Here is an 82,337-nt window from a genome sequence, read left to right on the forward strand (position 1 = left end):
GGAGGCCGTATTCGGTTTCTAAGCCAAAGATCTTATTCAACATAGTTTGTGATGCGGAAAAAGTCCTGATGACACCCGCCCTACCGTGGCGCGGCCGAGACGCGACCTCTAACTCGACCTTTGTTCTCAGGTCGAACCAAGGCTCAACGGCCCCCGGAGGGTACGTCTCCGGTTGTTGCTCCTCTGCGGCCGCATTGGAAAACCTTTTTGAGTATCATCCCGTGTACAAAGTTTGGTGGTTCACGAATCCGATCTCAAAATGAGCCGCCCCATCGCCGGGCCTACGGGCTTGTTGCTTGGGAAGGGGCGCGTCTTGGCCCATCTGAGGGCGGGTGCAATTGATCGTGTTTGAGCCGCCTCTCTCTGTTCGGTTATATGTTAAGAAAACTCGGCGTGAGATTTTTCAATTCATCACGTGTTATCGCTCGGTACTTCGATGAGCCTGCCGCGGCTCGCTCCAAGACGGCGCATTCGATGGTCTTCTCGGCCAGTGTTTTTCGAAGGTGGTCTTCGAGCGCCGTCGCGTCAGGGGAAATCGTCGACGAAGCGTCCCCGCTGTCTTTGGGATCCTCTTGATCTTCCGTGGCCTTGCCCTGAGCAAGCGACCCCAATGACCACGCGCGCAAGGCGGCTTCAACCGCTGAGCCCAACGCAGCGGAGGCAAGCTCCGGGTTCTGCCGCAGAGAATCAACGACGGCCGACTGGATCGCGGGTGTCGATGTTATGGCGGCGCATCCCTTCGTCTCTTCGAAGGTGCCGTCGTAGTTGATCGTCAAAAATCCATCTCGTTCGGGCTTGGTCCCTAGTTCAGCCAGCAAGATCTTGACGATAAAAGGCGCCTTGTACACTTCTTCGAACGCCTGCTTGATGACGGGCGCCAATCCATACTTGACCATTCGAGATCCTGTTACGTCGGAGGGCGATCGATTAAATCCCTCGACATGCGCCATCTCTAAGAGATTAAAGCGCAACTTCTCGAGATCGGCGGGATGGCCCATGCCGCCCAGTCCAATTCGATCGTAAATCTCGTACAGTTTCGGCGTGCCTCGACTGACGGTGAGCAGCAAAATCCCGTCGGCATACGAGAGAGCCACCACCGGGCTGCCCTGCTGAAACTGTTCATCGAGATACTGGCGTCGATTGCCGATTGCTTCGACCCAGCGATAGGGTTCTTCAAACATGACGCGCCACCTTGGCTTCAAACAATGATTGCAACCGTCGCGCCGGCGTCACCTGAACGCCATGCTCCGTGATCAGTTTGACGATAGGGTACAGATTGGAGTCGCGATTCACACCCCCTGTCGCAGAATCGAATTCGGCGGCCGATGTCAAAAGCCGCAACGCTTGGATGATCGCGTCTTCCTCAGGGAGCGCACTGAGCGGACGATCGCTCCATGTATTGAGGTAATGGAGGATGCCCCGGATGGTGGGGGAGCCCGATCCGGATACGGCGTATTCGACGCCCTCGAATTCCGCGCCGAGAATGTCGTAGAAATAAATCTTGGCCGACCCTTGCTCGAAATCATACCCGGCAAAGACCGGCACGACAGCGCCGGTACCGGCGAGCGCGGCCGCCACGTTCTCCTTGAGAAGCTTCGCGACGGCGCGGAGCTTTCCTTCGAAGCTGAGATCTTGCAGTTGCGTCCGCCGGTAGTACTTAAAGGAATGTTCGAGGATGCGAACCATCTCATAGGCGGTCGCCGGAACACCCGCAATCGCCAGGACGCTGTGCCGGTCGAGTTCCAGGACCTTGTCCGTGCGATCGTACATCACCATATTCCCGGCGGTGGCGCGGCGATCACCCGCCACTAAGACCCCATCTCGATACTTCATCGCCAGGATGGTTGTTCCCTTCGTAATCTCCGCCGCTCCCACACCAGGTCCCTCCCCAGTGGAAGACGGTGCGGAGAATTCGTACCCGCGCTCCTTCAGTAACTGCAGAAAATCCCCTTCCATCCCCATCTTTTCTTCTCCCCTTCCCATACCGAAACAGACGCGGTAGTTACAGGTCTGGGTGGTTGGGTTGTCCTCACTGCTCGCATCGAGCGAGCACATTCTGATCATGCGCGCTCTGCGACACACCCAGACCTATCCGAACCTCTTATTGCCCAGTCCGTTGTCTATACCGTTCCGCCTGTTTCGGATCCACTTTTTTCATCCGTTTCATCAAGCTGTCCTTATCCGGCGATCCCGCGTCTGGGCGTTTGGGGCCGCCGCCCTCCTCAGAGGGACTCGTCGGTTTCGGCATCGGATCGAATGGCCGTTCTTTCCGTTCTAGAGTTGCGATACGGTTCATTGTTTCACCTTTCGTTGAGTCCACAACGTGATCGCCTCTGTCGGCGAGTCGGCTGTCTCAAGAATGCTGGAGAGTGTGCGTACGGCATCCGGCTCGAACAGATCACTCAGGTCGAGCGTTTTCGGCATGAGCCCGCCTTTGAATTGCACGTGTTCCCACTGGACCGATTTGATCTCATCGGGAAAGCGGCGGATGCATTGTCCTCGAATGCCTCCACGGGTATCGGATGGGCCACCCGACATCGCTGCGGTGACCGCCTCAGGCTTGGTGATCCGGACGGTCTTGCCCTCCGCTTCCAGGCCCCCAAAAAGTCCTCGCTCGGGATCCACATTATGATATTCCAAGTCAAGGCTTGCCAGCCAGGGATCATTCCACCCAAGCCGCTCCTCTCGTACGAAGGTGTCCAGCAGCCACCATTTGGTCACCCAATCCAGACGGCCCACGAGCTGAAAGCGATCGACGGCCAGCAGCGCGAGGGTCTCGCCCCATTCCCGCAAGATCCAGTCGGTTTCTTCGTCCTGGCCGGCGAGCGCTGTTTTTGCGGCTTGATAATACTCTGCCTGAAGATCAAGCCCGGATACCGATCCACCTGATGTGCGCCGCACGACCTGTTTGAGTTCAGGATCGCGGGCAATCGATTTAATCGCCGCGACCGGATCCTCGAGTTCTATGAAAGGAGCGTCTCCACGTGCGATTAAGTCCAGGACTAACCGGGTCGTCCCGATCTTCAAGGCCGTGGCATATTCACACATGTTGGCATCGCCCACGATGAGATGGAGGCGGCGATACTTCGACCGATCCGCATGGGGTTCGTCGCGCGTGTTCACGATTGGCCGATTGTGCATCGTGTCGACACTCAGCTCGGTTTCCACGAAGTCTGCGCGCTGGGACAGTTGATATACACCCGGCTGGAACCCCTGTTCTTGGCCCTCGATACCCACCTTGCCGGCCCCCGCGATGATTTGACGACTCACTAGGAACGGCAGTAGCCCGGCACTGATCTCGGAAAACGGTATGGAGCGGGACACGAGATAGTTGTCGTGGCAGCCATAGCTGTGTCCGTGAAAATCAGTGTTGTTCTTGTAGAGTTGAACGTGCGGGCCGCCTAGAGCCTGATTGCGTCGTTCTGCAGCGCGCTGCACAATTCGCTCACCGGCCCTGTCATGGGTGACCACATCGATGAGGCTGCGGCATTCGGGTGTAGAATATTCCGGATGCGTATGGTCATTGTAAAAGCGCGCGCCGTTCGGAAGAACGAGATCGCTTTTCATCTCATGGAAAGAAAATGGGCGGTGTGCATCGAGCTTGGCAAACTCGTCTTCCTCACGGTCTTGCTGAAGCTGCGCGGCTCGGAAGCCACGCGCATCTTCACGAGGATCTTCGCCGCTATAGTCCCACGTCCGCTCGAAGGCTGCGGCGAGATGGGCGCGCACCAGTTCCATGGACTCCACTACCGGGTCCACCGATGCCAGATCCTCCCGCGTGATCCCGTATTCCGTTTCAAGGCCGAATAAACGAATCGTCATAAAATCTTCGCGTCATAACGTCCAAAAGTCCCAACACGATTTGATGATATTCAGACATTACGACTTTCGGACGGTTATATAATCTGTCCCACGAGTCGCTCTTCGCTGATCCGCCCGCGGCGATAGGACGACACACCGACGACCTGTTCGGGGTGATGATCCAGCAGCTTCAGCCATTCCTCTGCAGCATCGTCCGGCGGCAACATTTCCCCTTCGCGAAACTCCCGATCGATCGAAGTCAGCATGTCCTCCGCCGTCAACCCCGCTCCTGAAGCCTTGTCTTTTTGCTGAATCGACCGTTCGATGGCCTGCTCCTTCGCTCTCTGCACGATGGACGCAAGAATGGCCCCACTGATGAGATCGCTGCGGTACAGGGTCTTGTTCTGTCCGCTCCGTAGACGGACGGCCAAGAGGCGGTTTTCGTCCACTCGGCGAAACAGGGTATCAACGGCTTGGGCGATGATGGCCCGACAGGCCGCCGCTGCATCGCCATGATGAGCCATCAGCAGCGACTCATCCAGTGGCAGGTCGGGGGACAGATAAACGGTCAAGATGTCGGCGGCCGCGTCGCGGTCCGGTCGACTGACTTTGATTTTGCGATCAATGCGTCCCGGACGCAACACAGCTGGATCGATGAGATCCGGTCGATTTGAGGCGAGGATGATCACGACATCACGGAGTGATTCGATGCCATCCATCTCGGAGCACAACATCGGCACGAGCGTGTTGGAGATATTGAAGGATCGCATGGCGCGCCGGGTGCCGAGGATGGATTCGGCTTCGTCGATAAAGATGAACGGCAAGGCGCCGGCTTTGCGTCGAGCCCGGGCCTGATCGAAGAGATCGCGAACCATGCGTTCAGACTCGCCCAGCCACATGTTGAGGATCTCTGGGCCTTTGACATGGAGAAAGACGCCACCGGTAACCTTGGGGCGATTGTCTGATCCGTCACTCGAGTCACTGACCAGCTTGGCCAGACTCCCGGCCGTGGCTTGCCCGATCATCGTCTTGCCGCAACCCGGAGGACCATAGAGAAGAAAGCCCTTCGGCTGGGTGAATTGGTACCGCGAGAAGGTCTCCGCGTGGAGCAGAGGGTATTCGATCGCCTTGCGGATCGCCTCGATTGCCGCCTTCTGGCCGCCGATCTGGTCCCACGTGACCGACGGCACTTCATCGAGCAGGTGCGCGTCGGCCTTCTTCGATTCGAGACGTTCGATGGCAATGCGATGGCTGGGATCGATCCGCACCTCATCGCCGGCTTTTAGTTCGACGCCGGCAAGATCGCTCGATCGCTGAAGAATCAGCACTTGTCGACCCGGCTCCTGCTCGAAACGCAAGCGCCCGTCGGGAAGCGGCTCGCTGAGTTTGAGGACAGGCCCGTTTGGATCATAGCCAAGCGTTTTAATGACGGCATACGCTTCATTGACGAGCACCTGCGTGCCGATTTTTAGATCGCCCGTGGCCACGCGGGGATCGACATTCGTATAGTATTCGGCTCCCCCGACGACGATCCGAGCGAGCCCCTCAGCCGGAATCTCTAACAAGGTGCCGATACGATTGGCTGGCGCCGTGAGCTTGGAGACGACTTCGCTGAGTTTTTTAAGCTCGGCCTCACGCTGCTGAGAGCCCGCGCCCTGCTGCAGCACGAGATGACGGAGCTTGTACAGAATCTTTTGCCGAGGATCGCCGTCCGCCATCTCTGCCAGACAATCATCAATCAACACCAGCGGATCCTTGGCATCCGAGGCCGTCCGTGATTGTTGCGCCTCATGCTTGAATCCTGATCCCGACATGCGCCGGTCTGCGTCGCGATGATCACTCATACATTCCTCCATGAAACGGGCGAAGACATTCATGCTACCACATTGAACTCAGCCGGGTCTTGGCTCATATGAGATCATTGATGAGGTGACGGCACAGTGGATATTCAATACCGTTCCGGCTAGAATCGCGCCCCAATGCCGGATTCCGCCGCTCCCACACAAGCCTCCGTTTCTACGAAAGACGATAACCACTCTATTGCCAAAGCCGCGGGCTTGATCGGCGCGGCCACGTTCTCCAGCCGTATTCTCGGTTTTATCCGGGACATGGTGCTGGCACGACTGTTCGGCGCGACGGCCTCCGCCGACGCCTTCTTCGTTGCCTATCGGGTCCCCAACCTGCTTCGGGAACTGTTTGCCGAAGGTTCCATGTCGGCGGCCTTCATTCCGGTCTTCACCGAATACCATACGCGTCGCACGAAGCGCGAAGCGTGGGAACTCGCCAGCGCCATGTTCACGACATTGCTGACCATCGTCACGCTGATAATGTTGCTCGGCATGATCGCGGCTCCCGGAATCGTATGGTTGTTGGCGCCGGGATTTCATGATGATCCGTCCAAGTTAGCGCTCACCACGCTGCTGACCCAAATCATGTTTCCCTATCTAATCTTCATCAGCTTGGCCGCGCTGGCGATGGGCATCCTCAATTCGCTTCGTGCATTTGCAGCTCCGGCCTTGTCCCCGGTCTTCTTCAATATTGTCATTATCGGCTTCGCCATGTTTGTGTCGCCGCTTTTGAATGAGCCGATCTATGGGGTGGCCATCGGCGTGGTGGCCGGAGGCGCCGCGCAGTTTGCCATGCAGCTACCGGGTCTCCGGACGCGCGGGATGCTGATGGCCTTTCGCTTTGAGCCGTTGCATCCCGGTGTGAAACGCGTGAGCCAGTTGATCCTGCCGTCGTTGCTCGGGCTCTCGGTGACGCAGGTCAACATCACGGTCAGCACGATTCTGGCCTCTTTTTTTGCCGGTGGGCCAACCTATCTGTTTTATGGGATGCGCCTCATCCAATTTCCTCTTGGTATTTTCGGGGTGGCGCTCGCGACGGCGATTTTGCCGGCCCTTTCCGCGCAAGCCTCCCGCGGCGCTTTGGATGAGTTACGAGGCACGCTGGGATTTGGCCTGCGGATGATCATCTTTATCATCGTCCCTGCCATGCTCGGCCTCATTCTGCTTCGCACGCCGATCGTGCACCTATTCTTCGAGCACGGCACGTTTACGGCCGCCGATACGACCGGGACCGCGCTGGCCGTGCTGTGCTATGCAGTCGGCCTCTGGGCCTTTGCCGGGATGCGAATTATTGTGGCGGCCTTTTACTCCATGCAGGACACGCGTACACCGGCTTTTACGGCCATTGGCGCTGTGCTGGCGAACCTCGTCTTTTCGTTGGTATTGATGGAGTCGCTTCGCCACGCCGGGTTGGCGCTCGCCACGGCATTGGCCGGTATGCTGAACGTCACCATATTGGTGGCGGTCCTCAATCGGCGGCTTGGCGGGGTCGATTGGGCCTCGATTGGAAGATCGGCAGGTCGTGTGCTCATGGCGTCGATCCCAGTGGTTATCACATGCGTGTGGGTGGCCGGGTTACACGTATGGTCAAGTCAAGGAGAATGGGTATCCAAGGCCATCATGCTTTTTGTCGGAATAGGATTAAGCATAGCGGGATATGTCGGTGTACATGCGTTACTGCAGTCCGACGAACTCGACATGCTGGTGGGCATCGTCAAAGGGAAATTGCGGCGCGTCTTCAAAAATAAATAGGAGTCGATAGAGTGTCTGCGATCAGTATTTTTCAGACCCGATGGGGTTGGATGGGCATTGGCGCATCTGAGCGTGGTGTTCACAGCATCGTGCTTCCCAAGCTCTCGCGGCAAGCGGTGCATGACGAACTGCTCGACGCTAAGGACCAGACGAAGCAGAGTCCAGCAGCGGAAAAGGCCAGTGCGGAGGTTGTGCACGAGGCACAAAGCCAACTGCTGGAGTTTCTTGAGAATCGACGGCAGGAGCTTAATTTTGGTCTCGATCTCTCCAGCGGCACGCCATTTCAACGTCAAGTCTGGCGCACCATCCTACGGATTCCCTATGGACGCGTGCGGTCCTATCGTTGGGTCGCCGAGCGTGTCGGAGGAGCGCAATATGCTCGAGCCGTTGGCCATGCCTTAGGGGCAAATCCGGTTCCGATTGTCGTGCCGTGTCACCGCGTGATCACGAGCGATGGCTCACTGGGAGGCTTCACAGGCGGATTACCGGTGAAGCGCAAGCTGCTCCAATTGGAAGGAACCTTGGCGCAATTAAAGTAGCCGTCAGCAATCAGCGGTCAGCGAAGGAGCAGAATCGTTGTTTATGCTGAAGGCTGATTGCTACCAGACTATGAAGGCCGTGATCCAAAGAGTCACCCGAGCCTCGGTTGAGGTGGACGGCACCGTGATTGGGCGCATCGATGCCGGCTTGCTCGTCTTATTGGGTGTAGCGAAGGAAGACAGTGAGGGCGACGTAGAATATATCGCGGACAAGTTGATCGGGCTACGGGTTTTTAGTGACGCCGACGGTAAGATGAACCGGTCAATTGTCGACAATCGGGGTGCGCTCCTGATCGTGTCGCAGTTCACGTTGTTGGGAGATACGACCAAAGGACGCCGACCTGGCTTCGACCGTGCCGCGCCGCCTGCACAGGCTCGCACACTGTATGAACGTGTCGTGGGCCTTGTGCGGGATTGCGGCCTACGGGTGGAAACCGGGCGATTTGGGGCGCATATGCGTGTATCGCTCGAGAATGACGGTCCCGTCACGTTTCTCTTGGACAGCCGTGCTGACTTCGTCAGAAAGAGTCAAGTTTCACGCGCTGAATCCGAAGAGGGACATAGAAGAGATACGGATAACGCATAACTTGCCAGCCCCCAAAGTCGATGGCATACTGAATGCAAAGGGAGGCGACTATGGAGTCTGAGGTCCCTGACCATCATCCGTTGCGCCGGTTGTTTACCACGCTGACTGAACGGAGCTTTGCTGAGAAACTGGGCTGGCCCGACCTGAACATTGCTCAGTATGTGTCAAACCTCCTTGTCGAATTCACCCACATTGACCATCTCTATAAAGTCCGCAATCAAGAGGGCCGGCAGGTCGATACCGTGGTCGATCTGCTCTATCAATCCGAAGTATTGCTGCAAGCCCAGTCACTTGAGCGTGAACGTGAAGTGCACCGGCACATTGGCGATTTTACCCTCTTCATGGCCGGCCTCTTCCCAGAGTACTTGAAGCGGCTCAAGACGGCTGGGCTCATCTATCACAAAGATTTTTTGATCGACTATGTGAAGACCGGTAAACGGTCGTATGGCATGGTGGCACAATTTCACGAGAGCGAGGCGGACGAACGGTCTCCTTTGTTCCGCAAGCTGTCCGATAACTTCGAACTGTGCGTGACCGGCCTTGGTTTTGTACGGACTGATCTCGAGCGCATGCAGAATCCTGCGTACCGCAAAGCCAAAGATCTTCTGTTGAACTAGCGTGTAGAATGTGAAAAATGCTACGGCAGCATCCTGCATGCTCCATCGCGGCCGAGACGGCGCCCTGTCCGGACACCGTTCTCCCCTTCTGAAAATCTCCAACGTCGCCGTGAGACCACGCGGCAGCCCATTTTCTGTCGGTTACGGCCTTGCTCAGGAAGTGGATGTCTTGGCACGGTTGGTGCTGGAGAAGCACAAGAAAGAGGTTCGTATGGCTATTCGTGATGCTTTATATGGACGTCATCTATCTTGAAACGATCACGCCCTATTATCGCAGTGCATGGGGGCGCCGGGTCGCGAGCGATGAGCGCAGCGCAACGAGGCTGCCTTATGGAGGCGCTGCAGACCGGTTTTGAAGTTTTAACGTCGAGCGGTCCGGCCATCACAGCGGTGGAATCGGCGATCCGGTTGCTTGAAGCATCAGGTCTCTTTAATGCCGGCGTCGGGTCTCGGCTTCAATTAGACGGGGTTCGTCGAATGGATGCCGCCATTATGGAGGGACGCGAATTGAAAGCCGGTGCGGTCGCCGCCATCGAAGGGATTCGCCATCCTATTGCGGCCGCACGGCTGGTGCTGGAGGAAACCAATCATGTTCTGTTGGTCGGCCCGCCGGCATCACGCTTTGCACGCCATTTTCTATTAGAACCTCAGTCACGTTCCACGAAACGCCCCGCAGTGCGCACAATCGATCAGGGACAGCCCGACGAGAAGAAGACAGTGTCGCTGTTCAAACGCCTGTATCGTCTTCGAAGCACCGGTCTCGAGACAGTGGGAGCCGTCGCTCTGGATGAACAAGGCACAGTCAGCGCAGGGGCCTCGACGGGAGGCATTGCCATCATGCTGCCCGGGCGTGTCGGAGACACGCCCCTGATTGGATGCGGTGTCTATGCCGATAACGAGGCAGGAGCCGTCTCGATGACCGGGATCGGCGAAAGCATTATCAGACTGGCAGTGGCCAAGGAGATCATCGATCGACTAGCTGCAGGTGCTGGTCCAGAAAAAGCGACAAAGATTGTCCTAGAAAAATTGGTGCGGCGTGTTCAGGGCGAGGCTGGCGCACTCGTCCTTTCCGGAGGCGGACGTCTCGCCATTCAGCATGTCACAGGCCGCATGGCAGCCGGTTATTGGAACGGGGTTGGTCGGCCAGTCGTTTCAGATTGCTTTCGATAAAGCGTAAACAGCGCAGTCCTTTTGGTTCCTCTTCCCATAGAACCTGTACGCCGTTAATTCTTCTTTGTCCGTCGCCAAACTGCGAACCCCCCGACGACGGAAACAAGAAGAAGCAAGGTAGCCGGTCTTGAAAAACTGGGCTGCCCCAACACTATGAGACGTGTGGTCAACACTTCCTCATTACCAACCTCCCCCACGTAGTGGAAAAGTCCTGTTGTAGCGTCGGTACTGATGTGGTGGAAGCTCACCATTCCCGAGTTGCCTTGGCCGATGAACCCATTGCCGGTTAGCTCTGTGGTGGCATTCCCATGGAACACGTCTCGTGTGGGAACCGAATTGTTGATGCTGCTATCCCACGACCCCAAAAGGGCTGAATTCAGGGGCGCCCTCTGGGTCCCCGCTGTGAATTGTGTTCCGGCCGGGGAGAGATTGAACACGCTTAATTCAGGGAATGCGCCGGCCGAGGGTCGGGTCCGGCCGATGACGTGGGGAGTCGAATAGCATCTAAATCAAAACCACTGAATTGTCCTGAGGTCCCTCCGATCCCTCCACTTACATCCGTAAGTCTAGGTGAGTGAGTGGACGTCAATCTCAGCCAGGGTGAGTCCACGTGAAATACTATGGCCGCCGTTGAAACTCCACCGGCAGCCGGCGCGGCCAAAGTCGTCTCGAGACCCCCCGCTAGAAGCAGACAAAGATTAACGGTGATAAGTCGCAGCCGATGTTTCATGATAAGTCCTATTTCACGTCGAGAAATGTATGAGGCGAATTGCTCGGTCTTCATGGTGGCCTTCAAATTAGATAGAACAAAAATGTACAATCACGTTGAATTACAATGCGATGTGTACGCAATAGCATTGCCAGGTCGTAAGTACATGGTTTCCCTTACGACAGACTAAAGTCGTACGACTAAAGTGTAAGATCTTTTTACAGTGACGTCGTGAACTGAAGATGTAGCAGCGCGGGAAGTATCAATATACTAACATGATTCCGCTAGGTTATAAATTAACGGTGGACAAATGGGCGATCTGTAAAAATTCTTGACACGCCATGCTGACCTGGTGCTATGGGTATTATTATCAGGTGAGGAGAAGTGAAACGTCCAACGTTTAAGGAGCAGGCGACGTGACGGGCTCTATTCTGTTTCACCTGGCATTTCCTGTCCACGATCTGATCGCGGCGAAACGGTTTTATGTCGACGGATTGGGCTGTACCCTCGGGCGAGAATCGGATTCGGCGATGACCTTGCAATTAGGGGGGCATCAGATCGTCGCGCAGTTGTCCAGTCAGCCATTGGAAAAACAGAAGGGAATTTATCCGCGCCACTTTGGGCTGATCTTTACATCTGAGCAAGAATGGCAATCAATAGCTGATCGTGCCAAGGCCAAGGCGCTCACGTTCTATCAGCAGCCTCGCCTCCGCTATGCCGGCACACGGATTGAGCACCGGACCTTTTTCCTCGAAGATCCCTCGCATAATCTCCTTGAGTTCAAGCACTATAGCCACGAGTCGGCGATTTTCGGTGAGCACCAATATACGGAAGTCGGTGATAAGGATGAACCTCGGTAGCAGGCCGCGTCCCTCCTGAACGTGGGTGAGTTATTAGGCCGCCTTAAACAGGCGGCTGGGATTCTCACTCTTTGGAAATCTTTGGAGCTGGCTCCTATGATTCGGAGCTGACTTTTAACCCGACAATGCCGCTCACGATGAGCGCGATGCACATCAGCCGGACCATGTGGCGGGATTCGCCAAACAGAGCAATGCCCATGATAGCCGTTCCTGCCGCCCCAATCCCCGTCCATATGGCATAACCGGTTCCTACGGGAATTGTCCTTAAAGCTTGAGCCAGCAAGATCATGCTGATCGCCATAGCGGCGAGCGTGCCCACACTTGGCCAAAGTCGTGTAAAGCCCTCCGTATATTTCAATCCAGTGGCCCAGATAATTTCGAACACGCCGGCGATCATCAACAACAACCAATCCATCCTTGTTCTCCTTTGTCATCTAGCTTACCGCTCTTCCTGTAGAAACTCTGTAACGGGTCCTTGCTGCTCCCTGGTTTGGCCTTATTTCAACAGTCGGGCTCAACCTTTAATACCCCGCGTGTTCGATCATCGCAAGGTTTTTTTGCCTCATCCGGAAGCAGCGTTCTGTCGGACGGGCTCAGTGAGAACTCGCGGAACGAGATCGAGAGTAACGTTTGTCCATCCACCGCAGAATTTGTTGTTGACGGACTGAAAGATAGCGGGTCGCGCGTAGCGGGTCGTAGTGTGTCGGGGCCGGGAGAATCGCGGCGAGAAGCGCGGCTTCTGCCGGTGTCAGATCGAATGCGGATTTGCCGAAGTGATGCCGGGCTGCTGCCTCCGCCCCGTAGATCCCCTGGCCCCATTCAACCACGTTTAAATACAGCTCGAGGATCCGCTTCTTTGTAAGCTGATGTTCCAGTTGGCGAGTGATGAGTGCCTCTTTGGCTTTTCGTAGCACCGTTTTATCGGTAGACAGATACAGATTTTTAGCCAGTTGTTGCGTGATAGTACTGCCTCCTCTTTTGAACGTGCCGGCTTCGAGATCCTTGACCGCGGCATGTCTGATGCCTTCCCAGTCAAAGCCCTCGTGCTGAAAGAATGCCGCATCCTCGGCCACGATGACTGCACGCTGTAGATATGGAGAAATCTTCGACAGCGGCATCCACATCCATTTGGGGTTCATCGCGCGGGCATGTTTATCCTGCCAGCTTTGCATGAGTGCGGTCGTAGTGGGATTGGTGTGCGCCAAGACGGACACGTCAGGAAGGGTCCACATCCAATAGAAGGCTATGCCGGCCAGTGGGAGCCCGATCACTATGATGAGCCCCAACATTGTGCGTGCGAACCGGCGTTGCGTATTTGACTTGCGCATGAGTCCGATGATACTCGATACGCTACACACTATCGGCGATCGGCTGGCTGAGTACTTCTATGTCACGCATAGTTGCATATTGTTGAAATGAAAATCACCGCTGCAGAGTTCGTAAAAAGTTGCGCTAACTTCGACCAGTGTCCGAACGATGGGCTGCTCGAATTGGCCTGTGTCGGCCGGTCCAATGTCGGCAAGTCCTCGCTCATTAATACGCTGCTGAACCGCAAGGGACTTGCCAAGGTGAGTCGTACGCCGGGGAAGACGCGTCTGCTGAATTATTTTAGGATCTCCACTTCCGATCCCTTGTTGCGCCACTTCTATCTCGTCGACCTACCGGGCTATGGCTATGCCAAAGTGGCAAAGACGATGCGGGAGGAGTGGGGCTCGTTGATTAACCAATATCTCGCGAGTCAGACGACCCTTCGCGCCGTGCTCCTGTTGGTGGATGCCCGTGTCACACAACCTCAGGACGAGGCGGCCTATCAATGGTTGAAAGGGTTAGGGCATCGCCCGATCATCGTATTGACGAAAATGGATAAACTGAAAGGGAATGAACGCCGAAATTGTCTGGCGGTGCTTCAAGAGAGATTCCAACTGTTGGATGATGACCCCGTGATTGCCCATTCGTCCCTCACGCGCGAGGGGACTGATGCCCTGTGGGGAGCGATCAGAAGTGCGCTGGCAAGAACATAGTTGTCGCCAGCGGTTCAGCAGTGCACTTACAATCTCGCCTTGCTTTGAGAGCTGACGGCTCAGAGCTTCTTCTTAGAACTTCACCTCGATGAACGCTTTATTTTTCAGGTCGCCCAGCCACGCCTGGTAGACGTCTTCAGTCTTCTGCTGAAACACCAACGTTTGAATCTCAGTCTTGACCTCTGCAAAGGGTCGATACTGTGGCAGGCGCTTTTCGTCGAGCTTAATAATGTGCCATCCGTCACTGGTCTCGATCGGCTCTGTCACCTGCCCCAGCGCTAAGGCAGACAATGCCCGCTCGATCTGGGGCAAGAGCTCACCTTGTCGAACAAAGCCGATATTGCCGCCTTTCGTGGCTTCAGGGCCATCTGAATGTTTCAGTGCCAGCTCAGCGAAATCGGCACCCCGCTTCAAGCTCGAGTAGATGGACATTGCGCGTTCACCGGTCTCCTCGGCGGTTTCGCGCGGTTTGCGGAGAATAAGAATCTGGCTAATGCGATATTCGTCGGGCATGAGAAACCGAGTTTGGTGGCTTTCATAATAGCGTTGGATTTCCGACTCGGTCACCATGACGCCGCTTCGAACTTCTCGGTCCACCACCCGCATCAACAGGAGTTGTTCCTTGATGTTCCTTTTATCGGCAGGATTGCTCTCATCGATCTTCTCACCCTGCCGCTTCAGTTCCAAGGCTGCCCGCTGCACTTCATCGTCTGCGACCTCAACGCCTTTAGTCTTGGCCGTTTGCAATTGGAGTTTCCGCTCGATCATTCGGGTCAGCCCCATGTATTCCACCTGGCGAAGCCGCCGTTGCAATTCTGCCCCGCGGTAAATTTGCTGCAGGCGCTGCTCCTCGGTCGCCACCTCCGCCTTGAGCTCGGATAACATAATCAATTCGGTATTGACGACGGCAACGATGCGATCGGTCACTGAAGCGATGGAGAGCTCAGCGAACCCCAGAACTGCAGCCATAATCAGACCACAGAACAGTCCGCGGTGACCGGACGCTGGAAGGGGGAAACGAGGCTGTATGCCATGTAAAGGCGACAAATTCATTGATGTAGACGACGAAACGGCGGTGAGTCGTATAACAGATGAGCGGGGGATCGGCCAAACACTACGGAGTGCGGCCGGCCAGAGATCCGACATCCTGCGTCAGCAGTTCGGAGCTGGCCGCCATACGAATCGTCGCCGACGATCGTAACTTGGCCAGCACCTCCTCTACTTGTTTTCGACGCTTTTCCGCGTACAGCTCGCGCTTGAGTTGTTGGCGAACGGCCTCGATATGTTTCGCTTCATCCGGGTTGCGGCTGATCACTTTGACCAAATGGAACCCGGCGGTCGTTTCGACCGGGTCACTGACGGCCCCCGGTTTTTGCGTCAACAGGAACTGTTCAATCGCAGGATCGAGGACGCCCTTCCGGGTAAAGTTGAATTCGCCGCCGTCCGCTTTCGTTTTCTCATCGAGTGAATAACGTTGGGCGAGCTTGGCAAAGTTCCAGCCTTGGCCAATCTGGTGCTTCAAGTCTTTGGCTTGGAAGAGATTGCCCATGACGATGTGAGCCCCACGGATCTGGCGTGCCGACAGCAACATATCGTCATGGGATTGATAATAGGCGTCCAACTCAGCGTCCGAAATGTGCACCGGCTGGGAAGCAGCATCCTTCATCAGCTCATCCAGGATCAGTTGTTCCTTCACCCGCTCCATGCGCTCTCGTAAAACAAGACTCTGGTCCAGGCCCTGACGTCGCGCTTCTTGCAACAGCACCTCGCGGGAGATGAGATCGTCCAGGAATTTCTTTTTTCCCCCTTGGCGGTCATACCGGGCACGCGCGGCGTCGGACAATTCAGACCAGCGATAGTCGAATTCGCTTTGAGTAATCGGTTTCCCGTTCACGATCGCAAGAATCGGAGAGTCTTCTGATGGTTGGGAGCATCCGCTCATCGCGGCGAGAGAGAGGATGGTAAGGAGGCCGTAGGTCACGAGCATACCCGCACGCCACACAGGATAGAGAACGGGTCCGGCGCGTGGAAGCACATACATAGACTGAATTAGCCCCTTCTCATAGTGTCGTTCCGTTAGACGGCCGCATGAGCCGCACCGGATTTGGTACCACAGACTCCCAATATTTGCAAGGCAGCGGTGAGTTCAGGCGCTTGGCCCGACCAGTCTGTCTGGGTCAAATGCAGCTCAAAGGACAGCGGGGACACCAATCGAAAACGGCTCTTGTAGCGATCCATCAATGTCCGGATACCGGTTTCCGGGATCGAACCCTTCGGATCAAAGGATATCACGGCGGTGCTTTCCTTGATTTCAAGCGAGGTGAGCCGCAGGGATTTCGCCATAATACGTAGCTGCATGACTTCAAACAGACGTTCGACGGGCTCGGGCAGAGCGCCGTACCGATCTTGAATTTCTCCATTGAGCAAAGCCAGATCGCCGATTTGCTGACTTGAGGATAATCGCTTGTACAGAGACAACCGGTGGTGTGGATCGGCGACGTATTCCTCCGGAATGAAGGCGGAGACGTTGAGATGCAGGGTCGGGTCCGGTTCTTCCTCGACCACCGTGCCCTTAATCTGTTGAACGGCCTGTTCGACCATCTGCAGATACAGGTCCATGCCGATGGCGGCGATATGACCGGACTGCTGCTTGCCTAAAAAGTTTCCTGCCCCTCGAATTTCTAGGTCCGCGGCGGCTATCCGAAATCCGGCTCCCAACTCCGTGAGCTCCTGTATCGCGACCAGTCGTTTTTGGGCGTCCGTGCTCAGCGCCCCCTCATCCGGCGTAAAAAAGTACGCGTAGGCCTGTTGTCCGGACCGGCCGACTCTTCCGCGGAGCTGGTAGAGCTGCGAGAGGCCGAACGTATCGGCGCGATTCACCAAAATCGTGTTCGCATTGGAGACGTCAAGACCTGACTGAATGATCGCCGACGTCAGCAGGATATCGGCTTCCCGCTTCAGAAACTTCAACATCACGCCTTCCAAGAGTCGTTCGTCCATCTGGCCGTGCGCCATCACAATGCGTGCTTCCGGGATGAGCTGCTGCAACCACGTACCCGTCCGCTCCATGGTTTGCACGCGATTGTGGACAAAGTACACCTGCCCACCGCGGCCGAGCTCCCGCATGATGGCTTCGCGGATCGTCTCTTCGTTAAAACGCATAACATGTGTCCGGATAGCCATTCGCCCGGCCGGAGGGCTCTCGATCACCGAGAGATCCCGCAGGCCCGACATGGCCATCTGCAGGGTGCGCGGAATGGGCGTCGCCGTCAGCGTAAGCACATCGACCTGCGTCCGAAGTTGTTTGAGCCGCTCTTTGTGGCGCACGCCGAACCATTGCTCCTCATCGACAATCACCAGTCCCAGGTTTCTAAAGACGACGTTTTTTTGAAGGAGGCGATGTGTGCCGATGATAATGTCCAGGCTGCCGTCGGCTGCGCCAGCCAGGACGGCTTTCGCCTCTTTCGCTGTCTGAAACCGGGACAGCGTGCCAACGCGAATGGGAAAGGGACCGAACCGTTGTGAGAAATTTTCAAAGTGCTGTTGGGCCAGTATGGTCGTCGGGACCAGTACGACAACCTGGCGATTGTGTTCGACCACTTTGAAGGCGGCGCGCATCGCGACTTCGGTCTTGCCGTAGCCGACGTCGCCGCAGACCAGCCGATCCATGGGCTTCGGCGCTTCCAAATCACGTTTGATGTCCTCGATCGCTTTGATCTGATCGGGTGTTTCCTCATACTCGAAGGCGGCTTCAAATGCATGCGTCAACGTCGTATCTTCGCCGTACTCACGGCGCTGGACGACCTCCCGGTTGGCGTAGAGTTCGACCAGCTCGTGAGCCATTTCTTCGATGCCTTTTTTGACTTTCGCCGTGGTGCGTCCCCAACTGCTCCCGCCCAATTTGTCCATTTTGGGGGCATGGCCATCCGCGCCCTTGTAGCGTTGGACCTGATTGAGGCGGTCAAGCGGGACGTAGAGGGTATCGCCGCCCGCGAAGCGGAGGATCAGATAATCGCTCTCAAATCCTTGCACAGCAAGTCGCCGAAGCCCTTCATAGCGCGCGATCCCGTGCTGAACGTGGACGACATAGTCGCCGGTCTTCAAGTCGTCCAATGAGGACAAGAAGGTTGCCGTCTTGCTCTTCTGGGCCGGCCGATGGCGCATGCCTTTGGCGAACAGTTCTTCTTCGGTGATGATCGTCAGGTGACCATCGGTGGAGACGAAGCCGGTGGAGAGGTTGCCTTGTATCAGCCCGAACGGCGATTTCTGGGACGAGGCCTTCCACTCATGCGGTTTCCACGTCGTCGCCGGCAGATCCTGTTCGGCAAAGAGGGAGAGCAGGCGGTCCAATTGGCCTCGCGTGCGCGCGACGATCACGACCTGTCCCACGAGCCGGAGCTGATTTAACTTTGCGAGGGTCTCGTGGAAGGGCGTTCCGCGTTGCGCCAGCCCGACACTGCCCGGAGACTGCGCGGGGAAGGCCACGATCGGCTCGCACTCAGGCCCCCCGGTTGTCAGCGGTTCCATCGCAAGCCAAGACCATGGCTGCATGGCCGTCGAGAGCTCTGTCCAATCGGCATAGAGCTGTTCTGGAGAGGAATATCCCTTCTGTTCGGCAACATCGCCCAAGCGTAAATAGGCGTCAGCGGCCTCATCTAAGAATTCGCTGGCCTTTTTGACCAAGGTCGCAGGCTGGTCCAAGACCACGATGGGTGGCTCATGGAAGTAATTGAGCAGCGTCTCCATGGACGAGTACACGGTGGGACTTCGCCATTCCGCGTCAGGAGGAAGCGGTTCGAGCGCTTCCAGTCGGTCTGCGGGATGCAGCAACTCTCGGGCAGGGAGCAGCAACGCATCAGGAAGTTTCGCCGTAGATTTTTGTGTCGAGGGATCGAATTGACGGATCGATTCAATCGTATCGCCCAGTAATTCAAGCCGGAGCGGGTCATCGTAGGCAGTCGAATAGACATCGATAATGCCGCCGCGGACGCTGAATTCACCGGGAATCTCGACGACGGACCCTCGACGGTATCCCAAGCGCAAGAGGCGCGCAATGAGGCTTTCCCGTTCTATGGTGTCCCCGGCCTTCAGTTGTGCACATCCGTCTTTGAATACAGACGCGGGCATCACGCGATGAAGCAGTGCGGGGACGGAGGTAATGAGTACCGTCCGTGCTCCTTCGAACAAACGGTGGAGGGTCCGTGCCCGTCGCCCGATCAGTTCGGGTGCGGGAGCGGTCGGCTCATACGGGAGCGTTTCCCATTCCGGAAAGAGGGCTAAGGTCTCCGAAGGAAGGCCCAGCATGGTCTGGAAAAACCGCATGTCGTCATAGACGCGCTCCGCGTCTTCATCCGAGGCCGTGATGACGAGAAAGGAAGGGCCGTCGGCACGTGTGAGTACGCTGAGGGCGAATGCCCCCATCGCCCCATGTATGCCCGAAATACACGGTCGACCCGCCGCGTGTTGAACGGCGTCTCGAACCGGCTGAAGGAGCTGATCCCAAAACTGGAAAGCGTGAGGAGGTGCAGGCATGGTGTATGTGAGTGTTATTCGTAATCGGTGAATCGTGAGTTCATATGCATGGACTTGCGCGACGCAGATTCACGAAGGCCGAACCTGAGGTTCCACCGCTCGTATTTTCTCCACGAGCGTTGTGGTCGAAACGCCCGGGACCAACGGAATGGTTGTCACGATGCCTCCACGCGCTTCGACGGTCTCACGTCCGATAATCTTGTCCGGAGTCCAGTCCCCTCCCTTCACCAATACATCAGGCTGGATCTCGGTAATCAGTGGCCCCGGATCGGGCTCATCGAATAGGACCACATAATCGACGCAGGCGAGCGCGGCGAGCACTTCGGCGCGTTGATGCTCAGGCACGATGGGGCGGTCAGCCCCCTTGTTCAAGCGTTGAACGGATCGATCTGTATTGACGCCTACGACAAGAACATCACCAAGTTCTCTGGCGGCTTGCAAGTAACGCGTATGGCCGATATGCATCAAGTCGAAACAGCCATTTGTAAAGACAACACGCCGACCCTGTGTTCGCTGGGCGGTCAGAGCTGAGATGACTTCACTTCTGCTGAGGACTTTCTCATCCACGGCTTATCTTAACCTTTCGTGCTCTCAAAAATCACTTTTCTCATTCAACAGAGAGGCTTGTCGATGGCACAGGAATCGTTTAGTCTCTCTGTATCTGTAGGCGTCCGAGGTTGATGTACAAAGCAGGTACTATGGAATTGCCGATTCAGCATCAGCAACGGTCCATCGAACTCGGTGTAAGCTCTCAATACGCGAAGGCGCATGGGTGGGTGGTGCATGCGCTCAACGGCTGGCTGTCCGCCTATTATATGGAAGATCCGCGCTTCCGAGTCCTGAGGCGGTTTCATGAGCTGGAAACAGGCATCGAAGTGTGGGTGTGCGAGCACGAAGGCGACCAGCCCATGAAACGCCTGATCGCTCGCCTGCGGAACGATTTTCCTCCCTATCAGATTCACGAACGAACCACTCCATCCGGAGACGGCCTCCGTTATCTGCTGGATCTGCCATAATACTTGCGTCAATCTGGAATATCTTTCATCCCCGTTTGACAAGAAGGCGGAGCGGTGAACAACAGACAGAGCAAGTCACTACGCAGTCCCGCTGATCCTCAATGCCCCGCAGTCATTACGCTCCGTAACGAGGACGATGACGGACACGATTTCTGATCCTCTGTCTTCGGATATCTCGACGCAGGGTCGAAAGTAACGGTGTGATCACGTACGGACGTGGATTGGATTGACTCCGTCAGTCGGCGGTTCGGCGGCAGAGGTTCCGCGCCTGCCGATCTTCATTTGCCTCCCGGGATAACTGCATGTAAGGTGCAGTCTCATGGTCGCGTTGCTTCTGGATTGACTCTTAGGATTGCACCGGCGGAGATGCATGGCCAGGGATACGACGACGTCCTTCCCGCCATGGAAATCTTCGATCCAGTGCGGCCCGGCTGCGAGAGCGAATGGCGATGGTGCGAGGCCACGCACGCCAAAGCGGCACGAGCCGCTCCGTATTAGACTCGAGTGACAGACGCCATTCCCTTTGAAACGTCACTACGAGAAGTATCATGCGTGAAAAGTCTCACTCGAAGGGAAGGTCACATTAGACATGGCAACATGGCGGGGAACGCCCTGATGGCCGGCGCTCAGAGGCAGCAGCGTGGAACGATTCTATTGGCCACCGATTTTTCAAGACCGGCGCAGCGGGCGTTCCAGTATGCCATGCGCCTGGCCGACACGCTGGCAGCCCGGCTGGTCGTCCTGCATGTCGTGAAGGCGGTTGGCGGCACCGGGCGCCAGAAGCCGATCGGAAGCCGCTACGTCGATGTGCTACGAACCGAGGCGATGGTTGACCTCGGACGTCTCGCCCGGATAGCACTCGACGTCGGTATCCCGACTGAACCTCGGCTGGTTTTAGGAAGCCCCGCATCTCGTATTCTCGAAGTGGCCCATGAGATGCGCGCCGGCCTTATCGTGTTGGGGACGAGCGGCCGTACCGGGTGGGATCGGCTACGGCTTGGGAGTACGGCAGAAGAAATTGTGCGCAAGGCGCCATGCGCGGTGCTGACCATGAGAGAAACCATAGCCGGAGACTCCGTGGGAGTTCGGACTGCTGGGGGATTGCGCCGCCTGCTCGTTGCCACCGACTTTTCCGTTCACGCGCAGGCAGCAATCGATTTTGCGGTCATGCTGAGCAAACGTCTTCGCGCCGAACTCTTTCTGATCTACGCCGGTTCGGCGAACGACGCGCATGCCGGTGACGCTTCTACTCAATCGCCTTTGCTTAGGCCGATGAAAGGCGAAATGCCCTTCGATCGCCGGCTACAGCTGCAGGAAGCGGTGTCATCTCTGACGAGCCGGGGCATTGCCGCGCACGATCTGTATATGACGGGAGACCCCGTGGAAGTGATTCTTGAGCAGGCGGCCCAATATGCCGTCGACGGGATTGTGATTGGGACTCGCGGGCATCGTGGGCTTCGACGTCTGATGCTGGGCAGCGTGGCCGAACAAGTGGTCAAGCGTGCGGGCTGTCCTGTTTTGACCGTGAAGAATCCGCTCTCGAGGAACACAGTGGCAACCATGTCAAGGAGCAAGCGGGGTGAGCGGTGACCCACCGAACGTGAGGACACGGGACCGTAGGACAATAGGGACCCTTTCCCCGGATGGCAACAGCTATCCCGCCGAATCGTTGCCGAGCGAAATTGGATACACGGAACCGTCCATCGACTTTCGGCATGTAACGGCGTCGCTGTCGTACGCGTGTGCTGCGGGAAACCGTACAAAGCTTTTTCAACAGGCGAAATCATGCTAGAGTTTGACGGCGGAGGCTGCTATGAAGACGTCGATTCAAACGTGTGTGACTGTCGCAATCGTGTGCAGCGTTCTGGTCTTGGCAGCCGGAACCGGCATAGCGGAAGTACGCGTCGATGATTTACCGAAACCGATTCCGCAGGTGATGGAAAAGGTGAAGGAGGTCGGAAACGAAGTCGGAAAAGGAATTTCGAAAGCGGCAAGTACCACTGTCGACGCGGTCGGCAAGGCCGTCAAGGGCGATAAGTCAGACAATCAGGCACCGCGGAAATCAACTAAATAACTTTCCTCGCTGATCATGCCGATCCATTCTGCCCACCGACTGAGGCCACGGGCGGCGCAATCCCCGCATCCTTGGCTCGTCGAGTCCCAGCCAGCGTCTCATAATTGTCATCCGTAATATGAATCCATTCCTTCGGCACACCGGCATTCTTAATGACTCTTGCCGGAACGCCCGCAACCCGCACATTGATTGGCACGTCCTTGTTGACCAGCGCGGCTGCGCCGACTACCGAGTAAGCGCCAATGCTGACACCGGGCAGAATGACCGCTCCTGCGCCGATCCAGGCCTGTTGGCCGATGTGAATGGGCCCGACTTCCTTGTCGAGATCACTGTGCGTCACCAACATGACGCCATAGGATATCCGCACGCCTTCCTCGATCGTAATGAGTTCCGGCGCATCCTCATCGAGCAACGCCGTCCGGGCGATCCATACCGATGAATGGATGTTGGCGCCACAAACTTGCCAGAGTCGAGTCCGGAGTTGCCACATGGGGACAAACTGAATACACGGCATAATAAGTTTTCGCAGTATCACGCGGGCTGGTGCAACAGACCGTCGGCGGCGATATTCGAAAAGGTTTAAAGGAAGCAGCATGTCATACTACCTAGATACAATGATCTAATGCAGTCCTATCAAATTGTTTGCCAGTTTCGAAGTCGTTGAAGTCGCGTATGAATAAGCTAGATCAAACTACCTAGTGTGAAGATCTCCTGACAGAGCTTTTGGCTGACGTGATATCTATTCATCAGACATATCAAGAGGAGCAATATCGAGTTGCATATGGTGCTTATATGCCACTGTCAACTTTCCCGTCTGTTGGGGCAGGTGATGTTTGAGCGCGTGGTATCTCCCGCGCAGACGTCCATGAAGTCCGTCTGAAGGAGTCCTATGGGTCTTTACGCCGACCATATATTTCCGCGCCTCATGGATCGAGTCATGAGGGCCCCACCCTTCCAAAAGCAACGGCAGGAGGTGCTCGCGGAGGTCTACGGGAACGTGCTTGAAATCGGATTCGGCACAGGGCTGAATCTGCCCCATTATCCGAACACGGTCACATGGCTGACGGCCATTGAGCCGGGTCATCTACTTGCAAAGCGTGTGGCAGAGCGAAGCGCCAATTTGGCGGTGCCGGTGGAAATTTTTCGGTATCGAGCGGAAACGCTCCCCTGGGAAGACGAACGGTTCGATTGTGCAGTGAGCACATGGACGCTCTGTACGATCCGGGACCCCCTTCGCGCGCTCAGCGAGATTCGACGGGTGCTGAAGCCCGGTGGAAAGTTTATCTTTCTCGAGCATGGCCTAAGCGATGATTCGAAGGTCGCCTGGTGGCAGAACATTTTGAATCCGTTCCAACGGCTGTTTGCTTGCGGGTGTCACCTTAACCGTCGGATCGATCGGATCATTCAAGACAGCGGCTTTACCGTGAAGCAACTGGATCGGTTTGTGATGGAAGGCATTCCGCGTCCCGGCGCTGATATGTATCGGGGCGTCGCACGTCCCAAGCAGGGGTCTTTTCAAAACACGGACCGGTAACCCATCGCTGCACCGTCCCTGCTACGTACATTCCTTTGCTATACTGATGGGAATGAAGGCGGATCCCATCATGCAAGGTGCGCGGTACTGATGACTACCGATAAACCAGCAGGGAGCAGCGCTGCGTCACCTGCACCCGCCGATGTCGGTCCCCTTCCGGGGTGGGCGGCCTGGAGCGACGAACAACTCCTCGATCTTCGCTTCTGCGACCTCCATCTGCAGCTCGATGGGAGCCCCCTTGAGGAGAGGATCGCGCAACTCTATCGAGAGTTGGATGAGCGAGGCCTGCGATTCCGACCGCATTTCTGGTTGTCTGATGAATGGTTCACTCCCGATGGCGTGCCGGGTATTGCCATTCCGTTTTATCTCGCGCACCCCCGTCTCGCCAAGCTTGAATTGAATCAGATGCTCGAAGTCGAAGGCGGCGACGCGGAATGGTGCATGCGCATCCTTCGGCATGAAGCCGGCCACGCCATTGAAAATGCTTTTGCAATCCGTCGCCGTTCTCGTCGTCAGCAGCTCTTCGGAAAATCTTCAGTCCCGTACCCCGATCATTATTCATTCAAACCGTACAGCAAGAGTTTTGTCGCGCATCTGGGATCATGGTATGCACAAAGCCATCCGGACGAGGATTTCGCCGAAACGTTTGCCGTTTGGTTGACGCCGGGATCTCAATGGGAACAGCGGTATGCAGGTTGGCCCGCGTTCAAAAAGCTCACATACGTGGATCGACTCATGCGATCCTTGTCCGGCCAGGAGCCTCGCGTGGTCATAAGGGAAGAGGTCGATCCTCTGAAGCGTCTGCGCAAGACCCTGCGTCAGCATTACAAGAAGAAGCGGCGGCACTATGGCGTCGATCGGCCCACGGTTTACGATCGAGACCTCCGCCGGCTGTTCTCCGATGCGCCGGGGTTTGCCCACAACATGACCGCCATGCGATTCCTCACTCGTATCCGCAAGCCCGTCCGTCGATTGGTTGCCGGTTGGACCGGCATTTATCAGTACACGGTCGACCAGGTCTTCGAAGATCTCATCGCCCGGTGTCGGCAATTGAACCTGCGGCTCGCGGTGCCCGAAGAGCAGGCCACAACGGAATTTACCGTGTTACTGACCGTACAAGTCATGAACCATCTCGTGACCGGGGGGCATCGAATCGCACTATGAAAGTGCTGCGCGTGCTCGTGCTCGTTCATAAGCATTTGGTGCCTCCTGACAATGCCTCCGCGTCGGACGCCGAGCAGGCCGAATGGAAAACCGAGTACGACGTGGTGGCGGCGCTGCAAAAGCTTGGCCACGAAGTCAAACCGGTGGGCTTGCAGGACGATCTCTCGGTGGCGCGGACAGCCATTAAGGACTGGGAACCGGATATCATTTTTAATCTGCTCGAGGCCTTCGACAACATCGTCATGTTTGACCACAACATCGTCAGCTTTTTGGAAATGCTGCGCATGCCCTACACCGGAAGCAACGCTCGAGGCTTGATGTTGGCCCGGGACAAATCGTTGTCCAAAAAATTGATGGCCTATCATCGGATCCCGATGCCGGAATTCGCTGTCATTCGGCGAGGGCAAAAGATCCGTGCGTGCAAGCGTCTGCCGTTTCCCCTCATCGTTAAGTCGTTGACCGAAGAAGCGTCCCTCGGCATCTCGCAAGCGTCGGTCGTCGACACGGAGGAGAAGCTCAAGGAACGTGTCGCGTTCATCCACGATAACATTGGGACGGATGCGCTGGTGGAACAATTCATTGAAGGACGGGAACTCTACGTCGGCGTGATGGGGAACCAGCGGTTACGCGTCTTTCCAATTTGGGAAATGCAATTCACCAAGATGCCGAACGGCGTGCACCATATTGCCACGGAACGGGTCAAGTGGAGTGTGAAGTATCAAGAGAAACACGGCATCCAAACCAGCGAACTGACAGATCTCCCCGAGGAACAATGCCAACAGATCCAACACCTGTGTCGACGCGTCTATCGAGCATTGGAACTAAGCGGCTATGCGCGCATCGATCTGCGCATGGATAAGGACGGCAAAGCCTATGTGCTCGAAGCAAATCCCAACCCTCAGATTGCCCGGGGGGAAGACTTCGCTGAATCTGCGAAGCGTGCCGGCCTGTCCTATGAAGCGCTGCTGCAGCGCATCCTCATGCTGGGACTGCAATGGAGACCGGCACAGGTGTGAGACTCATCGTCAAGGAACCCACCGGCAAGGATAACACTTTAGCTCTAGAGGCTGCTTTTTTAGAGCGTCGGCCAGTTATCTCCATGCCCGCGGCTCTAACAACTATACGACTGAAGTGACCCGCCAGGATAAAGCGAGCAGATTGAGCCTGCCTTGAGCTTCACGCTGTACTTAGGTCTAACCACCTCCTTTTCAACTCCACCATTGCGCAGTAATCTAAAAGGGACCACTTTCACCCTATAGAAAGCAGGGTACGGTTGATCCGGTAAATTGTTTCAAGAGGGGGGGAAGAACATGAAGTACGATCGCGATTCGCTCATCCTGGGTAGTACCACTCTTCTCGCCGGAGTTTTATTAGGCATGACAGTCGGGATGTTGTTGACTCCATATTCCGGAGCACGAATGCGCCGTCGACTAACATTTCTCTTAGAAGACTGGCTAGAAAGCCTCACGGAGGGCTTCGATGACGTCGTTATACGAGGTCAACGCGTGATTGCTTCAGGTTTTAAGAATTTAGCCGTCTGACCGCCAGAGGCGCGAGAGCAGCTGTAGGGAATCGATTCTGTCGAATTACTCTTTCACTGAAAGCCGACAAACTGGCGGAACAAGCTCGACACGCACTACGACCATGCCAAAGCAACCGCGATTCTCATTGCCGTAGGAACGCCGCCAAGCTCTCGATCGAGTGATGCCGCATTGACCGCTGTGGCGGAAGCTGGGAACTGCTCTTCGCGCTATGGTAGACGTGGCCGATGCCGTACTCATGGGCCGCGTTGAGGCACGACTCGTCATCATCGAGATAGAGCGTGCGCTTCGGTTGAAAGCCGATGAGTCTTTGGCAGATGGGCCAGTATTCGGCTCGCATTTTTAAGTAGCCTACCTCGAAGGCATCCACGATGCGGTGGACGTACGTGTCTAGCCCGGTCTTCGCCACTTTGATGGCGACTCCAGCCGTATGAGCGTTTGTGACCAGCGACACGCGCTTGCCCTTCGCGGTGAGGTGGCGTAGGAACTCCTCGGCATGCGGCAAGAATCCGATCATGTGCTCGAATTCCTTAGTCATCGCGATCACATCGATGCCGAGAGTCCGGCTCCAATAGTGCAAATTAGTCCACTCGAGTTCGCCTTCCACCTTTCGATAGAGCGCAAATAGCTTTTCACGGGCTTCTAGTGCCTGCAGTCCATGTTTTGCTGCATATCGCCGCGGAAGTTCTTCTTCAAAAAAGAAATTATCGAAATGGCGATCCAGAAGCGTTCCGTCCATGTCCAATAGCACGTCGTCTACTTGCGTCCAGTCAAATCCGTTGATCGGTCCCACGGTGCGTCCTTGGTTGAGATAACATTCGGTGAAGTCATTATAACCGAGACTATGTTAGAGTGCGCTCGTCCTTGCCATTGCCCTATTTGTCTTTAACAAAATTCCTATGATACGTTCGAGACGTGAGCATGTCATGACTGAGAATCTTTTTACCACCACGCCTCCACTTGTGGCCATTGTGGGCCGGCCTAATGTCGGCAAGTCCACATTGTTCAACCGCATCCTCGGTAAACGAAATGCGATCGTAGACGACCTTCCCGGCGTCACGCGAGACCGCAATTATGCCGATGCCACCTACCGGGGCCGACCGTTCAGGCTGGTCGATACCGGAGGATTGGATCCGAGTTCAACCGACAGCATGTTGTCTCTCATCCGTCGACAATCTCAAATCGCCATCGCTGAAGCGGACATTCTGATTTTTGTCATGGACGGCCGCAGTGGCTTGACGCCGGCGGACGCAGAAATTGTCACCTTGCTGCGGCCTGTCAAAAAGCCGGTCCTTTACGCCGTTAACAAGGTCGACACGCCGACATCCGAAGGTTTGATGTCCGATTTCTATCGAATCGGCAAGGAAACCCTCTTCCCCACATCCGCTGAACATGGAATGGGGGTAGACGATCTTCTGGAAGCGGTTTATCCGCTGTTGCCGCAGCAGGACGCCGATGCAGGGCCGACGGCCGTGACACGGGTCGCGGTGGTTGGAAGACCGAACGTTGGCAAGTCGACATTGGTCAATACGCTGCTCGATGAAGAGCGAATGGTTGTGAGTGACATGCCCGGCACGACACGAGACCCCATCGATACGGCCGTCATCTATGACGGTCGTCCGTACATCCTGACGGATACGGCGGGGATCCGGAGGCGCGGCCGCATCGAACACGGCGCCGTCGAAGGCTTCAGCGTGGCAAGGGCCATGAATGCCCTAGGCCGATCCGATGTGGCGGTGTTGTTGATGGATGGCGTGGAAGGCATTACCGAGCAAGACACCAAAATTGCCGGCCTCATTCTCAAGCAAGGCCGGGCGTGTGTTCTCTTCATTAACAAGTGGGACTTGCGCGCTGCGGATCCTGACGCCAGGGCAAAATACGAGTTGGAATTGCGACGACGATATCGATTTCTGCCGTGGGCTCCCATTGTCTTCGGGTCCGCCATCAAGCCCAAGACCGGGAATGTTCTCTTTCCGCAAATCGATGAAGTGATGGCGGCCTTTACGCACCGGGTGCCTACCGGCGCACTGAATAAGTTTCTTCAAGAGATCATGGTGGAGCACCCCTTGCCGGTTCGCCGAGGCAAACCCAACAAAGCCGTGAAATCGGTCTTCATGACGCAAGTCGCGACCAAGCCACCGACATTTGCTCTTTTTGTCGGCCACCCTGAAGATATCACCAAAATCTATATCCGCTTTTTGGAGAAACAGATTCGTGAAAAGTATCGCTTTCCCGGCGCGCCAATCAGGATTTTAGTCAGACAGAAATAACGGACGGTTGGCTGCCGACGTTGGCACCCTATTCGAACGGAAGCTAAGGCACCGCACGACTTGAATCTAGAAGAGAGGTCATGATGCGCATACGGACAATTGCCTTGATGACGCTGTCCATCGTGTTGGGTCTTGCATGTCTATCCGTTGATCGCCTGGATCTCGCCGCAGAGGAACTGAATTCATCCGTTGTCAGTGACATGGTCGTCATCGATGGAGTCGCCGTGCCCGATATCGGCCCCATGCCCGCCGTCGTCCCCATGCCGATGGGCAATGTCAACTATGTGCAAAAGGTCGATCTCGGCAAGCAGCTTTATTTTGATGGACGACTATCGAAGAACAATGCCATCTCCTGCGCCTTCTGCCACAATCCCGGCACCGGCTTTGCGGATGCCCGTCAGTTCTCGATCGGCGCATTCGGGACAGCCGGCGGGCGACAGGCCCCGACCGTCTACAATACCGCGTTCAATCCATTCCAATTTTGGGATGGCCGCGCGACCTCGTTAGAGGAACAAGCGATCGGCCCAATCCACAATCCCATTGAAATGGCTGAGACGCACGAAACGGTTGTGCCGAAGATCGCCAAAATTGCCGGCTATCAAAAACAGTTCAAGGCGGTGTTCGGAACCAGCGTCAGTTTGCAGGGCATTGCCGATGCGATTGCGGCCTTTGAACGCACGATTGTGTCCTCGAACTCTGCCTTTGATAAGTACGTGATGGGCGAGTCGAATGCGATGGATGAATCGGCGATTCGCGGTATGGAACTTTTCAAAGGAAAAGCCCGATGCATTCTCTGTCATAACGGCCCTAACTTTACCGACAATGAATTCCATAATTTAGGGGTGCCGCAGGAGGGCCTGCTCAAGGAAGACCTCGGTCGTTATAACGTCACTCGGCGCGACCGCGACAAGGGCGCCTTCAAGACCCCGACCTTGCGGAGCGTCACCGAGACGGCTCCCTATATGCATGATGGCGTGTTTAAAACTTTGGAAGACGTGATCGAATTCAAAGATAAGGGTGGGCAGCCGAATCCCCATCTGAGTCCGCTCATGAAGCCGCTCGGTCTTACGCCAGAAGAGAAAGCTGATCTGGTCGTCTTCATGAAGGCTCTTACTGGAGCACCCCTGAAAATCATCATGCCGAAATTGCCGAAATAGGCTGTTCGACCACCGTACTTCTCGGCTCTTCACGGCTGTCGGCCTCCTGCGGTCGATGCGCCCGTCCATTCCGCTTTTCCTCCGACGACTCTTCATTCCTTCTCACAACGAATCCGTCCCCCTACCGACGGCACGCCGGCTGTCTCTCCATTAGAGTAAAGACATTGTAGGAGGACGTCCATGATTCAAACCAAGCGTCAGTATCTGACGATTCGAACGATCGGGATGGTTGCGGGTATCGTGTGCGCGCTGGGGGCATGGAATGGCGAGGGTGCCGCCCAGCGTGATACTTCTTCGAGTAAAGATAAGGATAAGACGGACAGTGCAATTGCGGAGACGAAGATGAAAGGCTTCGATGGGGTCGATTTCTCGTATGATGTCTTCGGCGCCCCACCCGGGCAAGATCCGCAGAAGATTGCCGACGAGGCCATGGCCAAAGATATCGCGGAGAAGCCACAGGTCCTCGCTCGCCAGAAAAAACTACTGACCGAGCGGTACCAACTTGAGTGCAAGACCGCTACCGGGATGACCATGACGAAGGGAAAACCGCAGCCAGTCGGACCGGCAGTCCAGCTCAAAAACGGACTGACATGGGACAAGCTGGGCCAAATGGACGCCGATGAGATCAAGTCAGACAAGCTCTTTCCCCCAGGATTTCGCCGGTTGCTGCACGTCAAGCAAGAGGTGGGAGGACAGGTCTTTCCGCAGATCCAGATCAAACAGTTTCCGCGCCTGGAGCGGTTTGATGTTGAATTTGATCTGCCCGATTGCTTCTTGCCGGAATTTCCGCCGCCCATCTTCTTAACAACGCATCCGGAATTGGGCGACGTCTCACAGGGTGAAGTGGTCAGCATGGATAACTTTGATCGCCTCTTTCGGGGCCTCGTCACCCCGGCCCAGTTAGATGGACTTCGCATGCTCGTCATGCAATTTCCTCAGGAAGAATTTAACGCGACCCATGACCGAAAGACGGTGAAGCCGAGCTTAGGAGTGACGTGTCTTGATTGCCACGTCAATTTCCATACGACGGGGCAATTCCATCACAATCCAGACACACGTCCTCAGCGGGAGCGCCTTCGGTTGGATACGCCCAGCCTCCGAGGTATGTTTAACCAGCAGATTCACGGATCGAAGCGGAGTATCCGGTCCGTGGAGGACTTCACGGAGTTCGAGCAGCGCACGGCGTATTTCAATGGCGACCCCATCCGTGCCATGAAGAAAGGCATGAATATTATCGATCGCGTGCCCGTTGCCCACATGGCGCAAATGCAAAACATGATTGATTTTTCGCCCGCGCCAAAGCTCAATGCCTTCGGTACGCTGGATCGAAAGAAAGCCACGCCTCAAGAGATTAAAGGAGAAGAGCTGTTTTTCGGAAAAGCGCGATGCGTCGGGTGTCACCTGCCGCCCGCTTATACCGATCATCAGATGCATGATCTTCATCTGGAACGATTCGGCGCCGAGGCGGATGGGCCGATTAAAAGCTTTGTCCTCCGCGGCATCAAAGACTCGCCGCCCTATTTACACGACGGCCGATTGCCGACCTTGGAAGACACGGTGGAGTTTTTCAATCTTGTCTTGGAGCTCAAACTGAACCGAGATGAGAAAGCCGCACTGACTGCATTTCTGCGGGCTTTGTGAACGTGGCCGCCAGAAGTCATCCGGCACCAGCACGTGAATCCGCAAAGTTCAAAAGATGAGTAGAGCGATGTGGTGGGGCTTGCTGGGACTCATAGTAACCCTAGCCCCAATGTCATTCGTGTTTGCGGAGGAACCGTCAGCCCCTGTTCCTCCGCCTCCGCCACTGGACTGCCGTTATGCTGCTGCCGAACACCCGCAAGCATTACAGACGGTGGAGGCCCCGGAATCCAGACGCTTCCCGAAAGACAATGTCTTCCGGCCGCTGTTGGCCGATCCGAAGCAACCCCAGTTTCAAGCAACTTATCAAAGCGTGACACTTCGTCAGGCCAATAATAATCATCTCAATGCCGGGTTTGTCGGCTTCGGGGAGACGTTTGGCTTATGGACGAGGCGGTACGAGCAAGGATGCAATGGCATTCAAGTCAGCATGTTTGGCGCCGTGTTCTCACAGTTCAATTTGGACGCCCAGTCCAAGGACTTGATCAATTCAGATTTCCAGGTGGGGTTTCCAGTAACTTGGCGCGAGGGGCCCTTTTCAGCGCGTGTGCGTTTGTATCATCAAAGCAGTCACCTCGGTGATGAGTTCCTGCTGAACAATCCGCAAGTGCCCCGGGTTAACTATAGCTTTGAAGAAGCGGATGCCGTGGGCTCGTTTGAATACCGGTGGATACGCGTCTATGGCGGCGGTGGATACATCCTGCATCGGGAACCCGAGATTAAACGTGGGAAACTTCAATGGGGCATGGAATTGCGGGGTACGAAGGGGCTTGAATTTATCTCTGGGAATCCCATTCTCGTGGCGGCTGCGGATCTAAAATCGTTCGAGCAGTTAGGGTGGAACGTGAACGCGAACGTCGTGGGTGGCCTGGAGTGGTACAGCCCTCAGGCCACCCGACGCCTCCGACTTCTCATCACGTACTACCGCGGCTTCAACCCGTACGGGCAATTTTTCTCTCAAAAGATTGAAACCATCGGGTTCGGATTCTACTTCCTATTCTAGCGTTGCCTCCGTTCGCAAGTGGCCGCTACTTCGCGCCCTCTTGCGCCGGAGGAATGGCCACATCGGCCACCTGGTTCTCTCCATCGATGAGCAAGACGACCGCTTCTCCTTTGGTCAGCTTGGCCATTTTCTCCCGCATCAACGGCCTGACTTCAAAAGGCTGTTCTTGGCCGTCGCGTGTGCGGATCGTAATGCGATTCTCCTGCATAGGCTTCATCACCGTCCCGAGCACTCTCTGTTGCGCACCTTTCGGCGAGGATTTCTCGTCAAACATTTTGCCGGCTTGCTCGGTTGCTTCCTTGTTCGCGAAGTTCACATCTACAATCTTATTCGTTTCATCAACCATGAAGACGGCTTCGACCCCGACGGGGATGGACGCCATCTTGCTGCGTGCCTGCGTGCGAATCACGAAGCTCAACTCCTTGCCGTCTTCAGTACGGATCAACGCCCTATCATGTCCGATCACCAGCGGCTGAGCAATCTGCCCTTTCACTATTTGATGCTTGGTGTGTCCCAATGGCTGCCCGGATTCATCAACGACATGATAATCGACGAGGAGGTTTTGATCGTTGATGGTCAGTTCAATGACATCGCCGATTTTGATTTCGGGGAGCCCCTTTTCCTTTGCCGCTTTCAATGGGATAAAGCGGGGTTGCACCTCGCCGGTGTTGAGTTGGAGTTGACCGCCCTTAATCTCTTCGACTGTCCCTCTTACGTGCCGTTCGCCTTGTAAGATCTTGCTCTCGCCTTCATGCGGCTGGGAAGCTGCCATGGCGCCAAGCGGAAAGGCCAGCATGGACACTACGCTCACTATTCTCACCCACGGTTGTCGTATCATAATATCGTGCCCCCTCTCGTTTGAAATGAAAGAGACGGAAAAGCTCCTTCCAACTTCCTAGTGACAACCCCCGTCCCCGAGGTCGCCTTCTTGTGTCAACTTCTGCTTGTGCAAGGAATATACCGGTAGTCTCGGATCTCCCTACACGCTGAATAACGGAGTCCTCGTCCTGATGAGGTACTACAGATATGGCAAGAGTGGGACGGAGTGTCTCTGGCGCCGGACAACATGTGCGCCGTTTTCGGGAGGTATGCCGGTAGGCCGACAGACTCACAATGGCCGATATGCGATGACCGATCTATCCGACAAGCTCAAAAGAGCGAGATGTTTACCTTTTTGATAGGAGCTTGCTTCAGATGTCCACTTACTAGCTCAGGGCCTGTAAGACGGCCCGTCATTTGCTTAGTTTCGGTAGGCTGCTTGGCAGCTTCACCAGGGTGCTCCGCCTATGTCTCGCATTCTCATCGTTGATGACGACCCCGCTCTCCTTGAAGCGCTGCCCGAGAATATTCGGAATCGAATGGGAGATATCGAGGTGGATACGGCCGACTCCGGCAGTCGCGCCCTGACGCTCATTGCGGAAGTGGACTACGATGCCATCGTCACGGACATCAAGATGCCGGAACTCGATGGCCTGAGCTTATTGGAGAAGGCCCGCCAACTTCGCCCGGATACTCCTACATTGCTCATTACCGGTCACGGTGAGCGCGATTTAACGGTACGCGCCCTACGCGGAGGCGCCTATGACTTTATCGAAAAGCCGATTGAACGGGACCATTTCATCGCGTCCTTAGGCCGCGCCATTCAAGCCCGCCAACTGAAGCGCCAGGTCAATGAGCAAAAACAGGCGCTTGCCCGGCATGCGGGACAACTCGAGCGGATGGTCCAGGAGCGCACGAGCGAATTGCTTGCAGCGAATCAGGCCAAAGACGAGTTTCTCAAGGCTCGCGATCAAGCCTTAGTGGAGGCGCAACGCGCACACGAACGTCTGTCATTCCTCGCCGAGGCGACGCGCGTGCTCGTCACCACATTGGATACGACTGAAACATTAGGCCGTGTGGCTCGTGTCCTCGTGCCGGCCATGGCGGATTACTGTCTGATTAGCATGATGATGAAGAACGGAAGTTTCCGTCTGGCCACTGTTGTTCACCGGGATCCTGATAAACAACCATCGATTCAAGAACTAGCCGGGGAGATCGCTCCGGACAAACTACCGTCCTCTCACCCCATGACACGAGTCCATCAAACGCGCCATGCCATTTTATTTGAGGATTGCTCAGCCCGAAAGAACATACTCGCGGCCGATCGTGATTACCTGGCCGCCCATCAAAGGCTTGGGAGCCGCTCGGTGATGATTGTTCCGCTTGCGGCCCACAGACAGACTCTCGGAGTCATGACCATGGGGCGCCTTGAAGAACGCAACCCCTTCCAGCATGATGATTTGGAGCTCGGGGAAGAGTTAGCCCGCCGGACCGCATTGGCCGTAGCGAACGCGCGATTGTACAGCGACGCTCAGGATGCCAATCGTCTCAAAGACGAATTTCTTGCAACGGTGTCCCATGAACTACGGACCCCGCTGACAGCCATTCTTGGTTGGGCCCAGATGCTGCGGGGCGGCACCTTAGACGAGGCGACCGGGCAACGGGCCCTGGGCAGCATCGAACGCAATGCGAAATTTCAATCCCATTTGATTGAGGACCTACTCGACATCTCACGCATCAGCACGGGGAAACTGCGCTTAGACGTTCGCCCTCTCGAGCTCGCCCCTATTATCGAGGCAGCCGTCGATGCGGTCCGCCCGGCCGCTGACGCGAAAGCGATTCGCCTCGAAAAAGCCATTGATTGGAAAGCCGGCTTGATATCCGGCGATTCCGACCGGCTGCAACAGGTCGTGTGGAATCTGCTGACGAATGCCATCAAGTTCACCCCGCGCGACGGCTGCGTGCGGATTACGCTGCAGCGCCGGAATGCGCACGTGCAGATCGATGTCACTGATACCGGACAGGGCATCAGCCCGGAATTTCTCCCCTATATGTTTGATCTCTTCCGGCAAGGAGATAGTTCGATTACGAGGAGCCATGGCGGGCTGGGATTAGGCTTGGCCATCGTTCGCCATTTAGTCGAAATGCATGGCGGCAGCGTACAGGCACAGAGTGAAGGTGAGGGGCAAGGGGCTACGTTTGTCGTGATGCTTCCGATGATCGGCATCCCGATGGGAGACAACAATGGCCACAAAGACAGAGCGGTGGATGTGTCCCGAGATGGGGTGTCGATGGAGCGCGTGCCGGAACTTAAGGGCGTCAGCGTGCTGATCGTGGATGATGAGCCGGAAACCCGTGATCTGTTAGTCGAAGTCTTGTCGCGGTGCGGAGCCGAGGTGCGGGCCTCGTCGTCGGCGCATGATGCGCTTGAAGCACTCCAGTCCTGGAAGGCGGATGTTTTGGTGTCAGACATCGGGATGCCGGGTGAGGATGGCTACGACTTAATCCGCAAGGTCCGGACGATGGACGCAGACCATGGCGGGTGTATTCCGGCCGTCGCACTGACGGCCTATGCCCGGGGTGAGGACCGGCTACGAGCCCTGTCGGCCGGCTTTCAAATGCACGTATCGAAGCCGGTGGAGCCGGTGGAGTTGGCGGCGGTCGTCGCCAGTTTTGCATGGCAGACGAGGAAACGGTGATGGAAGCGTCCGGAATGGGAGGAGGGTGGCTCCCTTTTACAAGCGAAAGAAGATAGGAGGAGGAGGAGATGAAAGGCACATTTGTAACCGATGTACAAGAGATTCGGCGCCGGGCTCGGCAACACGTGGAACAGGGCGCGGTGACGGAGGGATATCGAGCAGATCGGGAGACAGTGATCAAGCTCTTGAATGAGGCGCTCGCGACCGAGATCGTCTGCGTGCTGCGCTACAAACGCCATTATTTCATGGCGACGGGGATTCATGCTGAGCCGGTGGCCAAAGAGTTTCAACAGCACGCGGCCGAAGAACAGGGGCATGCCGATGAAATTGCGGAACGTATTACCCAACTCGGTGGCGAACCTAACATGAATCCAGAGGGGCTGTTAACCCGGAGTCATTCCGAATACGCCGAGGGCGACTCCTTGCTCAGCATGATACGGGAAGATCTCATCGCCGAGCGCATCGCCATTGATACCTATGCTGAGATGGCGCGGTACTTCGGTGAAAATGATCCGACCAGCCGCCGCATGATCGAGGGAATCTTGGCCAAGGAAGAGGAACACGCCAATGAATTAGCCGACCTCCTCTCCGACTTCGATGCTCCGAAGGGCTAGGAGCAAACTACTTCCTTAACTCCGCCATGCCTTCTGCCACGAATGCATATGGCTGAGTGGAGAGACTGCAGGCGCCAGGCATCACGATTCCCTCGTGCGCCCCAACCAAACCAAGCTTTTCTCAGGGCGCCGGCGTGCGACCACCTGAAGCAGTCTCTCTCCAATTCCAAACCGTCACGGTTGACTCTCTTTTGTCTTCCCTCGTAGACTGCCGACGTGACGTCACCATCCATTCAACGAGAAGATCCATCTCGCGCTGACTCGTCCGCTGGTCGTACCGCCACGATCTTCGATCAGATGTATCAAGACAATGCGGAACGCATGTACCGTTTCGCCCAACGCCTGTGTGGGGAAGTGGAGGATGCGCGGGATTTGGTGCAGGAGACGTTTCTGAACGCGTACCGAGGGCTGCCTCATTTTCGCGGCGACGCGCAGTTTTCCACGTGGCTGTATCGCATTGCCTCGCGCGTCTGTCTTGCCATGCGGCGTCGGCGCAAAGGCGAACCTGAGTATGAGCTGTCCCTTGAGGAATTCATCCCGACTTCGGACGGCGAATTACAACTACAGATCCGGGCCGACGGGCTCACCCCGGAAGAAGCGTTGGAGAACAAACAGCTTCGCCGTGCCCTTCGTCAGGCGATTCAGGGATTGCCGGCCAAGTATCGATTGGTGCTGGTGTTGCGAGATATGGAAGGTCTCTCGGCCAAAGAAGTCGGCACCGTCATGGGACTGAACGAACGCGCAGTGAAGTCGCGACTGCACCGGGCGCGGCTTTTCGTTCGCCGTGAGCTCACCGCACGAGGAATCGGCTCGGCAACGCATAGTCGTGAACACGGTGATGAATAGCCGGCAGGAATTCGCTATGAAGCCAGTGAAGCGGAAGACATCTCAAGGTCACCGGCATACAAAAACCGGCTGCATAAAAATTCTTCAGCGGCTATCGGCCTATCTTGATGATGAGCTGACAGCCGACGTGTGCCAGGAAGTGCGCGCTCATATGGGGGCATGCCCGAAATGTGAAGTCTTTCTCGACTCATTGCGCCAAACGATATCTCTGTGTCGCCACTTCGAGGCGGCTCCTCTTTCTCCCTCCAAAAAACTACAACTGCGTCGCGAAATTCAGAAGGCCATCAGCCGCGCCTAGTCGAGCTATTAAAGTGTGCGGACTCCCATGGCATGGCCGCTGTGGGGCGCTACTTGTGGAACGTGGATCAGCTGCGGCCGGCGGTACGCCAGATCCGACTCGGAATAACCAGTCAAATGGTGACGCCTCAGCACACTAACATGCTGGTGTCGCTTCATTCATCCGCAGTACAATCGGGCATGAGCGTACTGCAACGATTCAGCTCTGCCTTCGGGCTGGTGGTCTGGTCCTTCGCGGTCGGATATATCGTTTGTGATGCATCGCTCGTTCTGGCGCAAGATGCCTCCGAAGACCTCGTTCTGATCACCATGCATGCGAGGCAGTTTGATCCTCCGCTCATTGTCCTCCACGCCGGTCGTAAGACACACATGGTGCTGCGTAATGAAGATGCGGAACTGCATGCCTTTGTCCCGAACGGGCTCTTTACCGGGGTAAGTCTGAATGTGGGTGGCAACGGTGCACCTGAATTTGGCGACCATGGATTCAAAAAGGTGATTATCCCGTCCGGGGGTCGCGCCGACATCCGGTTTACGCCTGAGCGCCCAGGCGACTACCCCTTTCTGTGTGACATGCCGGGACACGAAATGCGGGGAACAATTCGGGTGGAATGAGGGGGCTAAGCAAGTTGGCCCGTGTGCTCGCACACCGCGCACACGAAGCGGTGCTCGGTGCATGCGCGCAGTGTCGCGCCATACTCACTCACCCCTCTTTTTAAGTGGTTGAGGAGAAAAGGAGAGGGAGTCAGGAGGGCACAGGATGGGTGGATTGAGCCTTGGTGCTCACTAGCGCGCACAATCAGAACATGCTCCTTTGGCGAGGGGGTGCATTTTGGCGCGCCTGGGGCGGGAAGGTGAAATACGGGCGCAGGGAGGCCAACCAACCACCCTCCTTTTTTGGGGAGGGTAGAAGAAATGAGGAAAGAGAACTATGGTGCGTATTCCTCCACTGCCTCCTCATGAACGCCTGATTTGGGAAGGGCGGTCGGCTTGGGCCGATCAAGCCGTCTTATTTATCTTTATGGGCGCAGCGGCATTGCGCCTGCTTGTCGCCTTACGGTACGGCCAATGGCTCACCGCCATCCTCTATACATTCGCGATGATCTTCTTCCTCGCCATAGGGACGCTCTTTCGCTATGCGGTGTACTACCAAATCAGTGCGCAACGGATTCGGATCCTTTCCGGATTGTGGCGGCTCCATATTCAGGACATCCCCTTGAGCCGGATCCTCTCGGTGGATGTCAAACGAGAGCTCTTGAATAGATGGTTGAATGTGGGTGCGCTGGAGGTTGAACTCGCCGAACGCGAGGGCCAATCAGTTCTTCTCAAGGGCGTGCCGGACCCGGACCGCATCCGCCGACAGATTACCCCCTTGTTATCTTCGCTGCCTTCCCCCGCCCGGCAGGCCGTTACGTGATAGGGGTCGAACACACCGTCTATGCTCCTTTGCAAGACATTGAGCCTTTGAGCGATGGGCGAACAAATCACGGGAAGGGCCTGCCCCGGCAGGCCCCGGGGTTATGGCGGGTGCAGTAAGGGTTTTTTCAACATCCTGCGGTATGCCGTCCTCTTTAAACCCGCTTCTACCGCATGGTACAGTGTCTTCTCTTTTCTAAAGAATGGAGGAAAGAAGCATGCACCGCCGCGTTCGACGTCAAATATGTGGACTGCTGAAAGTCAGCATGAGCGTAGTCGTGTTCTGCATGGGCGCAGGGATGTGGACTGGCGATGCGGCAGGGGCGGCGCCCTCCGGTACGCAGACGAAATCATCGAAGTCGGCCAAGTCGTCTCCTCACAAATCATCGCCGGCGATAGCAGTAGTGCAGCAATACATTGAAGCGGTGGCGTCCGGGAATCAAGCGGCGGCCGGGCGTCTGGATTTTGCCTGTCAGTATCGAATGGCCGTGGCGGCCCCATCGCGCTTGTCTACCTTTCCCGCCGAATCGGACCCCGTGTACACCGCATGCTGGCAGTCGCTTGAGCAAGCCCATCTCACCGTTGTCGAGCGGCGTGGGCAGGGGATGGATACGATCTGGCCTGGAAAAGGTGCGCTGGTGTTCTTTCCGGAAGATCTCACTCGCTATGCGCCATCATTTTTTGTCATGGATCGGGTCGGCACGTCTCCACCCGGCAGTGGTGTGATGGTTGAAGTGGCGGGAACGAAACCGTTACCGGCCGTGTCGTTTCGGCTCAAAGAAGGGGGGCCGGTCGTGGCAGCACCCGCGACGCTGGTCACTATGCGGGTGAACTACAAAGATGCGTTGACGTCGCCGGTGACGTACGCGCCGGACGCCTATCGATGGACCAATACGGTGAAGCGTCCGAAATCGGCGCTCAAGAGTCTCAACGTAAGTTGGGTGGCCGTGACCGGTTTGAAAAAACTTGGGTTGCCTGGCGACGTGGCTGTCGTGAACCTGCCCGTGGCGCGAATCACCGATCCGGGCGGAGCGATTCCCTTTGTCACGGAGCCCGGTGGCTATGTGAAGAATTCGGCCGTGTGGTGGGGCGCCGAAGACGCGCCGGGTTTGTTGATTGCCTCAGTCGGTCGCGCCTCGCTGCTGCCTGATCTCCACAATCGAGTCGCCTTACTGAATCGCGTGCTCATTATCGATCCCAAGCAGCCGGATGCGCTCGGGCTCTTAACGCGCGATCTTTACGAGTCTTTGTTGGGGATGTCAGAGACGCTGCATCAGACTCAGGTCAACGATCAATCCTTGGCGATGCGCTTCGATCAGCTTTATTGGGACACGTATGCGCAAACCACCCGGACAGAACTTTCGTTGGGGATGGAAATGGGCGGCTTTGATAAGCCGACGCCGGCGGATTATCTCTATCGGTTGCTGCCGGCGATGGAAATGCTGGCCAAGGTCAGACCTGAGGATCTCGAAAACCGGATCCGTCTTGGTATCGTGTATCGATGGAACAACGATCAATTGGCGGCGATCAACACCCATGAGGCCGTCGTGAAGGAAATCCCGGCCTCGCGAACCAATCAGCGCGCCAGAGCGTTGATCGAACTGGCCTGGTCGCGAATCGCCAAGGTCGCCTGGAATCGCAGTTTCGACGATCCGAATATCGCAGAGGCGTACAAGGACGCGGAGGAGGCGTACACCCAGACCGATCGTCCGATGGAGAAGTTCGCCGCCGCCTATACGATGGCCTACAGCTTACTCTTCACGCCGAACCGGGATAACCATGCGATGTTGGAACGTCTCACCGAAGCGCGTGATTGGTACCTCAAGCTGCCGGGAGCGTCACCGAAGTCGTGGGTGTATCTCTTGTCGAACGATAATATGAAGGGTGTGGTCGAGGCCGATCCGGCTTTCCAGCCGTTGATGGCGGGCGGCGATCACAGTGCCGCTCAGATTCAACCGACACCAGCCACGTCGACTCAGTAACGGCGGGCTCATTTCATTTGAGCCAGCTCTTTAAAATAGGCAGCGAACATCCGCATCCCGCCTGACGCCTGGCCCCAATCGAAATACTCGTTTGGGGCGTGATATCCATGCTCGGGCAGGCTCAATCCCATGAAGAGGATCGGCACGTTCCAAGCGCGCTGTAGAATTGAGACCGCTCCGATCGATCCGCCTTCTCGAATAAAGGCCGGCTCTTTTCCGAATCCCGCTTTGACCGCCCGCTTGGCCGCATCGGCATACGGACCATCGAACACTCCGCGAAACGGCTGCAGCATGCCTTCAGGATCCACCGTGATGCGGGGATTCTGCTTCGCCACAAACCGCTTGAACAGTCGGAAGATCTGCTCGGGTCGTTGATTCGGCACCAGCCGCATGCTGACTTTTAATTCGCCGCAGCCGGGCACCACCGTTTTCACCCCCGGGCCTGTATAGCCTCCGACCAAGCCATGCACTTCGAAAGTCGGGGCCGCCCAGATTCTCCGCAGCACGTCTTCCGCCTGCGTCGTCCTCAAGGTCTGAAAGCGATACGCCTCCATGAACCGTTTGACCTGAAAGCCGGATTTGAGGAAGTCTTTGATCTCCGCTTTCGTCGGCGGAACCACGTCATCGTAGAAGCCGGGGATCTTCACCCCCCCCGTCTTCGCATCGACACACGCATGAGCAAGCGCACAGAGCTCCGTCAGTGGATTGCGTGCGGCGCCGCCGGTCACGCCGGAATGGGCGTCCACCTCTCCGGTCCGCAATGACAGTCGCGCGCCAAGGAGACCGCGCAATCCATACGGCATGGCGGGCCGGCCCTTGGCAATCCAGATCGTATCCGACACGACGACTGAGTCAGGTCTTGGAATACGGTTCTCCGCCGCAAGCGCCATGGCGAAGTTGGGGCTGCCGATTTCTTCCTCCAGCTCCCACAGAAACTGGATGTTGATCGGCAGACCCTGATCCACCGCGTAGCGAGCCGCGAGCATGGCAGTTAACGCGGGACCTTTGTCATCCGTAGCACCTCGCCCACGATAGACCCCGTCTTCATTCCGAAAGGCAAAGGGGGCCTGCCGCCATTCCGGTTCTTGCGCAGGCTGCACATCCAGATGGTTGTAGATCGTTACGGTGGGATGCTTCTTGCCGGTCGACCAGCCACCGACGACGACGGGATTGCCCTTGGTTTCGACAATGCGGGCCTGTGCTCCCTGACTCTTGAGGAGCTGAACCGCCATGGTCGCCATCCGGCGCATATCCTCTTTGCGAGATGGATCCATGCTGATCGATGGGACTTCCACCATCTCGGCAAGCATCTGTTCGAAACGAGGACGCGTAGAGGTGATATACGATTCCAGTGGCCCATCAGATCGTGTCATCGAGTGTCCTTTCAGCGGTCAATTGCGTGCGCTTTGCTTTTGCAAAAGTTGTTTCGGAGCGGCAGTCTAACTTGATCAGACTTCGGTTTCAAATCTATGGTCGGCCCTGGCGCGTGGGTTCGTAAAATTGATTTCTCATGAAGCTCGGGTATGGGTAGTGCTCCAAAAAGGCCGACCTATAAGAGTTATGGCAAAAAAGAACACGCTGATGACAGCGGCTCGCAAATCAAAGGCAAAAAACTCTTCTGCGGACTCAGTTACTGCGTTTAAGTATCCATCCAAAGGGAAGGCTATTTTCCCCAAATCAGCGAAGCCAAAAACGGAGTCACAAAAGTTTGCGGAAGGGTGTCGGGCGAGCGCTCCGGAGGACAGCCAAAGTGGCTCGCAAGGTGGCCAAGCAACAGGGCACCCCGATTTATGTGTGGGAAGACGGTAAAGTCTAGCAAAGGAACCTTGACCATTCTCCTCGCGGCCGACGATCCGATCCGCTCCAGTCGCTCGATTAACCCATCCATTGTTTCCGTGAATTCAGTTTGGCGTTACATCTTATGGTTTGTGCCACTCTTTCACGGCGGGGTGATTTCCCAAGTGAAAAAGGGTATCCTTCAGCCCAATGTAATGGGCACGATGTGATGTGCTGAGAAGACGAACTCGCCGCATGACTACGCTCGGCTTCACGGAATCGGTCGTTGGAGACTCAGCTTCGCGTGACACGCCGCTGCCCGGGCTTCTGTCGGGCGAACTGCCGCCCGGGCACACGGATCGAAATGTTCAGGATGCCACCACATGAGGCTAACTAGTGTGACGATTCACAACTTCCGTGGCATTCTCCATCAGAACATCGTGCTCAAGGAGTATAGCCTGCTTGTTGGGCCGAACAACGCTGGTAAGAGCACCGTCATCGACGCGATCCGCGCCTTCTACGAAAAGGATGGTTTCAAATACAAGCACGACCGAGACTTTCCGTTCGTGCTCACCACCGACCAGGAGTCCTGGGTCGATCTCAGTTTCAGCTTGACCGGCCCCGAGCATGCCTCACTAGCCGACGATTACAAGGCATACGATAAAACGGTTCGGGTGCGAAAATACTTCAAGGCTTTGGACAAGAATCGCGAAGGAACTATCTTTGGATTTAGGACGGACGGAATGCTCTCGACGGATGCTTTCTATGGTGCAAAAAACGTCCAAAGTGGAAAGCTCGGTGACATCGTATTCATCCCAGCCGTGAGCAAGGTGGATGACCACACTAAGCTGAGCGGCCCCTCGGCGCTTCGAGACCTCTTGACGAACGTGCTAGAGGCTGTCGTTGAATCGAGTCCGTCCTACCAGAAGTTCTCGGAAGATTTCGACACGTTTGCCAAAGGCATTAAGACGGAAAAGACCACTGAGGGTCGATCCTTGATAGGGATTGAATCAGAGTTGACCGAGTTGTTGGACACCTGGGGCATCCACTTTCGACTTGATCTTCGGTCTCCTTCCACGGCTGAAATCGTGAAGACACTGCTCTCCTACCAATGCGTGGATAATTCTCACGGAAAGGCACTTGCGGCCGACCAATTTGGGTCCGGCTTTCAACGGCACTTCATCTATTCGCTGATACAGCTCGGGGCGCGCAATGTGGGGAAGAAGCCGTCGAAAAAAACCAAGGATTTCACGCCATCCTTGAACCTGATCCTGTTCGAAGAGCCTGAAGCGTTCCTTCACCCGCCGCAACAAGAGCTCCTTGCCAAAAACCTCGTGACGCTGGCCAGTAAGGCCGATCAACAGGTCCTTTGCTCGACACATTCATCGCACTTCGTTAGTCGCAATGCCGACAACATTCCTTCCTCGCTCGGCTTAGAAGGGATGACGGGAAGATCTCCGTGGGGCAGATCGAAACGAAGGCGTGGACGGAGATCGTTGACTCGAATCAGGCACTCAACAAGATCGCGACCAAGTGGCCGAAGCTTAAGAGCCGATTGGAGTTGGACGATTGGAAGCCGGAAATGGAAACCGTGAAGTACTTCCTCTGGCTCAACCCGGACCGTTCCAGCGTGTTCTTTGCAAATCACGTCTTGCTGGTGGAGGGCCCGACTGAGGTTGCACTTGTCACTCGCCTTGTTGGCGACGGTAAGATTAAGAACGCCGAGTGCGGGCTTTACGTCCTCGACTGCATCGGAAAGCACAACATCCATCGCTTCATGAATCTCCTTAGTCACCTTGGAGTGTCGCATGCAGTAATTCATGACGATGACGACGACAAAGACGAGCACGAAGAAATCAATCGGCTGATTGAGGAATCGAAGCACGCGACCCTGACGCTATGTGTCCAACGAATTGCAGGCAAGTTGGAGACGATGCTCGGGGTGCCTTCGGCTGGGTCGCCGCACCGGAAACCGCAACACGTCCTCTACCAATACGACACCGGGAAGATCGATACTGTGAAGCTCCGGAAGTTCTGTTCGGCTGTGGAAGAGTGTTTACCCTTAATGCCTGCCGTTGTCTCGCCAGTTGGGCTAGCGATACCAAGCAAATGAGCGCAGTCACTGAATCTACCGCCGAAAAAGCCGTTCTCAGTTGGCTAGAGGCCTGTGTATGCGGTGCTTTCGCACTCGGGACACTGGGCGCCGACCACCACGACCCGTCCTACCACGACGTGGTGTTGGAGTAGCGCGTGAGGGAAGTCCTTGGACGTCTTAACGCGGATCTCTGATCTGAGGCGCTGGTGTAGCGTAATTGTGGAGTACACCAACTGCTTTGTCGTCGCACTCGTCTTTCTGATCGCCTTATTGACGGGTACGTCCGCCTTCTCCGACGATTCCGTTTCCATCAGCGACATTGTGGCCGATCCCGAGACCTTTCATTTGAAGAAGGTCACCATTCAAGGTGTCGTCGGTCGCGTCAAGGAGTTGGAGCCGTACTATCTGCCATCGGGCAGTGCCTGTTATGGCGCCTATACCTTTTTGCTGGAAGATGACAGCGCGAATGGAGCGGTGCTGGATGTGGCGGTGCTCGGTATCTGCGGGGCGCCGCGCGTCCGCTTCCCGGAAGTCGCAGATGGCGACCGAATCAGAGTGCAGGCTGAGATACAGGTGCCGAGCCGCTTTGGGCAGTCTCGGGCATTGGACGGGACTTGGATAGCGAAAGGCCATGAACCGGCTGTCCAGGCCATCGCGAAAAGCATTTCTCGCGTGGAAGAATAGCCGCTGCGACCTTCGCCTATGGCCGAGGCGGCCCCTTTTCTAAGGCGCCTTCGAGCAATAACCCACCCTTCATCACAATACGTTCCCCGACTTTGACGCCATCGCGGATTTCGATGAGTTCTCCGGACAGCGGTCCGGTTACGACCTCGCGGCGTTCGTACTCGACCGGACTCCGTTGAACATAGGTGAAGGTCTTGCCATCGATTCGAATCAGCGCCGATGGCGGAACCCCTAAGCCCTCGGTCTGCGAAGCGACGTCGATCTGAATCCGTACGAACATGTCTGCCTTCAGCTTATGATCGAGGTTCGCGACATCGCATCGGACCTTAATCGTCCTGGTCGCGGCGTCCACGACATCTCCGATATAGGCAATCGTGGCCGGGAAAACGATCTTCGGAAATGAGTCGACGTGCACGGAGGCGGTCATCCCCGGTTTCAGCATGCGCAGATCGCGTTCATACACTTCCCCCACGGCTTGCAGCAGATCCGGGTTTGCAATCGTGTACAGCACCTCGTCCGATTTCACGAGCTGACCCACCGTGACCTGCTTGTCAACGATCACGCCATCAAGCGGCGACTTGACATCAAACCGAGCCGTAATTTGACGCTGGTCCACCGGCTTCGCCAGTTCGCTCTCCGGGACGTTGAGCACGAGCAATCGTTCGCGTGCGCGTACATATTCCGCCTCGGCCTTCTGCAGATCGTTTTCCGCCTGCTCGTATTCTTTCTCAGGAAGTGCCTTCACCTTGTAAAGGTCTGAGGTAAGCTGAAACGACTGGTGTGCCAATCGCCGGTCTGATTCGGCCTTGGTGAAATCGGAGTAGGCCGTTCCGATGTCGGCACTCTGAATGGTCAGTAACGCCTGACCCTTACGCGCGATGTCACCCAGGCGACCTCGGACTGACTTGACGACGCCGGGTAACGGTGAAGAGAGCCTCACGAAACCATCGAGTCCATATTGCATCCGTCCTTGAACGATGACTTCTTGCCTCACCGCATTGTGGAGCAGCGGCTTCACGACCAGTTCACGCATCGCTTCAGGGTTGACGCGTACCACATTCGCACCGGCGTTCGACGCGCGCTCAGCAGGGACGGCTTGGCTCTCACCATCTCTGCTGCATCCGGCCACCAGCAGCAGGCAGGCCAGAATCACGCCGGTGTTGTTGTGGATCAGGCTCGTCATGGGCTAGGCCTTCGAGTAGGAACGGCATCGCGTCGATGCACCATTTGATAGAGCACCGGCAGCACCACGAGAATGAGCACAACGGAACTCAACATGCCGCCTACCACGACTCGCGCCAGCGGCTGCTGGGCTTGTGCTCCTATTCCCGTCGCGACCGAGGCCGGCAGTAGTCCGATGCCGGCCGATAGGGTCGTCATCATCACCGGCCGCATACGGACTTCGGCGGTTTGTAAGATGGCGGCTTTCAGATCCGACCCCTTGTCGAGAAAGTGCCGAATTTTCGACACATCGATGAGCGCGCCTTGAATCGCCACGCCGAACACCGACAAAAAGCCCACGGCGGCAGAAATACTGAAATGGGTCCCCGTCAACAGCAACGCAAGAATGCCGCCGACCAGAGCAAACGGCACCGCAGCCAGCACCAAGAGGCCATCGCGTAGTGAATGGAGCGCATAGGAGACGATGAGCAGAATGACGAAGAGGCTCACCGGAACAATGGTGGCCAGACGGTGCTTTTCAATTTGCAACTGACTATATTCACCATGCCACTCGAGATGATATCCATTGGGCACCTGCACCTGCTCGGCAATCCGCTTGATCGCTTCCTGAACCGTGCGCTCCAAGTCCCGGCCACGGACGCTGAATTTTACGGGAACATAGCGCTGATTGTTTTCTCGATAGATCATGAATGGTCCGACGGATTCTTTGATGGTCGCCAGTTGCTTGAGCGGGATGCGGCTCTGTTCTGACGTGATGACCTGAATATCGCCGATGCGTTGAGCATTTCGACGAAACTCCGGGAGAAACCGCACCACGAGTTCGAACCATTTTTCTCCCTCAAAGACCTGCGTCACGCTTTGGCCGCCTACCGCGGCTTGGATCACCGCATTGACGTCGTCTACTTCAAGCCCATATCGAGCCGTGGCTGACCGGTCGACCTCGATCGTGAGATTGGGCTGCCCCAGGCTGCGCAACACCCCCAGGTCCCTGATGCCTGCGATATCCTTCATGATCGACTCAATGTCATTGGCCGTCTTCTCGAGGACCGCCAAATCGGGCCCGAATACTTTAATGGAGTTCTCCCCTTTGACGCCGGTCATGGCCTCTTCGACGTTATCTTGAATGATCTGCGAAAAATTGAGCGTAATGCCGGGAAAGCGATCGCTCAGTTCGGCCTCGATTCGCGAAATCAATTCGGCTTTGTTGCCGATCTCGCGCCTCCAGGTCTTGGCCGGTTTGAGATCGACCAGAAATTCAGCGTTAAAGAAGCTTGTGGGATCCGTGCCGTCATCGGGGCGCCCCAGTTGGGACACCACCGTGCGGGTCTCCGGGTATGTCCGGAAAACGCTTCGCATGTCCGTCACGAGACGGCCGGCTTCTTCGAATGAAATGCCGATTGGCATCGTCGCTCTGAGCCAGATATTGCCCTCCTCAAGAGGAGGCATAAATTCCCCGCCCAAGAGGAACCACATCCCAAGCGATCCGGCCAACAAGATGCCTGCCACCAAAACGACCCGTCCTTCACGGTCCAAGGCCCGGTCCAACATTTTGAGATACCAATGTTGCATGCGTCTGACAATCCACGTGTCCTGATCCGGCAATTTCGTGTTCAGAAGCCAGGATGCCAATACCGGTGCCAGTGTAAATGCCATGAGGAGGGCGCCAGCGAGTGCACAGACGTAGGTCAATGACATGGGCGCAAAAATCTTTCCCGGCACGCCGGTCATCGTAAACAGCGGAATAAATGCCACGATGATGATCGACGTGGCAAAAAAAATGGGGCGTCCCACATCCCGGGCGGCATGGACAATGTCGTCCTGGATGGATGCGCGAGAGTCGCGCTTGTGCGTCAGTTGATAAAAGACATTTTCCACCATCAAAAGGGTTGAATCGACGATAATGCCGAAATCGATGGCTCCGAGGGAGACAAGATTGGCCGACTCCCCCATGGCCACCATCAGAATGAATGTAAACAACAGGGCCATCGGCACCGACAGGGCGACGATGACAGCGGTTCGAAAGTGACCGAGAAAGATAAAGAGGGTGATGAAGACGAGAGAAATTCCAGTGAGCACGATGTCCATCACTGTCTCAATGGTCGTGTGGATTAAGACGCTTCGGTCGTACACCGGCTTGATCTGAACGCCTTCCGGCAGCTGGCCGGCATTCAACTCTGCAATTTTGTGTTTGACCTGGTCCAGCACCGGCAGAGAGCGATAGCCACGCATTAACAGGACGATGCCTTGCACCACATCGTCCCGGTCGTCGATCCCGACCTTGCCGAGGCGCACACGATAACCCCGTTTCACGGCGCCGACGTTTTTGACGAGGATCGGAGTCCCGTCCTTTTCTGCGATCATGACGTTTTCAATATCGTCAAGATCTCGAATGAGTCCGACCCCACGGATATCGAAGCTCTGCGCGCCGAGCGTCAAGTAGTTGCCGCCGGCATTCGCATTACTTTGGCTGATGGCGGAAATGACTTGCGGAGTGCTCACGCCATACGAGAACAGGAGGCCAGGGTCCAATTCCACGTGATACTGCTTTGTGGTGCCACCGAACGCCGTAACGTCGATGACCCCATGCACCCGTTTGAACTCCCGATTGAGATGCCAGTCCTGAATGGTCTTCAAGTCCGTCAAGGTTTGCCCGGATCCCGCCAACTCGTATCGATAAATCTCCGCGAGCGCCCACCACGGCGAGATGGTTGGCTGCACGCCTCCCGGCAGGGAGAGAAACGCCAGTCGGCTTAACACTTCCTGTCGGTCCCGAAAGTATTCCGTGTTGTAGTCAAAATAGAATTTGATATCGCTGAGGCCGAAAAGAGACACCGAGCGGGTATGGCTTAGACCGGGCATTGCCGCAAGAGCGAATTCAATGGGCAGCGTAATCTGACGCTCAATCTCTTCAGCGGATAGCGCAGGCTCTTGAGATATCACTTCAATCATGGGGGGAGACGGATCCGGATACGCCACGATATCAAGGGAATGGAAGGCATAGAGTCCGCCGAACAAGAGGAGCACGCCGAGCACCAACACCATGGTCCGATGGGCTAAGGCTACCTCAACCACACCGGAAATCATCGTATCTGCTCAACGGCCATAGCCGTCACCATACGGGTCCGCATCTGGGTTCACTCGCGATACCGTTCTCTTTGCTTCATCGTACTAGGAGCCCGACGCGGCCCTTGTCAGAAAACGGCTTGTGAATTGTCAGGTAAATCCTACTTCACGAGGTTTTGTTGTGGAGCTTCTTTATCTGCTGTATGGAACTGTAATCCCCTGCCGGGCCCTTGAGGCATGACTCAACCAGAGCAATAGACCTTGTAGTCAGCACAGTGGAAACAAGCGGTAGCAATGGCCCCTGACATGGGATAGGATCGGCGCTCATGGGATCCCGGCTTACTCTGGAGGCACCGATATGCCAAACTGGGTCAAAAGAAGTCTTGTATTACTCGTCGCCGTCTTTTTCGCGGGCTGCGGCATGTCACGCAGCCATCCACCTCGGACCTCGGATGCCGTCTCAGTGGAAACTCCAGCTCAGGTTGCGGGGGTGTGGAAGGGAAACACAGGGAGGCTGTCATACCTCTGGAGCGATGGCGACCTAATGGTCAGTATCGCGCCTGGTGGAAGTTATGTTGTATGGAGCGATCGAGGTCCGACTCCCGCCGTGGAAGCCGGCAGGCTGTTCGCTCTCGAGGGACAGCTCATATCAGACCGGCAGGGGCTTATCTCCACCGTGACTGTCGTGAAGCCGCATGACGAGCCTACCCTTGTCCCCGAGGTGAACGGGAAAGACGGTACTTACTACTATGTTCCCTTGTCGCGTTAGTGCGATGTGCATGCCGGTGTCGGAATCTGCGGCTGTGGCGTAACCCCACATGCTGAAGATCCCGGTTATAAGAAGGCTTATGTCCGCTGAGGGAGATGTATCGGCATTCGGCTCATTTCTTCCCCTCTAGCGCCCTGTGGCCATCTTACGACCACGAGCTTGTCTACCCCTGATTGGCCACCCCCCGCCTCACCGGCACGTCGGATGAGCTGCCGAACCTGCGCCGCTTCGCTCTCAAAGGAAATACTTCAAAGCGTTCCCTCGTGGGATCACATCCCAGAAGCGCAGTGGCCATCAGTTCTGTGCTCCTCCCACAAGGTCTGGATTTAGCCCAATCTATTGGCAGCCCTGCTGGCCCCACCGGAATATCCTACCGTTCATGCCGGCCGACACAATCGCTTGGCACTGAGTCTGCCAGGTGCCACCGGCGCCGCTGGCGCTGACAGCGACCGTCCATGTGCCGGTCCGAAGATTGCCGACCATCTGCCCATACGAACATCGAGCCGTATACAACCCTGAGGCTGCATCTTGCAGCCATGCCGGAGTCGGATTTGCCGTGACGGTATTCGTATAGGGCGTATTGACACCAGTCGCCCCGGTGAGGGTGTTCGGGGTTACCGTCCATGTAAGCGTTGCCTGACAAAATCCCGGCGGCGCGGTCGTCGTTTGAAACGGACCCAAGTCATGATTGGCCGAGAGAAAGAGCTGCCCTGTGGTCGGGGGAGGCGGCTGTCCTGTGCCGGGACCTCCTCCAACGATAATATTGGTCGACACCGGGTTATAGGTTATGTTGATGCTCTGGCTCATCGCATGGAAATTGGTCGCCGTAGCCGTCAGGATGACCGGCGTGGACAAGGTCACGACCATCGGTTGACTGCCGGGGCCACCGGCGTCATTTGTCCCCACCAGGCTGAGTAAATCCGGTACGCGCCCACTCGCATCCGGTGTGCTGGTGGTCGTCACGTGATACAACGTTTTGCCGCCTTGCATCATGCTGATGCTAAACTCCTGCACGCCACCCGGGTTTTTGGCGCTGCCGCTGAACTGCACCTGCGCCCCTTGCGTGACATTGACTGACGTCGTCATGCCGACATTGGCTTTCCCGGGTTCCACGTCTCCGCTATACCCACTCGGTTGCTGCACCACGAACGCGTTGATCGTGATATTCGGGGCCGTATCTTGTCCGGCGGGCGGAATCGTGACATTTTGAGAACAGGCCATACAGCTCAACACCATGAGATTCAGCATGAGTCTTTTCACAGGTCCTCCTTACGCACATCATCAATCTGATCTACGCCAGCGAGAGGTGGCTCAAACCGATTGAAAGCTCCTCGCTAAGGGTGTACGTCATGCGACGAGGTCTCGCCCTCTTGGTACGCGTCTTTTGTGTGGCTTGTGGACGGCGGTGCAATTATCTATCTCCACTCGTCAGCCTCCTTGAGGCGTTGACTCGGACCATGCTTGATAGGGATGCTCATTCGATGTGCACACCAACATTGTCGTTTACATTGTGCTGGTAAGGGGGCGGGGAAATAGCTTCATCGAGATATCCGGTCGCTCTCGAACGCATAGCGTTACTCTAAGACTTCGATAAGGAGGGGTCTAGTCGTTAAGCACCTACAAATCCCTAAGCTGCTCACTCGGAATATTTCAGAATGTTTGTGACATGAGCGCATCCGCTTGACTCCCTGCCCATGCTGTGGTGTCTCACCTATCATTGGAGGAACCGAGATGTTCCGGAAGGACGGCACATGCAAATTATGAGCGTCGTGAATGATGCGCGACGTTCGGATACAACACATAGTACCCCTCGAGTACGCGAGTCGGCTGGATCGGCATCGGCATCATGGGCGCGGCCCTGTCGGCACACCTGCTCAAGCACGGGTATGGAATCACGCTGCATACCCGAACGAAGGCGCAAGCGGTGGGTCGGTTGGCCGAAGAAGGCCGCTGGGCTGAAACTCCGAAATCGCTTGCCGAACAGTCCGATGTGATCTTTACGATGGTCGGACTTCCGCAAGACGTGCGAGACGTCTATTCCGGTAACGCTCGTTTATTGGCTGGTTGGTGGACATGGCGATGATATCGCCGCACTTGGCGCAAGAGATCCATGAGGCGGCGAAGACACGAGGCACTACATACCATGCCTTCGCTTTAAGGCATGCTCGTAACACTCAGATCCTTTGGATGAAGTCCGATATGGATGCGCAGTTCATTGACGTGTAACTCTTCTCCTCGATCAGTGGTTCCGACCCGTACTGCAAATCCTCCGGCTGATACATTAGATGCCGGCACGCCGCCTTTCTCGATAAAGTACTGACGAACCGCGATGGCCCGTTCACCGGACAATACCCAATTCGACTGAAAGCGCACACGTTCCTGCAGGTTAGCGCCGGCAGTGGTATACGGCGTGTAGCCTTCTATACGGATGTATTTGTCGGTGAGACTTTGAAAAACGGCACTGGCTCGCCTCAGCACCGTCAGCCCTTTAGCATGGAGCTCACTTTGTCCGTAGCTGAACAAGGCTTGCTTCTTCAAGTTCACGATGAGCTGGTCCTCCAACTGCTGAACCTTAATATCCTCATGCGCGATTTCAGCCAAAAAAACGCTTTGCAACGCCTCCTGAGCTTTTGTCAGTTGGCTACGCTCATCCTCCGGCACGCCCTTGGGTTCCAGAGGTTTCCTGTCTACCACCTGGTTCTCGGTGGTCTCCATTGGACTAGACTGCTCTAGCTTGCCCTCGCGATCCGGCAGTACCGCGAGCAGTGGTCCTTCGCGCTCCGCCCGACTTCCCTGCTCGTCAACAGCGGTAAAAGTCTGGCTCATCTCTGATATCCGGCGCCTGGCGTGACTCAGCTCTGGGGTAAGCTGTTGCGACTGTAGCTCATTGTCTAGGTGTTGCATGCCGATATGCGCCCCCTCCGCCTTGAGCCTATCGTTCTCTTCGCTGAGCCGGCTGATATGACGATCCGCCTCCGCCAACGCCTCATGCGCCTGCGTGAGCTCGTCGTGCAAGGTATGGATCTGTCGCTGAACCGCATCCCGATCGTGAGATACCGCCACGATTGCGTTCTGTTCGGCCTCCAAGGTCGCACTCATCTCCCGCTGCCGTTCGTCAGCCATATTCAGACGAATAAAAAGCTCTTCCTTTTCACGCCCTTCAGCTTGCGCGGCAGCCCTCATTTCCTCGAGGGCCTGGTTCATTGCTTGCCGCTCCTGGTGCGCGGCACTGAGCTCCTTCTGCATGGTAACGATTTCGCCCTGTAGGCGTTCTGCTTTTTCCTTCAGCTCTGTGGCGACCCGTTCGAGCTCATCGCGCTCTGCCTGAAGTCGGCCGATCTGCTCGTGAAGCTCAAAACGCAGCGCGCCTTCCGATTGCAGGTTGGCGACTGCGGTGTCACGCTCCGCCGTAACTTTTACGAGCTCGGCATGGGTCTCCTGCGATACATCCGACAGCCTTCTGATCTCTTCCACACGAGCTTCCTCACTGCTGCCCGATAGAGTCGCTGCTCTCGTCTCAACCTTCAGAGCTTCAATTGCAGCAGTCTGCTCACTCATACTCCGCTGAACGTTGTCGAGTCGAGACATCACGTTGTCAAGTTGCAGCGTTGTTTGCGCGGGCTCTCGTTGTCCGACACATCCCACAAAGGGAGTGATGGCGACGAGCAAGCCGATAAACACAACGGCTTTCATGATGAACTCCACGATTAAAAGTTAGTTCGCCTCCTCTGACGGCTCGTCGGGTAGCTTACGCGAGAGAGGTGAGTAGATAAATCACTGATCACCCCTAAGGTGGCTAGGCATGTCCTCACCAGGTTCTACGGAGAGTTCGAAGTCCGTTAATTACAGCCGGCCAGAGACGTTCAAGACCTCTAACACCTCGCTATAGTTAGTAAGAAAGAGTTCTACAACCGTTCTTCAGGTAGGCTTATGGCGTCTCTACAAGAGTGTGATTACTCTCGGGATGGTCGGCCTTGATCTGCCAGCCATCACATGCGCACTGCGAATTTAGTCACCGTTGTTATTTCGTTGAGTGAGCTGCTATGGGCAAGTCTTGCCGGATGTCAAAGCGATATGACTGTGGCGCGGGTTGAAACCGGGCATGCAGCGAGTGTGGTGTCTGCCCTCCGCAACAATGATTCGTTCTTCGACTTCTTGCGGGCGCGCACGTCACCTGCGACAGGAGAAGGTGTCGAGTTCGAAGGGATCTTGCCGGGGTCGACGCCGAACCACCCAGTACGAGCCATATTATTCCCTGGACGGACAGACCGTCGGGCACTGATCATTAGCGGCGTTCATGGTGACGAAGCGGCAGGAATTGAAGTGGTGAATCGCCTTCGAAGCTTGCTTCGACGCAGGGCCGCGGCCCACGACCCACCCTTCTTCACGACCATCTTGGTGCCGGTCGTTATTCCGAGAACCTCGGCCACCGGGCAACGCTATGTTCCAGGCGGCATTGGCCTCATTGAGGACGGCGCCGGTAACAAGAAGAAGCCGAAAGTTGTGCGGCACGACATTGAGCCGAATTTGAATCTGCCGTTGCCAGGGGAGAACTATAAGATGGCGCGCTCCCATGGAGCGCGAAGGTCCACTGACCCGGAGCTCTTTATTAGAGTACCCTCAAAATCCGGAAAGGCACACAAACGACCGGCTAGGGGACAACGGACGAGTATCCGGATGTTGCCGGAGACCCGCATGCTTCTCCAGCTTATTGAGCACCTTCAGCCTGAGCGATTGGCCGCCATTCACGCACACAGTCGCGAAGGCACTTGTTACCCCTGCAAGGACGGCCAACTAACGGAGTGTGGAGGAGAAGGGCCGGGGATCTTTGTCGATCCTCGTGGCATGGATCCAATTTCTCATAAAGTCATAAATTCTCGTCAATACAAAGCAGATAGATTACTGGCCAGTCGTATGCTGAAGGATGCCCTTCACCGTCTTAAGCGAGATCCACTTCCGAAGACAGAGGACAGCACGGCATCTTTTTCTCCTTTCGCCGGCAACACCGCCTGCCTTCCCTCCACCGTGGAGTATTTTTCGCCACGTCTGACCGAGGGAAACTCCCTGGGCGATTGGGCTCCAGTTCCAACTCCTGGCCGCGCGGCGATCACGACGTTGACCATAGAGCTACCGAAGTACCAAAAAATTGATGCAGCAGCGAGTCGTATGATTGATCTGTATCGGGATTTGTTGGCTGATGTCTTCTTAAGGCGCTAACCGCTCAGGCTCAGCATAATAGTTGGATTGACATCGCAAACTTTGCGGAGACTAGTCGTTTTGCCGGGCCTCGCTCTCGTTCACCAGCCCTATCTATCAGTACAAGCGCACGGCTAGGGCCGATGCCGGGACCCACGCCCTGATACTCGCATTGGACGACCGTCGCATGTGAAGGTCACGCAGAAATCTCAATCTGCCTAACTCCCCCGGAATTCCTCATAAACCAAAACTAGTGGAATCAGATTGATCAGATGCCGTGTGGGTAGTAACCCGCAATTGATGTCCACAGTATGAGCGTATAGAATTTACACATGAAAGCCGCGGCGGCCGTTTTCCTAAACATTCTGCTTCTCGTTCTCACGTTCAACGCCTATGCATGCCTCCTCCCGCTCCCTTCCGCCTCGGCCTCTATGCCAGCGGACTGCTCCTCTTCGGATCATGGCGTTCCTCCACAAATCTGTGATGCCTTTACAACGATAGGCCCACAGAGCGGGACAGATTCGGTTCAGCCCATCTCGCTTGCGGGATGCCCACTCCTCGAACACTGCTCTGGCCTCTTTTCGGCAAGAGTTATCTCCACGCGCATCCCGGATCGCTCGTTCTCAGCTCCTTCCACCCACTGTTCAATCAAAAGCACCGTGCTTCGCATCTGATACCTTCACATAGTCCGATTCGCTTAACCGTTAACCCTAAGCCTCGTCCCGTTCGCCTCGAAAGGCTTGGGCGTACCTGGGAGGCGTGAAAGGAGGTGAGTCGGATGTGCCCTCTTGAGCAAGCATTGGGCTACTGCCCCTGGCAGGTCGTGAGTTATCTCATGTCCGTCTTGGGCCTTCAGTAGTCGGAACGGGCGGCTGAAGCGACTGCTTCAGTCGCCCCTCTCGCAGGATCGGCAGAGTGCCTTTTGCATACAAACTGTAATATGCCGCGGTCGTCCCGTCCACGGCGGCAAAGGCACACGTCAAATGTGTACTCCGTTTCACCGCGCCAGAAAGGGGAGAATAGGAATCTTCGTGAGACGTACACCAGGGAGCGTAGTATCTGAAATGTGCAGGTCCTTACTGAATCAGATACCGACAAATCAACGTAGTGTTCTGCGGAAAGTAGAACGACATGGCCCGCCCGGAGACAAATTACTCTGACCGTATCAATGTGACGTGCACATCGCGCTCCCGTGGCCCATCGAGTTCGACGAGTAACACGGATTGCCAAGTTCCGAGTAGTAGAGCGCCGTCAAGCACGGGAATCGTGAGTGAGGGACCCAGAATCGATGATGCCATGTGTGACCATGCATGCGAGGGATCATGACCATGTCGAAAGTCGATTTTGGGGATCATCTGTTCGACGACGTCCAGCAAATCCTTTTCCGTTCCTTCCCCTACTTCACCGGTCGTGAGGCACGCCGTCGTATGGGTGACAAAGACAGAGCACAGCCCTTCCGCCATCGCGTTCTCAGAAAGTATCTGATTGAGCCGATCGGTAAGATCTACGACCTGCTTGAGGCGCGCGGTTTTAATTTTCAAGTGCTCCATAGCCCCATTATAACAGTTCGACACTCATCGTCATGTCAGTTAGATTGAGGCCTATGGGCAAACCGCTGCGCATAGGACACCGCGGGGCCGCCGGCCACGTCCTGGAAAACACGATCGGCTCGATAGAAACAGCCATCGAGCTCGGCGTGGACTACGTCGAGATCGATCTTCGCCTCACCCGCGATGGCCACGTCGTCGTGCTCCACGATGCAACGATCGACCGAACGACAAACGGCCACGGGCGAATCAAAGATCTCACCCTGGCGCAGCTCAAACGAATCAAAACGAAAGATGGCCAGCACGTGCCGACGTTAGAGGAAGTGCTGAAGGTCACAGACGGTCGGGTCGGACTCATGTTGGAATTGAAAATCAGAGGCCTGGCAAAACGGGTGACCGAAATCGTGGAGCGAAGCGCGTTCAGCAGCCCCGTGATCTATGCGTCATTCCACCATAAAGAGCTATCAGGTGTGCGAGAATGGCTTCCCTCGGCCACGATCATGCCACTCATCAGCCGTGCACGCATTACCGCTCGCATCCCGGCCAAGCTCAACGCTCATCATGTCGGTATCAGGTTTGATCGAGTGGTGAAGCCGGTCGTTGCATCAATGCACGGTGCGGGTTTCCAGGTTTTCGTCTTCACCGTGAACGATGCTGACGACATCGCACGCATGAGTGACATGGCAGTCGATGGCATTATTTCAGATATGCCGCAAGCCTTTCGCGCCAGGCGCCCATGACATCAAGTGGTTACAGCCGCGCACGGCAGCTGCTCATACCGACGCTGTCAGGAAAGATGTGGTTTGATTGCAGCAAGAATTTTGCGCGATCGAGCTTCGTCCCCTACGACACCGACCCTAATGGTGAGTCTGGTCCGCGAATCGGCAATTGAATTCAGATCAATCCACACATGAGTACCATCGGCCAGTTTCGACTCCACATGGGCCGCCAGCTTGTCCGACTTGTCTTCAGCGATAGGCAGATCTAGATCGCGCAGGCCCTGGAGTGTCGCTTCATGGACGGCCGTAATGGGGTGATTCAGCTCTTCCTGCAACTTGCCCATGACGTAGACCGCGCCCGCTACACCGCCCGCAGCTCCCACTGCCAATGCCACGCAACCTGAACAGAGGCACGCCAGGATCAACCCTATGATAAGCCCCTTACTGCGGCGCCATAGTTTCATCACTGTCATTCCGATTCCTCCGAAGATCCTAAGGTAAAACTAGAAAGCGATGACAGGCTACTTTTTGAGAAGGATGGAGTCAATTAAGAAATGCCAGCAATGGCTTCCGCTGGGGTGACCTAAGCGTTGTACCACCATCTGAGCTGGCACGGCCGAAGGCAAAAATTCTTGCGCTGTTCGAGAAAGGACCGATCCGGCCGAAAGCTTTGGTGGCTAAGCTGCACCCCCACTACGTCGGCATCCGATTCGACCGAGTCACCAAGCGATCAGTAGACGCGGCTCATGCCGCGCGGCTTCAACTCTTTGTACGCACAGAAAGATGTTCAGCCGATGAAAGCTAAGGAAATTATTTCGGATCTTCCACAAGGTATATAACTTACTCTTAGCTCTGGTTTATGAGTCACTAAATGATTTATTGACATTTGCATGACTTCTTCTATAGTAACTCCTGCCTAAGGGCATGAGGTCTTCCGTCGCTTGATCTACGCCAAAAGCATTTTACCTAGCAACTCTCAGCTCGTTTTCACACAATCGCTAACCCAATTTTCTTTCATGGATCCAATCATCCACTATACTGCGATCCACTGATTGAAATGCCAATAGACCGCAAAGCGCTCATACTTGGTATCACCGGATCCTTTGGTGGCGGTTGTACTACCTTAGCAAAAGCACTTGCGGCTCCTGGATATAAAAGAGTCTCGTTATCTGAACCGATTAAGCTGGAATGGAGCGAACGGGAGAAAAGGAAAAAAGCGGAAGCGATAAGAAAAGAACCGCAAAAGAAGGAATTGCAGGATATTGGCAATGAGCTAAGAGAATCAAAAGGGGCGCATATCCTCGCTGAAACCTCAGTACAGCAGGCGGACACCCTTGGCGATGGATCTCTTGTTGTTTTTGATGGAATCAGAAACGCCGAGGAGGTAGATTTTCTCCGACATACATTTCCAAATTTCTACCTCATAACCGTCTGGTGCCCACAACATATAAGATGGGATCGAGTAAAAAACGAGTATAAGGACAATCATAAAGAATTCTTAGAGGACGATAAGAGAGACCATAACGAGGAAACCACTCACGGACAACAAGTGCAGCTGTGTGTTGATAAGGCTGATATTGTCATAAGAAATGATGATTCGCATCATCCAGAGGCAGCGGCAGTTCAAGCTTTGAAGAACAAAGTTGCCGAATATCTGTCATTGTTAAAGGGCGAAACAGTGCGTGCACCTCACCATGATGAAGTAGCAATGGCGACAGCATTTACACATTCCTTACGATCACAATGTTTGAAACGTACGGTTGGAGCTGTGATAACAGACCGCAAAGGTAGAGTCATCGCCACGGGATACAATGAAAATCCAGAGCCGCTCACACCGTGTCCAAAACTCTTCAACTACTGCTATAAAGATGCTAGGTTGCGAGAGCAGATTGAATCCATGGTAGCCAAGCGTCCTGCTTGTCCGCTATGTGGCGAACACATAGAAGATTTTAAATCACTTGGCGAAAACTTCAGCTGTAAAAAGTGCCGTAAGAGTCTAGCGCTTGCCTATGCACCTGATAGAGGAATGTCTCGATGTACGGCAATTCATGCGGAGAATATGGCCATCATGAATGCCGGAAAAGAGAGTCTGAGAGATGCCATCCTTTACACCACTACTTTTCCTTGTTCCCAATGTGCTCGGCAGATCACCTATGCGGGGATTAACGAGGTCGTGTATATCGAGCCTTACCCCGACCCCGATTCAAAAGATTTCCTAGAAAAATTCGCACAGGTACGGGTCCGCGTATTTGAAGGCGTAAAGGCCAGAGCATATGAGCGAGTGTTTGGCAGTGTGCGCGGACACAATGAAAAGAAATATTCACTCAAATAATCGGAGGTGCTCTCATGGCTGGAACATGCCCACAATGCCAGAGAAATAGCCTTGAATATAGTGAAGTAAGGAAGGCTGCATGGTGTTTGTATTCAGAGTGCAGATTTGAAGAAGAAATCAAAACCTATAATAGTTACATCAGCAAATACGAACGTCCGACGGTCGATGAAATTTGTCAGGATTAGATTGCCTGACGATTGGATGACAGTCCCTTAACACTTTCAGTCAATCTTCGCACGTGCTCACTCAAACGGGCGACCTAAATACGTCAGCATCCACAGGGCCAGCAAATACACACTCATAAGCGAGTGAATCCCCGAGCCAGTTCCACCCCAGCCGGGCGCGGATCGTATATTCACCGGGCTGCAGGCAGGCCATCCACTTTCCCACGTTCAGTTCTCGCCAGCCCATTTGAAATGACGACAGCGCGGCTTTAATTTAAATAGAGTTCGACGAAGAACGCCAATGCCCAATGGACCGCGCGACGGCGGGGTGCATCATATTGGTCGCGCTCGAACCTTCACGCCCGGATCTGTGCGGCCGATTTTTGATGGGGCCCTTGAGCAAGCGACCGGAGGGTAATTCCGGCCAGCGCGTCTTTGACGGCACGGTCGCGACGTTCCAAGACACGATCCACTTCATCGGTTACCTCACTTCGCAGACCGCGCCCGATTGGGACTCCGTCTCGAATGGCTTCTAACACTTCCGCGACTGAAATCAGTTCCGGGGGTTTCACCAACCCGACGCCTTCAGGCTGTACCATTCGACAGAGAACGCCATATCTGACCAGGTCATCGATCTGCTCCTCGACAACAGACACGGGAACATCGAGCTCGCAGGCGAGTTCTGAAGGTTGAGACGGTGGCTCACCCTGAAGATAGCGTCGCGTAATGTCCACGAGCAAAACCAGCACCAGGCGTTCTCGAAAGGCATAGGACCGGTCTGCCCAGAGGAACTGCGTGAGGTAGGCGGCAGGATACTGATGGAAGAAGGCCACTTGGGCCCCGACTAAAATGATGACCCACCCGATGTATAGCCACAAGAGGAACAGGACCAGAATGGCAAAGCCTGAATAGATGGCGCTGTAGTTGGATGAAGCCGCGACGAAGGCAGCAAACGCCTCCCCGGCGATTGCCCATAGCAAGGCGGCGGTGACCCCGCCGACCAGTGCGGATGTCAATCGCACATAAATATTCGGCACGAATTTATACAAAAATGTGAAGAGCCCGCACAGGAGCACGAACGGCATGAACTTAGCAGCCCAGACGGCGACATAGCCAAAGGGCTGCAGCCCAAGAACCCGCTGAACCAAGGCATTGCTTTGGACCGAGGCGAGCAGTCCAAAAGCCGTCACCACAAGCACCGGTCCCACCAACACGACACTGAGGTAGTCCGTAAACTTTCTTCCCCACGAGCGCCCCTGCCGTACGCGCCAAATAGCATTGAACGTCGTTTCGATTTTGTCGATCAGGGAATAGGTGGTGTACAGAAGCCCCGCGATGCCGACGATTCCAAGGACCCCCACCTCCACGTTGTTGACAAACCCGATCACCTGGTTGGTGATTTCGGTTCCCTTCGGTCCGAGCGGTTCCAAGACTTGCTTCAGGACCGGCTCTATCATTTGATGCACGCCGAAGGACTTGAGGACGGAAAACGTGACGGCGAGAAAGGGCACGAACGACAGGAGTGTTGTGTAGACCAGTCCTGCCGCCCTCGCATCCAGCAGGCGATTGCTAAACTCTGTCGCCGCCGCCCAGATCAGCCGAAGGAGTTGCACGCCGACCCGTTGCAGGCCGTGCAGCGAATCGACCTCAATGACCCAGAGGTCGTGTTTCAGGAATTGTTCGATGCGAGCGATCTTGCCCATGGCACGTGATGCTCCGGGCATGCGGACCTCCACCTTTCCTTCATCGTAACTTCACCACCGGAGAGGAGCAAGACGGCTAACGGGCAATCACGTATCGGCGGTGATGGGACAACCTTTTCCAGATTCGAAACTGCTTAGAAGCGTGTCACGCTGGAGAAATTGAAATCGGCAATCTTCATGGCGGGAAGCTGCATTTTCCAGTTTTCGTTGGAGACGGCATCGGTGGGCGCGGTGAACGCTTCCACATTGCTGAACGCGCGGAAGGGGCTTTCGTGCCAGCGGAAGTTCACGAGCGGCGTGGCAATCCGGCCATCTTCGATGAGAAAGACGCCATCACGGGTCATGCCGGTGAGGGTCATATCGGTGGGGTTGACGTCACGGATGTACCAGAAATTGGTGACGAGGATCCCGCGCGGCGTCGACCTGATCAACTCGTCGATATTGGCGGCCTCGGGGCCATCGCCGGATAAATACGGCGCGTCCAACGCCGGCGACGGATGGACGTGATGTTCTTGCGCGGTGTACCGATCATAGCGGAGTTGCTTGAGCACGCCGTTTTGGATCCAGGCTAACTCTTCGGCCGGCAGCCCTTCGCTGTTGAATCCGTTGCCGAGCAGATCGGGATGCCGCGGTTGATTGCTGAGCGTGAGGCGACGATCCATGATGAGCCGTCCCAACTTGCCTTCGTACGGGCTGGTCCGCTTGTAGAACGATTTGGCATCCATCGCCCAAATCATCGGACCGATCAGGCAGGCGATCGCGGATGGTTCGAGAATCACCGTGTACCGGCCGGGCGGCAGTTCCTTTGGTTTCGCCGCTCGCTTCGCCTTTTGAATGGCCAGCCGGGTTCGCCCGGGTACCTCCAATGCATCGATCGAACGATGCACGTTGGCCGCCCAGCCGCTGGCCTCGCCTCCTATCGCGGTGATGCTGAACTTCGCTTCGGTGCGCGGCTCATAGGCGAACAAACCCGTCTTGGCGGCGAGCCCCACCGCCGCGACTGATGAGGCGACGATGCCCGCTGCGGTGAATCCACCGGCTTGGCATTGCTGGATGGCCTCGGCCGCATACATGATGCGCTTTTCAGGGCCGGCCAGCGCCGTGTCCTCGCGCATGGTCTCCAGCGGCACATACTCCTGTGGCGGCAGCGGCTTCATATATTCCGGATCTTCCGGCGAGACGCGGGCAATCTCGGTCGCGCGCCGGACCATGTCACGGATGGCATCTTCGCCGAAATCCGTGGCGGTCGCAGTGCCCTGCTTTCGCCCAAACGCCACGGTCACGGCCAAGGAAACTCGGTGCGTGTTGACGTTTTGGACGATTTGATTGTTGGCGAACCGGGTAGTGCCCGCGCTGGCATCGTGGAGCGAGAGAAAGGTCTGGTCGCCTTCGGACACCTTCAAGACGAGATCGGCCAGCCGGCGAAACTGATCGCGCGTGATCAGACCTTCGGCATTGACGACATCACTGGCATCGGGACGCTGATCCGTCATGCCCCCGCCTTTCCAGGGATTACACTGATGTTGCGAAAGCGCGCGTGGGCAGCGGCATGGGTCATCCACCCGGACTGGCCGGGTTGGCCCTTGCCACACGTGATGAAGCCGAAGCGCCGACGATGCGAGGGATCGGCCACGGCATCGCACTTGCCCCAGAACTCCGGCGTGATGCCATGGTAAATCACGTCGCGTAGCATGTGTGTGCGCTTGCCGTTCTCGATCAGCCAGAAGGCATCGCCGCCGAATTGAAAGTTGTACCGGCGCTGATCGATGCTGAAGGAGCCGTGGCCTTCGATATAGATGCCGCGCTTGATGTCGGTAAGCATATCCTCGACAGAAGCTTTTCCAGGCTCCAGGCCGATGTTCGCAATGCGGACCATCGGCACGGAGCCCCAGCTATCTGCGCGATTCGATCCTCGCGAGCGCGTCTGGCCGATTTTTGGCGCCACCTCGCGATTCGTACAATAACCGACAAACATGCCTTCGCGAATGATGTCCCAGCGCTGGCACGCCACGCCGTCATCGTCATAGCCGGTCGCGGCCAGCGTGTCCGGCTCCGTATTGTCGGCGACGAGATTGATGTGTGGCGAACCATAGCGAAAGGAGCCGAGCTTGTCTGTCGTGAGAAAGCTCGTGCCGGCATAGTTCGCCTCATAGCCGAGCGCGCGATCCAGTTCGCTCGGATGCCCGCACGATTCATGAATGGTGAGGGCAAGGTGTTCGGGATCGAGCAGGAGATCATATGCTCCGGCTGCGACTTCAGGCGCTTTGACTTTTTCGACGGCCTGCGCCGCGACGCGTGGGCCTTCCTTGAGAAATTGTGCGTCGCTGATCAGCTCATAGCCCGTCCGCAAATGAGGCGTGTTGAAGCTCCGAGATGCAAAGCGGCCCGCATGCACGGCAGTCGCTTCGAAATCACCCTCAACGGCCAACAGGTCGAATTGCAGCTTCGATCCTTCGGTGGACGCAAACACTTTTTTATCCCGCCGGGCCCACAGGCTGGCGCTGCTGCGGGCAATACCCGCCTGCTTGTGCAGGGTTTCCATGGTCTCCAGCAGGAGGCGGGTTTTCTCTTCGAGGGGCACGGCAAACGGATCCACGCGCGCCGACGTGACCACGGAATCGACATGGACCGGCTCGTGACAGAGCGTGACAGGATCGTTGACGAGACGTGCCGATCCCTTGGCAATTTCAACGGCCAAATCGGTGACGCGCCGCACTTCCCCGGCCGTCAGCACGGAACTGGACGCGAATCCCCAGGCACCATGATAGAGCACCCGCACGCCAAACCCGCTGTCTTCGCTGTCCTGAATGCGGGCGATCCGGCGATCTTCACCGTAGAGGACCTGCGTCCGGCTCTCCAGCATACGGACATCGCCGTACTCGGCCCCGCTGCCTTTCACGCGGTTCAGGACCAAGTCGACGACTTCATCACGATCGATCATCTTACCCATTTTGCTCACTATACCGTTTCCCGCCGGACTTTTCGATTCCCTCTAGCAGGATGTCGAAACAGGTCATCAGCTTCGTTCTCGCCGCTTCAAAGTCCTCAACGTAGCCCAGAGGCTACGCCTGCGGCTTTGACTTCGGCTGCGGCCTTGCTGGATGACCTGTTTGAACATGCTGCCGTGCCTTCCGGTTTCAATTAGGAAAAAGCTGCGATGGCCGAGAGAGTCAGATGCGGCAGTAGCTTCCATAAATAACTTCGTTTAGGACGACTTGACCAGGGCGTTGAATGGTCTGATAGTGAATCTATGAAAGCCGCAGAACTGGTCGTGCATTGTCTCGAAAATGAAGGCGTACGTTTCTTGTTTGCCTTGCCGGGGGAAGAGACCCTTCATCTTACCGATGCCCTGCTCGATTCCCGCATTCGCGTCATCACGACTCGACATGAACAAGGCGCGGCATTCATGGCGGATGTCTACGGCCGCCTCACGGGTAAGGCCGGCGTGTGCTTATCGACCCTCGGGCCCGGGGCGACGAATCTGTTGACCGGCGTGGCCGATGCCAATATGGATCATGCGCCTCTGGTGGCTCTCACAGGGCAATCGTCGCTCGACCGCATGCACAAGGAGTCGCATCAGTACATTGATGTCATGACCATGTTCAAACCGGTGACGAAGTGGCAGGCACAGATTACAGTGCCGGCGGTTATTCCGGAAGCCTTTCGGAAAGCGTTCAAGGTCGCCCAAACAGAAAAGCCCGGGGCCACGCATCTGGAGTTGCCCGAGAATGTGGCGGCCGGCATGAGCGATCCCGAAGGCGATCGTCCTTTGTTGGTGCAGGGGCCCATGATGCCGGAACCGCTTCACGCGCAAGTCCAACGCGCGATTCACCTCATTCAAGGTGCTCGGCGACCGTTGATTCTCGCCGGGAATGGTGTGGTCCGGCGGCAGGCGCATGAGGCCGTCCGGCAGTTTGCAAGACGCCTTAATATCCCCGTCGTCCATACCTTCATGGGCAAAGGCATCATGCCGGATAGCGACCCGCTGTCTCTCTATACCATCGGCTTTCGCTGGCGAGACTATTCCAATCTCGCGATGGAAGAGGCCGATGTAGTCATTGCGGTCGGCTATGACTTCGTCGAGTATGCGCCATGTTTTTGGAATCCCAACCGTGACAAACACATTGTCCACGTTGATCTGACGCCGGCAGAAGTGGATGCGCATTACATTGTGGACGTCGGCGTGCTGGGCGATCCGGCCTTATCACTGGAGCACATCGGAACCGGATTGAAACCGTTCAAGCATGACTGGGCAAGAGCACAGCGGCAGCGCGTGGCAAGTGGGCTTGACATGGAGGCAAGCCACACACATGCTGGACCGCCGCGGCCACAAGATATCATTCACGCGCTACGGGCTGTCGTGCAGTCGGAGGATGTCGTTGTCTGCGATGTCGGGGCACACAAGCTCTGGATGGCACGCATGTTTCCCTGCGAACTACCGAACACGTGCATCATCTCCAACGGCTATGCCGCCATGGGCATCGGATTACCAGGCGCCATCGCGGCAAAGTTGGCTTATCCCGATCGCCGGGTAGTCACGGTCACTGGAGACGGGGGTTTCCTGATGAACGTGCAGGAATTGGAGACAGCCGTGCGCGAGCACTTGCCCATTGTCGTGCTCGTCTGGCGGGACGATGCGTATGGCGTGATCCGTTGGAATCAACAGAACGTGTTTGGGCGAACCGGCCTGGTCGAGTTCGGTAATCCCGATCTGGTGAAGCTAACGCAGAGCTTCGGCGCCAAAGGGATGCGCGTCACCGCTCCATCTGAGCTTCGGCCCTGTCTGGTTGAAGCCTGTGGGCACGATGGCCCTGTTGTAATCGATTGCCCGGTGGACTATTCGGAGAACATGAAGTTAACTGAGCGACTACGCGCGCTCGAAGACGCGTCACCATCGTTCTAACCAAGGGAACACCATGCCCGAACCCAAAGGAACCGCCAAGCCGGCAGGAGAGGTTGCCCCACGCGTCTATCGGTGGACGATGCATGACGACCGCATTGATTCCCAAAGCGACAGCTATGCCGCCGTGGAGGATGGTCGGATTGTATTAATCGATCCGTTGCCCATGGCTGAGCAGGATTTGACAAATCTTGGAACTGTCCACGCGATTGTCTTGACGGCCTCATGCCATGAGCGGTCGGCGTGGCGTTATCGCCGGCAATTCAATGTGCCGGTGCATGCGCCGGCCGGGGCCGTGGATTTCGAAGAAGACCCCGATTTTTGGTATGACCAAGGCGATCATCTCGCGGGCAATCTCATCGCGATCCATACGCCGGGGCCGACCGAGGCGTTTTACTCGTTCTATCTGGAGCGCGACGGAGGTGTGGTCTTTTGTGCTGATTTGTTAACGAACTATCGTGGTGGGCGGTTGGCGTTTGTTCCCGACGAGTATCAAGATGATCCCCGACGGACACGGGACAGTGTAAAGCATTTGTTGAACCTTCCGTTTCAGACGCTCTGTCCGAATCATGGCGATCCGATTACGTGTGGCGCGAAAGATGCCATCCGTGAGGCGCTCAGCCGCGATGCGAATCAGAGGAAGACATGAAGCCATCTCATGTGCCTCCTTGCATATCACGGCGCAGTCTCCTGGCTGGACTCCTCGGTCTTGGCGGGACATGGCTCGCCTCGATACTTGTTGGACGAGCCGCCGATCGCGACTGCCCGATCACGCCAGCTCAAACTGAAGGGCCCTATTATCCACCGAAGACCTTGATTGACGCGATGCTCGATCAGGACAACGATCTGACCCGCCTCAACGGACAAGCGGGAAAGGCCACGGGTGCCATCGTCTATGTGATGGGACAGGTGCGCGATCACCAGTGCCGGCCCCTCGAAGGCGCCGTGGTCGAGATCTGGCAGGCATCGGAGAACGGACGGTACAGCCATCCACGGGATCGCGATAACCGGGCGCCGCTCGATCCGAATTTTCAGTATTGGGGCAAGAGCGTCACCGATCAGGAGGGACGTTATCTGTTCAAGACGATCAAGCCGGGCTCCTACCAAGCGGGCCGCCATTGGACAAGGCCTCCGCACATTCATTTCAAAGTCTCGCATGCCAACTTTCGCCCGTTCATGACCCAAATGTATTTTGCGGGAGATGCTTACCAAGCCACGGATTACATTCTGAACGACGTGCCGGCAGACCAGCGCACTCGCGTCATTGTTCAACTCGACTCACCCGGTGAAGACTACGAGCGGGAAGCGCGCGTCGGCCGCTTCGATCTGACGTTGTTGAGGTAGGACAATTCTCCTCGATCGTGAATGGCAAATCCTCTCCATTTGGGCTAGGATGCCGACCGTTCAGCATAGCAATACACGGGGCAGTCGACCGTGATGTCTGAGCCATAGGAAAGCCGACGGCCCGGGGTCTTATGTCATGGGTCGGTATTGACGCTTCCTTTGCATTCCTGATTTCGACACTATCACCATCACACTGCGATGCTGCACATACGAGTCGCCGGCGAGCACGACTTTTCATCGATCCTTGACATACAACGCCAGGCCTTCGCCGAGTACGAAGGCACGTACAAAACTACCGGATGGACGACTGAAACGATGGAGGATCTTCACCGCGATGCGGGTGAGAAGAAGATTCTCGTGGCCGAGTGGGATGGCACGATGGCCGGTTCGGTGCGATTTTGGACGGTGGGCGGCGTGTGCGTGATTCGATTGCTGTCCGTCAGTCCAACCTTTCAGCGCCGTGGGATCGGCAAAGCACTGATACAAGCCGTGGAAGCACGGGTCACAGATGCTCACAAGTTGTATGTTTGCACGATGTTGCGGACGACGCGCAACGTGACGATGTTTCTCAATCTTGGCTATCGACCCGAGTCGCTCTTGCCCGATCACTACAACCGCATGGATATGATCTGTTTTTCAAAGTATCGACAAAACCGTTAGACGTTCATGCGCGGTATAATGGCTGAAGTCACCGTTATCGCAGGGGGGCCGTAATGAGCACCGATTCTTCCGATCCCACTCAGATGTCCGGCGTGATGGTCATTTTCGGCGCCGACGGCGATCTCGCCAAGCGGAAGCTGATCCCATCGCTCTACAATCTTGCGGCGGGCCATCACCTGCCTGAAGAATTTGCGGTCGTCGGGCTCGCTCGGACGAACATGACGACAGAGGAGTTTCGCCAGAAGCTCAGCCGCGACATTTGCGACTTCGCGACGATCCCGGTGGATCCCAAGTTATGGGACTGGTTGCAACAACGAATCTATTATGTGCCGGGTGAGTTTCAAGACCCTCAGGCCTACGTTCGACTTCAAGAGGCCCTCAAGGACGTCGCGATGAAGCACCGCACCGGCGGAAACTACCTGTTTTATCTCGCGACCGCGCCCAGTTTTTTTGCACTGGTCACCGAACACTTGACGCGGCAAGGGCTGACCGCCCAAGCGCCGGGGACATGGCGACGCGTTATTCTTGAAAAACCGTTCGGGCGCGACTTGGAGTCGGCCAGGGAGCTCAATCGCCAACTGCGCCAGCACTTGGAAGAGAACCAAATCTATCGCATCGATCATTATTTGGGAAAAGAGACGGTTCAAAACATCTTGGTGTTCCGATTCGGCAACGGCATTTTTGAGCCGATTTGGAATCGTCGCTATATCGAGCATGTCCAAATCACGGTGACGGAAACGCTCGGAGTCGAGCACCGCGGCAGTTACTACGAGCAGGCCGGCGCACTCCGCGACATGGTCCCGAATCATCTCTTGCAGCTCTTGTCCTTCGTCGCCATGGAACCGCCGAACTCGTTTGATGCCAATGCCGTGCGGGATGAAAAAGCCAAGGTGTTGCGCGCGATCCTCCCCTTGCATCCGATCGAGGTGCTTCGCTCCACCGTCGCGGGCCAGTATGGTGAAGGTTTCATGGACGGCAAAGCGGTGCCGGCTTATCGCGAGGAAGCGCACGTCTCGGCGCGATCGAACACGGAGACCTTTGTTGCGCTTAAATTGTTCATCGATAGCTGGCGCTGGGCCGATGTGCCGTTCTATCTGCGCACCGGGAAACGTCTGGCGAAGCGGCTGACCGAGATCGTCATTCAGTTTAAGCGGCCTCCATTCATGTTGTTTCGCAAAACACCGGTCGATCAGCTGGCGCCCAATATGCTGATCATTCGCATTCAACCCGATGAAGGCATCTCGCTGTGCTTCGACGCCAAGATTCCCGGCCCCGCCGTGCGTGTCGGCAAAGTCGATATGGATTTCCGTTATTCCGAATATTTCGGCGATGCCCCGCAGACTGGCTATGAAACCCTCCTGCACGACTGCTTTGTCGGGGATGCCACACTTTTTCAACGGGGGGATACCGTTGAAGTGGGGTGGTGTACGGTCCAACCGATCCTCGATGTGTGGGCATCGTTGCCACCTGATGGCGTGCCTATCTATCCTGCCGGTTCGTGGGGCCCTCGTGAGGCGGATGAGCTCATCGAGCGGGAGGGGTTCAAATGGTGGAACAGCTGCTAGTCAGGCCGGTGCCGAACCTGCCGGCTCTCGTCTTTCAGATCATCTGATAAAACTGCTATACTTCTTGCCTTGCTTCAATCAGGAGTGAGTCATGCCTGGCAAAACGTTATTCGACAAAATTTGGGACGCCCATGTCGTGCGGGAGTCCAATGGAACCACCCTCCTCTATATTGATCGCCATCTCGTTCACGAAGTCACGTCGCCGCAAGCGTTTGAAGGTCTTCGTGCGGCCGCCCGCCGACCGCGACGCCCGGCGACGATTTTGGCCGTCCCCGATCATAATGTGCCGACCACGGATCGCCGACTGCCGATTGCGGATGCCATCAGCGCGACGCAGATCCGCACACTGGAAGACAATTGCAAGGAATTCGGCATCACCCTGTTCGGCATGAATGACATCCGTCAGGGGGTGGTACACATCATCGGTCCCGAGCAAGGCTTCACCTTGCCTGGCATGACGATCGTCTGCGGGGATTCGCACACATCCACACACGGCGCCTTCGGTGCCCTGGCGTTCGGAATCGGGACCAGCGAAGTCGAACACGTGCTGGCGACGCAGTGCTTAGTGCAGACCCGGCCAAAAACTATGCTTGTCACGGTGGATGGATCCCTGTCGGACCGGTGTTCGGCGAAGGATATCATCCTGGCCATCATCGGGAAGATCGGTACGGCAGGCGGCACGGGCTATGTCATAGAGTACGCCGGATCGGCCATTCGCGCGCTGACAATGGAAGGCCGCATGACGCTCTGCAACATGTCGATCGAGGCCGGCGCCCGAGCCGGGATGGTCGCTCCCGATGACACGACGTTCGCCTACATTAACGGACGGCCGATGGCCCCCAAGGGCGAGTTGTTCAACCGCGCTGTCAAAGCCTGGCGGCAATTAGCCAGCGACCCAGATGCTGTCTACGATCAGACGGTTGCGCTGCGAGCAGAGGACATCGCTCCGCAGGTGACCTGGGGAACAAGCCCGGGAATGGTCTCCGGCGTGGACGGAACGGTTCCGGACCCGCAACAGATGCCCGATGAGAAGTCACGCAAGGCCACCGAGCATGCATTGAAATACATGGCACTGACGCCCGGCATGCCGATTACGCAGATTACGCTCGATAAGGTCTTCATCGGATCCTGCACGAATGCCCGCATCGAAGATCTCCGTCTGGCAGCGCACTATGCGAAGGGGAAAAAAGTGGCGAGCAGCGTCCATGCCATGGTCGTGCCGGGATCCGGTCTGGTGAAGAAACAAGCCGAGGAAGAAGGTTTGGATCGGATTTTTAAGGATGCCGGGTTCGAGTGGCGTGAAGCCGGGTGCAGCATGTGTCTCGCGATGAATGCCGATGTGCTGCAGCCGGGCGAACGCTGCGCCTCGACCAGCAATCGTAATTTCGAAGGACGTCAAGGCGCAGGCGGACGGACGCATTTAGTCTCCCCCGCGATGGCGGTAGCCGCAGCGGTCGAAGGACATTTCGTAGATATTCGGACGTGGTCGTAGGGACGCTCAAAACGGCGATCTATCACACCCGCCCCGTCCTAGGCGCGCTAAGACGCACCCATTCTCGAGGCAAGGCCACAGGCGAAGAAGACACCTGAGGCGCAGCCTCTGAGCTGCGTTGAGGATGCCTTCGAGACGAGAACGAAGCTCGACGCGGTTTTCAGCATTTCACCGAAGGAGTATATGCAACCGTTTACCACATTAACCGGAGTCGTCGCGCCGCTGGATCGCATGAACGTCGACACCGATCAGATTATTCCCAAGCAGTTCTTGAAAACGATCAAACGGACGGGCCTGCGGGAAGGATTGTTTTTCGATTGGCGGAAGCAGAAGGATGGGTCGCAGGATCCCAACTTTTTCTTGAATCAGCCGCGCTACCAGCATGCGACCATTCTACTGACCCGAGACAACTTTGGCTGCGGCTCATCACGCGAACACGCTCCTTGGGCGCTGCTCGATCAAGGCTTTCGGTGCATCATCGCACCGAGCTTTGCTGATATTTTTTATAATAATTGCTTCCAAAACGGTGTGCTGCCCGTCGTCCTCAAAGCCGACGAGGTGCAGGCGCTGTTTCAGAATGTCGCGACAAAAGAGGGATATCAGGTCAGCGTGGATCTTGCTGCTCAAGCGGTCACGACCGATGAGGGCACGTCCTATCGCTTCGACGTCGACCCGTTCCGGAAAGATTCCCTGCTCAAAGGACTCGACTCCATCGGCCTGACACTTCAGCATGAGACGCAAATCTCAAGCTATGAAGCGCGCCGTGCGGCCCTCGTGCCGTGGCTCTTTCCGGATCTTCAATAGGGAGGCCGTTTACTGCTTCAGCTCGATCCGCGCCCCAATCGGCGGCCGTTTGAACCGGTCCCACGCGTTGCCGCCGCGAAGAAATAATTCTACCCACCGCACCTGTTCGCCCTGCTTGGTCTTCCACCCACTGCTGCCCGGAGCGAACGCCAGCAGCCCGGCTTCGACCCCGAATGTTCCGTCACTCACGAGCGCGTCGTGCGTGACCCCGTCAATCTGTATCGCGAGCTTCATGCCGGCGCGGAACCTCTTGTTGTCAAATCGGATGGTGGTCTTCACATTGCCATAGCCGTCGATGTAGGCGACGCGGGATGCCGGCACATCCGGAATGAGGCGCGGCTCGATATCCTCGGCCAAGGCTTGAGACCGGCCGAGTGCAATCGCAGCCGCCGTCTGAGGGAAGAGATCGCGTGAACGAAATTGCGAGCCCTCCGCCTCAACAGCTGCCCATCGTAGTTTCTCCGCCTCATCCCGAATGAACGAAAAGGCATGGCCCGCATTCACGCCAATGACTCGGACGCCGGTCCGTAATCGTGCATAACTGAGTCGCTCGCCGGCATTCGCGGGCCGAGCGGTATCATCATCCTCTCGCGGTGCGACATTATGATACACGATGGTCCCGGGGGGCGCCGGATTGAGTGCTAATTGAGCGACGCAAAAGCCGGCAGCCAGCGTGCAAAACGGCGGGACCGGCGTCAGGACCGGCTCAGCGTCCGGCAGATGGAGCTTGAGTCGCTGAACGACCTCTGCAAACGCCAAATCCCCCTGGCCATAATCTGCCACGATGTGCACGAGCATAGGTACCCGTTAAATACTCCCTTGATTTTCCATCCTACCGCCTTATGGTGCATCTTGATATCGGATCGACAGGAAGCTCCTCTTGGAGGATGCTCAAAAAGGTCAGCAGCAAGGCCGCAGGCAAAATCGCCACCGGAGGCGTACCCTCTGAGGTACGTTGAGGATGGGTGACGAGCCGAGAACGAAGCTGATGAGCTTTTTCAGCATCCTTCTTAAGATGAGCAGCTGACGCTGATATGCTTCCCCCAATTCGGCGGTGGCGCAGCATACGTTTCCATACCCGGCTGCTCTGCAAAGGGATCGCGCAACAGCGCATGGAGACGGTCGATTTCAGAATAATCCTTTTTGCCCGTCGCCAGCTCGATGGCCTGTTGGGCAAGGTAATTCCGGAGTACGTACTTCGGATTGATCCGGTTCATGCGCTCCCCGCGTTCGGCATCCTGACTCCGTTCGCTCTTCAGGCGCGCACCATAGCGTTGTGTCCAGGCATCAAAGGCGGCACGATCTAGGAAATAATCGCGGAGCGCATGGTTCTCCGCGCCCGGTTCCGTCCGAAAGCCGCTGAGCGCCCGAAAAAAGATCGTGTAGTCGACTCGATTGCTTTGTAGTAAGGCCAACAGGTCGGTCACAAGACCGCCGTCTTCCTCGGCGCTCTCCTGGAGTCCTAACTTACGACACATTAATTCCGTATAGTACGCATTGAGCTCGGACTCATATGTGTGTAATGCGGCTTTCAGCGGCTCCTGAGAAGCGAGCGGCAGAAGGGCCTGCGCCAGACAACTAAGATTCCAGAGGCCGATATACGGCTGCTGATCGAAGGCATATCGGCCATGATGATCGGAGTGGTTGCAGATGAAGCCGGCATCATAGTCATCCATGAAACCGAACGGCCCATAGTCCAGCGTTAACCCGAGAATCGACATATTGTCCGTGTTCATGACGCCATGCGCAAAGCCCACGGCCTGCCACTGCGCGATGAGCCGTGCCGTGCGGCTCACGACCTCAGCGTAAAATGCGACGTAGCGGTCAGACATACTGATGAGGTGCGGAAAATGTTGCTCAATGACATAGTCGGCAAGTCGCTTCAGATGGTCAACTTGACGTCGATAGTAGAACACTTCGAACGACCCGAAGCGGACATGGGTCGGCGCCATTCGTACCAGCATCGCGCCGGTCTCGATGGACTCTCGCCAAACCTTCTCGTCGCTGCCGATGATGCACAGCGCACGGGTGGTCGGAATACCGAGCCCATGCATGGCTTCGCTGCAGAGATATTCGCGGATTGTCGACCGAAGAACGGCACGGCCGTCGCCGTCACGCGAAAATGGCGTCAAGCCTGCCCCTTTAAGGTGGAGATCCCATTTTTGCCCTTCGCCGCTCCTCACTTCGCCGAGCAAGATTGCCCGTCCATCACCTAACTGACTCACGTTGACGCCGAATTGATGGCCGGAATAGAGCATGGCGATGGGGTCCCAGCCGGGCAGCAACCGTCGTCCACCGAAATAGTCAATGAAGTCGGGACGCCTGCTCTCTTTTGGATCGAGACCGATCAGACGCGCCGCGTCCTCATTGAAACTAACGAGATACGCGGGCTCAGTAAACGGCGTGGGCAACACGCCGCGATGAAAGGCTTCAGGGAGCTGCGCGTAGGTATTATCGAATACAAGATGTTCTAGCGTATGCATAGGTCATTATGACGTATGGTGCCGGCTCCTACAAGATTTGCGCGGCTTGTCTTTGGGCTGGTGGTTGTCTACAATACGACTTCAATTTCGAGGAGGAATGGTGAAAGGGGTACGGTTCGAACGGTTGGGAACGGGGCGGTACTATAACGTGATTCTGCATGTCGGCAGCACGTATGTGCCGGTCAGCGACGAAACGGTCACCGAACTCAAGACGCAAACGCTCCTGTCCCCTGATCGCTTTTTAGAACTGCTCGTCGAAAAGATCGGCTACTCCTCCTACCTCAAAGAACAGATCCGCAACGAGCTGAAGAAGGCCGGCGATCCGGTGACGCAGATTACGGTACTTCAAGGCGCCATCCGCGAGCTCTAGCCAGGCCGCTGAAAACGGCATCATTTCACCCGCGCCGCCCCAGGCGCGCCAAGACGCGCCGCTTCCCGAAGCTTCGTTCTCGGTTCGCCTGAATCCTCGACGTAGGGCGAGGCTACGCCTCCGGTTAAGGCTTCCCTGCGGTCTTGTTGGATGACTCTTTTGAGCAGGCTGCACTGTGAGCCTCTGTTTTCTAACTACACAAACAAGAATAGTCAGTTAGATTTCCACTGGGCGTCTCTTACCAGGCGTAGCAACCAGTCCATAGGACTGGGTACAGGAGAGGCAAGCTGCTCAAAACGGTTCCCAGCAAGGCCGGAGGGAGCTTTGACTCCGAGGCGTAGTGGTAGCTACGTCGAGGTGGGCAAGCGACTGAGAACGAAGCTGGGAGCTGTTTTCAGCACGCTACGGCGACTACTCTCTGTCGTTTTTCTCACAATACAGAACAAGAGTGGGAGGCGTCGGTTTGATGTCCAGTGCGCGCATCCACCGGGCATCTTCCGAGCGTGCGCGGTGCGCGAGCACAGAGATCTGGCCGACGCCTCCACATCCCTACAGGTCCCAGGTGCCGCCTGCCTTAAACGCATACGACATAATCGTACTCTTTTTGTCCGGGTCTTTTTCAAACTTCAGGGCTTTGGCGTAGAGCTCCACGGCCATGTCGGGTTTGTTTCGTTCTGCGTAGATTCGAGCGAGCCCGAAGTGTGCTTGCGCGTCTTCGGGATTTCCCTTGAGCGCCCGATTGAAACGTTCCATGGCTTCTTGTTTGTTGCCTCCGTCAAACAAAATCCAGCCCAACGCCGTTTCCGCTGGTGAGAAATCAGGATCGGCATCCAAGGCCGCGCGATAGGCCTTGATGGCGAGATCGACCCGGTTTTTTTGGTGGTAAATATCTCCCACTGAAAAATGCACCTCGGCATCTTTTTCGTTTAGTTTGAGGGCTTCCTTGTACTCAACAAGCGCCGCCTCCAGTTTGCCCTGCTCGGCGAGAGCGCCGGCGAGATTGGCATGGGCCAACGGATCACGAGGATTTAGTTTAATCACTTCGCGATATTGCGGGATGGCCATCTCATACTGGCCTTGCTGCTGATACGCTACGCCTAAGTTCGTCCGAGCCGCCGTGAACGTGGGATCCAATTTCACCGCTTCACGGTATTCCTTGATGGCCATGTCCATGCGGTCGGCCCGTTCATGAATCTGCGCGAGGAAGTAATGCGGTTGTGGCGCGAGCGGGTCGAGCCGAATCGCATCCTTATACCGGCTGACGGACTGTTCGGACTGACCGGACTGCGCTAGAAAGAGTCCGGCCACGAAATGAATGTGAGCGGTGTCCGGGTGTTCCTTGAGTAGACAATCAACCCAGGTTTTAATGACTTCGATATCAGCCAGTTCTTGAAGTGCGCGTGCGTGTGTTTGCCAGGCTGCGCCGAATTCACCCCTGATCAGTTGAACGACATTGAGCACAAAGTACGGGCGAGGATCATGACTGAGGCCAATCGCGCAGACCCATGCCTCAGCGGCGGCCGAAACGGTCGTCCACTCGCCTCGAACAAGCGCATCTTCAATTTTCTTGGCATAGTCAATCATATGATTCAGCTCTTCACGCTGACCTGTTTTCTGCCGTCAGTATAACATTCGGCCTTCGACTGTGCGGCGAGACAGCACCGCAGGCGTATCAGCAGCCTTCATCTTGTGAGGGTGTCTTCTTCGCTCGGCGGTGTCGCCTGAATCTTCTCACCCAGAAACGGATATCGCTCCGCGATCTTTTCCTTCATCTGCCATGCAATGGCGCGATATGACCAGTGTCCTTTCACACCGGATCTGAGACGAGCAATATATTCCGCCTCGGCATAATCCATTTTGAAGAGGCAGCGAACTTTGAATCCAAATGGAATGGCGTAGAGCGCGGCTTCCTGATCGGATCTCCGAAGCGTCTCGATATCCATTTTTACCGCGTCCATCGCCGCTCGATAGTCACCATCCAGGCCCGCCTCCGCCAAGGCCGGTGGAACGTCATAGCCATGCGCAGCCGTAAAATTCTGTTGGACTTGCTGACACCGGCGATGCCGATGCAGATCGCGCCATCCTCCAATGTCCATCAGAATGTCAAAGACGAATCCGTAGCCGCTTCTGAATTCCTTGATCAGTTCATCGTACGCCCCGCGTCGGCGTAGCGCCACGTCGATCAAATCGTGTTTTTGCTTGTCTGTCCAACCCTGCACGACTTGCAGGACGACCCTATACGGTGCGTGGCTGACGCGATAGAGGAGAGTCGCCGCCACTTCATCGACGGGATGATGGGGCTCGATCAAATCGACCGGCGGCACAGGAATCGCCGTCGCAGCCGCCATCTCCAGGCCGGCAGCCTTGAGCGGATCTTTAGCGAACCGGGCCAACTCCGTATAGACGTCGGCCTGATAAACGTTCGGCATGGCATGGCGGGCCAGCGTCGGAGCTAATGGCTCGGCCGGCCCTGCCTGGTGGCCGGATAGTTCGCCCCACAGATTCATCGGCTGTCGACTGCAGGCTTCTTTGAGCTCTTCTCCGATGAGCCGGAGTTCTGGAAGCTGAGATGACAAAAGCCGGGTAATCTGTTTCTCCAACGTCCGGATACTGACCACTTGCCCCACATTGGTTCTGACCGAGAGCGGAAGCAGATAGCGGGTCACGTCGAAGGTGCGCGCCGCAATCGTCCGGTCGTAATCCGCGGGCTTCATGCTGTCCGGTCGAGGCGTGCGTGCGGACAGGAAGGCCTTCAATGGGTCGTGCAGTAACTGGTACGCATTGAACAAGCTGCCCAGTATGCCGCGATACACGCCTTCCGTTTCTGTCCCGCGGATCGCGTCGGGGACGTAACAGCCGCTGGGACCAAAGTTTTGATAGCGGCTTGATTTAGCCTGTCCGTCCCACAGTGGTTCATCTTCCAAGCGGATCGCGGCGAGCTCGGAGATGTGTTCAAAACAGACCATGGCATGCCCCAGATCGGCAATGGAGCCATGTCCATAGGCAAAATAAAACTGCTCCCAAAACTTTTCCGATGAATGCGAGTGCACCCAACGAATGCTGTCTTCGATCGAGTCGGGGGAGCGGCTATAGCGTGCCAGGGCATACGCCGACTTCTCCGGCGGCATCGGGGCCACCGCAATCACCCGACGATGGGGACCATCCTGCATCGCGCCATCCTTCTTTACTGTGTGTCCTTCATCCTTGCAGAGGCGCACTATACCGCCCGCTTCCAAGCTCCTGCAAGCATTCCCATTCATGTCCGGTTTCGTTGACTTGACCCACCCCCGCGGTTATATTCCTTCCTCTTACGTTCGGATCATCAACTGGCTTCGTCTCTATGATTCACAGTATCAAGGGCGTCAAAGACATTTTGCCGGATGAAATTCGCCGATGGCAGACCATCGAAGCGGCGGCTCGTCGCCTCTCCGGTTTGTTTGGATTTCGCGAAATTCGTGTGCCCATTTTTGAGTTGACTGAGCTGTTTGCGCGCAGCATCGGGGCCAGCACGGATATCGTTGAAAAGGAGATGTATACCTTTGCGGATCGCGATGGAAAACTACTCACGCTTCGACCCGAAGGAACAGCAGGGGTCGTGCGCGCGTATATCGAACACAATTTGAGCGCCTCGGCCACTCTGCAAAAATATTTTTACCTGGGTCCCATGTTTCGCCATGAGCGCCCACAGGCCGGACGCCTCCGTCAATTTCATCAGTTCGGCGTTGAATCGTTCGGCAGCGCAAGTCCCCTGGCTGACGTGGAAGTCATAGCTCTGCTCTGGCGATTTCTGACCGAGTTACAGTTGCCCGGGCTGACGCTGGAGATGAACAGCCTGGGCGATCCGGCGGATCGGACCGCATACAAAGCGGTGCTCGTCGATTTCCTCCAGCAACGGAAAAACCGGCTGTGTCAGAATTGTCAACGACGGATGGAGACGAACCCATTACGAGTCCTGGATTGTAAGGTTCCCGAATGTCGGACGGCGACTGAAGATGCGCCGAGCATCCTGAACTCGCTTTCAACGAAGTCACGCACGCATTTTGATGAGGTGAAAGATGGCCTGGGGAATCTCGGAATCCCGTATGTCATCAACCCTCGCCTCGTGCGCGGCCTCGACTACTATACTCTCACGACATTCGAAGTCACGTCCCAGCACTTAGGCGCCCAGAATGCGGTTGGCGCCGGAGGCCGGTATGACGGACTGGTGGAGACCTTAGGTGGTCCGAACACACCGGCCATTGGATTTGCCGTCGGGCTTGAACGAGTCTCGCTGATGCTTCCCGACTCGGTCGTTCTTCCCATCCCTGACCTCGTGGCGGTTGCGGCCTTTGGAACGCAAGGGTCTCCCATTGGCGCCCGTATTCTGAATGATCTCCGGTCGGCCGGAGTGCCTGCGGACATGGATTCTCGCGCTACTTCCTTAAAGACTCACCTGCGCCAGGCGGATCGCATGGGCGCATCGTATGTCGTCATGATAGGCGATGACGAGGTCGCGAAAGGTCGAGCGCTCATCCGAAACATGCAGACAAAAGAGCAAGAAGAAATACCCCTTTCCACTGTAGCTCTTCACCTATCTGAACGACTCCGACAAGACAGGATTTCCGGCCGATTTTGCAGTTGACATCCTGGCCTATAAAGAGTACTTTTTCCTTGGACAATCAATAAGTAATGCAGTTTGAGCCTTCTTGATTGACCCTGTTGATATCTATGCAGAAAAAGAAGCTCGGGATCCTGTTATCTACCCCTCCTTCTCATCCGAATCTGTCAACAGTCACACGGCTCTGTGAAGAAGGTCTGCGGTCGAATGTCGACGTGTATCTGTACCTGATCGATGAGGGAGTCAAGAATCTCACGGATCAGCAGTTGCTCGGTCTTTCGAAAACGGGCGCAAAGCTGTTTGCGTGCGCGTATGGATGTCAGCAGCAAGGGGTCTCGACCGCGAATCTTGATCCCGGCATTCAATTGTGCGGTCTTGTCGTTCTGTCGAACATCATCAATGGATGTGATCAGTTTGTCGCATTCAACTAGTGGAGATTTGTGCCTGCGAGTATTGTCGTCGTCATCCAGGAAGACCCTCGAAAATCAGGACGGGCCGTTGAAGCGCTCCGGATTGCGCTAGGGCTCGGCTCGGGAGAGAACCCCACAACGGTGATACTGCTCGACCAGGCTCCTCTTCTGCTCTCCGAGGACACGGATGATGTCGTGGACGTAGATATTCTTGAAAAACATCTGCCGGTGTTCAAAGAACTTAGTATTCCGTTTCTGCTTGAGCCCAACAGTCGGTCACGGTTTTCTCTCGATACGGATTTCGAGATGCGCGAGGCCGCTCAATCCGACATTGCCACTACCATTGCGACTGCCGATCGTGTCCTAGTGTTTTGAGCGAAGATGTGATTGATTGCGAAAAATTCTCTATCTCGTGAAAGATTCCAATCCTGCTCGCACGAATCTCTTGGCATCCGATCAGACATCGGGCAAAGAGATCGCAGTCGTGCTTCTTCAGGATGGCGTCAGCCTCACCGATCTGCCGACGAACCGTGTCTATGCATTGTCCGACGATCTGCGTGCTCGACACATCACGTCGTCGTATCCGGTGATTTCATACGCGGATGTCCTTCGTATGATGTTCGAGGCCGATGCAGTCATTGCACTATGAACACCTTCTTCTTCCGATGAATTAGTGCGGACAAGCCATTTCGGAGTAGTAGAAGGAAGAGTAGGGCGTGGGGAAACTGGTGACATTATCTAAGTGCGCAATATCCAACTGTTTTCGGCATTCATCAAAGGCCACTTTCTGTGGCGATCATGTGGATGAGTCGTGTATGGATGTGGGACAGGTGTGAATAGAGCCGTCAGGAAACTCACTGTGGAGAAAATGTTGATGCCGAAGATGGGGTCTCGGCGAACATCATGAATCCTAATTCGTTGAAAACCAGGTGGTTTATCAACAGATGTTTATAAGCCTGTGTATAACTGGAGGGCTGGGGA

General features: G+C 56.1%; 73 protein-coding genes (1 of these 73 running past the window's edge). 44 read left to right on the plus strand and 29 right to left on the minus strand.

Translation table 11 applies throughout. The features are described from left to right. The 6 genes from ACWHYZ_RS23985 to ACWHYZ_RS24010 all read right to left on the minus strand — a co-directional run. Positions 1 to 43, minus strand: partial view of a proteasome accessory factor PafA2 family protein gene (locus ACWHYZ_RS23985; protein WP_447985184.1) — the 5' end (the start) only. Its footprint begins 1,439 nt before the window's first position; only the first 43 of its 1,482 coding nucleotides appear in the window; its start codon is at positions 41 to 43; its stop codon lies off the left edge, out of view. 328 nt (positions 44 to 371) lie between these two features. After that, positions 372 to 1,181 carry a 20S proteasome subunit A/B gene (locus tag ACWHYZ_RS23990; RefSeq protein ID WP_447985185.1) on the minus strand — a complete coding sequence of 270 codons (810 nt, stop codon included), beginning with the start codon at positions 1,179 to 1,181 and terminating at the stop codon, positions 372 to 374. Then, entirely contained in the window at positions 1,174 to 2,064 is an 891-nt protein-coding gene (locus tag ACWHYZ_RS23995) for a proteasome subunit alpha (protein WP_447985186.1), read from the minus strand. Before ACWHYZ_RS23995 ends, ACWHYZ_RS23990 begins: the two co-directional genes overlap by 8 nt. A 37-nt stretch (positions 2,065 to 2,101) precedes the next feature. Beyond that, positions 2,102 to 2,296: a ubiquitin-like protein UBact gene (locus tag ACWHYZ_RS24000; protein ID WP_447985187.1), complete on the minus strand. Its 195-nt coding sequence runs from the start codon at positions 2,294 to 2,296 to the stop codon at positions 2,102 to 2,104. Further along, a complete protein-coding gene (locus ACWHYZ_RS24005) occupies positions 2,293 to 3,822 on the minus strand; it encodes a proteasome accessory factor PafA2 family protein (RefSeq protein ID WP_447985188.1) in 1,530 nt (509 codons plus the stop codon). Before ACWHYZ_RS24005 ends, ACWHYZ_RS24000 begins: the two co-directional genes overlap by 4 nt. Before the next feature lie 74 nt (positions 3,823 to 3,896). Beyond that, the gene (locus ACWHYZ_RS24010) at positions 3,897 to 5,645 is read right to left on the minus strand and encodes an AAA family ATPase (RefSeq protein ID WP_447985189.1); all 1,749 of its coding nucleotides are present in this window, start codon (positions 5,643 to 5,645) and stop codon (positions 3,897 to 3,899) included. A 135-nt stretch (positions 5,646 to 5,780) separates the two neighbouring features. Between ACWHYZ_RS24010 and murJ the strand changes: the two genes are divergently transcribed. The 6 genes from murJ (at position 5,781) to ACWHYZ_RS24040 (ending at position 11,881) form a co-directional block, all read left to right on the plus strand. Further along, on the plus strand, positions 5,781 to 7,400 hold the full coding sequence (murJ, locus tag ACWHYZ_RS24015) for a murein biosynthesis integral membrane protein MurJ (protein ID WP_447985190.1): 1,620 nt from the start codon (positions 5,781 to 5,783) through the stop codon (positions 7,398 to 7,400). Between the two features lie 11 nt (positions 7,401 to 7,411). Continuing rightward, positions 7,412 to 7,939 carry a methylated-DNA--[protein]-cysteine S-methyltransferase gene (locus ACWHYZ_RS24020; RefSeq protein ID WP_447985191.1) on the plus strand — a complete coding sequence of 176 codons (528 nt, stop codon included), beginning with the start codon at positions 7,412 to 7,414 and terminating at the stop codon, positions 7,937 to 7,939. A gap of 70 nt (positions 7,940 to 8,009) precedes the next feature. Next, positions 8,010 to 8,525, plus strand: coding sequence for a D-aminoacyl-tRNA deacylase (gene dtd / locus ACWHYZ_RS24025; RefSeq protein ID WP_447987638.1), 516 nt, complete (start codon positions 8,010 to 8,012; stop codon positions 8,523 to 8,525). 50 nt (positions 8,526 to 8,575) lie between these two features. Next, positions 8,576 to 9,142, plus strand: coding sequence for a hypothetical protein (locus tag ACWHYZ_RS24030; RefSeq protein WP_447985192.1), 567 nt, complete (start codon positions 8,576 to 8,578; stop codon positions 9,140 to 9,142). Positions 9,143 to 9,418: 276 nt separating this feature from the next. Continuing rightward, positions 9,419 to 10,312 (plus strand): isoaspartyl peptidase/L-asparaginase family protein, encoded by an 894-nt coding sequence (locus ACWHYZ_RS24035; RefSeq protein WP_447987639.1) that lies wholly within the window; start codon positions 9,419 to 9,421, stop codon positions 10,310 to 10,312. Positions 10,313 to 11,437: 1,125 nt separating this feature from the next. Continuing rightward, a complete protein-coding gene (locus tag ACWHYZ_RS24040; RefSeq protein WP_447985193.1) occupies positions 11,438 to 11,881 on the plus strand; it encodes a VOC family protein in 444 nt (147 codons plus the stop codon). Positions 11,882 to 11,975: 94 nt separating this feature from the next. Here the strand turns inward: ACWHYZ_RS24040 and sugE are convergent, their stop codons facing one another. Further along, positions 11,976 to 12,296 (minus strand): quaternary ammonium compound efflux SMR transporter SugE, encoded by a 321-nt coding sequence (gene sugE, locus ACWHYZ_RS24045; RefSeq protein WP_447985194.1) that lies wholly within the window; start codon positions 12,294 to 12,296, stop codon positions 11,976 to 11,978. Between the two features lie 178 nt (positions 12,297 to 12,474). After that, entirely contained in the window at positions 12,475 to 13,209 is a 735-nt protein-coding gene (gene mtgA, locus ACWHYZ_RS24050; protein ID WP_447985195.1) for a monofunctional biosynthetic peptidoglycan transglycosylase, read from the minus strand. Positions 13,210 to 13,296: 87 nt separating this feature from the next. On the opposite strand from mtgA, the gene yihA reads away from it, so the two are divergent. Next, the gene (gene yihA, locus ACWHYZ_RS24055; RefSeq protein WP_447985196.1) at positions 13,297 to 13,902 is read left to right on the plus strand and encodes a ribosome biogenesis GTP-binding protein YihA/YsxC; all 606 of its coding nucleotides are present in this window, start codon (positions 13,297 to 13,299) and stop codon (positions 13,900 to 13,902) included. A gap of 72 nt (positions 13,903 to 13,974) precedes the next feature. Here the strand turns inward: yihA and ACWHYZ_RS24060 are convergent, their stop codons facing one another. The 4 genes from ACWHYZ_RS24060 to rfaE2 all read right to left on the minus strand — a co-directional run bounded on the left by ACWHYZ_RS24060 (position 13,975) and on the right by rfaE2 (position 20,001). Then, the gene (locus tag ACWHYZ_RS24060) at positions 13,975 to 15,048 is read right to left on the minus strand and encodes a peptidylprolyl isomerase (protein WP_447985197.1); all 1,074 of its coding nucleotides are present in this window, start codon (positions 15,046 to 15,048) and stop codon (positions 13,975 to 13,977) included. Further along, on the minus strand, positions 15,017 to 15,943 hold the full coding sequence (locus ACWHYZ_RS24065) for a foldase protein PrsA (RefSeq protein WP_447985198.1): 927 nt from the start codon (positions 15,941 to 15,943) through the stop codon (positions 15,017 to 15,019). The genes ACWHYZ_RS24060 and ACWHYZ_RS24065 overlap by 32 nt, the downstream gene beginning before the upstream one ends. 35 nt (positions 15,944 to 15,978) lie before the next feature. Next, positions 15,979 to 19,434, minus strand: a complete 3,456-nt coding sequence (gene mfd, locus ACWHYZ_RS24070) for a transcription-repair coupling factor (RefSeq protein ID WP_447985199.1) — start codon at positions 19,432 to 19,434, stop codon at positions 15,979 to 15,981. 69 nt (positions 19,435 to 19,503) lie between these two features. Continuing rightward, positions 19,504 to 20,001, minus strand: a complete 498-nt coding sequence (gene rfaE2, locus ACWHYZ_RS24075) for a D-glycero-beta-D-manno-heptose 1-phosphate adenylyltransferase (RefSeq protein WP_447985200.1) — start codon at positions 19,999 to 20,001, stop codon at positions 19,504 to 19,506. A 131-nt stretch (positions 20,002 to 20,132) separates the two neighbouring features. On the opposite strand from rfaE2, the gene ACWHYZ_RS24080 reads away from it, so the two are divergent. The 3 genes from ACWHYZ_RS24080 to ACWHYZ_RS24090 all read left to right on the plus strand — a co-directional run bounded on the left by ACWHYZ_RS24080 (position 20,133) and on the right by ACWHYZ_RS24090 (position 22,524). After that, complete coding sequence (locus tag ACWHYZ_RS24080) at positions 20,133 to 20,450, plus strand: hypothetical protein (protein ID WP_447985201.1); 318 nt, start codon at positions 20,133 to 20,135, stop codon at positions 20,448 to 20,450. Between the two features lie 552 nt (positions 20,451 to 21,002). Then, positions 21,003 to 22,040, plus strand: a complete 1,038-nt coding sequence (locus ACWHYZ_RS24085; RefSeq protein ID WP_447985202.1) for a universal stress protein — start codon at positions 21,003 to 21,005, stop codon at positions 22,038 to 22,040. A 223-nt stretch (positions 22,041 to 22,263) separates the two neighbouring features. Next, complete coding sequence (locus ACWHYZ_RS24090; protein ID WP_447985203.1) at positions 22,264 to 22,524, plus strand: hypothetical protein; 261 nt, start codon at positions 22,264 to 22,266, stop codon at positions 22,522 to 22,524. Between the two features lie 13 nt (positions 22,525 to 22,537). Here ACWHYZ_RS24090 and ACWHYZ_RS24095 read toward each other — a convergent pair whose 3' ends face one another. Beyond that, complete coding sequence (locus ACWHYZ_RS24095) at positions 22,538 to 23,038, minus strand: acyltransferase (RefSeq protein WP_447985204.1); 501 nt, start codon at positions 23,036 to 23,038, stop codon at positions 22,538 to 22,540. A gap of 375 nt (positions 23,039 to 23,413) precedes the next feature. Between ACWHYZ_RS24095 and ACWHYZ_RS24100 the strand changes: the two genes are divergently transcribed. From ACWHYZ_RS24100 to ACWHYZ_RS24110, 3 genes are all read left to right on the plus strand, one after another. Further along, positions 23,414 to 24,058, plus strand: a complete 645-nt coding sequence (locus tag ACWHYZ_RS24100) for a class I SAM-dependent methyltransferase (protein ID WP_447985205.1) — start codon at positions 23,414 to 23,416, stop codon at positions 24,056 to 24,058. Between the two features lie 90 nt (positions 24,059 to 24,148). Then, positions 24,149 to 25,222, plus strand: a complete 1,074-nt coding sequence (locus ACWHYZ_RS24105) for a putative zinc-binding metallopeptidase (protein ID WP_447985206.1) — start codon at positions 24,149 to 24,151, stop codon at positions 25,220 to 25,222. After that, a complete protein-coding gene (locus ACWHYZ_RS24110; RefSeq protein ID WP_447985207.1) occupies positions 25,219 to 26,238 on the plus strand; it encodes a D-alanine--D-alanine ligase family protein in 1,020 nt (339 codons plus the stop codon). The genes ACWHYZ_RS24105 and ACWHYZ_RS24110 overlap by 4 nt, the downstream gene beginning before the upstream one ends. A gap of 649 nt (positions 26,239 to 26,887) precedes the next feature. On the opposite strand, the gene ACWHYZ_RS24115 is transcribed toward ACWHYZ_RS24110, so the two are convergent. Beyond that, complete coding sequence (locus ACWHYZ_RS24115) at positions 26,888 to 27,556, minus strand: HAD family hydrolase (protein ID WP_447985208.1); 669 nt, start codon at positions 27,554 to 27,556, stop codon at positions 26,888 to 26,890. A 133-nt stretch (positions 27,557 to 27,689) separates the two neighbouring features. On the opposite strand from ACWHYZ_RS24115, the gene der reads away from it, so the two are divergent. The 4 genes from der to ACWHYZ_RS24135 all read left to right on the plus strand — a co-directional run bounded on the left by der (position 27,690) and on the right by ACWHYZ_RS24135 (position 32,831). Beyond that, the gene (gene der, locus ACWHYZ_RS24120; RefSeq protein WP_447985209.1) at positions 27,690 to 29,033 is read left to right on the plus strand and encodes a ribosome biogenesis GTPase Der; all 1,344 of its coding nucleotides are present in this window, start codon (positions 27,690 to 27,692) and stop codon (positions 29,031 to 29,033) included. 80 nt (positions 29,034 to 29,113) lie between these two features. Continuing rightward, the gene (locus ACWHYZ_RS24125) at positions 29,114 to 30,190 is read left to right on the plus strand and encodes a cytochrome-c peroxidase (RefSeq protein ID WP_447985210.1); all 1,077 of its coding nucleotides are present in this window, start codon (positions 29,114 to 29,116) and stop codon (positions 30,188 to 30,190) included. A gap of 180 nt (positions 30,191 to 30,370) precedes the next feature. Next, complete coding sequence (locus ACWHYZ_RS24130) at positions 30,371 to 31,831, plus strand: cytochrome B6 (RefSeq protein WP_447985211.1); 1,461 nt, start codon at positions 30,371 to 30,373, stop codon at positions 31,829 to 31,831. A 55-nt stretch (positions 31,832 to 31,886) separates the two neighbouring features. Next, complete coding sequence (locus tag ACWHYZ_RS24135) at positions 31,887 to 32,831, plus strand: DUF1207 domain-containing protein (protein ID WP_447985212.1); 945 nt, start codon at positions 31,887 to 31,889, stop codon at positions 32,829 to 32,831. 25 nt (positions 32,832 to 32,856) lie between these two features. On the opposite strand, the gene ACWHYZ_RS24140 is transcribed toward ACWHYZ_RS24135, so the two are convergent. Continuing rightward, on the minus strand, positions 32,857 to 33,669 hold the full coding sequence (locus ACWHYZ_RS24140) for a hypothetical protein (RefSeq protein ID WP_447985213.1): 813 nt from the start codon (positions 33,667 to 33,669) through the stop codon (positions 32,857 to 32,859). Positions 33,670 to 34,117: 448 nt separating this feature from the next. On the opposite strand from ACWHYZ_RS24140, the gene ACWHYZ_RS24145 reads away from it, so the two are divergent. The 7 genes from ACWHYZ_RS24145 (at position 34,118) to ACWHYZ_RS24175 (ending at position 41,501) form a co-directional block, all read left to right on the plus strand. Then, positions 34,118 to 36,349, plus strand: a complete 2,232-nt coding sequence (locus ACWHYZ_RS24145) for a response regulator (protein ID WP_447985214.1) — start codon at positions 34,118 to 34,120, stop codon at positions 36,347 to 36,349. 68 nt (positions 36,350 to 36,417) lie between these two features. Continuing rightward, positions 36,418 to 36,963, plus strand: coding sequence for a ferritin-like domain-containing protein (locus ACWHYZ_RS24150; protein WP_447985215.1), 546 nt, complete (start codon positions 36,418 to 36,420; stop codon positions 36,961 to 36,963). Positions 36,964 to 37,179: 216 nt separating this feature from the next. After that, a complete protein-coding gene (locus tag ACWHYZ_RS24155) occupies positions 37,180 to 37,809 on the plus strand; it encodes an RNA polymerase sigma factor (RefSeq protein ID WP_447985216.1) in 630 nt (209 codons plus the stop codon). A gap of 16 nt (positions 37,810 to 37,825) precedes the next feature. Beyond that, positions 37,826 to 38,107 (plus strand): anti-sigma factor family protein, encoded by a 282-nt coding sequence (locus ACWHYZ_RS24160; protein WP_447985217.1) that lies wholly within the window; start codon positions 37,826 to 37,828, stop codon positions 38,105 to 38,107. Positions 38,108 to 38,286: 179 nt separating this feature from the next. Then, the gene (locus ACWHYZ_RS24165) at positions 38,287 to 38,718 is read left to right on the plus strand and encodes a cupredoxin domain-containing protein (RefSeq protein ID WP_447985218.1); all 432 of its coding nucleotides are present in this window, start codon (positions 38,287 to 38,289) and stop codon (positions 38,716 to 38,718) included. Between the two features lie 316 nt (positions 38,719 to 39,034). After that, positions 39,035 to 39,520: a PH domain-containing protein gene (locus ACWHYZ_RS24170; protein WP_447985219.1), complete on the plus strand. Its 486-nt coding sequence runs from the start codon at positions 39,035 to 39,037 to the stop codon at positions 39,518 to 39,520. A 217-nt stretch (positions 39,521 to 39,737) separates the two neighbouring features. Further along, positions 39,738 to 41,501 carry a tetratricopeptide repeat protein gene (locus ACWHYZ_RS24175; protein ID WP_447985220.1) on the plus strand — a complete coding sequence of 588 codons (1,764 nt, stop codon included), beginning with the start codon at positions 39,738 to 39,740 and terminating at the stop codon, positions 41,499 to 41,501. A gap of 8 nt (positions 41,502 to 41,509) precedes the next feature. Here the strand turns inward: ACWHYZ_RS24175 and ACWHYZ_RS24180 are convergent, their stop codons facing one another. Beyond that, positions 41,510 to 42,874, minus strand: coding sequence for a M20/M25/M40 family metallo-hydrolase (locus tag ACWHYZ_RS24180; RefSeq protein WP_447985221.1), 1,365 nt, complete (start codon positions 42,872 to 42,874; stop codon positions 41,510 to 41,512). A 786-nt stretch (positions 42,875 to 43,660) separates the two neighbouring features. Between ACWHYZ_RS24180 and ACWHYZ_RS24185 the strand changes: the two genes are divergently transcribed. From ACWHYZ_RS24185 to ACWHYZ_RS24195, 3 genes are all read left to right on the plus strand, one after another. After that, entirely contained in the window at positions 43,661 to 44,872 is a 1,212-nt protein-coding gene (locus ACWHYZ_RS24185) for an ATP-dependent nuclease (RefSeq protein ID WP_447985222.1), read from the plus strand. Beyond that, positions 44,860 to 45,390: a TOPRIM nucleotidyl transferase/hydrolase domain-containing protein gene (locus ACWHYZ_RS24190; RefSeq protein WP_447985223.1), complete on the plus strand. Its 531-nt coding sequence runs from the start codon at positions 44,860 to 44,862 to the stop codon at positions 45,388 to 45,390. Before ACWHYZ_RS24185 ends, ACWHYZ_RS24190 begins: the two co-directional genes overlap by 13 nt. Before the next feature lie 201 nt (positions 45,391 to 45,591). After that, the gene (locus ACWHYZ_RS24195) at positions 45,592 to 46,056 is read left to right on the plus strand and encodes a hypothetical protein (RefSeq protein WP_447985224.1); all 465 of its coding nucleotides are present in this window, start codon (positions 45,592 to 45,594) and stop codon (positions 46,054 to 46,056) included. 16 nt (positions 46,057 to 46,072) lie between these two features. Here ACWHYZ_RS24195 and ACWHYZ_RS24200 read toward each other — a convergent pair whose 3' ends face one another. Further along, a complete protein-coding gene (locus ACWHYZ_RS24200) occupies positions 46,073 to 47,239 on the minus strand; it encodes an efflux RND transporter periplasmic adaptor subunit (RefSeq protein WP_447985225.1) in 1,167 nt (388 codons plus the stop codon). After that, positions 47,236 to 50,322: an efflux RND transporter permease subunit gene (locus ACWHYZ_RS24205; RefSeq protein WP_447985226.1), complete on the minus strand. Its 3,087-nt coding sequence runs from the start codon at positions 50,320 to 50,322 to the stop codon at positions 47,236 to 47,238. The genes ACWHYZ_RS24200 and ACWHYZ_RS24205 overlap by 4 nt, the downstream gene beginning before the upstream one ends. Positions 50,323 to 50,659: 337 nt before the next feature. Between ACWHYZ_RS24205 and ACWHYZ_RS24210 the strand changes: the two genes are divergently transcribed. Next, on the plus strand, positions 50,660 to 51,070 hold the full coding sequence (locus ACWHYZ_RS24210; RefSeq protein ID WP_447985227.1) for a hypothetical protein: 411 nt from the start codon (positions 50,660 to 50,662) through the stop codon (positions 51,068 to 51,070). A 336-nt stretch (positions 51,071 to 51,406) separates the two neighbouring features. Here ACWHYZ_RS24210 and ACWHYZ_RS24215 read toward each other — a convergent pair whose 3' ends face one another. Continuing rightward, entirely contained in the window at positions 51,407 to 52,330 is a 924-nt protein-coding gene (locus tag ACWHYZ_RS24215; protein WP_447985228.1) for a hypothetical protein, read from the minus strand. Between the two features lie 571 nt (positions 52,331 to 52,901). On the opposite strand from ACWHYZ_RS24215, the gene ACWHYZ_RS24220 reads away from it, so the two are divergent. Next, entirely contained in the window at positions 52,902 to 53,153 is a 252-nt protein-coding gene (locus ACWHYZ_RS24220) for an NAD(P)-binding domain-containing protein (protein ID WP_447987640.1), read from the plus strand. Positions 53,154 to 53,224: 71 nt separating this feature from the next. On the opposite strand, the gene ACWHYZ_RS24225 is transcribed toward ACWHYZ_RS24220, so the two are convergent. Then, a complete protein-coding gene (locus tag ACWHYZ_RS24225; RefSeq protein WP_447985229.1) occupies positions 53,225 to 54,763 on the minus strand; it encodes an OmpA family protein in 1,539 nt (512 codons plus the stop codon). Between the two features lie 300 nt (positions 54,764 to 55,063). On the opposite strand from ACWHYZ_RS24225, the gene ACWHYZ_RS24230 reads away from it, so the two are divergent. Further along, positions 55,064 to 56,287, plus strand: coding sequence for a hypothetical protein (locus ACWHYZ_RS24230; RefSeq protein ID WP_447985230.1), 1,224 nt, complete (start codon positions 55,064 to 55,066; stop codon positions 56,285 to 56,287). 1,130 nt (positions 56,288 to 57,417) lie between these two features. Here ACWHYZ_RS24230 and ACWHYZ_RS24235 read toward each other — a convergent pair. Beyond that, the gene (locus ACWHYZ_RS24235) at positions 57,418 to 57,816 is read right to left on the minus strand and encodes a secondary thiamine-phosphate synthase enzyme YjbQ (protein ID WP_447985231.1); all 399 of its coding nucleotides are present in this window, start codon (positions 57,814 to 57,816) and stop codon (positions 57,418 to 57,420) included. Positions 57,817 to 57,869: 53 nt separating this feature from the next. Between ACWHYZ_RS24235 and ACWHYZ_RS24240 the strand changes: the two genes are divergently transcribed. After that, a complete protein-coding gene (locus ACWHYZ_RS24240) occupies positions 57,870 to 58,553 on the plus strand; it encodes a glycerophosphodiester phosphodiesterase (RefSeq protein ID WP_447985232.1) in 684 nt (227 codons plus the stop codon). 47 nt (positions 58,554 to 58,600) lie between these two features. Here ACWHYZ_RS24240 and ACWHYZ_RS24245 read toward each other — a convergent pair whose 3' ends face one another. Next, positions 58,601 to 59,005, minus strand: coding sequence for a DUF3568 family protein (locus tag ACWHYZ_RS24245; RefSeq protein WP_447985233.1), 405 nt, complete (start codon positions 59,003 to 59,005; stop codon positions 58,601 to 58,603). A gap of 584 nt (positions 59,006 to 59,589) precedes the next feature. On the opposite strand from ACWHYZ_RS24245, the gene ACWHYZ_RS24250 reads away from it, so the two are divergent. Further along, entirely contained in the window at positions 59,590 to 60,864 is a 1,275-nt protein-coding gene (locus ACWHYZ_RS24250) for a deaminase (protein WP_447985234.1), read from the plus strand. A gap of 520 nt (positions 60,865 to 61,384) precedes the next feature. Here the strand turns inward: ACWHYZ_RS24250 and ACWHYZ_RS24255 are convergent. The 3 genes from ACWHYZ_RS24255 to ACWHYZ_RS24265 form a co-directional block, all read right to left on the minus strand. After that, positions 61,385 to 62,752, minus strand: coding sequence for a YhjD/YihY/BrkB family envelope integrity protein (locus ACWHYZ_RS24255; protein ID WP_447985235.1), 1,368 nt, complete (start codon positions 62,750 to 62,752; stop codon positions 61,385 to 61,387). 113 nt (positions 62,753 to 62,865) lie between these two features. Beyond that, on the minus strand, positions 62,866 to 64,224 hold the full coding sequence (locus ACWHYZ_RS24260) for a TldD/PmbA family protein (RefSeq protein ID WP_447985236.1): 1,359 nt from the start codon (positions 64,222 to 64,224) through the stop codon (positions 62,866 to 62,868). Further along, positions 64,221 to 65,672 (minus strand): TldD/PmbA family protein, encoded by a 1,452-nt coding sequence (locus ACWHYZ_RS24265; RefSeq protein ID WP_447985237.1) that lies wholly within the window; start codon positions 65,670 to 65,672, stop codon positions 64,221 to 64,223. The genes ACWHYZ_RS24260 and ACWHYZ_RS24265 overlap by 4 nt, the downstream gene beginning before the upstream one ends. A 309-nt stretch (positions 65,673 to 65,981) precedes the next feature. Here ACWHYZ_RS24265 and ACWHYZ_RS24270 point away from each other — a divergent pair, with 309 nt between their 5' ends. From ACWHYZ_RS24270 to leuD, 7 genes are all read left to right on the plus strand, one after another. After that, positions 65,982 to 67,634: an acetolactate synthase large subunit gene (locus ACWHYZ_RS24270; protein ID WP_447985238.1), complete on the plus strand. Its 1,653-nt coding sequence runs from the start codon at positions 65,982 to 65,984 to the stop codon at positions 67,632 to 67,634. Between the two features lie 13 nt (positions 67,635 to 67,647). Next, entirely contained in the window at positions 67,648 to 68,280 is a 633-nt protein-coding gene (locus ACWHYZ_RS24275) for an MBL fold metallo-hydrolase (RefSeq protein ID WP_447985239.1), read from the plus strand. Continuing rightward, a complete protein-coding gene (locus tag ACWHYZ_RS24280) occupies positions 68,277 to 68,975 on the plus strand; it encodes a dioxygenase family protein (protein ID WP_447985240.1) in 699 nt (232 codons plus the stop codon). Before ACWHYZ_RS24275 ends, ACWHYZ_RS24280 begins: the two co-directional genes overlap by 4 nt. Positions 68,976 to 69,173: 198 nt before the next feature. After that, positions 69,174 to 69,635 (plus strand): GNAT family N-acetyltransferase, encoded by a 462-nt coding sequence (locus ACWHYZ_RS24285; RefSeq protein WP_447985241.1) that lies wholly within the window; start codon positions 69,174 to 69,176, stop codon positions 69,633 to 69,635. A gap of 53 nt (positions 69,636 to 69,688) precedes the next feature. Beyond that, entirely contained in the window at positions 69,689 to 71,200 is a 1,512-nt protein-coding gene (gene zwf, locus ACWHYZ_RS24290) for a glucose-6-phosphate dehydrogenase (protein WP_447985242.1), read from the plus strand. Between the two features lie 91 nt (positions 71,201 to 71,291). Further along, a complete protein-coding gene (gene leuC, locus ACWHYZ_RS24295) occupies positions 71,292 to 72,692 on the plus strand; it encodes a 3-isopropylmalate dehydratase large subunit (protein ID WP_447985243.1) in 1,401 nt (466 codons plus the stop codon). 183 nt (positions 72,693 to 72,875) lie between these two features. After that, on the plus strand, positions 72,876 to 73,496 hold the full coding sequence (gene leuD, locus ACWHYZ_RS24300) for a 3-isopropylmalate dehydratase small subunit (protein WP_447985244.1): 621 nt from the start codon (positions 72,876 to 72,878) through the stop codon (positions 73,494 to 73,496). 9 nt (positions 73,497 to 73,505) lie between these two features. On the opposite strand, the gene ACWHYZ_RS24305 is transcribed toward leuD, so the two are convergent. Next, complete coding sequence (locus ACWHYZ_RS24305; RefSeq protein ID WP_447985245.1) at positions 73,506 to 74,294, minus strand: SAM hydrolase/SAM-dependent halogenase family protein; 789 nt, start codon at positions 74,292 to 74,294, stop codon at positions 73,506 to 73,508. A 212-nt stretch (positions 74,295 to 74,506) separates the two neighbouring features. Beyond that, positions 74,507 to 75,979 (minus strand): protein adenylyltransferase SelO, encoded by a 1,473-nt coding sequence (locus ACWHYZ_RS24310; protein ID WP_447985246.1) that lies wholly within the window; start codon positions 75,977 to 75,979, stop codon positions 74,507 to 74,509. A gap of 97 nt (positions 75,980 to 76,076) precedes the next feature. On the opposite strand from ACWHYZ_RS24310, the gene ACWHYZ_RS24315 reads away from it, so the two are divergent. Then, on the plus strand, positions 76,077 to 76,349 hold the full coding sequence (locus ACWHYZ_RS24315; protein ID WP_447985247.1) for a hypothetical protein: 273 nt from the start codon (positions 76,077 to 76,079) through the stop codon (positions 76,347 to 76,349). Positions 76,350 to 76,898: 549 nt separating this feature from the next. On the opposite strand, the gene ACWHYZ_RS24320 is transcribed toward ACWHYZ_RS24315, so the two are convergent. Beyond that, positions 76,899 to 77,933: a tetratricopeptide repeat protein gene (locus ACWHYZ_RS24320; protein ID WP_447985248.1), complete on the minus strand. Its 1,035-nt coding sequence runs from the start codon at positions 77,931 to 77,933 to the stop codon at positions 76,899 to 76,901. 98 nt (positions 77,934 to 78,031) lie between these two features. After that, positions 78,032 to 79,519, minus strand: a complete 1,488-nt coding sequence (locus tag ACWHYZ_RS24325) for an FAD-dependent thymidylate synthase (protein WP_447985249.1) — start codon at positions 79,517 to 79,519, stop codon at positions 78,032 to 78,034. Between the two features lie 170 nt (positions 79,520 to 79,689). Between ACWHYZ_RS24325 and hisS the strand changes: the two genes are divergently transcribed. From hisS to ACWHYZ_RS24345, 4 genes are all read left to right on the plus strand, one after another. Then, positions 79,690 to 80,970 carry a histidine--tRNA ligase gene (hisS, locus tag ACWHYZ_RS24330; protein ID WP_447985250.1) on the plus strand — a complete coding sequence of 427 codons (1,281 nt, stop codon included), beginning with the start codon at positions 79,690 to 79,692 and terminating at the stop codon, positions 80,968 to 80,970. Between the two features lie 86 nt (positions 80,971 to 81,056). Continuing rightward, positions 81,057 to 81,377 (plus strand): DsrE family protein, encoded by a 321-nt coding sequence (locus tag ACWHYZ_RS24335; RefSeq protein ID WP_447985251.1) that lies wholly within the window; start codon positions 81,057 to 81,059, stop codon positions 81,375 to 81,377. Positions 81,378 to 81,386: 9 nt separating this feature from the next. Then, the gene (locus ACWHYZ_RS24340; protein ID WP_447985252.1) at positions 81,387 to 81,731 is read left to right on the plus strand and encodes a hypothetical protein; all 345 of its coding nucleotides are present in this window, start codon (positions 81,387 to 81,389) and stop codon (positions 81,729 to 81,731) included. A gap of 16 nt (positions 81,732 to 81,747) precedes the next feature. Next, positions 81,748 to 82,005, plus strand: a complete 258-nt coding sequence (locus ACWHYZ_RS24345; protein ID WP_447985253.1) for a hypothetical protein — start codon at positions 81,748 to 81,750, stop codon at positions 82,003 to 82,005. The last annotated feature ends 332 nt before the right edge of the window (positions 82,006 to 82,337 follow it).

The sequence above is a fragment of the Nitrospira sp. Nam74 genome, from assembly GCF_965152615.1.

What these genes read in the sequence shown, in the direction of transcription:
- ACWHYZ_RS23990 (WP_447985185.1), bottom strand. Translation starts at nt 1,181, where the DNA reads ATGTTTGAAGAACCCTATCGCTGGGTCGAAGCAATCGGCAATCGACGC.
- ACWHYZ_RS23995 (WP_447985186.1), bottom strand. Translation starts at nt 2,064, where the DNA reads ATGATCAGAATGTGCTCGCTCGATGCGAGCAGTGAGGACAACCCAACC.
- ACWHYZ_RS24000 (WP_447985187.1), bottom strand. Translation starts at nt 2,296, where the DNA reads ATGAACCGTATCGCAACTCTAGAACGGAAAGAACGGCCATTCGATCCG.
- ACWHYZ_RS24005 (WP_447985188.1), bottom strand. Translation starts at nt 3,822, where the DNA reads ATGACGATTCGTTTATTCGGCCTTGAAACGGAATACGGGATCACGCGG.
- ACWHYZ_RS24010 (WP_447985189.1), bottom strand. Translation starts at nt 5,645, where the DNA reads ATGAGTGATCATCGCGACGCAGACCGGCGCATGTCGGGATCAGGATTC.
- murJ (WP_447985190.1), top strand. Translation starts at nt 5,781, where the DNA reads ATGCCGGATTCCGCCGCTCCCACACAAGCCTCCGTTTCTACGAAAGAC.
- dtd (WP_447987638.1), top strand. Translation starts at nt 8,010, where the DNA reads ATGAAGGCCGTGATCCAAAGAGTCACCCGAGCCTCGGTTGAGGTGGAC.
- ACWHYZ_RS24030 (WP_447985192.1), top strand. Translation starts at nt 8,576, where the DNA reads ATGGAGTCTGAGGTCCCTGACCATCATCCGTTGCGCCGGTTGTTTACC.
- sugE (WP_447985194.1), bottom strand. Translation starts at nt 12,296, where the DNA reads ATGGATTGGTTGTTGTTGATGATCGCCGGCGTGTTCGAAATTATCTGG.
- mtgA (WP_447985195.1), bottom strand. Translation starts at nt 13,209, where the DNA reads ATGCGCAAGTCAAATACGCAACGCCGGTTCGCACGCACAATGTTGGGG.
- yihA (WP_447985196.1), top strand. Translation starts at nt 13,297, where the DNA reads ATGAAAATCACCGCTGCAGAGTTCGTAAAAAGTTGCGCTAACTTCGAC.
- ACWHYZ_RS24060 (WP_447985197.1), bottom strand. Translation starts at nt 15,048, where the DNA reads ATGTCGGATCTCTGGCCGGCCGCACTCCGTAGTGTTTGGCCGATCCCC.
- ACWHYZ_RS24065 (WP_447985198.1), bottom strand. Translation starts at nt 15,943, where the DNA reads ATGTATGTGCTTCCACGCGCCGGACCCGTTCTCTATCCTGTGTGGCGT.
- mfd (WP_447985199.1), bottom strand. Translation starts at nt 19,434, where the DNA reads ATGCCTGCACCTCCTCACGCTTTCCAGTTTTGGGATCAGCTCCTTCAG.
- ACWHYZ_RS24080 (WP_447985201.1), top strand. Translation starts at nt 20,133, where the DNA reads ATGGAATTGCCGATTCAGCATCAGCAACGGTCCATCGAACTCGGTGTA.
- ACWHYZ_RS24090 (WP_447985203.1), top strand. Translation starts at nt 22,264, where the DNA reads ATGAAGACGTCGATTCAAACGTGTGTGACTGTCGCAATCGTGTGCAGC.
- ACWHYZ_RS24095 (WP_447985204.1), bottom strand. Translation starts at nt 23,038, where the DNA reads ATGCCGTGTATTCAGTTTGTCCCCATGTGGCAACTCCGGACTCGACTC.
- ACWHYZ_RS24100 (WP_447985205.1), top strand. Translation starts at nt 23,414, where the DNA reads ATGGGTCTTTACGCCGACCATATATTTCCGCGCCTCATGGATCGAGTC.
- ACWHYZ_RS24105 (WP_447985206.1), top strand. Translation starts at nt 24,149, where the DNA reads ATGACTACCGATAAACCAGCAGGGAGCAGCGCTGCGTCACCTGCACCC.
- ACWHYZ_RS24110 (WP_447985207.1), top strand. Translation starts at nt 25,219, where the DNA reads ATGAAAGTGCTGCGCGTGCTCGTGCTCGTTCATAAGCATTTGGTGCCT.
- der (WP_447985209.1), top strand. Translation starts at nt 27,690, where the DNA reads ATGACTGAGAATCTTTTTACCACCACGCCTCCACTTGTGGCCATTGTG.
- ACWHYZ_RS24125 (WP_447985210.1), top strand. Translation starts at nt 29,114, where the DNA reads ATGATGCGCATACGGACAATTGCCTTGATGACGCTGTCCATCGTGTTG.
- ACWHYZ_RS24130 (WP_447985211.1), top strand. Translation starts at nt 30,371, where the DNA reads ATGATTCAAACCAAGCGTCAGTATCTGACGATTCGAACGATCGGGATG.
- ACWHYZ_RS24135 (WP_447985212.1), top strand. Translation starts at nt 31,887, where the DNA reads ATGAGTAGAGCGATGTGGTGGGGCTTGCTGGGACTCATAGTAACCCTA.
- ACWHYZ_RS24140 (WP_447985213.1), bottom strand. Translation starts at nt 33,669, where the DNA reads ATGATACGACAACCGTGGGTGAGAATAGTGAGCGTAGTGTCCATGCTG.
- ACWHYZ_RS24145 (WP_447985214.1), top strand. Translation starts at nt 34,118, where the DNA reads ATGTCTCGCATTCTCATCGTTGATGACGACCCCGCTCTCCTTGAAGCG.
- ACWHYZ_RS24150 (WP_447985215.1), top strand. Translation starts at nt 36,418, where the DNA reads ATGAAAGGCACATTTGTAACCGATGTACAAGAGATTCGGCGCCGGGCT.
- ACWHYZ_RS24160 (WP_447985217.1), top strand. Translation starts at nt 37,826, where the DNA reads ATGAAGCCAGTGAAGCGGAAGACATCTCAAGGTCACCGGCATACAAAA.
- ACWHYZ_RS24165 (WP_447985218.1), top strand. Translation starts at nt 38,287, where the DNA reads ATGAGCGTACTGCAACGATTCAGCTCTGCCTTCGGGCTGGTGGTCTGG.
- ACWHYZ_RS24170 (WP_447985219.1), top strand. Translation starts at nt 39,035, where the DNA reads ATGGTGCGTATTCCTCCACTGCCTCCTCATGAACGCCTGATTTGGGAA.
- ACWHYZ_RS24175 (WP_447985220.1), top strand. Translation starts at nt 39,738, where the DNA reads ATGCACCGCCGCGTTCGACGTCAAATATGTGGACTGCTGAAAGTCAGC.
- ACWHYZ_RS24180 (WP_447985221.1), bottom strand. Translation starts at nt 42,874, where the DNA reads ATGACACGATCTGATGGGCCACTGGAATCGTATATCACCTCTACGCGT.
- ACWHYZ_RS24185 (WP_447985222.1), top strand. Translation starts at nt 43,661, where the DNA reads ATGAGGCTAACTAGTGTGACGATTCACAACTTCCGTGGCATTCTCCAT.
- ACWHYZ_RS24190 (WP_447985223.1), top strand. Translation starts at nt 44,860, where the DNA reads ATGGAAACCGTGAAGTACTTCCTCTGGCTCAACCCGGACCGTTCCAGC.
- ACWHYZ_RS24200 (WP_447985225.1), bottom strand. Translation starts at nt 47,239, where the DNA reads ATGACGAGCCTGATCCACAACAACACCGGCGTGATTCTGGCCTGCCTG.
- ACWHYZ_RS24205 (WP_447985226.1), bottom strand. Translation starts at nt 50,322, where the DNA reads ATGATTTCCGGTGTGGTTGAGGTAGCCTTAGCCCATCGGACCATGGTG.
- ACWHYZ_RS24210 (WP_447985227.1), top strand. Translation starts at nt 50,660, where the DNA reads ATGCCAAACTGGGTCAAAAGAAGTCTTGTATTACTCGTCGCCGTCTTT.
- ACWHYZ_RS24225 (WP_447985229.1), bottom strand. Translation starts at nt 54,763, where the DNA reads ATGAAAGCCGTTGTGTTTATCGGCTTGCTCGTCGCCATCACTCCCTTT.
- ACWHYZ_RS24230 (WP_447985230.1), top strand. Translation starts at nt 55,064, where the DNA reads ATGCGCACTGCGAATTTAGTCACCGTTGTTATTTCGTTGAGTGAGCTG.
- ACWHYZ_RS24235 (WP_447985231.1), bottom strand. Translation starts at nt 57,816, where the DNA reads ATGGAGCACTTGAAAATTAAAACCGCGCGCCTCAAGCAGGTCGTAGAT.
- ACWHYZ_RS24240 (WP_447985232.1), top strand. Translation starts at nt 57,870, where the DNA reads ATGGGCAAACCGCTGCGCATAGGACACCGCGGGGCCGCCGGCCACGTC.
- ACWHYZ_RS24245 (WP_447985233.1), bottom strand. Translation starts at nt 59,005, where the DNA reads ATGACAGTGATGAAACTATGGCGCCGCAGTAAGGGGCTTATCATAGGG.
- ACWHYZ_RS24250 (WP_447985234.1), top strand. Translation starts at nt 59,590, where the DNA reads ATGCCAATAGACCGCAAAGCGCTCATACTTGGTATCACCGGATCCTTT.
- ACWHYZ_RS24255 (WP_447985235.1), bottom strand. Translation starts at nt 62,752, where the DNA reads ATGCCCGGAGCATCACGTGCCATGGGCAAGATCGCTCGCATCGAACAA.
- ACWHYZ_RS24260 (WP_447985236.1), bottom strand. Translation starts at nt 64,224, where the DNA reads ATGACGGATCAGCGTCCCGATGCCAGTGATGTCGTCAATGCCGAAGGT.
- ACWHYZ_RS24265 (WP_447985237.1), bottom strand. Translation starts at nt 65,672, where the DNA reads ATGATCGATCGTGATGAAGTCGTCGACTTGGTCCTGAACCGCGTGAAA.
- ACWHYZ_RS24270 (WP_447985238.1), top strand. Translation starts at nt 65,982, where the DNA reads ATGAAAGCCGCAGAACTGGTCGTGCATTGTCTCGAAAATGAAGGCGTA.
- ACWHYZ_RS24275 (WP_447985239.1), top strand. Translation starts at nt 67,648, where the DNA reads ATGCCCGAACCCAAAGGAACCGCCAAGCCGGCAGGAGAGGTTGCCCCA.
- ACWHYZ_RS24280 (WP_447985240.1), top strand. Translation starts at nt 68,277, where the DNA reads ATGAAGCCATCTCATGTGCCTCCTTGCATATCACGGCGCAGTCTCCTG.
- ACWHYZ_RS24285 (WP_447985241.1), top strand. Translation starts at nt 69,174, where the DNA reads ATGCTGCACATACGAGTCGCCGGCGAGCACGACTTTTCATCGATCCTT.
- zwf (WP_447985242.1), top strand. Translation starts at nt 69,689, where the DNA reads ATGAGCACCGATTCTTCCGATCCCACTCAGATGTCCGGCGTGATGGTC.
- leuC (WP_447985243.1), top strand. Translation starts at nt 71,292, where the DNA reads ATGCCTGGCAAAACGTTATTCGACAAAATTTGGGACGCCCATGTCGTG.
- leuD (WP_447985244.1), top strand. Translation starts at nt 72,876, where the DNA reads ATGCAACCGTTTACCACATTAACCGGAGTCGTCGCGCCGCTGGATCGC.
- ACWHYZ_RS24305 (WP_447985245.1), bottom strand. Translation starts at nt 74,294, where the DNA reads ATGCTCGTGCACATCGTGGCAGATTATGGCCAGGGGGATTTGGCGTTT.
- ACWHYZ_RS24310 (WP_447985246.1), bottom strand. Translation starts at nt 75,979, where the DNA reads ATGCATACGCTAGAACATCTTGTATTCGATAATACCTACGCGCAGCTC.
- ACWHYZ_RS24315 (WP_447985247.1), top strand. Translation starts at nt 76,077, where the DNA reads ATGGTGAAAGGGGTACGGTTCGAACGGTTGGGAACGGGGCGGTACTAT.
- ACWHYZ_RS24320 (WP_447985248.1), bottom strand. Translation starts at nt 77,933, where the DNA reads ATGATTGACTATGCCAAGAAAATTGAAGATGCGCTTGTTCGAGGCGAG.
- ACWHYZ_RS24325 (WP_447985249.1), bottom strand. Translation starts at nt 79,519, where the DNA reads ATGCAGGATGGTCCCCATCGTCGGGTGATTGCGGTGGCCCCGATGCCG.
- hisS (WP_447985250.1), top strand. Translation starts at nt 79,690, where the DNA reads ATGATTCACAGTATCAAGGGCGTCAAAGACATTTTGCCGGATGAAATT.
- ACWHYZ_RS24335 (WP_447985251.1), top strand. Translation starts at nt 81,057, where the DNA reads ATGCAGAAAAAGAAGCTCGGGATCCTGTTATCTACCCCTCCTTCTCAT.